Raw genomic sequence first — 113533 nt, forward strand, 5'->3', positions numbered from 1 at the left:
CGGGTGATCAGGTCTACCGCGAGCCGATCGTCGGTGGCCACTTCAGGGTCATGCCGAGCCCGCCACGCCATGTTGGCCATCGGCAACACGACACCGCCGACGCGATGAGCCCGCAGCTCGGCGTCGAGTCCGGAGCGCTCGCCCACGATGCGGCGCACGTCGACCAGTTGGCTATCCAGATCGCCTACGTGCGGGCCGAATCGCCGCGAGACACTCCCGTCGGCCAGCGTGTAGAGATACATCGGTCGCGGACTAAACGCCACGCGCTCGGATTCCAGCGCGATCGCTAGTACGACGGGAAAGTCTTCGTACACCCTGCCCTCGGCGAACGGCGCGGCACCGAGGGAGGTGCGCCGGAACAGTTTGTTGCACACGTAGCCCTTCGCATCGTCGGTGAGCAGTTTGCGGGCGTACGCCTGCCCAGACAGAACGAGCGGAAAGCCGACATCTTCGATGTCCTTAGCGCGTCGCCCATCGGTACTCACCCGCACGCTGCCACAGACGGCGAGATTCACGTCGTACTGCGCGAGCAGCTGGCTCAGTTCAGCAACGAAGTCAGGCTCAATCGCGTCGTCTGCGTCGACAAAGCCGACGAACTCGCCGGATGCCGCGGCGAGCCCGGAATTGCGAGCGGCAGAAACGCCGCGATTGCTTTCTTGTCTGACTTCTATGCACCGAACCCCATGCATACGAGCTTCCTGCACCGCTGCCTCGAACGCGCCGTCGCGGCCGCGATCATCAACCAGCACCAGTTCGTCGACCGGCCGGGTTTGGCGGGCGATCGAGAGGACGCATCGACGCGCCGCAGCTGTGCCCCGATACACCGGGACAATGATCGAGACGGTACTCATCGCGCGCGTCGCTCACGTAGCCGCGCCCGCAAGTACAGAAACGGGCCAGCGCCGTACCCAGCTAGTTCTGCTCGAGCAATCTGCGGCGGGTACGACGGTCCGCGCGTCGCGTTCTTCGCGGACTTCGGGTGCAACAACTCCCGCAACGAGCGCGGCAGCGTCCGAGCGAATGTCGCGACCTCCCCCGGCCGACTCAGCACGAGTTTCGTCAGCGAGGCGGCCATGCCTGTGCCGTATCCGAACATCTGCGTGCGCAGCGCCCCAAGATCCGAACGATGGAAGTGACCCACGACGGCATCGGGCGTGTACACCACGGCTCCACCAGCGAAATAGATCTCGCGAAAGGCGTCGAGATCTTCGCCGCCGCGAGTGAGACTTCCCGCGCCGAGCGTGACGTCGAATCCGCCAATCGCGCGTAACTCGTCGGTGCGGAAGGACATGTTGTTGCCAGAGCCAAATTCCGCTGCGCTGTAAGGAAACGCGGGTCCTTCGCGGCCCGGTACGCCGAAGCTGCGCAGTCGCACCGACGGATGGTGCCGCTTCCACCAACATGTCGCGTGTCCCTTGCCGAAACCGCCGCCGGCCTCGAACAGTTCCTGGGCGTGCGTAGTCAACTCGGCCGGGACGACAAGGCCGGTAACACACCAGACCTCGCCGCCGACATCCGCAGTGAAGACCCGCAGCAGACTACTGATCCAGTCGCTCTCGGGCAGCGCATCATCATCGGTGAACGCGACGATCTCACCGCCGGCAGCGGCCAGCCCAGCATTACGCGCGTGCGAGAGCCCACGCCGAGGCTGTCGCACCACTCGGACGCGGTCATCGACCGACGCCGAAGCCACGAGACGATCCACCTCACCGGTCTCTGGCTCGTTGTCGACGATCAGAATCTCCAGATTGCGGTGATCCTGTTGACGTATTGCCTCGATCGTGCCGATCAACCGCTCGTCCCGACCCAGGGTGCACACGACCACGGTCACACGCGCGTCAGGGCTCGGAGTCGCTTCCCGTATGACAGCCGGAGTTGATGTGGGCTGCCGATACGCCGACAGCTCAGCGTGCGGCCGAACAGCCGGAGGATCGGCAGCGGGTCGCGTTTGCTGCTTATCCGCGTCAGTGCCCACCTCGTCGTCCGCCTTTCGCGCTCGGCGCGTCAGACCCGCGAGGTATCCGGCGCCGACGGAGGCAAATCCGAGCCCGATGGCACCAGCACGCCCAAAACCGCTCCCGTCGCCGCGTGCCGCCGCGAGCACCGAACGCGCGACGCCCGAGGGCAGGATGCGCGCAACGTAGCCACGCTCCGCGGACAGCCCATCGGTGGCTCCGGCAATCCGGGTCAACGCGGCCTTCGACTTCCCCTCGTGCCAGCACCGCGTCAGGAAATATCGGACGGTTCCCCGATCCGTAGGCACCTCGTGGTCGACGACTGCCCTCGGTTCCCGGACTATGACTTGCCCGCGAAGATGCTGACCGATCCGAATGCCCAGTTCGGTTTCCTCACAGCCCGCAGGCAGAGTTCCGACCCGCCCTAATCCAGCGGCGAATCCGCCCACTGCCTCGAACGCATCGCGGCGCAGCGCCATGTTCGCGCCGATGGGATTGCGTAGCCGCGCTCCCGCCGGCGGGAGCCCACGGTAATCGCAGCCGACCACCCAGCCGAACTCGTCGGGAAACCATGTCGGCCGTCCGCTGAGCCACACGGGCTCGATGCCGCCACCGACACCAACCACGCTCTGATCGGTAAAACGAGCCCGCAGAGTGGCCAACCAATCGGAGCGCGGCACGGCATCGTCATCGAGAAAAGCGACGATGTCGCCGCGCGCGTGACTGATCCCGGTGTTACGGGCGCCGGATAAGCCCGAACTCGACTCGTTCGGAACGATGCGGACTCCATCCAGTTCGCGTTTCGCCCACGCCAAGAGTTCATCGTTGTGGTCGACCACGATGGCGACCTCATCATCGGCACGCAATTGCTGCACGGCGGCGAAAGCGCTGCGGCGTAAGACATCTGCCCGACGCAGCGTGTACGCCGCGATCACGACGGTGACCGAACCTTCGGTCGGCATTCGGTTCACTCCACTCTTGCCGATCGCCGGGACAACCGACTCAGGCCGCTTGGCGCGTATCCGCCAGTTCGGCGGTGCCAACGGGCGCAGCGGGGGCGAGTTGTTCGCTTACTCGGCCGAAACGCTCGACCAGGATCGTGCGTAATACACGGATTCCGTCGTACATGGCGTGCAGGTTACTGGCGCCGTGGATGCGGGGAAGTTCGTAACTCGGCACTTCTGCGACCTGCAGGCCCGCCTCGGCGACACGGCAGTTCATCAACGTCTCGATCTCGAAGCCGTCACCCCAGTACGCGTCGTCCGGTCCGTCGACGTCCGGCAATCGCAGCACCGGCAGCAACTCCCGCCAGAATGCGTTGTAGCCGTAGCAGAGGTCGGTGTACTTCGTCCCGAACAGCCGGTTGACTGCACCCGTTAGCGATCGATTACCGAAGGTCCGCAACGGAGTCAGGTCGGTAGAACCCCCACCGGGTAGGTGGCGGCTGCCCTTGACGAAGTCGGCGCCACCTACCAGCGCCTCAACCATTCGGTCAATCTCACGCGGATCCGCCGATCCGTCGGCATCGAACAGCACCACGATCTGACCAGTTGCCGCATACATGCCGCACGCGAGCGCATTGCCTTTCCCGCGGCGGGTCTGCTGAATTACTCGCGCTTCCGGGCTTATTCGCGCGACGGTCTCCAGAGTGTCATCGCTGGAGCCGCCATCGACGACGAGGACCTCGTGCACCTTCGGCAGCGATGGGAGGACGACCTCCAGGTTGCGCGCCTCGTTGTACGCGGGCACGATCACCGTCACAGTTGGTTCCGTCGACCGCGAAGACAGCAGGTATCGCACAATTCTCCTTCTCGTCGAGTGGGCCGCACCGAGAAGGCTCTCACCGACGCGGCAACCCATCGAGAGCACGGCTTACTCGCCGGCTCGACAAATTTAGGTGATCCTAACCTAACTAAACTCGTGGTCTCGGTCGAGGGTCGAGTTGCCATTCGTGATCGATGCAACTGAGCGGCACCCCGCCCGCGCCGGCAGTGCAACGCCATCTCAGTGCAACGTCATCTCAGTGCAACGTCACGTACAACAGCACGACCCCAACGACGACCAGCCCAAGGCTCGATCGCTCCACGAACCGCACCGCCCGCGAGCGCTGCGACGGATGACGTAACCCGGCAAACGCCCACCCGAACGCCAGCAACATCGCAACCGCTGCCGCGCCAAGCACCGCCCACGACTGCAACGTGGTCGATGCGATGGAATCCAGCGATCCGGGACCTACGACGTACACGACGAACTTGCCCGTGAACCCCGCCGGAATCATGATCTGCCCGGATACTTCGAAACTGCCGCCCGGCGGAAGCGAAGGAATGTCAACACTTAGCGCCACGTCGCCAGAGCGCGTATTGCGGCCGAGGACCACATCGAGCTCTCCTTGTTCGGTGGCGACCTGCGAGGTATTCGTGACGGCGATAGTGACTACACGGCTACCACCGAGGGCGAACTGCTCGCGCCACGACGCGTCGCCAGCGAGCCGGACCGTGCCTTCGAGTACGGCCGTTTGTGGTGGTGCGGGCTGCGCCTCGGATTCAGCGTCGGCAATCTCGGCGCCCTCCACATCGAACGCGACAGACTCGGCGCCACCGTCGACACTCAACGCACGGATCTCACAAGGGCAGGGATCCGGCGGGATCGCCACGACCACAACGACATCGACGTCACCGTCCGCATTTGGCACAGCCTGCGCGGCCGCCATCATCGCGCAGGATGACGAGCCCGAACCACTTCCACAGACCGCCACCGAGACCAGCACTCCCGGACTCCAACCGGTGAGCTGAAGATCAACCTCCTCACCCTCCCCCGCCGAACTACTGGCGATCGCGATCTGTGGATCAGTCGGCGCGGCGTACGCCGGCACGCTAAAGCCCGCGCCGCTGAATGCCAGCGCCGCAAGCAGGAGTCCGACGACGGACCTAACGATCCGTGCGCGCATCGCCCTCATCTCCGCCGGTAGTCTGTTCGCCGGATGCTGGATCGCTACCATCGCTGGGCTCTGCGTCTTCACGACGCGCGTCCTGCTCAGCGTCCGTGTCCAACTCGGCATCGCCATCGCTATCGGTCTCGCCGACATTGGAGTCGTCACCAACACCGTCGCCGGAGGCCCCTACTTTTGCCTCGTCAGCCTGATCGGCACCGGATGTCTTGGCTTTTGCCTCCGCGAGTTCGGCCTTCATCGCCTTCCAACGACGACGCCTGCCCCGCATCAGGAAGTACACGCCCAGCACGATTACCAGCAGCACCGCTAGCGGAATCCACGGCATCGCCCAGAAACTCGTGGACGTAGTGATTGACTTCGGTTCAGATTCCAGCCGTTCGCCAACATCGATGGGGTCCAGCTGGACGTTGGCCTGCAGCCGAACGAGCGCGGGAACGTCTTCGAGCACCACCGAGCGTAGTACGGCGCCACCAGGTAGCAGCTCTGCGATATCCCCTGTCTGCTCAGCCACGGATCCGCCGATCAACGGCGTGAGACTGACCGTTTCGTCGGCGGCGAGCCGTACGTTTCCGCGATTGCGCACCGTGTAGGTGACGGTCACATCACCGGTGAGCTGATGCCCATTGGAGCCATAGTCGACCGCCAGGTCCTCCACGGCGAGCCTCGGCGTGAGTTCACCGGAGACCGTGAGATACAGCCTGACTGCGATCCGCGCATCGAACAGCACCTCGTTCCCGTCCGCGTCCGTGCCCGGCGACGTCAGCGAGGTGACGACGCCGCCGACGTGATCACCAGGGGTCGCGTTGTCCGGGACCTGAATCTGGAACGGCACATCGACGCTATTGCCGGGTTCGATGGCGACTTCGGTGACCGGCAAGGTCACCCAAGCCCCGACGTCCACCGGTTGCTCTGCGGTCGGCAGCAGGTCGAACGCGCCTGTCTCAGGCACATTGAACGCGTCAGTAGCGAGGAGCCCCAACGTCAGCGGCTCTTCAGATATATTCGTGATCCGAATGGTGTCCTCGACCTGCTGGCCGGGGTCCATCGCGTACACGAAGTAGGACCGGTCGTTCGGCCCGTCCGGACCAGAGGGCTGCACCATCCAGGTCGATCCGGAGCTCTCGGGGGTTGCCTCCTCGTCCTCCGCGTACGCCGCTGACGGCATGATCGACACCATGAGCGCACACAGCAAGGCGAGTAACAGCCCGCCATGGCGCGCCGCCATCCCGACACCGGAACGATTACCTGTCATTCACTTCTCACCTTCAACGGCGGTCAGCGCAGGTAGCGCAATTAACCTAGCCGATAAGGCCGTGCCGCGAATTCGCACGCGTTGTTCCATATGCCCCGTATCCCTATGCCCACCACAAACATGGCGCTCTTGCTAGTAAGGTTAGGGTCACCTTGGTTAGATCGTGCAGCCGGGTTCGATTAGTGTCGGCCCGCGACGCGTGAGAACCCCCGCACTCCCTCAGCGATGCTCAGTGCAGAGCGGCGAGACCTGCTGGCAGCTCGCACAGACTAGTTCCAGCGCCTTACAGCCCTGCTGGGCGCAATCGAGGAACTCCTTGGTCGGCGAATCACACACCGCGCAACGCCCAATGACCTTCGTGTGGTCTGAATAGTCGAGCGTCATCCTCTTATCGAAGACGAACAGCGAACCGTCCCACAGCCCGTCGTCACCGTACTTCTCGGCGTAGCGAACGATGCCGCCATCCAGTTGATACACCTGCTCGAATCCTCGACGGCGCATGAGCGCCGACAACACCTCGCACCGGATTCCGCCGGTGCAGTAGGAAATCACCGGCCGCTGCTTCAGATCGTCGTACTTGCCAGAGTCGAGTTCGGCGACGAAGTCTTTGGTGGTCGCGACGTCGGGCACGACCGCGCCACGGAACCGTCCGACAGACGCCTCAAGCGCATTGCGGCCATCGAAGAACACGACATCCTCACCATGCTCGGCAACCAGCTCGTGCACCTGTTCCGGACTCAGATGCGTACCCCCGCCGACGATGCCGCTCTCGTCGACACTGATTTCGTCGGGGACGCCGAAAGTGACTATTTCGTCGCGCACCTTTACCGAAAGCCGCGGAAAATCATCCCCGGTGCCATCGCTCCACTTCACGTCGATGTCTTTGAACGGCGGGTATTCCTTCAGCCCACGCACGTAGCGCTTCACGTCAGCCATCGGCCCGCCGACCGTGCCGTTGATCCCGTCGCGCGAGATCAGGATGCGCCCAGTCAACCCGTACCGTTCGCACACCTCACGCTGCCACAGGCGGACCATCTCGGGATCGGCGAGCGGAGTGAACCGATAGAACAACACGATCTTGGGCATGACGACGCGACCGTCGGCGGTATGGCTGGGGAGCATGCGATTCCTGAGCGAGGTGAGTGCACAATGTTTCGGACCTCAGCAACGCTAGCCGCTGGTGGCAGCACACGGACCCGAGGGCGGGCGCGATAGGCCCACGGCGGCAGGTGGCCGCGAATCTAGCGATCGGCCGCGAGCCATTCGTGGAACGTCGCGCCACCGGTCTCGGCGTCCTTGCCGGCAAGGATCGAACCCGACGCGAACGCCTTCATCGTCGCGCCGAACGCCGGCAGCCGCAGCGTCTTAGGCACCGAGCCGCCATCGTGTCGACGCAACATTGCCACGATCTGCGGCATCGTCAGCACCTCGGGCCCAGCGAGATCGGTCGCGCGGACCGGACCGCTTGGTAGATCACCGGTCGCGTAGTCGAGCATCCGACGCGCCACCCAGGTAACGTCCACGGGCTGGCTGGCCATGTTGCCAACGGTGAACGAGATCGGCCCGCGGGTCAATCGGCGCGCCATCGACGCCGCGAAGCCATGGAACTGGGTCGCGCGGACCACGGTCGAGGGTCCCGGCGACTCGGCCAGCGCCTTCTCGGCGGCTAGTTTCGCGTGGTAGTAGCTGTACGGAGTCTGGTCGACGCCGACAATCGACACATAGACGATGTGGGTGTCGGGACCAGTCGCCTCGATCAATCTGCGGGTCCCGTCGATGTCCACCGGGCGCGGGTCGCGCGGGTTGGAGGCACAGTGCACGACGGCGTCCGCTCCGGCGACCGCCTCCGCTAATCCGGCACCGGTGCGCAGGTCGACACCGTTAACTCGACTCGCATTGCTGACCTGGTGCCCGCGTGCCTTCGCATCGGCCATGATCTCTCGCCCAAGGGCTCCGTGTCCGCCAGTGACCACGATTCGCATCGCTCAACCCTTCCCGCGCCGCCGCCTCAGCCTTATGGCTCAGCCTCCCCTACGGTATCCGTGCCGTCCATTGGGGGTTGGTGAATTTCTCGGCAGCCAATGTCGTGGCTGCGGCGATCTCCTCGGGACGCAACGTGCCGTCAACGGTGTCGTACCGCTCGCGGAAGTGGTCCTTCAGCGCCTCCATCACCGCTTCACGGGTCATTCCGGTCTGGCTACGCAGGGGATCGACGCGCTTCTTGGCTGACTTCGTCCCCTTGTCGCTGAGCTTTTCGCGGCCGATACGCAACACCCGGAACATTTTGTCGGCGTCCACGTCGTACGACATCATCGCGTGATGCAGCACTCCCCCGTTGGCCAAGCGTTTCTGTGCGGCGCCGCCGATCTTGCCCAGCGCGGAGGTGATGTCATTCAGCGGCTGGTAGGTGGCATCGATACCGATTGACCTCAACCCGCCGAGCACCCAGTCGTCCAGGAAGGCGTAGGACTGCTCGAAGCTCAGCCCTTCCACGAGCGAGGCCGGCACATAGAGCGAGTAGGTGACGCCGTTTCCGGGCTCGACGAACATCGCGCCGCCGCCGGAGATGCGGCGTACGACGGTGACCCCCTCGGCCTTGGACTCCTCTAGGTCGACTTCGTTGCGTAGCGACTGGAACGAGCCGATGATGATCGCGCGCGTGTCCCACTCCCACAACCGCAAGGTCGGCGGTCGCGTTCCCCGACCCACTTCGGCGGTGAGCACCTCGTCCAACGCCAGATGCATCGCCGGCGGCATCGGTGCTGGGTGGAGGATCTCGAAGGTGTGATCGGCCCAGCCGGTCGCGAAGCCCAGAGCACGCCGAACCGCGATCGCGATCGCGGCCGTGGTGAACCCGACCAGATGCGCGCCGCGCACCGCATCGTCGAGTCGGGCCGTGAGGGCATCAACGGCGGCGGACTCCGGCATGCCGACGAGCGCGTTATTCAATCGCGGCAGCGCCTCGTCGGGTTCAAGGAAAAAATCGCCGTTGATGTGGACGTTGGCGATCGTCGCGTCGTCGACCGTGACGTCGGCCGCTACCAGTTTTCCGCCAGCAACCTTGTACTCACCATGCCGTACGCCTGACTTCATGATTCCCACCTAATCACGATACGCACGATTGCGCAGACCACCGGGCGCCGGACATGGCCGCCGCGATTCACACACCTTCGCGGGCATGCCCGCGCCGCGTCGCCCACTGCTGCACGGCCGTACCTCCGCACTGCCGCGAATCAGTCACTGCGGTGGGAGTACCCACGCCGCAACCGTTGCTTGGCCGTGTGCGCACCCGCCCCGATGCGCTCGGCGCCGAGCGCCTTACCGAGCCCGAACTCAGGCATATTCACGTAGACGACTTCCCGTGCGGAGGCGGGTACGACGTACGTCTCGTGCCACACGCCGACCGTCCCGTCCTCCCCAACGCGGCGAACGAAGTCCCGCCACGCAGGTAGGTGCGGCGCATCGGAAGCGGAAGCAAACCGCTGCAGATGCTCCGGCGATCGCCAATACGACAGCAGCACGGTCGTACGTCCGAACCAACTCTGAAAACTAAGCATGCCGGCGTCCTGGTCATCTGCCAGGTGCCGCAGCATTCGTGGCATCGCGGTGAGCACCGGCCACCATCGAGTGATCGCCAACGGCTTGTTCAGCCGCATCCCGATCAGGAACACGGTGACCTCTTGACCGGCATCGGCGCTGACAGTGAATCGTCCGGGGTTGAGAGACATGAGTACAAGCCCTTCGTAACGTTGTTACGTAACACTGTTATGTAACAACGTTATGCTAGCCTGGTCAAGTGGCTCGACCAAGAAAGTACGGCGACTCCATCCGGGAAGACCTCATCATCGCCGCGGCATCCCGGGTCGCGGCCGGAGATGACTTCGCCCTGCGCTCGATCGCGACCGATTGCGGATGCACGACGAGCACGATCTATCGACTCTTCGGCGACCGCGACACCCTCATCACCGCGGTGATCGACTATGTGTCGGAAAGTTTCAGCAAGAATCAGCACAGCGTCGCGGCGACCGATGCCCCAATGGACGATCTACGCCGACTGGGTATCGCCTACCGCACCTGGGCAATCGAGAATCCGACCCTGTATCACGTGATGTTCGGCGGGCCACCAGCATGCGCTCCGGAACCCGTCGATGAGCTACCGGACAGCGACTCGATCCAGCCGTTGATCGACGCGGTACGCCGCGGCCTGACGGCCGGTGACCTCGTCGGCGGTCGCCCTGAGCAGATCGTCCGTTCGATTTGGGCCGGCGTGCACGGCTGGGTCACCCTCGAACTCGGTGGCGCACTGCCGAACGGACCGCGCAAGAGCGTGCGCGAGTACGGCGTTCATCTGGATTCCCTCCTCAAGGCGTGGCGCCCGTAATCCGCGGCACGAACCCTCATCCTGTAGCGCTCACACACCACAAAGGGCCTGACACCACACTGGTGTCAGGCCCTTCGAAGTTGACGTGCAGTTACGCCTGCCCGGCGCCCAGCACGGCCTTCAGCTCAAGGAAGTCAGCGAACGCGTGCTCGCCCCACTCGCGCCCGTTACCGGACTGCTTGTAGCCACCGAACGGCGCGTTCGGGTCCGGCATCGCGTTGTTCACGTTGATCTGTCCCGCGCGCAGGCGCGAGGCGACCCGCAGTGCCTCATCATGGTCGGCACCGGCGACGTACCCAGCCAGACCGTAGGGCGTGTCGTTGCCCATCTCGATCGCCTGGTCGATGTCGTCGTACCCGATGACGGTCAGCACCGGTCCGAAGATTTCCTCCCGGGCGATCGTCATGTCGTTGGTCGCGTTCGTGAACACGGTTGGCTTGACGAAGTAACCCTTCTCCAGGCCGTCCGGCTTACCGGCACCACCGGCGGCGACGGTTGCGCCCTCCTCGATCCCCTTGTTGATCAGGCCCTGCACCTTTTCGAACTGGGTGAGCGAGACCAGCGGACCCATCTTGGCGCCGGAATCCGGTAGACCGGGAGCGAACTTGTCGACGACAGCCTTGGCGATTTCCTCAACCTCGCCCATGCGCGCCTTCGGCACGAACATGCGGGTCGGGGCGTTGCAGGACTGTCCGGTGTTCGTCATGACGCCGGCGATACCGCCGGTGACACTCTGCGCGAACGCCTCATCGTCCAGGATGATGTTCGGGCTCTTGCCGCCGAGTTCCTGCTGAACGCGCTTAACGGTCGGCGCAGCGTTGCGAGCGACCTCAACACCGGCGCGGGTCGAACCGGTGAACGAGACCATGTCGACATCCGGGTGGCTCGACATCGGCGCACCCACGCTGGGGCCGTCACCGTTGACGAGGTTGAACACGCCGGCCGGAACGCCGGCAGCATCCATGACCTCGGCCCACAGGTAGCCGGAGAACGGCGCGACCTCGGACGGCTTGAGCACCATGGTGCAGCCGGTAGCCAGCGCCGGCGCGACCTTGCACGCGATCTGGTTCAGCGGCCAGTTCCACGGGGTGATCATGGCGACGACGCCAATCGGCTCCTTGACAATGCGAGTGGTGCCCTTGTCCTCCTCGAACTGGAACTCCTTGAGGACGTTCAGCGCCGTCTTGAGGTGCGTGAGGCCCTGCGCCGCCTGCGCCTTCTGCGCCAGGAAGTCGGGGGCGCCCATCTCCTCGGTCACCGCTGCGGCGAACTCGTCGTACCGCTTCTTGTATTCCTCAACGCAACGCTCGAGCACCGCGACGCGCTCTTCGACACTGGTGCGACCCCAGGTCTTGAAGGCCTCCTTGGCCGCGGCGACAGCCTTGTTGACGTCCGCCTCGGCGCCCATCGAGATCTTGCCGGCGACCTCCTCGGTCGACGGATTGATCACGTCTAACGACTTGGGCGTCTCGGGGTCGACCCACTGACCGTTGATGTAGAACTTTCCGTAATCGCGCATCGGGTTCCCTCCAGGATTCTTGGGACAAGCGCGGTGCACACACCGCGTCAGGGGCAAATTCTATAGAGAAATTGGGTGACGTTAGCGTTACCTACCCCGTGGGACTAAGCCTAGACCGCTCGTGGTGCTTCTGCATCCGGAGGGCATCGCAACGGCACCACGGACGCGGCGTACGCCGCCGGCGTCATCCCGACAACCGCCTTGAACTCGCGGATCAGGTGGGCATGATCGGCGTATCCAAGGCCCGCGGCCAGCTCCGACCAGGACCCTGGTCGCCCTGCCCGGGCGGCATCCGCCGCCTCGATCAGCCGACACCGCCGAATCATCCACATCGGCGAGACTCCGGCGTACTCGATAAACAATCTCTGCAGCGTCCGCACGCTATGGCCTACCCGATCAGCCAACATCGCCACGGACCGAATCGAACGGTCAGCCTCAACCAGCCCGGCCGCCCACACCACCTGAGCGGCCGCCGCGCGACGCTGGGCAGATACTCGGTCGATCGCAACACGCAGCGCTGCCTCAAGTTCACCCACCTGCGCCGGGACGTCATCAGCGAGGTCGGCAACCCTCGCCTCGAGCGACGCGCTCCGCGCCCCCAACACCTCCGCGGCCGACACGGTCGAATCGGTGAGATCCCCTGCGGACCGACCGAGCAACAAGCCCAACGCTCCGGGGCGCAGCTTCGCGGCAACGTTCCACCCCGTACCGCGCAGGCGCCGTCGGTCGATCGCGGTTTGCACCCCGACGAGAGTCGCCTCAATGTCGTCTCGTGGCTCACCGCGCGTGTACGCCGGTCCGGCACTCAGATTCGCCGACGGATGCGCCAGCACCGGCTGCACGAACTCAGCACTACCAGGCAAAGTCCACCGCACGGCCCAGAACCAGTCGACCAACCCACCGAGTTCGTCCGGGGGCGCCACTCGAGTGAACTCGACGTGTTCGCGCATCAGCCCAGGGTTGAGGATCCCCCGACTGTCGCGCTCGATCTCCTGGCGGCGATGTTCCAGCACCCGATCACCGTAGCGCGCAGATATGACGCGTTTCTTCAATCCTGCTCGTGGCATCCACCGCATGCTGAAGGTATGACTACAGATCAGAACACGACAGCGTCGACTCTGGCGCATCTTCGACCGGTACTTCGAGACCTCGCGGCGGTGGCCGGCCGTGTCGAGGAGAACCACCTTGGCCTACCGACACCCTGCGCCGAGTACGACGTCAGCGCATTGAGCGCGCACATCGTCGGCTGGCTGGAGAACTTCGCCGGCGGGTACGCCGACCCTGACGGGGTGTGCCCACTGGCCGACGTATCGAGCGTGAGCGTGACACGTCAGCAAGCAGCTGAGCGCATCGATACCGCCGCTGTCACGCTGGACAACGCTGTACAGGCCGGCGCCGCCGAGCGGCCCTTGGTCATCTCGCAACAGGGCGGCATGCCCGGCGACATGGCGCTGTCGATGATCCTCGGCGAGTACCTGGTGCACGGCTGGGATCTCGCCCGCGCCACCGGCCAGTCGTGGACGCCGGACGATGAGGCCAGCGAAACCTCACTGACATTCTTCGGCGGCATGGTGACACCGGAGTACCGCGGGGACGGCGGGATGTTTGCGGCCGAAGTCGCTGTGCCCGAGAACGCCCCGATCTTCGATCGCCTACTCGGCTTCGCGGGGCGCAACCCTGACTGGACGCCGTAACCGGCGCCCGGCTCGAGAGCCGAACCGTCGAGGATCCAAAGGGCGATGTCGTGTGCGTTAAGCGCACACAACATTGCCCTTTGGATACGGCCGATTAGGCCTTGTTCTTGTAGTCGCGCATCAAACCGCGGCTAATGATCTGCTTCTGGATCTCGCTGGTGCCCTCGCCGATCAGCAGGAACGGAGCCTCACGCATCAGCCGTTCGATCTCCGCCTCCTTCGAGTATCCGTAGCCACCGTGGATCTTGAATGAGTCCGTGGTGACCCGCGCGGCAGCCTCCGAGGCCACCATCTTCGCCATGCCCGCCTCGATGTCGTTACGCGTGCCGGCGTCCTTCAACCGAGCAGCATTGACCATCATCGAGTGCGCAACCTCAACATCGGTCGCCATCTCGGCCAGCTTGAAGGCGATCGCCTGGTGCCCGATGATCGCCTTACCGAAGGTCTCGCGCTCCTGGGCGTACTTGATCGCCAGTTCGAACGCGCGGATCGCGACGCCGCAGCCGCGCGCAGCGACGTTCACGCGACCGACCTCGATGCCGTCCATCATCTTGTAAAAGCCCTGGCCAACGCCCTCTTCGCCACCGAGTACGGCGGACGCCGGGACCTTGTGGTTGTCCAGAACCATCTCCGTGGTCTCGACGCCCTTGTAGCCCATCTTCTCGATCTTCCCGGGGATCGTGAGACCGCCGGTGGTCTTGAAGCCGGGTTCCTTCTCCAGCAGGAAGGTGCTCATGTTCTTGTAGACCGAGTCGCTACCGGTGTCGGTCTTGACCAGGGTCGCCACAACCGAGGAGTAGGCACCGTTCGTCAGCCACATCTTCTGGCCGTTGATGTTCCACTCGTCGCCGTCCCGGACGGCCTTCGTGGTGATAGCCGAAACGTCCGAACCGCAGCCCGGCTCAGACATCGAGAACGCGCCTCGACAGTCACCGGTCGCCATCCGCGGAAGGTAGTACTCCTTCTGCTCTTGCGTTCCGTGCTGAATGATCAGGTACGCCACGATGAAGTGGGTGTTGATGATGCCGGAGATGCTCATCCACCCGCGTGCGAGTTCCTCGACGCACAGCACATAAGTGAGCAGCGACTCGCCGAGGCCGCCGTACTCCTCGGGGATCATGAGCCCGAACAGGCCCATATCCTTCATGCCTTCGAGGATCTTCTCTGGGTAGGTGTCGTCGTGTTCGAGCGCCTGAGCGTTCGGGATGATTTCCTTGTCGACGAACTGGCGGACCGTGCTGAGGATCTCCTGCTGGACGTCCGTCAGGCCTGGGGTCTGAGCCAATCGTGCCATGCGCTGCCTCCGAAAATACGTGCGCTTCGAACCGGATTCGGTTCATAGGAACTTACCGCGCGAACGTCGATCTTTCGTCGTTGGGTGCCGTCGATCCGTCGAAGGTCACAGATGGCTTCCGCCTGTATGGTTGGGGTTGCATTTTACGCCGGTGTCGTGGTCCTATGTGCGCACTCAATTCCCGGCGGGCTGGCCAGTCAGTTCATGAACGCTGTCCCGCCATCGACCAAGAGTGGGCCCACACCGTGACTGTGAACAGACTTTCGCGACGCTTCAGCATGATCACCGCGCTGGCGGCATCGAGCGTGCTTCTCGCTGCCTGCGGCAGCACACCTGACAAGGAAACTACCGAAGATGTCGCAAGCGAATTCTCCAACGAGATCCCGCTGAGCGACACGTTCGACCCGGAGGGTCACTTCACGTATTCGTACAGCGTCATGACACCTGGTTGGGACCCGATCGAAAGCGTCTCCGGGTACGACTTCGTGACGCTCGCGCCCGTGTACGACCGCCTCGTGTGGAATGCCCCCGACGGCACGGTGCAGCCCATGCTCGCCACCGAGTGGGAGCAGGAGGGCACCGCCTTGGTGATGCACCTGCGCGAGGACGTGACGTTCTCCGACGGCGAGCCGTTCAACGCCGAAGCCGTCAAGACCAACCTCGACCGCGCAAAAGGCGAAGGAAGCCGGATCGCTGCCGAGATCGAGCAGCTCGACTCTGTCGAGGTCGTCGACGAGTACACGGTGAAGCTCAACGCCGATTCAGGGTTGGGCGCGCTGCTCGGCTCGATGGCCGAGCGCCCCGGCATGATGGCCTCACCAAAGGCGATCAAGGCGGGCACCCTAGAGACGAAACCGGTCGGGGCCGGCGCGTACACGATGGAATCGTTCTCGGCCGGTGACACCGCGACCTATGCGAAGCGTGAAGGCTACTGGGACCCCGAGGTCCAGAACGCCGCCACCATGGAAATCAAGCTGATGACCGACGACCAGACCCGGCTGAACGCGTTGAATTCCGGCGAGTTGGACGGCGCGGTCATGCGACCGCCGCAGGTGAAGTCGGCCGTCGCGGACGATCTGACGGTCACCGCTTCGGAGTCGGTCACCTACATGTACCTCCTGGTGAACTCGTCGGTCGAGCCGATGAACGATCCAAAGGTGCGTGAAGCGCTGAACTATGCCGTCGACCGTGTGGAGATCGGCGACGGGTTCTTCGAGGGTCTGTGCACGCCGCAGATCCAGCCGTGGCCGGAGACCAGCTTCGCTTACAACCCCGAGATCGGTGATGGCCTGGACATCTGGCCACACGACGTTGAGAAGGCGAAGGAACTGCTCGCTGAGGCCGGCGTACCCGACGGGTTCCCGATCAAGGCAGTCACCACGAACGTCACCTACACCACGCAACTGTCCGAGATCGTGCAGGAGCAGTTGGCTGAGGTCGGCATCGAAATGTCGATCGATCCCGTCCCGACGCCGCAGGTGATCGAGAGCTTCTCGGTCAACAAGACGACCAACGGCAACATCAACCCGTACTCCGGCAGCGCCGACCCGCACGGCGTCGCTTCGCGTTACCTCAACCCCGGCTCGATCTACAGCCCTGGCGAGGACCCCGCCCAGGAGATCCTTGATCTCGCGGCCGAGGCTTCGACACCGGTCGATCCCGAGGAGCGTGCGCCGATCTATCACGACATGATGCAGGCGATGATCGACAACCCGACGCACCAGATCCCGCTGTGCCAGCTGCAGGTACTGAGCGCGTTCAATGACAACGTGTCGGGCTTCTCGTTGAGCCCGACCGGCTTCCCGGACCTGCGCGGCATCGCCGTCGAGCCCGAGCAGTAAGCAGTACGAGCACCGCACTACCGGGGCGCCGTTGTCAGGTCACTGACAACGGCGCCCCGGCGTTCGCTGGCAGAACATCATCAACGCGCCCCGCGATTCGCGACAGAACACCCATAGCGCGCCCGGAGGTTCGCCGGTAAACGGCAGTAGCGCGCGGAGGTTCGCCGGCAGAACAGCGGTAGCGCGTAGTTGCCCCGCGGATTAGCCCGCACAAAACGCAGTGCAGGGGGCCACTCATCTCCTATAGAACGATAATCGGCCGCTCACACTGCGTTTTGAGCACAGAAACCCGGCACCTCGATACCGCAACAAGGTCACCCTGACACCGCGCATCGCGACACCACAGACACCGGGCGCACCGACACCGCGTCGCGACACCGCACACACCAGGCATCGCGACGCCTCATCCACCGACACCGCGTCTACCGCCCGAGGCCGCACGCGCGACTGGACCTACTCGGTCGCGAGCTCGACGAAGGCCTCGGTGACCGGGTCGATCATCTCCTCGGACACTCCCTCCTCGTTGCTCTGCATCACCACATACGCCACGGAGGTACCCGCCGACATCGCCAACACGGTGACGTAACGCCACCCGGCGCGCGCGGCGTCGCCCTCCTCGTTCGTAGCCGACTCCTCATCGCCGGCATTCTGATCCAGTGCGATAGCCACCTGACGGGCCTGGAACTGCACACCGTCCGGTACGTCCGGCTCGTATTCGGGCACGCTGATCTGCGCGGGTTGCCCGTACAGCGTCGACTCATTCCCCACCGAGATGCCCAGATCTGAAAGTTCATCCAGGCAGGTGTCGAACTGTGGGCTCGACCACGCCTGTACCCAGTTCTGCGCGACGTCCGCTGACGAGGCCACGATCGCTTGCGATCGCGCGATCCGGTAATTGCCGCTGCTCTCGTCGGTGACCTCGTTATCGACGTACTGCGCGGATGCCTTCGCCGAAGCGACATCGGTCGCGGGATCCAAACCCATGCAACTGTTCAGGGCCGACGCCGTGATCGAGTCCGCTTCCTCGCGGGTCTCCGGCAGTTGCCCGATAACTTCAGTCAGCAGCGACATGTCTTCGGTCGCCTGCCATGTGCCTGGGCCATACGAATCCGAACCGATGAGCAGGTCGGCAGCGTCCTGAGGGTTCGTTGGGTCGACGGAGGCCAACGCCACCGACAGTCCCCACCCGCCCAGGCCCAGCACGAGAGCGGTCGCGACGCCGGCAGCGATCCATTTGGCGCGCGAGCGCCGCCGCGGCCCGGGCTGCTGCGCGGTGACCTCAGGGAATCTGCCCGGTTCGTGACGCATGGTCGGTGAGCCTGGTGAACCGATCGACGCGGTCGGGTCCGCTCGCACCGACTCCTGCGGTACCCAACTCGTCGGTGCCTCACTCGGCCCGCCGCGAGGCGCCAGCGGTGACGACGCGGCTTCCGGCGCCACGACCATCGGCGTTTGGGCGATGCCGAGGTCGCGCTGTACATCCTGCAGCCGCCTGCCAAATTCGCCCGCGCTCATCTGCCGCAACCCCGGCGTCTTACTCATCGCTTTCTCCAGCGTGGCGGCGAAGACATCGGGTACGCCGCGGCCGCGCAGATCTGGCGGCGGTTCCTGCACGACCCGCAGCAGCACCGCGGCGACACTCTCATCGCCATCGCGGTGAAACGGCCCGCTGCCCAGCAAAGCGGCCATGAGCGTCGCGGCCAACGAATACACGTCCGAACGCACGGTCGCTGGTTCCCCGGTAAGCACCTCCGGGGCTGCGTAGCCCGGCGTGGCGACTACATCCCCAGTACGGGTGAGCTTCGTGTCCGCCATCCGCGCCTGGCCGAAGTCAGCCAGCCGGGGGACGTCGTACGAGTCGAACAGGATGTTGCCGGGTTTGATGTCGCGATGCAGTAGCCCGGCCTCGTGTGCGGTCTGCAGCGCACCACACATCCTGATGCCCAGGTCCAGTACGAGCGGCACCGGCAGCGGTCCACTGGCGCGCAGGCGATCGTCGAGTGAACCGTGTTCGCACAGCTGCATCACGAAGTACGGCGACCCGTCGCTCAGGGTGTCGGCGGTGTAGATCGGGACGACGTTGGGGTGACCGGACATGGCGCCGAGCGCCTGGCTTTCCAATGCAAAGCGCTGCGCGCTGAGCTCATCCAGACGTGTTGTCAGCAGTTTGACTGCGACCACGCGGCGTAATTGCTGTTGGTTGGCGCGGTACACAACGCCGTTGCCGCCGTGACCGATCTCGACGAGATCGGTCAGGCCGGGGATGTCGGGGTTGCGCTGCATGGGGACATTCTGCCTTGTCGGTAACCTTGATCCGTGACTACGACGTCCCGCGTGTACCTGACCCGCCTCGCGGGTCTCTCTGTGCTGGACCCGGACGGTGCCCCGGTCGGCAAGGTGCTCGACGTCGTGCTCACCCTACGCACCGACTCGTCGCCGGCCCGCGTGATCGGTCTCGTCGTCGAGATCACTCGGGGCCGCCAATCCTTCGTCCCGATCGGCAAAATGGTGGCCGCTGACCACGGTTCGTTGCGGCTGTCGACCGGGACGGTCAGCGTCCGCAAGTTCGAGTTGCGCCCGCACGAGGTGCTGGCGATCGCCGAACTCCTCGATCGTCAGGTCACCGTGTTGGCGACCGGTACGCCGGTGACGCTGGTAGACGTCGCAATGGAACAAAACCGATCCCGCGACTGGCTGGTGCAGAAGGTCGCCGTCCGTGAACGCGCCCACCGACTCAGCCGAGGTCACGTCCGGCAACTCGACTGGCACGAAATCGGCGGCATCACGATCGACAAGGAAAGTCAGGAGACAACCAGCCTCCTCGAGGAGTTTGAAGACCAACGCCCCGCGGACGTCGCCGCACGCATCCGTGATTTGCCCGATCGCCGTCGACAAGAGGTTGCCGAGGCGCTGGATGACAATCGCCTCGCCGACGTGCTCGGCGAGTTGCCGGACGATGACCAACGCGAGATTCTGTCGCAGCTGGAGGACGAACGCGCCGCCGACGTCCTCTCCGAGATGGACCCTGACGACGCCGCCGACCTGCTCGGCGACCTGCCCGATTCCGAACGGGAGAGGTTGCTGGGTCTGATGGAACCCGACGAGGCGTCCCCGGTGCGGCAATTGCTGTCGTACGGCGACGACACCGCCGGTGGTGTGATGACCTCGGAACCGGTCATTCTGCCGCCGAACACGACCATCGCCGAAGCGCTCGCGCGCATCCGCCGCGAGCAGTTGAATCCGTCCGTGGCGTCACAGGTGTACGTCGCTCGTCCGCCCTCGACCACGCCGACCGGCCACTTTCTCGGGGTCGTGCACTTCCAGCGGCTGCTGCGCGAGGCGCCGTTCGAGCAGGTCGGCTCGATCACGTACGACGACCTCGACCCGCTGAGCCCGCAGACCGAACTCGCCGAGATCGCCCGGTACTTCGCGACCTACAACCTGGTCGCGGCACCGGTCGTCGATGATGCGGGTCGACTCGTCGGCGCCGTCACCGTCGACGATCTGCTCGATCACTTACTCCCGGAGGATTGGCGCGAGGATGGCTAGCCGCGTAGATCCCGATGACCTGTCACGCCCCGGAGGCACCTCGCCTGGCGTGCGGTTCCATTTCGACCCGGAGGCGGTCGGCCGCGGCGCGGAAAACCTAGCCCGGTTCTTCGGCACGACTCGCTATCTGGTGATCCAGACCGTGATAGTGATCGTGTGGATCCTGCTGAACGTCTTCGTGATCACGCTGCAGTGGGACCCCTATCCGTTCATTCTGCTGAACCTGGCTTTCTCCACCCAGGCGGCGTACGCAGCTCCGCTGATTCTGCTCGCCCAGAACCGCCAGGAAGCGCGCGACAAGGTCGCGCTGCAAGAGGATCGGTCCCGCGCTGTCGCGTCGAAGGCCGACACCGAGTTCATTGCCCGCGAACTCGCCTCGCTGCGGTTGTCGATCGGCGAAGTCGCGACCCGCGATTTCGTGCGCACCGAGTTGCAAAAGCTCTTGGCCGAGGAATCCAGCGGCAAGAAACCGAAATCCAAGAAGAAGCGCGCCCCCTCGCCGTCGCCGTCGCGTAAGCCCGACGACGGCGACGTCCTTGACGCCGACCCACACTCGACAGACTGACTGATCACAGGACGTCGACGCCGCGTAGCGGTCGATGCCGCGGGACGTACCATGAGATGTTCCGCCTATCGAGGATTTCGAGGTTCATATGTCATCCGCAATTGACCGCGGCACGATCGATGCTGCCCTGGCGACGGTCAACGACCCGGAGATTCGCCGTCCGCTCACCGAGATCGGCATGATCAAGGACGTCTCCATCGCCGACGACGGCGTGGTCACGGTCGGGATCTACCTGACGGTCGCGGGCTGTCCGATGCGCGACACCCTCACCAAGGACGTCACCAACGCCGTCTCTGCGGTGCGGGGCGTGACGGGCGTGAACGTCGAGATGGACGTGATGAACGACGAGCAGCGCGCGGAGTTACGCAAGACGCTGCGTGGCGGCCAGCCCGAGGCGGTCATCCCATTCGCCCAGCCTGGCTCGCTGACCAGGGTGTACGCCGTGGCGTCCGGTAAGGGCGGCGTCGGTAAGTCCAGTGTCACCGTGAACCTCGCCGTCGCGATGGCCCAGCAGGGATTGCGGGTAGGTGTCGTCGACGCGGACATCTATGGCCACTCCGTGCCGCGGATGATCGGCGTCACCACCCAGCCGACGCAGGTTGACGACATGATCATGCCGCCCCAGGCCAACGGCGTTTCGGTGATCTCCGTGGGCATGTTCACCCCCGGCAACCAGCCGGTGGTGTGGCGCGGTCCGATGCTGCACCGCGCGCTGCAACAGTTCCTGGCCGACGTGTTTTGGGGCGATCTCGACGTCCTACTGCTGGACCTGCCTCCCGGCACCGGCGACGTCGCGATCTCGGTCGCGCAGTTATTGCCCAACAGCGAGTTGATCATCGTCACTACCCCGCAGGTCGCGGCGCGTGAGGTGGCCGAGCGCGCGGGCGCGATCGCGAACCAGACGCATCAGCAGATCGTCGGCGTCATCGAGAACATGTCCGGGTTCCCGTGCCCGCACTGCGGCGATCCGATCGAGCTGTTCGGGTCCGGCGGCGGTCAGGCTGTCGCGGACTCGCTGACCCAGTCCACCGGCACTCGGGTGCCGCTGCTGGGACAGGTGCCGCTGGACATGCGCCTGCGTGAGGGCGGCGACGACGGTAAGCCGTTGGTCCTGTCGGACCCGTCATCGGGCGCGGGCGAAGCCCTGCACAGCATCGCCTCGCGATTGGCTACCCGTGAACGCGGTCTGGCCGGGATGTCGCTGGGCATCAGCCCCGTGCGCCACTAGCCACCCACCCGCCGGTCAACGACCGCCTAGCGCAAACGATCTGCGGCGGCACGACGGGTGAAGGCATAGCAGAGAAAGGCCCCGTCCGTTAGCAAACGGACGGGGCCTGCGCACATAGTCCCGTGGTCAGGTCGCTTCCACGTCGAACTTGGCGGGCTGCTGGGTCTGCTGCAACTGCTGGGTCGCTTTCATCCCCCGCGGCGCCGGCTTGCTCACCGCGGGCTCGTCGTCCTCCCACAGGTGCTTACGCACGTACTCCTTGGGGTTCAGCAAATCGCGGTCGAAGTTCGGCAACTCGTCACCGAACTCCTCCTTGATGTGCTTCTTCGCTCCCGTTACCTGCTCCTTGAGCGATTTCAGCGCGCTGCCGGCCTGCTTGGCCGCGCCCGGCAACCGGTCGGGGCCGAAAATAAACAATGCGACCAGGACCAGCACAACGATCTCTTGCCAACCAAGCGAGCTGAACACGTGAGCGCTCCTAGGATTACCTGTCTACCGGCAAGATTACGCCTATGCCTGCAAAGCGTCGATCGCCTTACTGATCTCCAGCGATCGGCGGGCGTTATCGACGTGCAGGTTCTCGATCATCTTGCCGTTGAACGTCGCAACGCCCTTACCTTCGCGTAGCGCGTCCTCCCAGATATGGATGATCTCCGCAGCGTCAGCCACCTCTTGCTCGGACGGCGCGAAGACCTCGTTCGTCGGCTCGACCTGCGTCGGGTGGATCAGGGTCTTGCCGTCAAAGCCGAGCTGCTTACCCTGCACCGCTTCCGCCAGGAAGCCTTCGGGATCGCGCACGTCGTTGTAGACGCCGTCCAGGATCACCTTGCCGGCCGCGCGCGCAGCCATCAGCGCCATACCAAGCCCGGGCAGCAGCGGCGCCCGTCCGGGTACGTGATCGGCGTGCAGTTCCTTCGCCTGATCATTGGTGCCCATCACCAGCACCTCGAGCCGCTCGGACGCCGAAGCGATCTCGTACGCGTTCAGGAACGCAATCGGCGTCTCGATCATCGCCCACAGCTTCGTCTTCGCCGGGGCGCCAGCGGCCTCCAGGGACGCAACCAACTGGCGGACCTCGTCGGCCGAGTTCACCTTGGGTACGACGATGCCGTCCGGCCCGGCAGCAGCGGCGGCCTTGATGTCCTCGGCGTGCCACTGGGTGTCCAGGCTGTTGACCCGGATCGTCAGCTCGCGCTTGCCGTACTCGCCGGAGGTAACCGCGGCGCAGGCAGCGTCACGGGCGGCTTCCTTGGCGTCCGGCGCGACAGCGTCTTCGAGGTCGAAGATGATCGCGTCGGCGGGCAGCGCCTTAGCCTTGTCCAGCGCGCGGGCGTTCGCCGACGGCATGTACAGCACCGAACGACGTGGGCGGTAGGTCGCATTGCTCATAGTTAGTTGTCTCCAGTTGCAGTGGCGTACAGTTCGGCGAGCTCAGGATCGCGGGCGGCCAAGTCCTCGGCCAACTTCACGATGACCAGGCACTGCTTCACCGAGGCGTCGTCCTCCATCTTTCCGTCAAGCATGACGGCGCCCGAACCATCGCCCATCGCGGCCACCACGCGGCGTGCGTGCGCGACGTCTTCGACGGTCGGGCTAAAGACGCGCTTTGCGATATCGATCTGTACCGGGTGCAGCGACCAGGCGCCGACACACCCCAGCAGGAAGGCGTTGCGGAACTGGTCCTCGCAGGCAACCGTGTCTTTGATGTCGCCGAACGGGCCATAGAACGGGAAGATTCCGTTCATCACGCACGCATCGACCATGCGCGAGATGGTGTAGTGCCACAGATCCTGCTGGAAGACGCCACGCTCACCCTCGATATCGCCGTCCGTCGGGTCCTGGCGCACCAGGTAGCCCGGGTGTCCGCCGCCGACCCGGGTGGTCTTCATGCGACGGTCCGCGGCCAGGTCGGCCGGTCCGAGCGAGAGGCCCTGCATGCGCGGGCTGGCGGCGCAAATCTCCTCGACGTTGGCGACTCCACGAGCGGTCTCCAGGATCGCGTGGATCAGCAGCGGACGCTTCAGCCCGGCTTTCGCCTCCAGCTGGGCGAGCAGACGGTCGACGAAGTGGATATCTTCGGGGCCTTCCACCTTCGGGATCATGATGACATCCAGCTTGTCCCCGATCTCGGCGACGAGAGTGGTGATGTCGTCGTGGAACCACGGCGAATCCAGCGAATTGACGCGGGTCCAGAACTGTGTGTTCTCGCCGAAATCGACCGTCTTCCCGACGTTCACCAGCCCGAGGCGAGCAGCTTCCTTGCGCTCGGTCTTGACGGCGTCCTCGAGGTTGCCGAGCAGGATGTCGACCTTGCCAACCATCGCGGGGACCTTCGCAGCCATCTTCTCGTTGCTGGGATCGAAGAAGTGGATCGCGCGCGAAGGCCGCGCGGGTACCTCCATCAGAGGCTGCGGCGCCCCCACAGCGAGGGGCTTGAAGAAGTCTTTGGCGCTGCGCATCGCACGTCCTTCCGAATCACGACATAGTTCGGCATAGACGCTAACAGCGCGGCGCGCATCGGTTGACGGCAGGCAGTCCTTGCTGCGGCCCGCGCGCTGTCACGGCGCTGCCTGGTTAGGCCTGGCCGAGGACGACCTCCACGGTCTTCTGGTCACCGCCGGAAATCAGCGTGACCTCGACCGTGTCACCGGGCTTCTTCGGGTAGGTGACCGAGTTGACGTCTTCGACGCTGCCGACGCGTTGCCCGTCGACCTCGATGATGACGTCCTTCTCCTTGATGCCGGCTTCGGCCGCCGGCGAGGACGCGTCGGCGCGTACGACGAGAACACCGTCAGTGGTGCCGTCGGAGACCGACTGCGCGTTGATTCCGAGGCTGCCGTGCTGTGGGGTGTCGCCCTTGATCAACGAGTCGGCGATGTCCATCGCGTAATCGACCGGGATCGCGAAACCGAGACCGATGCTGCCGGCCTGACCTTCACCGCTGGAGAAACTCGCGATGGCGGTGTTGATGCCGACCAGCGCTCCCTGGTCATCGACGAGCGCGCCGCCGGAGTTTCCGGGATTGATCGACGCGTCGGTCTGCAGCGCCATGATGTAGGCGTCGGTATCAGCGCCCTCTCCGGCCAGGTGCATGGGCCGATCCAGGGCCGAGACAATTCCCGACGTGACGGTTCCGGCGAGCCCGAGCGGCGATCCGAAGGCCACGACCTGATCGCCCACGGCGACGTTCTTGGACTGGCCGATATCGATCGGTGTGAGTCCGGGCTTGTCCACCTTCAGCACCGCGAGGTCGGACTTCTGGTCACGACCAACGATTTCCGCGGGACTGATCGAGCCGTCCACGAAGGACACGTTAAGGCTCGCGTCCTCTGCATCAGCAGCCATAGAAACGACGTGATTGTTGGTCAGGATGTAGCCGTCTTCGGCGATGACCACTCCGGAACCGGAGCCGCCGCTGTTGCCTACCAACACCTCGATCGACACGACGCTCGGTTGCACCTTCTGCGCAATGTCACCGATCGAACTCGGCGGCTTCGAGTTATCGACCTCGTTGTACTCGGGATTCGCGGTCGTGAGCGGAGTCTGTGAAGTGACCTTGCCGAGGTAGTACCCGCCGATGCCGCCGGCGACGCCCAGAACCAGCGTCATCACGGCGATCAATCCAGCCAGGCGCACCGGGATATCGCCGACGCGGACTCGCCGCCGACCCTTCTTGTCCTGCTGCACGGTCGCTTCGGCGACGGCATCCTCATGCTCGGCCAGTCGTGGGGCACGCTGCAAGCCCGCTTCGGCATGCGGGTCGCGCCACGGATCCCGAGGAGCGTCCTCCCACCACGCCTTGGACGGCAGTTCGCCTGGCTGGTACGGCGCACGTCCCGGCTGTCGCTGCAGATCCGCACCCTCACCCTCGGGGCGGCCGAACGCTCGCTGATACGCCATCGGCGGCGACGCCTGGGTGGGGCGTTCCTGGCCGTACGGCGCACGCGGAGCAAAACTGTCGGCCGTTCCCGATGGGCGGCCGAACGCCTGCGCTACCGGCGGCGGTGGCGGCGGCATCCGCCGCTGTACCGCGGGCGTGCCTGGGCGTTGCACGAAGCTTCCGGCGACGTCCTCGGGACGCGAAAAAACACGCTGCTCCCCGATTGACGGCGTCGGGCCGGGGTCGATCGAGGGCTGCGGTGGGCTGGGCGTGGGCCCAAAACTGTCGGCGACCCCATCCGGTCGCGTGTACGCGGTTTCGTCGACGGGCGTGCCCGCTGGGTTTTCCGTACCGTCCGAACGCGTGGGTTCAGCGTCGGCGGAGCGATCAGGTGGGTTCTGGCCGTCGTTCGACATGAATCTGAAGTCCTTTTTCTCCGCTGGCGCCCGTGACGTTACCGGCTGGTGTCGGCCGGATCCTGGTCGATCTGCGCGGGTAGGACGTCCGTGATGTGCATCTGGTGCCCCCGAGCGTCGCTCGCGGTTTGCTGGCACAGTGTGGGACTCACCACAACGCTGACCACCGCGAACGCTGCGGCACTGCTCTTGAACACGCGCCCACGCAGTGTCCCAAGGCCGAAACTACCGCGCCTACGCGGCTCGTCCAGCGGCGATGCCACCGGGAATTCGAACCGGTCTCCGGTCGTGCCGGAGTGATCGAACGGGCCCTGCTTGTCCGCAGCGAACGGGATCTGCCCGAGCCGACTGAGCAGGTTGTTCGGGATATCGCAATCACCGAAGTTCTGCATCAGCGACGTCTTCGCTTGACGTTGAATCGCAACGGCCTGGGCACATTCGTAGCAACCGCGGATATGCCGCGCGGCGCGTTCGTGTGCGACGGTACCGAGTTCACCATCGACGTACGCCGACATCGCCTCGGTGGACAGGTGCATCTCACCGGCGCTGCTCACGCCTCACCCCCGGCCCGGATGGCCTCCGGCGCTCGATGGGCAAGGGCCTCCCGCAACTGCAGACGGCCACGGTGGATTCGGCTGCGCACGGTGCCGAGCTTGACGCCGAGCGTCGCGGCGATCTCCTCGTACGACAGGCCTTCGATATCGCAGAGCACCACGGCCGCGCGGAAGTCCGGCGGCAGATCCGCGAGCGCGGCCTGCACGTCGGCGTTGATGTTGTTGTGGTCGAACGTGACAACCGGGTCGGAATGCGTGCCCGGTAGCCGCTCAACCTCATCGGAGAGCTGGTCGAAGCGAATCCGCTGCCGACGACGAGCCATGTCCAGGAAGAGGTTGGTGGTGATCCGGTGCATCCACCCTTCAAACGTGCCGGGCGTGTACGACGACAACGAACGGAAGACGCGGATGAAGGTCTCCTGCGTGAGGTCCTCGGCGTCCTGCTGGTTTCCCGACAGCCGGTAGGCCAATCGGTACACCCGGGCAGAATGCTCGCGAACGATCTGATCCCACGATGGGGCGACCCAGTCCCCGTCGGCTTGCCCGCTTGTGGCGGAGTCGGCCGGTGCGGTCTGGTGGGTCATGTGTTGTTTCGCTCCTCGCAAGTAGCGGTAAGGGGATACGGACAATTCTGCCGCATTCGGCGTAGTCGCGCCGTCAAGACGGCAATGTTGATCGCTAGTCTTGACGCATGACCAACGCCGCAAGCCGAACCTACGTCGAGACTTTCGTCACCGAGCACCCCGCCGCCGCCTCAGCGCGGCAACGGGCCGAGGAACTTGGCGTGACGCCGGTCACCGCCGGTACCGGTGCGGCACTTCGGCTGCTGGCTGCGACCCTCGACGCTCGGGCCGTGGTCGAGGTGGGCACCGGCACGGGGGTATCGGGCATGTGGCTACTTGACGGTATGCAGCCCGAAGGCATCCTGACCACCGTCGACACCGAGATCGAGCATCAGCGTGCCGCCAAACGATCCTTCACCGAGGCTGGCATCGCGCCGTCGCGTGCCCGGGTGATCACCGGGGACGCGCGCGACGTACTCCCCCGGCTCACCGACGGCGCCTACGACATGGTGTTTATCGATGCCGACCCGCAGGACTACGCCGAAACTCTCGACGAGGCGCTGCGACTGTTGCGCTATGGCGGGCTCGTCGTGCTCAACGACGCCCTGCACAGCGATCGCGTAGCCGACCCGTCCGCACGCGACGCGGATTCCGTCGCGCTGCGCGAGATCGGCAAGTTGATCCGCGAGCACGATTTCCTGGTCCCGGGGATCCTGCCGAACGGTGAGGGCCTGCTGGCGGCCGTGTACCGCCCGGAGTAGTCGCTTAGCGCTCGACCACGACGTCCTTGCCGATCACCACGACGCCGGACTCGGTCACGTGGTACTTCTCGCGGTCCCGCGCCAAGTCGACGCCGACGTGTACGCCGTCCGGCACCACCACGTTCTTGTCCAGAATCGCGCGGCGGACGATCGATCCCTTGCCGATTTGAACGTTGTCCAGCAGCACGCACCCGTCGACGAGCGCTCCCTCGAATACCCGTACATCCATCCCGAGCACGGACCCGCGTACCGTCGCGCCCGCGACGATCGACCCCGCCGCAACCATTGATTCGGTCGCCAACCCACCGAGCACGAACTTCGCCGGGGGTCGCTTGGCCGACGACGTCAGCAGCGGCCAGTCCGTGTTGTAAAGGTTGAAGATCGGGTGTACCGAGACGAGGTCCATGTGCGCGTCGTAGTAGGAATCCAAGGTGCCGACATCACGCCAATATCCGCGATCGCGTTCGGTGGCACCGGGAACCTTGTTGTCCGCGAAGTCGTAGACATACGCCGTTCCGTCGGACGTCAGCATCGGAATGATGTTGCCGCCCATATCGTGCAGGCTGGATTCGTCGGCCGCGTCACGATCGAGTGCCTCCACGAGCGCCTCCGTGGTGAACACGTAATTGCCCATTGATGCGAACGTCGCGTTCGGGTCGTCCGGCAGGCCCGGCGGGTCGGCGGGCTTTTCCAGGAACTGGGTGATCTTGCGTCCCGACTCGTCGGTGTCAATCACGCCGAACGCACTAGCCTGCTCGCGCGGCACCCGAATACCTGCGACGGTCACGGCAGCACCGGACTCGATGTGCTGCGCCACCATCTGCGACGGATCCATCCGGTACACGTGGTCGGCGCCGAACACCACGACGTAGTCCGGGCGCTCGTCACGGATCAGATTCATCGACTGATAGATCGCGTCGGCACTGCCGGTGAACCAGCGCGGCCCGCGGCGTTGCTGCGCGGGCACCGGCGTGACGTAATTGCCGGTGAGCGTGGACATCCGCCAGGTCTGGGTGATGTGCCGATCGAGCGAGTGCGATTTGTACTGCGTCAGCACGCATAGCCGGCGGTAGCCGCCGTTGACCAGGTTCGACAGCACGAAATCGACCAGGCGATACGACCCGCCGAAAGGCACCGCAGGTTTGGCCCGGTCGGTCGTCAACGGCATCAGCCGTTTGCCCTCGCCACCTGCTAGAACGATCCCCAAGACCTTCGGATTAGCCGCCACAAGATGACCCTAACGCGCGGCAGGTCACATCAGCACCAATTGCTCATGAACAAGTCTTCGGAGCCTCGTCGCGGCTCGGCAGCGCGGGCTAATGTCGAGGGATGCGTATCGGTATCCTCACCCGCGAATATCCACCGTTCGTGTACGGCGGGGCCGGCGTACACGTCGACTTCCTAGTCCGCGAACTAACGAAACTCGCCGATGTGCAGGTGTACTGCACCGGTGCGGAACGCGACGGCGCGAGCACGTTTCCCGAGTTGGTCCCAGGCTCTGCCGACGCCAACCCGGCGCTACAGGTCATCGCCGCGGACGTCGCGATGGTGGCGGCATTGGCTGACCGCGAAGTGCTGCACTCACACACCTGGTACGCGAATCTCGCCGGACACCTGGGCAAGTTGCTGTACGGCGTACCGCACGTGATCACGGCGCATTCGCTCGAACCGTTGCGTCCGTGGAAAGCCGAGCAACTCGGCGGCGGCTACCGGCTGTCGTCGTGGGTGGAGAAGACCGCGTACGAGGCCGCCGACGCGATCGTGGCAGTCAGCAACGGGATGCGCCGGGACATCCTGGCCGCCTATCCGGAGGTGGATCCGGACCGGGTGCACACGATCTACAACGGCATCGACACCGAGCTCTACTACCCTGATCCGGCTACCGACGTACTCGAACGGATCGGCGTTGACCTGAGCAAGCCTTACGTCACCTTCGTTGGGCGGATCACGCGACAGAAGGGCGTGCCGCACTTGTTGAGCGCGGCCAAAGACCTCGAACCCGGCACTCAGATCGTGCTCCTGGCCGGCGCCGCTGACACTCCAGAGTTAGCGGCGGAGACCGACGCGCTACTAGCGGAATTGAACGCGCAGCGCGACGGGGTCTTCCTGGTCAGCGAGATGCTGCCCCGCGAGGAGGTTCGGCAGGTCCTCAGTCACGCGCGAGTGTTCGTTTGCCCGTCGATCTACGAGCCGCTAGGCATCGTGAACCTGGAGGCGATGGCGTGTCAGACGGCGGTGGTTGCCTCGGACGTCGGTGGTATCCCTGAAGTGGTCATGCACGGCGAAACGGGTCTGCTGGTGCAGTACGACCCGCAGCAGCCGGGTCAGTTCGAGGCCGGGCTGGCATCGGCGATCAACCAGTTGGTCGCTGACGAGCAGCTATGCGACGACTTCGGCCGCTCCGGCCGCGGGCGCGCGGTCGGCGATTTCGGCTGGGACCGGATCGCCGCCCAGGTGCGTGACCTCTACGAGGCGGTACGCCGCACCGCGGGGTGAGTGCGACTGCGGGGTGAGTGCGTGTATCCCGGGGCGAGTTGGAGTGAGACTCCGACCCGGTGCGGACGCGCGACCGGGGTGAGTAGGCGCGAGACTGCGCCGCGCTGCGGAAGTACGCGTACTGCGGGTTGAACTGGCGCGAAGCGAAACGAGGGGCGGTCCGGCCAACGCCGTCCGCCCCTCGGTGAAATTCTGAGCTAACTATTCAATAGTGCGATGTGCGGTACTGCGCGATTAGTCGACAATCGGCTTGAGCGCCTCGGCGAGCGCCTGCGCCTCATCGGGGGTCATCTCGACCACGAGCCGGCCGCCACCCTCGAGCGGCACGCGCATGACGATGCCGCGACCTTCCTTGGTCACCTCGAGCGGACCCTCGCCAGTACGAGGCTTCATGGCCGCCATAATCTCCTCCTTCACAGCCGCCGAATGAGCACCGGCGTCTGCTGTCATAGAGCCCGAGGGGCTCGCGGATATGACTTCACTTCTCGCCAGGAAACGATGAGACGTGAGTTACAGCAATTATCCCTAACCGACCGACGCCGCTGTCATCGGGGTCACGCATGCTCATCCATAGCCGCGCGGATGCCACCCACAGCGCACATCAACCGCCCAAGTGAGGTCGGTCGGCGGGCCCGAGGGCTGCCCCTGATACGCCGTGACGCTCGATGAACCTGGAACTAGGCTGGATCACTCGGGCGGGCCTCCCTAGCGTCGCCGTCGGGCTGCAGCGCACCAAAGCGCTCGCTGGGCAGATCACCGTGCTCGCTGGACAGATCCCGGCGCTCGCTGCCCAGGTCGTGCCCAAGTTGACGCGCCATCCGTTCGATGAGCGCGTCAACATCGCTCATCCGATAGCCGCGGGCGACCACCGGGAGTTCCAGGGCCCGCAGGTCATCTGCTGTGAGGTCACGATCAACAGGTAGATGCGTACCCCGCTCCGTGCTTGCCTGCTCAGGGCGCTCTCCGGGACCGAACACGGCAGTCGCCACGAAGAACAGCAGGACCGCGACCGCCGCGATTCCCAGTACCACCCACACAAGGTCCATCACGCTCCCGATACTTTCATGCACAGCGTTCGAAGGGGATCACGTATGCACTTCCGGCTCGGTAGTCGTTCCTTCGCCGATGGCGACCTCGCGGTCATGGCGATAATCAACCGCACCCCTGACTCGTTCTATGACCGTGGAGAGACGTTCGCGCTGCAACCTGCCATCGACAAAGCGCGGCGCGTGATCGACGAGGGCGCCGACATCGTGGACATCGGTGGAGTCAAGGCCGGACCGGGCACCGAGGTGACCGCTTCGGAGGAGATCGACCGGGTCGGGCCCGTCGTACAAGCCGTTCGGTCACATCATCGCGAAGCGGTGATCAGCGTGGACACCTACCGCGCCGAGGTAGCCGAGGAAGTAGTCCGCCTGGGGTGCGATCTGATCAACGATTCCTGGGGCGGCGCTGATCCGGGACTCGTCGATGTAGCGGCACGTACCGGCGCGGCGCTCGTGTGTTCGCACGTGGGTGGACTCGCCCCGAGGACCGATCCGCATCGCGTGGCGTACGACGATGTCGTCGCGGACGTCGTACGGACCGTCACCGATCTGGCCGAACGGGCGGTCGCGGCCGGCGTACGCCGCGATGGGATCCTGATCGATCCGTGCCATGACTTTGCGAAGAACACCTATCACTCGCTGAGCGTCACTCGGCGTTTGGACGAACTGGCCGCAACCGGGTGGCCGGTGCTGGTGGCGCTGTCCAACAAGGACTTCGTCGGCGAATCACTGGATCTGCCGACTGCCGAGCGGCTCCCGGGCACGCTCGCTGCGACCGTGTTCTCGGCGATGCAAGGAGCACAGGTGTTCCGCGCGCACAACGTGGCGCAGACGCGACAGGCGCTGGACATGCTCGCGGTGATCCGCGGCGATTTGCCGCCCAAAAAGACCCTGCGCGCGCTGGTCTGACCTCGGCGTACCGGCATTGGGCTGAGGACGGCTCGCGCGTTGAGCGTGCCGCTCAACGCGCGGAAGTCCGCTGCTGCAGCGCGGTGGCCCTACCGTTCGCAGTGCCCGCGCAGCACCTCGATGACCTCCTGCGGCTCGTCCACGATGTGCAGCAGGTCGAGGTCTCCCGGGCTGATCCGCTTGTCGCGAGCCATCGTCTCGCGCAACCACGCCACCAGCCCTCCCCAGTAATCACTACCGACCAGAATCACCGGGAATCGGGTGATCTTTCGGGTCTGCACGAGCGTGAGCGCCTCGAACAATTCGTCCATCGTGCCGAACCCGCCCGGCAGAATCACGAACGCCTGGGAGTACTTCACGAACATCGTCTTGCGGACGAAGAAGTACCGGAAGTTCACGCCCAGGTCGACCCACGGGTTCAGCCCCTGTTCGAACGGCAACTCGATCCCCAGGCCGATGCTGAGCCCACCGGCCTCTTGCGCCCCCTTATTCGCTGCCTCCATGATTCCCGGGCCGCCGCCAGTAATCACGCCGTAGCCTTCCTCGACGATCAGCCGCGCGGTCTGCTCAGCGACCGTGTAGTCCCGCTCGTCTGGTTTGGTCCGCGCCGAACCAAATACCGAGACGCACGACGGCACTTCGGACAGCAGCCCGAACCCCTCGACGAACTCCGATTGGATTCGCAACACTCGCCACGGGTCCGTGTGCACCCAGTCGCTCGGGCCTCGGCTATCAAGCAACCGTTGATCAGTCGTACTGGGTGTGACCTGCTCACGTCGCAGGGTCACCGGGCCACGCTGGCGTTCTACGACGGCCGACTGCGGGTCACGATCTGGATCAACGGATGTCATACGCTCAACCGTAATGGCGCGGCGACCGGCCGATGTCGACGGACCCGGTGAAGGTGGGGCGTAGCGGATGCGTGACGAGGACCAGCGGCATACGACGATGCTGTCTCAGCAGTCAGCTCCCCGCCGGCTCGACGCGGATCCGTTGAAAGTCGCGGTTGTCTATTACTCAGCGACCGGCACCGTGCATCAACTGGCGCAATCGGTCGCGGACGGCGCGCGCGATGCCGGTGGCAGCGTCCGGGTCGTGCGGGTTGCTGAGACCGTCACCCGTGAGGTTGTCGAGCGAAATCCCCTGTGGGCCCGGCATCTGGATTCCGCTGGAAGCGTTCCGGTGGCTTCACTCAACGACGTACGGGCTGCTGACGTCGTGCTGATCGGATCTCCGACCCGCTTTGGACACGTCGCCTCCCAGCTGCAGGCATTCATCGACACCTGGGGTGAGTTGTGGGGGCAGAACGCCTTCCAGGACAAGGTGTTTGCAGCGTTCACGGCGTCTGCGACGAATCACGGCGGCCAAGAAACTACATTGATGTCGATCTATACAATGGTGTGCCACCTCGGCGGCATCATTGTTCCACCGGGTTACACCGACCCGGCGCAATTCGAAACCGGCAATCCTTATGGCGCTTCGAGCGTCTCGCACAATGGGCAGTTGCCGCCTACCGAAGCCGACCTGCGGTCGGCATACATCGTCGGCCACCGCGCCACCACGGTCGCGCGGGATCTACGCGCTGGCCAAGCAGTCAACCTCGACTAATCACCTGGAGAGAATTCGATGGAATCTTTGATCGGCGCATGGCGTCTGGTGTCCTCGCGCACGCATCGCGACGACGAATCCTGGGCGGTGTTCGGGGAGCCTCCGGCCGGACAGTTGCAGTACACCTCCGATGGCCGAATGTCCGGATTCCTGATGGATCCGGCATGGGCGCAGCGCGGTGACCAGGTCGCCGACGGCCTGACCGAGTTCTTCTCGTACGCCGGAACCTGGAGCGTCGAGGACGACCTCGTGCACCACCACGTCGAGATGGCCTCGCACCCGAAACGGATCGGCGAGGAGTTTTACCGTCGGGCCCGGTTCATCAATGCCGATGAGTTGGAGTTGACCACGATTCCGGAGACGTCGAAGTCGGGCAAGACCTACCAGACGGTGCTGCTGTGGCGGCGCGTCGCCGCGGACTGACTTTTCCGCCCGCACCACCGTTCGTCGACCCGGGTTAGGTACGCGCAGACCAGTCTCATCCCACGCCAAGGTCAGCGAGAACGACCTCCCGGCGCGCAACGACGTAGCCGTCGCGCACAATGCGGCAGAAGCGTTAGTGCGGCGTGGTGAGGTAGCGCCGGAGGACCTGCTCTGACTCCTCGATGAGCGCAATCTGCGCCGATTCCTCGGGTTTGTGCGCGAGCCCCGGATCGCCGGGGCCGTAATTGATCGCGGGGATCTTAAAGGCGCTGAACCGCGAAACGTCCGTCCATCCGTACTTCGCCGTCACCGGCGACCCGACCGCCTGCACGAACTGTTGCATCACCGGGTCAGTCAGCGCCGGCTTCGCCGCGGTCGCGTGGTCGGTGATCTCAATGTCGTAACCGTCGAAGAACTCGCGGAAATACGCCTCCGCCTCGGACGCCGAACGGTGCGGCGCATATCGGAAGTTCACTTCCACGCTCGCCTCGTCCGGGATCACGTTGCCGGCCACGCCACCGTTGATTCGCACCGCATTCAGTCCTTCGCGGTATTCAATTCCGTCGATGACGTGCCGCTGCGGCGCGTACGCATGTAACCGCGTCAAGATATCGCCGAGTTTGTGGATTGCGTTGTCGCCGAGCCATGCGCGAGCGGCGTGCGCGCGGGTTCCAGACACGTTGACCCGCGCGCGCATCGTGCCCTGACAGCCGGCTTCCAGGGCCCCACCGGTCGGCTCCATCACTATCGCGAGTTCGCCGTACAACCACTGACGATACTCGCGGGCGATGCGGCCCAGCCCGTTCTTCACCGCGGCGACCTCTTCGTTGTCATAGAAGATGAATGTCAGGTCGTACGCCGGGTCCGGCACCGTCGCCGCCAGTCGCAGCATCACCGCATCGCCGGCCTTCATATCGGATGTACCGCAACCAAAGATTCGATCGCCCTCGATCCGGCTGGGCAGGTTGTCTGCGACGGGCACCGTGTCGAGGTGACCGGCGAAGACAACACGTCGATCGCGACCTAATTCGGTGCGCGCGAGCACTGCGTCGCCGCATCGGATGACCTCGAAACGGCCGAGGGCGCGCAACTCACGTTCCACTGCATCGGCTAGTGGCTTCTCGTTGCCGGACACCGATTCGATATCCACGAGCGCGCCGGTCAACGAGACGACGTCCTGGGTGAGGTCGAGGGCAGGCGCGAGATCAGTCACCTGCCGAGGGTACCGAAGCGCTAGTAACCTACTGGTGCAGCCGTCCCGCTCAACACCTGGAGAGAACTGTGCCCGTATCCACCGCCGCCGCATCCGCCGTCGGTCTGGCCACCATCGCCTCGGATTCGTCCGTACTGGATGTGTGGTTCCCCTCCCCCGGACTGGTCGACAGCGCCGAATCGGGCACTCTCGAGCTGAGCGCCAAGGACGTGCCCACCGAGCATGGCGACCTGCTTGACCTCGTTGGCGAGGACGACGCCCGCGGCGTACGCCTCGTCATCGTGCGGACCTCAATCGCTTCGCTGGCCGAGGAACCCGCCGACGCGTACGACGCATACCTGCGTCTGCACCTGCTCTCGCATCGCGCGATCAAACCGCACGAGGCGAATATGAACGGCATCTTCGGCAAGTTGACGAACGTGGTGTGGACCAACTTCGGTCCGTGCGCGGTCGATGGGTTCACCGGCGTACGCGCGAAGTTGCGCCGCCGCGGCGCGGTCACCGTGTACGGCGTCGACAAGTTCCCGCGCATGGTCGATTACGTCGTCCCCAGTGGCGTTCGGATCGCCGATGCCGACCGCGTTCGCCTGGGAGCTCACCTCGCCGAAGGCACGACCGTGATGCATGAGGGTTTCGTGAACTTCAACGCCGGCACGCTCGGCAATGCGATGGTCGAGGGACGAATCAGCGCTGGCGTCGTCGTGGGTAAAGCTTCCGACGTCGGCGGTGGCGCCTCGATCATGGGCACGCTGTCCGGCGGCGGCAAGGAAACGATTTCGGTCGGCGAACGCTGCCTGATCGGCGCGAACGGCGGAATCGGGATTTCGCTCGGCGACGACTGCGTGGTGGAGGCCGGGTGCTACGTCACCGCCGGCACGAAGGTCACGCTCCCGGACGGGTCCACCAAACGCGGCTCAGAGCTGTCCGGGCAGCACGGCATCCTGTTCATCCGCAACAGCGTGACCGGCGCGATCGAAGCTCGACCTCGTGAGGGTCAGGGCATCGTGCTGAATGACGCACTGCACGCCAACTAGGCCGCCGCACGCCCGGCCCATGAAGACAGTTCTGCGGCGGTCTAGGCAAGGCTACGAAAGCCGCCTGGACCGCCGCAGAATCGTATTCATCGGCGGAAAACGGGCTTCCGCTTCTCCACGAACGCGGCCACAGCCTCACGATGATCATCAGTCACACCGCACTCCAGATGCCGCTGCACCTCCGCGTGCATCGACGCATCCAAATCAACGACCGACGCCTCAGCAAGATTCGCCTTCATCCGCGAGAAACACCCACGCGGACCATCGGCCAACGTCTTGGCCAACTCGAAAGCCTTGTCGGGCAACTCATCGAGTTCAACCACCCAATTCAACAGGCCCAGGCGCACCAACTCTTCGGAGCGCACCCGATCATTGAAGAAGATCAACTCGCGGGCCTTCGCAGGTCCGACGATCTGGTTGAGCAACCACGTCACGCCGTAGTCCCCCGATAAGCCGATCCCGCCGAATGCCGTGGCCATCACGCTCTTCGGCGTACCGACCCGTACGTCGGCAGCCAGCGCGAACCCCAGTCCGCCGCCGGCCGCGGCGCCCGAGATCGCAGCTATCACTGGTTTTCCGAAGCTATACAGTCGTCCAACGGTCGCTCGTTGGTTGCGGCGCTGGGAATCGACCCGCGCCGGGTCGACCTCGCCAGAAGGCCCGCCTTCGCCGCCCTTGGCGTTGAATCCCTTCACATCTCCACCGGAGCAGAAGGCCTTTCCCGCGCCGGTGATGATCACCGCGCCGACCTCTGCGGACGACTCCCAGTCCTCCAGCAGGGGCGGCATCGCGTCCATCATGGTGCCAGTCATCGCGTTCAGCGATTCGGGCCGATTCAGCGTCATGATCCCGACGCCGTCACGCACCTCAGCCAGCAGTTCGTTCGTACCCGTGTCGATCGTTGTCATCTTCTCCCCATCCACCGTCGTGCACCGCCACCTAGTGCTGCGGTGGTTTAGGACTGGCTATCGTCGCCACGCCTAAACCACCGCAGCATCGCCACTACCGGCGGAAAACCGGCTTGCGCTTCTCCACGAACGCGGCCACAGCCTCACGATGATCGTCGGTGACTCCACACTCCAGGTGCCGCTGCACCTCGGCGTGCATCGAGGCATCTAGATCCACGATGGACGCCTCGGCGAGATTCGCCTTCATCCGCGAGAAGCAACCCCGCGGACCGTCGGCCAGCGTCTTCGCCAGCTCGAAGGCCTTCGCTTCGAGTTCGTCTACGCCGACGACCCAGTTCAGCAGGCCCAACTCCAGCAGTTCCTCGCCGCGCACCCGGTCGTTGTAGAAGGACAACTGGCGGGCCTTTGCCGGGCCGACGATCTGGTTGAGCAACCACGTCACGCCGTAGTCCCCCGATAAGCCGACTCCGCCGAACGCGGTCGCCATCACGCTCTTCGGCGTGCCGATCCGTACGTCTGCCGAGAGCGCGAATCCCAGACCGGCGCCGGCCGCCGCGCCGGGAATCGATCCGATCACCGGCTTGGGGTAGCGATAGATTCGCCCCACGGTGGCCTGTTGGTTGCGCCGCTGCGCATCGACGCGTGCGGGATCGACCTCGCCGGTCGCACCGCCTTCGCCGCCGCGCTCATTGAAGCCCTTGACGTCACCGCCGGCGCAGAAGGCGCCGCCAGCGCCGGTAATGATGACGGCGCCGACATCATCGGAGTCCTCCCAATCGGCGAGTAGGTCGGCGAGTCCGTCCATCATCGCGGTACTCATCGCATTGCGAGCCTCCGGACGATTGAACGTCAAGGTGCCTACGCCGTCGCGCACGTCTGCGAGCAGCTCCGTCGTACCGGTGTCGGTCTTAGCCATTCGAATCCCACCTCGTTATTTGGTTCACACGATGTGGGTCAGTCTGCCATTACGAGGTGAGGCGGCTCACGGCCTGTTCGATCGCGTGATCGCTCGCGGTGAGGGCGACGCGTACATGTTGAGCGCCCGCCGCGCCGTAGAAACTGCCCGGCGCAACGAGGATTCCTCGCTCTGCGAGGTACCCCACTGTGTCCCAGCACCCCTCTCCGCGGGTCGCCCACAGATACAGTCCGGCGTCCGAGTGATCGATGGTGAAGCCAGCCTGCAGCAAGGTGGCGCGCAGCGACTCTCGGCGTGCCCGGTAGAGCTCACGCTGCACCGCGACATGCTCATCGTCGCCGTACGCCGCGATCATCGCCATCTGGACCGGCCGCGGCACCAGAAAGCCGAGATGCTTACGGGTCTCGGTGAGTCGCTTCACGACCGCGGGGTCACCTGCGACGAAACCGCCACGCAACCCAGCGAAGTTCGACCGTTTGGACAACGAGTGCACGGCCAGCAGTCCGTCGAAAGACCCCTGGCACACGTCTGGGTGCAGCACCGAGAGTGGGACCTCATCGGTCCAGGGCAGATCGATGTAGCACTCGTCGCTGGCCAGCAGTACGCCGCGGCGCCGGGACTCGTCGACCATCTTCCGCAGGTGCTCAATGCCGAGCACCCGACCGGTCGGGTTCGACGGCGAATTGATCCAGGTAAGCGCGAGACGTTGCGGCCCAACTCGCGTGTAGCCGTCGGCGGGGATCGTCGACGCGCCCACGAACGACGCCGAAACCTCGTACGTCGGGTACGCGAGTTCGGGAATCATCATCGTGTCGCCCGAACCGATGCCCAGCAGCGTCGGAAGCGTTCCGACGAACTCTTTGGTGCCGATCACCGGCAGCACCATCTCAGGTGTCAGCCCGGTAATGCTGTATCGGCGTTCGCATGCCTCGACGATTGTCTCGCGCAGACCAGGAATACCGATCGTCGGCGGATAGCCCGGTGAGTTCGCCGATTCGCGTACAGCGTCCTGCACAACCTCGGGCGTCGCGTCAATCGGCGTGCCGACCGACAGGTCGACGATCCCGTCCGGATGGGACCGGGCCGTATCGCCGTACGGCGCGAGTGTGTCCCAGGGAAACTCGGGAAGGTTGATCTCCCGCATCGGCGGGCTACTCGGCCTGCGGCGGCAGCGCTGCGACGACGGGATGGTCCTTCGCCTGCTTGCCCACCTTCGACGCACCGCCGGGCGAGCCGAGCTCGTTGAAGAACTCCACGTTCACGTCGTAATACTGCTGCCACTCCTCGGGGACGTCGTCCTCGTAGTAGATGGCCTCTACTGGGCATACCGGTTCGCAGGCACCGCAGTCGACGCACTCATCCGGATGGATGTAGAGCATCCGATCGCCCTCATAAATGCAGTCGACGGGGCATTCTTCGACACACGCCTTGTCGAGCACATCAACGCACGGCAGCGCGATTACGTAGGTCACGGATGTTCCTCTCCACGGTACGACTCGGCCCTGGCCAGGCCGCCCGATAATACTAGTCCTCAGGTTTCCTCGCCTCGCCGCGTACGCCGCATCGCGGGGCTGGAAAACACGATGCCGAGTACGGCGCCCAGCGCGCCGAGGCCGAGGTACGCCACGCCGACCCCGCTGGAGTGGCTGTTGCCGGAGATCAGCAGGTCCCCGTCGCCGGTCGGCGAGGATGCGACCAGGGCAATGACTGCCCAGAGGGCGGCCGGCAAGAAGCGGGCAACTACCCAGCCGGTACCGGCGTAGAGCAAGCGCGGTAGCAGGAAATTCGCAGCGAGCGCGATCGCGGGCGCGATCGGAATCAAGAAACCACCGGGGGCGTGCAGCGGGATCAGGATGACGCCGAGCACGGCTGTCAGCAGCGCGACCAGTCCCCACACAACGAGGTTGCCTATTCGGGCGACAGTCTCGGCGGGTTTGGCCGACTTCGTAGCGCCAGGAGCATCCGTCGTCTGCGCATCCGAGGTCTGCTTGTTCACGGTCCACAGCCTACTTGCCGCGCCGAGTACGGCCGATGCGGCGCGAAATCGCCCCGCCTTCGCCCCCGCCTCACGGCGGCAGCACCAACACGCATAGCGTTTACATAATGTCACTACCTATGTGGCTATTGTCACCACCCATATTTTGCCGCTAACGTTCCAGCGCAAGTCAGCGCGGCGATCGGCTCGCCCACAAGGGCGACTCGCCACGCGAAAGGCAGGAACTAATGGGCACACGACATGACCGACGCCTCCTGACCACCTCGACACTGGTGGCCATCGGAGCGCTCGCGCTTGCCGGATGCGGGGAGGCCCCCCAGGACCGTGAAACCAAGGCGACCTCCGACTACCCGACGTCGATCCCCCTTGATGAAGATTTCGATCCGAATGCAACCTTCCGCTGGGCCTATACGGCGTTTGCCACTGGCTGGGACCCGATCGATAGCACCAACGGCGCGGACATCAACTTCTGGGCGCCGGTCTACGACCGGCTGCTCGAGGAAAATCCCGAGGGCAACATCTTGCCGATGCTCGCGACCGCGTACACGCCGGCCGACGACCTCAAGAGCCTTACGCTGACCTTGCGTGAAGGACTGACCTTCAGCGATGGTGAGCCCTTCAATGCCGAAGCGGTCAAGTTCAACCTCGACCGCGCGATCGCACCGCCGAGCAACGTCGCGCTCGAACTGCCGATGATCACCTCGGTCGAGGTCATCGATGAGTACACGGTCAAGATCAATGTGGACGGCGGACTCGGGTCACTGCCGATGGCCCTGACCGCTCGCGGGGGCATCATGGTCTCCCCGAAGGCGGTGTCCTCGGACATCATCGACACCAAGCCCGTGGGTATCGGACCGTACCTCGCCACCGACATCGTCCCCGGCGATAACGTCACGTTCATCAAGTCCGAGGACTACTGGGAGCCGGACGCGCAGCGCGTGTCAAAGATGGAGTACCGCCTCATCGCCGACGATCAGGCCCGATACAACGCGCTCGTCGCCGGCGAGATCGACGGAACTCAGATCAATCCCGACCAGATCGTCGCCGCCGAGAAGGCCGGAATCGAGGTGACCGTAAAGCCATCGGTCAACTTCCTGTTCATCGCGCTGAACACTGAACTCGCGCCTTTCGACGATCCGGAAGTTCGCACCGCGCTGAGCATGGCGATCGATCGGCAGGCGATCGCCGACGGCGTGTACGACGGCCACTGCACGCCGAGCACCCAGATGTTCCAGCCGGGAAGTATCGCGTACGACGACAGCATCGGGGATGGCAGCGACGTCTACCCGTACGACCCGGAGGCCGCCAAGAAGATCTTGGAGGATGCGGGCGTCGACAACACCGAGTCATTCATCAACATCGCCCCGAACGTCACGATCTATACGAAGATCGCGGAGATCGTGCAGGACCAGTGGGACGCCATCGGCCTCACGTCCGAAGTCAAGCCCGCTCCCCCGGCGCAGGTCGTGCAGGAGTTCGGACTCGATATGACGGCGGACGTCGCTACCGCTATCTATCCGGGGGTGAATGATCCCAACTCGATCATCAACCAGCTCATCGCACCCAGCTCGCTGATGAATCCCGGGCACGCCGAATGGACCGAGTTACTGGATCTGGCCGCGGAGGCATCGTCCAGCCTGGACGATGACAAGCGCCAGGCCGGCTACCAGGCGTTCGCCGAGCAGTGGATGACCGAGACGACGAACATGATCCCGATCTGCCACGTACATCTGGCAACCGGCTTTGCCGACAATGTCTCGAATGTTGCGCAACCGATGAGTGGCGCGTCGAACCTGCGAGGCGTCGCGGTCAGTTCGGAGTCCTAACCAGTTCCGGTACCCCGGCCGCAGGTCGAGGACCTCCTAGTTCGACACCACAGCGGGCTTCCGTGCAGAAACGCTACGGAAGCCCGCTGTCGGTCGCGCAGAGCGCGATGCCTACCTGAGGCGTCCAACCTGCTGTCGTCCGGTGGCGCGGCGTCCGACCTACTGTCGTCCCGTCGCGCGGCGGGCCGCTTCGCGCTTGCGCAGCGACGAATCCAGCGTGACCTTCCGGACGCGAACGGCGTCCGGTGTCACCTCGACGCATTCGTCAAACGCACAGAATTCCAGTGCCTGTTCCAACGACAGCACCCGTGGCGGCACCAGTCGCTGCAATTCCTCGCCGGTGGACTGGCGGACATTGGTCAGTTTCTTCTCGCGACAGACGTTGACGTCCATCTCGTCGGTCCGCGAGTTCTCGCCGACGACCATACCCTCGTACACCTTGGCGCCTGGCTCGACGAGCATGGTGCCGCGCTCCTGCAGCCCGAACATCGCGTACGCCGTCGCCACACCCGTGCGATCAGCCACCATCGACCCGTTCTGTCGGTTACGCAGTTCGCCGACCCACGCGTCGTAACCGTGCGAGATCGCGTTCATCACGGCCGTACCGCGCGTGATCGTGAGGAACTCCGTGCGGACACCGATCAGGCCTCGGGAGGGAACGATCCACTCCATCCGGGTCCAACCGGTCCCGTGATTGGCGAGAGTTTCCATCCGGCCCTTCCGACCGCTCATCAACTGAGTCAACGCACCGACGAACTCTTCCGGCGCATCGATCGTGACGTGCTCGAACGGCTCGTGGACCTTGCCATCGATCTCGCGGGTAACGACCTGCGGGCGCCCTACGGTGAGTTCGAACCCCTCGCGGCGCAGCGTCTCGACGAGCACAGCCAGGGCGAGTTCACCGCGGCCCTGCACCTCCCACGCGTCGGGTCGATCCGTCGGCAGCACCCGGATCGATACGTTTCCGACCAACTCGACATCGAGGCGGTTCTTCACCAGCCGGGCCGTCAGCTTGTTACCGCTCTTACCCGCCAGCGGCGAGGTGTTCACGCCGATGGTCATCGAGATCGACGGCTCGTCGACCTGGATGCCTTCGAGCGGCCGCGGGTCGTCGACGTCCGCGAGCGTGTCGCCGATCATGATGTCGCCGATGCCTGCGACGGCAACCAGGTCCCCCGGGCCGGCTTCGGCGGCCGGCTTGCGTTCGAGGCCTTGGGTGATGAGCAGCTCGGCAATTTTGGCGCGCTGCATCTCGCCGTCGGGCTTGCACCACATGACTTGTTGCCCGGCTTTCATCACACCGTTGTGGATACGGCATAGGGCAAGGCGGCCCAGGTAGGGCGACGCGTCCAGGTTGGTCACGTGGGCCTGTAGCGGCACACTCTCATCGAACCGTGGGGCCGGAATCGTTTCCAGCAGGACGTCGACCAGCGGGCCGAGGTCGTCGTTGTCCGGGCTGGTGCCGTTCTCCGGACGGTTCAGCGAGGCCTTTCCTGCCTTCGCGTGAGCGTACACAATCGGGAAGTCCAGATCGGCCTCGTCGGCGATACCCAGATCGTCGTACAGGTCCATGAACAGTCCGTACGCTTCATCGACGACTTCTTCGATGCGCGCATCAGAACGGTCGACCTTGTTGATCACCAGAACGACGGGCAACTTCGCCTGCAGTGCCTTACGTAACACGAAGCGGGTCTGCGGCAGCGGCCCCTCGGAGGCATCGACCAGCAGCAGGACGCCGTCCACCATGGAAAGCCCGCGTTCAACCTCGCCTCCGAAGTCGGCGTGCCCGGGGGTATCGACGATGTTGATGGTGGTCTGTTTGCCGTCACGGACGATATCCACGGCCGTGTTCTTGGCCAGGATCGTGATGCCCTTCTCACGTTCGAGATCCATTGAATCCATGACGCGGGTGGCGCTTTCGGCTTGCCCTTCGTGTCGTTCGCCAAACGCTCCGGCGAACTGCAGCAGCCCGTCCACGAGCGTCGTCTTGCCGTGGTCGACGTGCGCGACAATCGCGACGTTGCGCAGATCTTCGCGGATGGACAATTCGGTGGTGCTCATTCGGCTCCTCGGTGATGGGCGTCGCCCGCGGGCCCGCACGGCAACCCAACAAGGTTAGTTCCACCAGCTGCGCCTCGCCTGGTGAAGCGACGCAGGTCGCACTAAAAAAAGATGCACTCCGTGCAACGACAGACTTAGACTTTCCTCGCTAGCACCGTTAGGAACGGTTGCTTCCCCCACCGCGCGGGGCAAACCTCGGGCGGTTCGATTCGACCTTGAGGACTCTCACCATGAGTACCCCTGCGCAGTCGGCAGGCGCCGACAAGCTCGACGCGCGCGTTCTTAAGATCGCCGGCGTCGTGGTGCTCGGCGCGATCATGTCGATTCTCGACGTGACCGTCGTCAGCATCGCGCTACCCACTTTCCAAGCCGAGTTCGGCGCGACGTACGCCACAGTCGCGTGGACGATGACCGGCTACACCCTGGCGTTGGCGACAGTCATCCCGATGACCGGTTGGGCCGCCGACAGGTTCGGCACCAAACGGCTTTACCTGATGGCGCTGACCTTGTTCGTGGCCGGGTCGGTGTTGTGTTCGCTGGCATGGAGCATCGAATCGCTGATCGCGTTCCGGGTGCTTCAGGGCCTCGGCGGCGGCATGCTGATGCCCGTCGGTATGACCATCATGACGCGCGCGGCCGGTCCGCAGCGCATTGGTCAGGTTATGGCCGTGCTGGGCATCCCGATGCTGCTGGGCCCGATCGGCGGCCCGATCCTCGGCGGCTGGTTGATCGAGTCCGCGAGCTGGCACTGGATCTTCCTGATCAATCTGCCGATCGGCCTGATCGCGCTGATCTACGCGATCGTCGTGTTGCCCAAGGACACTCCGCACCCGTCCGAGTCCTTCGACTTCGTCGGCATGTTGCTGCTGTCGCCGGGTCTCGCCGCCTTCTTGTTCGGTGTGTCGACCATCCCCGAGGAGGGCACGGTCGCGTCAGCGAAGGTGCTGATCCCGGCGATCATCGGCCTCGTGCTGGTGGTGACGTTCGTGTTCTACTCGCTGCGCAAGACCAACCCGCTGATCCACCTGACGTTGTTCAAGAACAAGAACCTGACGTTCGCTGTCATCTGTATGACGCTGTTCGCGATCGCGTTCTTCGGTGCGGGACTGCTGTTCCCGTCGTACTTCCTGCAGGTACGTGGCGAGGAGACCCTCGCGACCGGTCTGCTGTTGGCCCCGCAGGGTATCGGCGCGATGATCACCATGCCGATCGCCGGCAAGATCGCCGACAAGGCGGGCGCCGGCAAGATCGTCCCGGTGGGTCTGGTGCTCGCCGCTATCGGTTTGTTCACCTTCACGCAGGTCAGCGCCGACACGTCGTACGTGCTGCTACTGAGTTCGCTGTTCGTGATGGGTCTGGGCCTCGGCGCCACGATGATGCCGATCATGACGGTCGCGATGCAGACGCTCACCGACCACGAGATCGCGCGCGGTACGACGCTGATGAACATCGTGCAGCAGACGGCCGGTTCGATCGGCACCGCGGTCATGTCGGTTGTGCTGACCAACCAGATGCTCAACCACCCGGAGATCGGGCTGGCGCAGGCTGCGGCGAATGACGACCAGGTGATGGGCGAATTGGTACAGCAGGTCGGCCCTGACGGTATCGAAGGATTCTTCGCCAAGGCGCTGGAGTTCTCCGCGGACGGCTTCGCGACGACCTTCACCGTCGCGCTGTGCTTGCTGGTGCTGACGCTGATCCCGGCGTTCATGCTGCCGAAGAAGAAGCCCGAACTGCCCGAAGGCGACGAGCCTCGGCCCGAGGTGATGATGCACTAACCCGCCCGCGCCGTACGGCGTGTGTGAGGTGAATGGCCCGGATTCCTGTCGAATCCGGGCCATTCGTCGTCTGGGCGTGCCGACGCTGCGAAAACTGGGTAGAACGGTAGGCAGAACCACCGCCCCCACAGGAGACGTAGCCATGACCAGCGAGAACAACGCCCACGAGCCGACGAAGCCCACCCCGGGTACGGACAAGCCAATCGACGAGATCAAGGCAAAAGCTGAGGAACTCTTTGGCCTGGTCAAGGAGCACGCCGGTCCGGTGTTCAACGATCTTAAAGCCAAGGTCGAACCGATTCTGGCGGACCTGAAGGAGAAGGCTCAGCCCTACGCACAACAGGCCAAGGAAAAGGCGCAGCCTTACGCTCAGCAGGCAAAGGAGAAGGCCGCTCCGTACGCGCAACAGCTCAAGGACAAGGCTTCACCACTGATCGAAGATGTGCAGTCCAAGTTCAACGACGCGCGCGGCAAGAGTTCGGACCCGCAGTCCGTCGACGGAGATGACACGACCCCGACTGGTACAGGTGGCGACACTCCCGCGCCTCCCGCCAATGGCGATACTCCCCCTGCTGCCTCAGATGGCGACACTCCCCCTGCCGCCGGTGGCGACGCACCCACGGCCTAGTTACGCCTCAGTAGCGCGCCAAGAACGCAGAAAATTCCAGGGCGCATCGCATATACAGCGATGCCCCCTCGATATCTGTGCGGCTTTTGCTGCGTCGGTAGGCGATTCAGTCCTCAGTAGGTGGCCTACGTCGTCGTTAGGCGGGACTCTGCGCCCACGCGAGATTTCAGCCTTCAGCCGGCGCTCCTGGGTTGTCCTGAGGCGGGACTCGACCCGGCGCAAGACCTCATCCTCGTTCGGTGGCCTACATCGTCGTTACGCGGGCGGGGCCTCAGGCCCTTGGCGCGGTCTCCCGCGTCGGGAACGGATCACTCCTCGGTGGGCGCCGAATGCTCCTCGAAGAACTTCATCGCGAGCATGCCGTGCGAAGCGCCCGCTCCGGCCCGCAACGCAGCAGCCAGCATCGAGGTCTCGGCGACCTCCTCCTTGGTCGCGCCAGCCTTGACGGCACCCGCAGCGTGCGCGTCCAGACAGTAAACGCATTGTGTCGTGTGCGCGACAGCTAGTGCGATCAATTCGCGGTACTTGCGTGGGATCGCACCGTCCTCGATCTGGACGATTTTGTCGAGGTTGAGCCAGGCATCGAACTCACGAGGCGCACTCTTGCGGATGTCGCGCATGTACTTGACGTCGGAATGATCGTGGTATCCAGTCATGGGCCCAGGTTGGCACTCCACGTGGGCACAAGCAACCCCATCTCAGTGTCGGCGCACAGCGCCGAGAAACGACTTTGTGCGCTCGTGTTCGGGCGCATCGAACAACTTCGACGGCGTACCTGACTCAACGACTTGGCCGGAATCGAACATCAACACTCGATCGGCGATATCCCGGGCAAACCCCATCTCATGGGTCACCAGCATCATCGTGGTACGCCCTTCCTCGGCGATGTCCCGCAGTACGGCAAGGACCTCCCCGACCAGCTCCGGGTCGAGCGCCGAAGTGACCTCGTCGAAGAGCATCAGCCGAGGCTCGGTCGCCAACGAGCGCGCGATCGCAACCCGCTGCTTCTGCCCACCGGACAACTGGCCCGGGGTCTGATTTGCCGCCCGCACCAACCCGACCTTCGCCAGCAACTCCATGCCCTGCACCCGGGCCTCTTCGCGGGATTTTCCGTGCACCTTCATCGGCGCGAGCATGATGTTCTCCAGCGCCGTCATATGCGGGAATAGGTTGAAATGCTGGAAGACCATGCCGATCTCCGAACGCACCGCTCGGATGTGCCTCTCGCGGGCCGGACGTAACTTGTCGCCATGCCATTCGTGGTACAGCTGCTCGTCGCCGATCTCCACCGTCCCCGAATCGGGTCGTTCCAACGTCATCGCCACGCGCAGGATGGTGGTCTTACCGGAACCGGAGGGCCCAATGATCACCACGCGCTCCCCGGGTGCGACATCGAGGTCAAGATCGCGCAGGACGACGTTGGAGCCGTACGCCTTACTCACCTCGCGAAAGCGCACACCGGCAGCACCCTGCTGCTCCTGGCTGTTGTTCTCGTGCTCAGACGCGCTCATACGCGACCTTTCTTTCCAGTCTGCGGACCAGCCATGCGGCGGGAATGCTCATCATCAGGAAGCCGACACCGATGAGCATGTACGGCTCGACCGTGCGGAACTGGTCGGCCTTGATGGTGTTGGCGAATAGCAGTAAGCCAGGGACACTGACCGCGACGCCCATCGGCGCGTCCTTGAAGGCCGCGACGAAGTTGTTTCCCAGCGCGGGCAGGACGTTCGGCACTGCCTGCGGAATGATCACCCGCGTCCAGGTCGTTACCGGGCTGAGGTTGAGAGCCGTCGCTGCCTCCCATTGCCCCGCGTCGACGCTGTTGATGCCGGCGCGGTACCCCTCTGAGGTGTACGTCGCATAGTGGATGCCCAGCCCGATGGCCAGCACGGTAACCGCGGAAATGTTGAGGTCCATCGCCCGTGACAACGCCTGCCAGAAAACCAACTGCACCAACAGCGGCGTGGAGCGAATGAACTCGATGATGAACGCCATCGGCCAACTCAGCACACGGAATCGTGAACGCCTTCCGAGTGCCAGGAAGAACCCGAGTACCACCGCGACGGCGAATCCCAGCAGCGTGGCGCGGAAGGTGACGAGTAGACCTTGCAGCATCAACGGCACCAAGCCGAAGAAGTAGCCCCAATCGAACTTGATCAGCCCGCTCGGAGCTTCCATGTCCGGGCGGAAGAAGTTATTCGGCTCGACCAGGGCGATCAGCAGTACATACCCGAGCACGATGATCACGATCGGGATGACGATGTCGGCACGCTTGTACCAACGCCGGTGCGGACGGTATTCCGTCTCGTCAATCTCGTTGTCTGCGGCCGTCATCGCGCGGGCTCCAGTCCGAGCTTCGTCATCGCCTCAGCAGCTTCCTCATCGGTCAGCGCCGGATTGCCACGCATCCGACGTTCGACCCGCCACTCGGCAACCCGGAAGATCGCATTGATGATCTGGGCGATGAGGAAGTACAGCACGAGCACGTTCAGCAGCAGCATCGGCAGCGTTCCGATTCCGGTAGCCAACTGCTGTTGCCGGATATTGTTGGACATTTGCATGATGTCGGCGACGCCCACGAGGCTGACCAATGCGGTGCCTTTGAGGATCTCGATCGTCAAGTTACCCATCGGCGGGAGGATTACTCTCATCGCTTGAGGCAGGATCACGTACCGCAGCCGCTGAAGCGGGCTGAGGTTGAGCGAGATCGCGGCCTCTGTCTGCCCGGGAGATACCGACTGAATTGCTCCGCGAATGATCTCCGCGCCGTACCCGCCCATGTTGATTCCTAATGCGATCGTCGCCAGCAGCATCAACGGTGGCTGCTTGATCCCTGACAGATATGGGATCGCGATCGCGATGATGAACAGCAGAATGATCGAGGAGATCCCGCGAGCAAACTCAACGATGACGAGCGCGATCCCACGGATCCACTTGATATCGGACATCCTCGCGATCGCGAGGATCAACGCGAGCACGCACCCGAATGCAAATGAATACAGCAGCAGCTGCACGGTCACCCAGGACGCCTCGATCAGCAGCTTGTACTGATTGCCATTAAGCAATACGTCATTCATGGGCCTCACCCACCTCCGGCACAGATGTCGCGTGCCCCGAGACGGCCGGTTTGCATCGGCTGGGCCTCAGGGCACGCGCGTCGGATTGATCAGCCCGTGAAGTCGTCCACGGTCAGCGAATTGGCCATGTCGATATTCTCATCGGTGAAACCTTCGTATTGCGTGATGATCTCAGCGGTGGTGCCGTCCTCCCGGAAGATGTTCAACTGGTCGTTGAAGGCATCGCGGAATGCTTGATCTTCCAGCCGGAACGCGTATCCGCCACACGGCTGGACGACCGGGTCGTTACCTTCGGCGGCTTCCGGATAGAACGGCTCGACCGCCTCCATGGTGTCTTCGTTGCCGGCCACGTGTCCCTCGACGGTTGCCTGCGTACCGCTGGCCGCATCGACCTCACCGGCCTTGAGCGCGGAATACATCTGGTCGATACCGCTGAACGACTTCAATTGCTCGTCCGGGATTCCGGCAGCTTCGGCGTAGTCGACCTCAACCGTTCCACTGGCCACGGCCAGTGTCAGATCCGGATTTTCTGCGAACGACTGGTAGTCGACGATGTCGTGCGGATTACCCGCTGCCACGGCGAACGATTCGGGTACGCAGTAATCGGGGTCGGAGAACGCGGCCTGCTTGATGCGGTCTGGCGTCAAGTACATACCCGCGGCGATTACGTCGAACTGTCCGGCGTTCAAGCTGCTGATCAAGTCACCAAACTCGACAACCTGAAACTCGAGGTCGTCATAGCCCATTTCGTTGAGAACGGCGGTCGCAACCTCGGTGGAGAACCCAGTCGCCTCGCCGTTCTCATCCATGTAGGCATAGGGCTGCTCATTGGCCAAGCCCACATTGATTGTTTCGTCCTTCGGAGGTAGGTCGCCGTCGCCGCCACCGCCCTCGTCGTCCCCGCACGCGGTCAGCCCGAGTGTTAGTACTGCTACACCGGCGACTGCCGCGAGCCTCGTGCGGATGCTTCCCTGTCGAGTCGTACCACGGGTGGCAGTCCTCATCAGTTACGTCAACTCCTCGTCCATCGGCACCTGGGCATCAACTCACCCTAAGCGCAAAACTCATAGTCGTTGACAGCGAACTAGGGTCACGACTTGGTCACGAGATCAACCTAACGCAGGTCTTATACTCCTTTAACACAGCCAAACTGTGTCGCCGTCGTCTTCGTTTCCCTTATATATCAGCGTTCCAAGCAAACGCGTTCGCTACTTCCTCGACAACACAAGGCGATCCGTCTAGAATGCGCGCGCTCGCGCGCGGGCGCGCGTAACTGACACTGACCAGTCCGATATACGAGAAGAACCACAGCCGACACGAGCGTGCGCCTCCACAGCACTCTGAGCATGGGCCTCAGGTGGGGTCACTCCGAACACCCGAACCGCATCGTCGCGATGTCGCGTGAACTCGTTAGGTCGCAAAACACCGCTCGAGCCCGCGACCAGAGCGATCGTCAGTTGGCCGACTCGGCGCCCGCTGACACGGCACGCCAGGGCGCACCGAACCGTCTGTTGCCAAAGTACTGAACGATCGTTTAGCGTGCGCTTAGGTGCTTGTCCTACCCCTAGGAGGTCGGTGGTGTCCCATTCGTTCGAAGGCAACCGCGTCGTGCGTGACACGGGCGTCCGTTACCCAATCTTCAACGCCGCAGTAGCCGCGTTCTCCCGTGCATCACTGAGCGGTGCTGTATCGGCCGCCGGCGGACTGGGCCTAATGGCCACGAACGGCGATGACCTCACAGGGCTGCAGCGCGAGTATGACCAGGCCCGGTCGATGAGTGACAACCCGCTCGGATTGCAAATGTTTCTGCGCATGCTCAAGGGCCAAGATCGCGTCGAGGAGGTACTGGACTGGGTACTGCAGGAGCGGACGCCGCTGCTAGTCACCTGCGTAGGCGACCCGGCCCCGATTGCCCAGCGCGCCCACGAGGTAGGGGTAAAGCACTACCACCAGGTCGGCAGCCTCAAAGACGCACAACGCGCGGTGGACGCCGGCGTCGACGGGCTCATCGTCGAAGGCGCTGAAAGCGGCGGACTCCGCAGCGTCCGCTCACCCCACCTATTCACGCTGTTGCAGCAGGTGCGCGCTGCGGTCGACCTTCCGATCATCGCCGCCGGCGGGATCTCCGACGGCTACGGGATGGCGGGAGCATTCGCTCTTGGCGCCGAGGGCATCCTGATGGGTACCCGGTTCATGAGTTCAACCGAATCGCCGGTGCACGCCAACTGGAAACAGGCGATCGCGGACAGCGCGATCACTCACAACATCGACACCGGGATGCCCGGCGTCCGCATGCGCGTGGCCGACACCGAATTGGCGGCGTCCGTACTGCGCGGCGAGGTCGACACGAGCAGCAACCCGTACGGCGGCCCATTCCAGGAGGCATTTGACAATGGGCGTCTGGACCTCGCACTCGTCGGGTGCGGCGAGTCGGCAACGTTGGTCGAGGACATCAAACCGGTCAGCCAGATCATCGACGAGACAGTGCAGGTGTTCTGGGAACAGGTTGACCGGATCGCGGCGCTACGCGGCTAACGCCGGCGGCGGGCATCGCAGGTCGCACGCGGGTGGGGCCTCGCGATTCGTGCGGGGCGTGCACTTCATGCGTGAGTGGCGGCCGCTCCGTTCGGCAGCAGACCTCCGGTGACCACGACGGAGCCGGTCAAGCGTCGATCGCGTCGACGTACACCCAGCGTTCACGACGCCGCGCGAATCGTGATCGTTCACGCAGGAAAGATGGTTCGCCGTTATACCGGTAATGCGCGACGAACTCCACGACTCCGGTCGAATCGTCAGCGGTCCCCTGCTGGGTATCAATGATGTCCAATCCAACCCACTCAAGGTCGTCAGCCTCGAGTTGGGCGGGCCGCGAGCGCGGGTGCCACGTGCGGAAGACATAGTTCAGGTTGCCTACCGCATAGGCACAGTAGCGTGATCGCATCAGTTCCAGTGCGGTCTGCTCGTGCCGGGCACCGTCATGTAGCGGTTCGCAGCAGTCGGCGTACTCCCCCGCCCCACACGGGCATCTCATCGACCCTCATCACGTTCGTGCATGCTGGTGAGAATAACGAAGCACCTACGCATTCGGCACGACCGCGGTCGAGCCGCCGGATAGCCGAGAATGATGCCATGGATGATCTTTGGATACCGCCGTGTCCCGGCGCGCCTCGCGGGATCGCCATACCGGCCGCCGAGTTGCACGAAGTCTTCTCTCGCTCCTCAGGACCCGGCGGGCAGGGCGTCAACACCGCAGACTCTCGCGTTCAACTCAGCCTCGACATCACATCGACGACGGCGCTCGACGACGGACAGCGCATGCGCGTCGCGCGCCTGCTGGCGCATCGCCTCAACGACGGCGTCCTGACGATTACCGCATCCGAGGACCGCGCACAGCGACGCAACCGAGCCATCGCGCGTGACCGGCTCATCGAGCTAGTTCGCCAGGGTGTTGCCCCGGATGTGCCGCGACGCGCCACGAAACCTACCCGGGGTTCACAGCGCCGTCGTCTGGACGGAAAGCGCAAACGTGGCGATATCAAGCAGGCACGTCGTCGCCCCGACTGGTAAATAGCCAGGCGATTCATCACCGGTCAGCCCTTCGCCTGCGTTGCTAGGCTCGGTCGATGAACGCACCGCCGGATCCCGGCCCCTTCTATCACGGCACTATCGCCGACCTACACGTCGGCGACGAGTTCACCGCCGGATTTCCGTCGAACTACCGACCGGAGATCACCATGAATCACGTGTACTTCACCGCATTGCGCGACGGCGCAGGACTGGCGGCCGAGGTCGCCGCCGAACTCGCCGAGGGCACGGGAACGCCGCGGGTGTACCTCGTCGAGCCAACCGGAGAGTTCGAAGACGACCCCAATGTCACCGACAAGAAGTTTCCCGGAAATCCGACTCGCTCCTTCCGCACCGCGGCGCCGCTGCGCGTGCTTGAGGAGGTTACCGAGTGGACGCGCCTGACCCCTGAGGCGCTCGAGATGTGGCGCGAGCGCCTCGCAACGTTGCGCAACAGCGACGCAGAGATCATCAACTAACTGCGGCCAGCACCTCGCCGATCTTGTCGAGCAGTCCCGCGGTGCCCTTCTCGCGCCCGGCCGCGGCCTCGGGGCCCGGACCGTGTACGCCGTCGAGATGCACGCCCTGTTCGGTGAACGTCAGGTTCGTGCCGTCGCCGTCCGACTTGAACACGATCGTCGTGATCGACGTCGAGGCATGGGCCCCGTCCAGCCACATGTCGTAGGTGTAGACGATACGTTCGTGCTCGACGATGTCGGTGTACGTCGCCCGAAATTGGGAAAGCGGACCGCCGGGCCCATGGCGACCATCATCGATCGCAAGTCCCCCGACGACGAAATCCTCACTTCGTTCGACTTCGACGAACTCAGGGCTGCCGAACCATTTCCGCTTATGCTCCAGATCAGCGAAGGCCCGCCACACCGAAGCGACCGGAACGGGATAGTGCCGCTTCAGGGTGAAGGTTGCGTGGGCCTCAGTGCGTGTACTCATGGGTTTTCCTCTTTCTATTCGGCATCGTTCTCGGCTAGTAGCCCGCCGAGTCGGTCGAGTGCGCGTTCGTGCGGCATCCGTTGCCGCGCAATCCACTCAGTGGCGCCCGCCATCGCATCTACCGCGAGCTGATAGGTACGCACGCGCCCGGCCTTGTGCGACGCGATGATTCCGGCATCCTCGAGAACCCGAAGGTGCTTGACGATCGTCGGCAGCGCGAAATCGAACGGTTCGGCCAGTTGACTGACCGAGGCCGGGCCCAGAACCAAACGCTCGACCATTGCGCGTCTCGTTGCGTCGGCGAGCGCGTGGAATGTCCGATCCAGGCGCTCAGGTAAACACTTACCCATATGGCTAAGTATGCGATTGGACCGATCCCCTGTCAAGGAGGACACTGAAGACCCGGTCTAGCGTTCACCAATTTGCATGGACTGCAACTTTTGCTTACGGTGTCGCATGTCGACGGAATATTGGAAGGATGCTCATCTTGTTGCCGAATAGGCCGGAATCGTGACCACAGGCCGACCCTCGAAGCAGCAAGCGACACCGACCACGCCGCCCACCACAGACCCGTTCAACCGCAATGTAGTGATGGCCGTGCTGATCTCCGGCGCGTTCGTCATCATTCTCAATCAGACCCTGCTGAACACCGCACTGCCAGCGTTCATGCGGGACTTCGGCATCAGCGCGAACTCAGCGCAGTGGGTCACCACGATCTTCATGCTGATCAACGGCATCATGATCCCGGTCACCGCGTTTCTGATTCAGAAGTTCACCACGCGCGCCCTGTTTCTTACGGCCGTCGGCCTGTTCGCCGTCGGGACCATCGTCTGCGCCATCGCGCCCACGTTCGCCGTACTCCTGGTGGGTCGATCAATCCAGGCCGCCGGCGGCGGCATCATCATGCCGCTGATGCAGACCATCCTGTTCGCTATCTTTCCGATCCACAAACGCGGCAGCGCGATGGGCACCTTCGGGCTGGTCATCGCGTTCGCGCCAGCGATAGGCCCCAGTCTCTCCGGCTGGATCGTCGACCATTGGCCGTGGCAAATCCTGTTCGTGATGATGCTGCCGATCGCTGTGATCGACATCGTGTTCGCCTACTTCGTGCTCAAGAACGTCACCGAGCGCACCTACCCGAAGCTCGACGTGCTGTCGATCATTCTGTCCTCGGTCGGATTCGGCGGAATCCTGTACGGGCTGGGCGCGGCCGGCGATGCCGGCTGGTCCAGCGCTCAGGTGATCGGCCCCATCGTCGTCGGTGTGCTGACCCTTATCTGGTTCGCGCAGCGACAGCTAGCGCTGCGCGAGCCGATCCTGGAATTACGGGTGCTGAAGCACCCGATGTTCACGTTGAACACCGTGCTGGGTATGTGCGTCTTCATGTTGATGGCGGGCGGCATGTTGATCCTGCCGCTGTACATGCAGAACATGAACAACTTCTCCGCGGTCGAGTCGGGGCTCGCGTTGCTGCCCGGCGCCATCGCGATGGGTTTGATGTCTCCGGTGACTGGCAAGCTCTTTGACCGGTTCGGCGCGCAATGGCTGGCCATCGCCGGGTTTGCGTTAGCCGGCGGGGCGTCGTACACGCTCGCGTTCCTGAGCCTGGACACGTCGTTTGCCTACATCGCGATCGCGAACGCTGTTCGCATGCTTGGTGTGGCGATGGTGATGATGCCGGTGACGACAGCTGCGCTTAATACGCTCCCACAGCGGCTCATTCCACATGGTGCCGCGCTGAACAACACACTGCGCCAGATCGCCGCATCTGTAGGGACGGCGGCGCTCGTGACCGTGATGACTGAAACCGCTCGCGATCCGAAGACGTACGGCGTCGAAGGGTCGATACACGGCGCCAACATCGCGTTTATCGTCGCTGCCGCCATCGGGCTTGTCGGGGCCGTAGGTTCGTTCTTCATTCGCGGTTCGCGCCCGACACCACCCGGAGAGCGACTTCGCGAAGTGACCAGCGAGTCAGCGGCCGCGCACTAGGGCATTTCAGTTGAGTGTTGTCCGTGTTGTTCGCACGGCGCGCGCTCGTAAGGCCCGGTCGCGCTGTACGGTTGACTTGATGATGACCAGTCAGGCCCCTCGCGGCCGCTCCCGGAACGGCAATCTGGTCGTTCCCTGATCCGCGCTCCACCTCGTATGGGTGCCCACTTCAAAACCCACTCATACGAGGAGAAGAATGACAGCGCACTTCAATCACACGATCATCGCCTCGACGAACGCCGAGGAGATGGCTGACTTCTACCGCGAATTACTCGAGGCGGACGACGCCCCGTCGTGGGGACCATTCCACAACCTGACCATCGGGGGCGGCGTGCTCTTGCAGTTCGCGACCCCACCGATCGAGTTTCCACCTCAGCATTACGCGTACCTGCTTGATGACCCGCACTTCGATCGCGCCTACGCGACGATCACGGCGCAACAACGCGAGCACTGGGCCGATCCACAACGGACCCGCCCTGGCGACATCAACCATGAACACGAAGGCCGCGGGGTGTACCTGCTTGATCCGTCGGGACACTATCTGGAGTTGCTCACTCGGCCCTACCTCTGAGGAGTCAGCACCGGAACGAATACACGCACGCACTGTCCTGGTCCGGAACACGGGAGCGCACGCGCCGCGCCACTCACGCACCACGTGCGGCGCGCCCAGACCAACCGTGTTCTTGACTCTGACATCGTGTCAGGGAATGAAATGGGCCCATCATGTTGAGTATCGGAGACTTCGCCAGACTCGCCGGTGTATCGGTTCGGATGCTGCGTCACTACGACCAGTTAGGGCTGCTGACACCGGCTCAGGTAGACCCGTTCACCGGGTATCGCCGCTACACCGCCGATCAATTGCCTCGCGCCAATCAGTTGGTCGCGCTGAAAGACCTAGGCTTCCGCCTGGAGGACGTCGGGGCACTCTTGGACGGCAACGCCAAATCGCGTGTCGGGACGTTGTTGCGACAGCGTCGCGCCGAATTGGCAGCGCAGCTGGCTGCCGACCATGCACGGTTACGCGTGATCGAGGCGAGGCTCCGATTGATGGAGGAGGACCAGACAATGCCCGAAACTACATTCGTTGAACAGACACTGCCGGCGCTTCGACTGGTACAGATATCGGTCCGGATCACCGATATGAGCCAGGTCGAGCCGGAGATCGGCCCGATGTTCGATCGCGTCAATGCCGCGATCGACGCCATGGGAGCGCATCGAACTGGCCCAGGCGTCGCCCACTATCTTGGCGACGAGGACGGAATGGTTGCCGCGGCCGCGGAACAGATCGCCGGCGACGGCGTCCCGGATGGGCTAGAGGCCTACGAACTTGCGGCCGTGCCCCGCGCCGTGGTGAGTACGTACGAGTCGCCCGATTTGTTGGGCATCCAGGCTGCCTGGCAGGGCCTCGTCTCGGAGGTGCAACGCCGGGGGCTACAGCCGACGGGCGCATGTCGCGAGATCTACCTGCGCACGCCGTACGAGTCGGACCGATGGGAAATTTCGCTACAACAACCGGTGCGGTAGGTCGGGTTAGCAGGCCGCGTCATGATCGAGGAATCGGACGTGCGTCGAGACCGCTATGCTCCGCGTGCATCTCTCGCATTCATCACTGAAAGGCGCGCCCATGTACGCAACTCCCAACCGACCCATGACGCAGGACGAACTCGATCTCATCTGCCGTGTCTGGGCCGATGAGGGCAGCGATGACTCGACTGACACCTGGCTGGAACTCTGGGACGGCGGGGACGCCGACGACAACCCGGAGAAACGCGATGCCATCATCGCCGTTGCGGCGGAGGTCGGCATCGAGGCCGAGGTCGTGAACGGCATTCTGCGGGTACGCAAGACGCAGCAATTGCACGACGAGATTGGCGCTCGCTGGATCTGAGTTCCGCACGTCACCGCTCGGCGGACGCACCGTAAAAGTGCTGCCGCCGAGCGGTGAATCGACCGGGCTATCCCAAAGCAGCGATGAAGGGTAGGGATGCGGACGTCCCCGATGCTGCGCGAATCCGTCATCGATTGGATGAGTACGCGCGAATCAGCATCACGCACCTCAACGGTCCGCAGCCTGGCGAATGAGGTCCAGCATCGCCCCGGACGCCCGCGAAACCCTGTCGTGTTCACGGTCCCAGTCCACCCGGACCTCGCCCCGATACTCCCTGGCGGCCAAGTGAAGCACATCGGCCGTCTCATCGTTCACTAGTTGGGCAGCGATCTCGGCAGCAACCGGTTTGGGCACGACATCGCCGCTCTGGACAGTGCAGTAGGCGCGGGCCAGGGTGAGCAATACGTTTCGCTCGTCCCCACGCAGCCCATCAATAAGCGCGGGTAGCACCGCCAACTGCGCCTGCCGCAACTGCGCAGCGGGCACGTCATCTATCACCTCGTTCAGGGGTGGTCCGTACAGGACGCGATGCGAGGTCAAGGCAGTCGCGAGCAGGATCACCACGTCGGGGTCTCGTTGTGGCCTGGGAACGGCGCCGACGACGAACTCACTCCTCAGCCACTCGCCATATTGATAATCACGCCAAGGTGCGGGCTGCAGCGGATCCGACTCGGCCGCGACAACACACGTCACGTCCCAAGGTCGCCTATGCGCGGCATCGGGGAACTGACGCGCATGGCCCTCCCACCCGGAGATCGCCAAGAGGACCTTGGTGAGGGAGGTGCGTTCTTGCGAAGTCAGCGATCTACCTGTCACCACGAGCAGATCGATATCGCTGCCAACGCTCAGCCCGGTCGTCGTGCTCGACCCATACAGGTATGCCCCGATGACATTCTCCGGGATGGTGCTCAGAATGCGACTAAGCACTGTTCGAATCGATGCGTCCATGTTCGGCCACACTCCTCTCCCGTCGGCAACGACTCGTCGCTCCTAGGACCGGAGCTCGTCATGATCATTCTCAAGCATCGACGTCAGGAGGCACCTCGCGCACAGCGTGCTCGATAGAAGTGAGCCGACATTTGGTCGGGGCGTCGCCCCACCCAAACGACTGCTGCGCTCTCTCGCAACGCGTCGTACACGGCTACTAGCTCGCGTAGAACTCTGCAACAGCGGAGAACGACGCCTTCGGTTCCCAAGGCATGTCGGGGTAGGTGGTCCCGAATCGGTCTGGCAGCACTCTGACGATGCTGAAGCTTGCCAAGTCCAAGTCATCGCGCGCATCGCCGTCGGGTCGGTGCGGCAGGTTGTCGAGCGCGAAGAGAAACACGAACGCGCTGTCGACGCCTTCGCTGTCGAAGATCTCCAGCAGTTCCCTGAGGTAGTCGGCCTGACCCGCTTCGTCACGTTCGTACGCATCGTTCAGTCGAACCGGCGTACCACCTTCGTCGTTCTCAATGATCTCCATGCTGCGAGGTGCTACATCGCCCGCGCCTCGCCAGGTCGCCGTGCCGAATCCAGTGATAGCGACTGGCTTTGCCTGCGCTGTGAGCGCCCGTACGCCGTCACGGAAGACCTCGGCTACCTCCGCGGATCGGATGAGTTCAACCGTGACAAAGTCAAACAACTCCCAGTCAATTGACTCGAACTGAACGGCCGCGTAGGTGACCGGTCCACGGAACCTCTCGCGGATCAGTGCCACCGCCCTGGTGAGGAACTTGGTGAGTTTCTCACTTAACTCCGAGAGTCGTTCCACTCTGCCTTCAGGCTCGGTCAGCAGCCGAGCAATCCTCGCGTTCACGTCGTCTCCGTCGATGAATCCACGGTTCATCAGGCTTAGTTCCGCCCCGGCAACAAAGACGATCTCTGCGCCTTCCGCACGAAGACGCTCCGCCCGGACCGCGCAATCGGCGAACAACTCCAGAATCTGATCAGCATCGTGTTCCAGCGGGTATGGAGAGAACCAGACCTCGAGTCCTGCCTCGATCGCCGACCGTGCCGCGACCTCCAGCCTGGACGGGTCACCGCCGACGAGATGGACCGCAGAGCAGTTCAGGTCGTCGCGAATTATCTGCATTTCTCGTTGGACCCGGTCGGGATCGAAGTACTTCAGCGAGTTGCTGCCGTTACGGACGAACCCGATGTCATAGGTCATGCCTTTGCCGCGCACGTGTGCATCCTCTCGTGGAGTGTTCGGACTCTCATGGAGCGTTCGGAGCGACAATACATGAAAATTGCGTGCACGCAATTTTGCTGTCGCGCACGGAACTTGCGATACTGATCGAGTGATGGACCAGAACCTCGGCCTGCGAGAACGCAAGAAGCGAGCAACTCGTGATGCGTTGAGTTCCGCGGCTCTGCGACTCGCGATGCAACGCGGGCCGGAGAATGTCCGCATCGACGACATCGCCGACGCCGCGGGGGTGTCGCCGAGGACCTACAACAACTATTTCCCCAGCCGCGAGCACGCCATCGTGGCGGGGGTCAACGCCGACCGCGAGGAACGTATCGCCGCCGCGATTCTCGCGGCCGCGGCTGGCACCGCCCTCTCCGACGCCGTTATCGACGCCGTCGTTGAGCAATACGCGAACGCGACCAGCCAGACAGAACGGATGATGCTGATGATCACCGCCAGTCCCGTCCTCCGGCGTCGCTACGCCGAGAGCGTCGCGATGAGCGAAGATGTCCTGGCGAACGCACTCCTCGAGCGGGTTAGCGCGGTGGACGCAACAGCCGCGCGGGTCATTGCCGCCAGCGTAGGAGCCGCGGCGCGGGTCGCGATCGAAGAGTGGCTGGCCACAACTGACCCGTCACGCTCGAGCGACGGTCTCGTCGTACCGACCGGTTCGTTGGCTGACCGACTGCGGGCATCGTTGGTTGTGCTCGCGCCGGCTATCGACGCAGCGGTATCGGACTAGCGATTCACCACACATCGACCGTCATCAGCGTACTCGCAGCACGGTTACTGCCGGGCGCCAGCGGAACCTGAGCTATAGATGCGATCAGCCCATTATCTGATGAAGATTGCGTCCGCGCCGCCCTCCCCGGCGAGCGCAGTCACTCGCAACGGGGAGAGCGGTCACGACGGAGGGTTAGCCGGTCACCGAACGAACAATGTCGGCGATGCGCTTCTCGGTCTCAGCATCCATGGACTCGAAGTACCACGCGGCCGGCATCAGGGCGCCGTCCGCGCCGCCGGCAGGCTGGAAGCGGGCTTTTTCGGTGAGCGCGAGGTTCAAGCGCTCATCGTTACGCAGGGTCACCAACGCTGGAGTGCTCGCCGACTCGGCGTAGGCCGGCATCCCGTACCAGATCCGCGGCTTGAGCGTGGGTGCGGCCGTCATGATGACCTCATGCACGCGCTGCATGAGTGAACGCTGAGGCTCATCCATCTGGGCGATCTTGTCGGTGACCTGGTTGAGGTTCTTCTCGTCTTTCGACGACATGCTCAGTCCTTTCGTCAGCCGATGCGGAGCATCGGCAGGCTGAAGTCGGCGCGAATACGCGCCGCACCCCATCCGGACATGCCCTGAACTACTCAAGCCTCTCCGCGATGATTCACGTGATGTCACGTGGAAGCGCAGTCGGCGGCCTAGCCGCCCGAGTCAGGGTAACCCGATTCCCCGCACTTGGTCACCATCGTTGGAGAATTCGCGCCAGCGCCGACGCCGCCCGTCGAGCACCGGACGGCGCGAAGCCGTCAGTCCGATCGTCAGCCGAGCGCGAACGACCATGACGCAGACAGCCACCGTGGCGCTTCATTGAACGGCGACTACGAGAGCATCGGTCTCGGGTCGAATGTGACTCGGACCGCGGAGATCTTTCCGGCCTTGACGTGCGTCCAGTTCGCGACCTGCATCGGCGCCTTGTCAGCGATCGTCAACTCCGACCACGTCACGACGTCCTGTTCTGAGGCGAGCCGCAGGAGAACCTCATTGGCGGTTGTCGCCGCAAACATCCCAGCGAGGCCGTCAAGGAATTCATCCGGGCCACGCGTGGAGCCGAGCGCCCCGTCAAATGTCACGTCGGGCGCGAGCACCGGCCGCAGCGGCAGCGGGTCGCCCGCAGACCAACATGCAAAGTAGAGCTCGGCGATCAGCGTGGGACTCGTGGGCAGTTCATGATCATCAGCCATACCCCCATGGTCGACCGCAGATACACAGAAGTAAAACAGCTACTTATGCTCGTATCTACAATCAATGGTTATGGAAGTTCACCAGCTCCGTTATGCCGTCGAAGTCCACCGGCGCGGATCGTTCACCGCCGCCGCCGAGATATTGCACGTGAGCCAATCCGGAGTGTCCGCGCAGATCGCGAAACTCGAGAAGGAACTCGGTACACGATTCTTCGAACGCGGACCCCGCATCGCAACCCCGACAACCTCCGGAGCGGCGCTGCTCCCCCTGATGGCGCGAGCGATTACTGATATTGCTCAGATCCGCCAAGCTGCAGACGAACTCCTAGGCCTCTGCAGGGGAACCGTCAGAATCGGCACGGTCATCGGCTGCACGATCCCCGGGTACCTCAACGCCTTCGCCACGTTCCGTACGTCGTATCCCGACGTCGCGGTGCTAGCCAGTGAGGGAAACTCGGTCGACCTGGTCGATCGGTTGGTTTCTGGTGAACTCGACATTGCACTGCTGGCGCACACAGGATCACTGCCCGCTCAACTCACGTCAACCACGCTCATCGACGAGCCGATCGATGTCGGTGTCCCTTCTGGGCATGCCTGGCAAAAACGATCGGCCGTGCGGGTGGCAGACCTCGCCACGGCCGACGTCATCTCGCTAGCCGCAGGCACCGGTGTGCGAGCTGCCCTTCAGCAGACCTGCGAAGCAGGCGAAGTCGAAATAACGCCGATCGTCGAAGCGCACTCTCCGGAGACCGTGCACTCGCTCGCCGAACGCAACGCCGGCGTCGCGGTCCTCTCGCGCTCGATGATCGGCGAACCGCTGACCGCAGTCCCTATCGTGGGTGCCCGTCAGGCCCGACTGTCCCTGGCATCGCGCAAGGCTCCGGACATTGCCGCGCGTGCGTTCCTTGGCTTGCTCGCACCCGCCCTGCTCACCCCGCGGGACGAACAATGATGCCGTCAGGATTCCTGCGCAGCGCGTTCTGCGTCCCATCCCGATCACCGGCGCCCGTGCGCGATCAGCGTGGCAATCGCGTTAACCGTGGTGTATCCACGCCATTCGAGCGACGCGGACGGCGAGTAGCTGTCGAAGTCGACCGCCCAGCCACCATCTGGCTGCTGCGCCTCCGCCAAACGGTCGATCTCGGCCCCCACGGCCCGCGTATCCAGCAACTCATACACGGGCAGGCCGGGTTCTGAGGTTACGCGCACGGTCTCTCCCTCGGCTCCTCCTTCGACCGCCCACGCTCCATCGGCCGGGAGGAACCGCGCGAGATGCGTCAAGAGATCCCGCGCTTCGGCATCTTCGGCAGCCAAAAGGTCCAACAACTGCAAGGAGAACGCCAGCACATAAGCGAACGGTCGATCCTCGAGGTCGCGGATCCGTTCGAAGCAGTATCGCGTGGCTCGCGAGAGCCAGCGATGCGCGCGGATGCCGTCGTCATGCCGTGCTGCGCGGTGTGCTTGCGCCGCGACAGCCGCCGTGATCTGTAGGGACGACTCCGTTGGGTCGGCCGCCGCCCAGAACGGCGCGCATCCGCTCGGATCGGGGATCGGCAACGCGAACGGCAATCCTCCGTCGGCGAGCGTTACCCGATCAAGCCAATCGAGCAGGTGCGCGGCGTGCGGCGACGCCTGCGGCGCTGCCGCTGCGAGCGCCTCGAATGCGTGCAGGGCAGCGGCCGGCTGACTCTGCGGTGCGCGAAGGTCGGGTTCCAGTCCCCATCCATATCCGCCATCGGGATTCCGGTAGCCGTCGAGCGCCGAAATAACCCCGAACCGCGGACCGTCGCCGCGCTCCAGGAGTGCTTCAAGTCTGCGCTGATCAAGCACTCGAGCGTGCGTGGCCATGAACGTGCGGGCTCTTTCAACATCGATGCTCATACATCCATCATTGCGAATCAGCGCCGGATCGTATTGAACGAATCAGCCAGGTCGACCGCTTCAGACCCCGCTCGGTCGGATCAACATCGACGGGGTCATCCCCGACAGCCGTCGGCACTCTCGCGTGAAATGCGCCTGGTCGGCATATCCCGACAGCACTGCGGCATCTGACAGCGATCGGCCTGCGTGCACTATCTGAACGGCTCGTTGGAATCGGTGGATCATCACGAGTTTCTGATAGCTGTAGCCGAACCACCGCAGGCTGCACCGATGTAACGTGCGCTCAGATACTCCGAGGGATTCAGCGGCTGCGCGAGCACCCCAACCAGCGCGAGCTGCGGTATCGAGGGTTCGGGCCCGCCCGAGCCGGTTTCGATCCGGAGCCGCAGATTCGCACAAGTTCAGTACCGCGACCTCGAGGGCACCTCCGATGTCTGACTCGAAGGCGTGATGATGTCGAGACGGCCCGACGATGCCGGTGAGCGGGACGCGCAGGTTTGCCAGTTCGTGCATCGAGATGCCCAACAGTTCATGCGCGAGTCCCGGGGCGAACCTCAGGCCCCAGGTGCGCTCCCCCGGCGTCCGGCGGAATGTGATTGCCGTCGTATCGGGCCCGGCGACGATCAACTGACCGTCAAACCACATGAGATCCGCGGCAGCGTCGGGTAGGACGCGCTGGAGTGAACCCTCAGCCGTTGACCGCCATACGGGCGCGCCACTTCGCGGGCCCGACCATTCGGCGTACGTCATCGATAGCCACCGTCAGTAAGCATCACTTCACGGTACGTCCCCGACTCTCGTAGAGAAGTTGAAGGAGCGTTAATGAATGCGCGACGCCGTCGGGTCCGCATGCTCGGAGCCGCCGCTGATACGCATCGATGTCGATCCCGTGCGCCGAGGGTGTAGGACCGAAGCCAGGAGAATGACTGCGATACCTGCCAGCGGCACGATGAGTAGCCCGACACGCAAACTGGTGGCGTCAGCGATTGCGCCGACAACCGGGGGCGAGAGCAGGAAACCAAGACGCATGAGCCAGGACACGACCGTCAGCCCAGTGCCGTGACGTAGGCCCGGCAACTCGTCAGCTTCGTACATGGCTGCGGGGACGAGAGTCGATACGCCAAGACCGGCAGCAGCGAACCCCGCGATGATGCCCGGGACGGTCGGGAACGCGAGTGCTACTCCCATTCCGGCGGCCACGACCAGACCGCCGGCACGAGCGACTGCGCGCTGACCGAAGCGGTCCACCACACGATCGCCGAGGAGTCGACCGACGAACTGCGCACCCACCAACGCGATAAATCCGAAAGCGGCGACGGCCGAGGGCGCGCCAAGCGAAGTCAGATAGAGCGTCGCCCAAGAGTTCCCGGCGTCCTCGACCAGGCTCCCAGCCATCGCGATGATCACCAGGGCTGCGAGCACGAGGACGATGCGCGGCCGCACCGTGGACCGCGGAGGCGAGGGCGCCGCCTCAGCTACCACGAGGGGCCCAGGCCCGTCCTCGACGTCCCGCCCGGGCAAGCAGAATCGCAGCGCGATGAGTGGCACGCTCGAGAACACGATCGCGGAAATCGCCAAATGCGCGCCGATCGGCAGGCCCACCGCAATCGCCGCGGCGGCCATCGATCCGCCTAACACCGCACCCACGGACCACACAGCATGAGGAGTTGAGGATCGAACGGCCGTAACGGCGCTGCACGCGCAGCCCGTGGGCGTTCTGCGCGACATCGGTGATCGCGTCCATGCCGCCGCCGAGCATGAGGCCGAGCGCGAACAGAATCAGATTGGGTGCGAGCCCGGCAATGAGCACACCCGCACTGGTCAGGATCGTGCCGAGAACAGCGACTCTGGCTGAGCCAAACCGTCGGATAAGCGCCGCGGCGCCCAGACCGGCAAGGATCGCGCCACATGGAAAGGCAGCGAGCGAGAGTCCGTAGGTCGAGTTGCTCAACTCAAGAGCGGCCTTGATCTCGGGGAAGCGCGGCAGGATGGTCGAGAAGATCGCCCCGTTGGTGAGAAACAGCGCAGCGACAGCACGGCGCGCGCGGAGGTCGATCTGCGAGGCACGCAAAGACTGGCGTGAGCGCATGGAGGTATGGATATCCTTTCGCGGAGGCCGAGGCCGCGTTGATCGCGTTCACCGTAGTCGTTGCACTTAGACGCCGCCCGCGGCCGCCAAAGCCTGCGAGACCACCGTCCGTTCTCCGGGCCTCACCCAAATGACACACCATCAAACGGAGAAGATCAGTAAGGAGCGCAGATCATGCCCCGCAAACTCGTCATCACCGAAAACATCACGCTCGACGGAGTCGTCGAGAACACCGGTTCGTGGTTCGACCCCACGGACGCCTCCGAACAGGGACAACAACTCGCTGAGATCACCCGTCAGCATGCGGCCGCCTCGGACGGTTTCCTGGTTGGCCGCGTGACTTTCGAGGAGATGCGCGGATTCTGGCCCGAGCGGCGGCACGATGAAACGGGCGTCACGAACCACCTGAACCAGGTTGAGAAGTACGTCGTGTCCCGTGGCTTAGCAGACCCTGGCTGGGACGGCACCACAATCCTGCGTGGAGGCGACAGCCTGGCGTCCGAGATCCGCGCCCTGCAGGCTCGCGACGGCGCGGACATCGTCCTCACGGGAAGCATCTCGCTGGCCCAGCAGTTGCTGGACCTGGATCTCGTCGATGAACTGCGCCTTTTCGTGTATCCAGTGGTCCTGGGTGCCGGACGTCGGTTGTTCACCGAGCAGCACCGGCGGCGCGACCTCGCTCTGGCAGAGAACCGGTCCTTCAAGGGCGGGGTGGCGCTGCTGCGCTACTCGCGTCCGGCGTAATGCACGTCAGTGGATGCGCGCTACGCCCGGATGCCGACATCCAGTGCCGCGAGTTGGTCCGGCGCGCCGGACACTATGAGGCGCAGGTCATCGCCGCTGTCTTCGATCCCCCAGTCAACGAACGAACAGCATGAGCGCTCGACGCCGACGAGATCTCGCAACCGCCGGATCGATTCGGCGGTTCGTTCGTAGCGAACGACGAGTTTTGTGGTGTAACGCTGCGCGCTGAGTCCGAACTCGATGTCGAACTCTCGCCATTTCTCGACCTGTTCCCTACCTGCGCGCGGCGTGAGATCACAAGCGATCGGCAGTTCGCGCAGCGCCCCGATGTACTCCATGATTGGATTCTCCTGTTCCAGGGTGACCGGGGCGCAGCATCCGTCATCGCACCCCTCGCGATCGTGTTCTCCGGCGAGGACGGCGACCGGTGCGGCGCAGCAAGCGTCGCCCCGCCAAGCCTCGATGCCTTCACGAACGGCGAAGCAGGCGATGACGAGCGCGGCGACAGGGTCGGCCCACGCCCAGCCCAGCAGGCTGTTGAGCAGCAGGCCGGCCAGCAGCGCCGCCGACAGGTACGTGCAGATCAGCGTCTGTTTGGAGTCGGCCACCGCGCTTGCCGAGCCGAGTTCGCGCCCCGTACGTCGTTCGAACCAACTCAAGAACGGCATTACCGCAAGACTCAACGCGGCGATCGCAATTCCAACCGAAGAATGCTCAGGTTCGCGCAACCCGAGCAGCGATAGCCCGGCATCAACGCTCACGTAAGCGGCAAGGGCGAAGAAGGACACCGCGATCACCCGGAGCGCTACCTTCTCGCGCTTCTCCGGTTCAGGTGCCGCGAACTGCCAGGCGACCGCTGCCGCAGAGAGGACCTCGACGATCGAGTCGAGCCCGAAACCGATGAGCGCCGCCGAGGAGGCGACTGCGCCCGCGGATAACGCAACGACCGCCTCTACGACGTTCCAGGTGATGGTAATGGCGACAACGATGCGGATCCGACGTCGCAGGACTGCCCGTCGATCGCGCCCGCGCACCTCGACCGTCACCGGCGTGGCTGCTGTGCACAGCAACCCGGCACTGTGCATTGCGGATCAAGGCAAGGGACGCTTTCGTCGACGGCGAGGGTCACATCGACCAGCGCCGTGAGCGCTACGGCAATGTGCGGGTCGGCGATCTCATATCGAGTCTGCCGCCCCTCGGGCTCAGCGACGACGATGCCACAGCCACGCAAGCACGATAGGTGGTTCGAGACATTCGTACGCGTCAACTCCAGGTCGCGGGCCAGTTTCGCCGGATATCCCGGCCCATCAAGCAGTGCGAGCAGGATGCGAGAGCGGGATGGGTCCGCCATCGCCCGCCCCAGCCTGTTCATGACGTCGACGCGCGAAGCAATGGTCAGCATGCAATGACTATACAGCAATCGCTGACCTATTGATTGGGTTCGAGGCCACGCAACGAGGGCTGTCTACCTAAAACTGGCCGACATCATTGGTCGCCGTTGGACCCGATCACCTTGGTGTTGGGTACGACGCGGGTCGTTGAGGTGGTGTACGGCCGCTGCTACAGCATCGCTCGGTAGCTTAGGTGTGCGATCACGCAGAACACGTCGTCGACTTCCCACGGGACACTTCTCCTGAGCGGGACCCTGATGAATGCGTGAGCCTGGCCGCCGAGTCGTCTCGGCGCGTTGCGCCTGGAGGGAGACTTCGCCGATGACACTCGCCGAACTAAACGAGGTCACTCGCTGGCTGGACCTAGCCGGCGTGTTCGCGTGCGCGATCCTCGGCGGCGCCGTCGCACGTAGGGTCGGACTGGACTTGGTCGGATACCTGGTAGTCGGCATCGCATCGGGTCTAGGCGGCGGCATGATTCGCGACGTGCTGTTGCAAGCCGGACCACCGGTCGCTCTCACCGATTACGCCTACCTACCCACAGCTTGCGCGGGCGCGCTCATCCCGTTCATCGCGCACTTCTCCGAAGATGCCTGGAACCGCGTCTTCGCCGCCCTGGACGCCACCGTCATCGGTCTCTGGGCAGTGACCGGGGCGCAGAAGGCACTCGCCGCTGACCTCAATTGGATGGCCGCCGTCCTGCTAGGGGTCATCACCGCAGTCGGCGGCGGCGCCGTGCGCGATCTTATGCTTCGCCGCATCCCGGCGATCTTGGGAGGAAACGGCCTGTACGCCTCCGTTGCTGCATTGTCGGCTCTGATTCTCGTCGTGAGCGTGTACCTCCACGCCCCGGTCATCGGGATTATCGCGGGCATCACTGTTTCCCTCGTGGTGAGGATGGCCTCGATCCGCTTCGGATGGGGGCTGCCCACAGGCCTGGATTGGCAACCCCGCTCAGGTCTAGCGAAGGTGTGGCGGCGCCGCACACCATGGCTCCGGCGACCACGCCGTCGCCGCACGGACCAGGGCGCAGACCCTGATCAGTCCGCTGACAATTGAGCTCCACACGCGAGCATCCTCCATAACCTGCGAGGTCATGGACTTCGCGCCATCGGCGAGGCAACGTCACCTTTGCGCGTAGGCCGTCTGCGGCGCCCATGACCGAGGAGGAAATTGTGAGTGATACGTGGTACGCGGACGATCTCGAGCCCGGCAGCCGGATCTCCCTCGGTAGCTATACGGTCACCGAAAGCGAGATCATCGACTACGCGCAACGGTGGGACCCGATCTTCATCCACGCCGATCCAATCACTGCTGCCGACTCGCCGCTCGGCGGAGTCGTCGCCAGCGGCCTGCACACTCTGGCGATTTACCAGCGCCTCGCCGTCCGCGCGCTATGGCAGCACTTCAACGGCGGGATCGGGAGTGGTTTCGAGATCCGCTTCCGCCGTGCTGTGCGACCGGATACCACCCTGACCGGTCACCTCACTATCCAGACGGTGACGGCGCGCCCCGAGCGACATGACGCCAAAGTGACGGTGCGCGGCGAACTTGTGGACGAGGACGGCAGCGCCGTCTTGGAGTTGACCAATTACTCAGTACTCCCGCTCTCCCCTGCCCGACTCGCCACGTCGGACTAGTACGGCTGGTTGGCCTTTAGTAATCGGCGATCAACTCACCAATTACCCCTAGGCGTCGCAGACGAAGCGTTGACGAGTCGCCCGCGGAACGAGCGCGGCCCGACGTACCGCATCACGCGGCAAACCGCTTCACCTGTCGGCCTCGCACCCCGCCTTTGCCGCTACCGCGGTCATCCATTCGGCTAGGTCGGCGGCGAGCGCAGCGGGGGCGTCAAGCTGAATGAGATGCCCGGCGCCGGGGATCATCGTGATCGACGAGTGAGGTATCGCTGCGTGTAGCCGCTGCGCGCGATCTGGAGGGACCCAGGCGTCTTCCTCGCCCCACACGATGTGCACGGGTTCGACGATGCTCGCGTATAGCTGCTCAATCTCCGTGGTGAACCGTTCGTCCGCTTGCGCGATCTGGCGATAGAACGCGCCCTGACCAGACTCGGTCAACCAAGGCTCGGCGAGCATCCGCAGGTCTTCGGGACGCAACCCACCGTAACTGGCGCCGCGGATATACGCTTCGAGCGCGCCGCGGTGCACAGCAGGCGGAAGCTGTTCGAAGACCGACGCGTGCGCCTTCACGAGATTGAAGTAGGGCGATCCCCACGGAGCAAGCGCTACGACATCAACGAGGCACAACGATGCATACATCGCTCCGTGAAGTAGACGCGATCGAAGTGCTACCGCACCGCCGAAGTCGTGAGCAATCACGTGCGGCCGCGCGAGACCCCAATGCTCCAAGAGATCCGCGAACAGTTGGCCCTGCGTACCGAGGTCGACGCCATGAGAGGGCTCCTTTGACGACATCCCGTATCCAGGCATGTCCCAGAGGTAGACGGTGAACCGATGCGCCAACGCGTCCGCGATCGGCCGCCACAGGCGCGAAGACCACGGCGTTCCGTGCAGAAAGACAAGCGCTGGTCCTGAACCGTGAGCATCCCACCGCACGGTACGTCCACGCCAAGAAAACTCCTGACTCAGGTGCGTCGGAACCATCACTCAAGCCTAACTACCCGCTCAGCCGACCCGGCGTGAGCCCGATGCGAATCCCAGCCATGTGTGTCGGTTGTTCCACCAGCACCATCCGAGTTTCGGGGCTCCCTTTCGATCGCGGCCATCGCGACCGGTGCCGTTTGAAATCCACAGTGCGGGCGTGCGCGAGTCGAATCCGTTCGACTTCGGCCGACGCGAGCCGATCATCATGTAGCAGGCATTGCGGTCTATGACCTCAGGCGCCTGCAACGCCCAATGCACGCCCTCGCCGATCGTGAACGGCGTTCGCGCGTCTCGGGTCAGTGCTTCCTGAGCCTCGGCCGGAGACCAGTTACGCATGCCATCGCCACGACGCGGGTCCTCGATCGCATACACAAGCGTACTCGGGACTGCCGCTTCGGCCGTCGGCAAGAAATCGTCGACGTCCTGCATGTCGACCACGATGAACCCGTTCCTCTCCTGACCACCGGAAGTGCGCCTCACATGCGGAATGAGCGTCCGCACCGGCAGGACATGTTCCGCTACAACGAGCAGTGCGCCGGCAGCGGCTCGCTGCTCCAACTCGGCCGCAGCATGCCGCAACTCCTCGATGGTGAGCATGCCGCCATCGTCATTCAAAACTCCGGTCGCGATCAACAGTTCGGCCTGCGCCGTCAGCAGCGGCAACCCGGGCACGCAGTCATCCAGTTTCACTTCTGGGGTTCCAGCGCCGTCCGACACCTTCGCATCGCTCACGTGATCTCCTCGCTGATCGCGGCCAAGGCTGGCCCAACAGCAACAGGCTCTCGATTATTCCGCCAAAGCGCCGAACCACGGTCCACGACATGACTCTGGCGACCAACGTGCGAGTCACAGTTAGAGTTCACTCACCCGAGCGGAAGGCATGAGACATGGCGACGATTACCGATCACGACTCCTATATTGCTGCTGCGCCCGAGGCATTCCAGCCGGTTCTCAACCACTTGCGTGGCGTCTTGCGCGACGCCCTCCCGGACGCCGAGGAGATGACGGCGTACGACATGCCGGGGTTCAGGGTGCGAGGCACGGTCGTCGCGAGTTACGCGGCCTTCACCAAACAGGTCGGCCTGTACGTGCTGGCCCCTGCGATCGCGGAGCATGCCGAGCGGATCGCGTCTTTAGGCTTCCGGGCGAGCAAGACCGGAATCACCTTCACGCCACGCAACCCGATCCCCGACGATCTCGTAACGCAACTTGCACGAACATCGCTCGAGCACGTCGACGGTTAAACAACCGCTGCGGGGTTCGCATGGCATTCGCCGACAGACATAACCAACGAGGTCGGTGCCGCCGCAGGACTCATGCACGTAGATCCCGCAGGCATCCGGCGTATATATGGAGAGTGAGACCGAATCGTCGATCTGCCATGACTTGAAACGCATGCTCATCGTGGTCTATCCCCCACTCATTCCACAGCACCCAACACGCCAAGCATCCACGCGTCCTTCTTTAGCTAAGGATCCAGGTGGCACGATCGGGACATGAGCAGTTCTCTGACAACGGCGGACGACCTCGTTGTTGCGTTGCGAGACATCGCCGACGCTGACGAGGCAGCTAAGATCCGACGCCGAGTAGCGGACGATGAGCCCGTCATCGGCGTCCGAATGGGCCCGCTGTTCGAAATCTCGAAGCAAGCCATCGACCTCCCGGCAGAAGAACTCGAGCGACTCTTCACGCACCCCGCATACGAACCACGGCTTGCGGCGTTCTGCATTCTCGACTTCCGCGCGCGACGACGTCTCGGCGACGACGAGCGCAAGGACCTTGCACAGGCCTATCTCGACCACCACGACGCCATCACCACGTGGGACATGGTCGACCGAGCCGCACCGCGTGTGCTCGGGTGGCCGATCCTCATCGGCATCGTTCAAGCCTCGGTCCTCGAGGATCTCGCACGATCTGACGACCCGCTTCGGCGGCGGTCAGCGATCACTGCACCGTTGTGGTTCATCAAGAAGGGCACCGATGCCGACATCGCTTCTGGCCTCGCCATCGCAGATGCCCTCTCGCAGGATGAGCACCCGCGTGTGACCGCAGCCGTCAAGATCTACCGCAAGCATGCATCGCGTCCCCGTCGATAAGTCGCGCCAGTCATCGCTCGTCCACACGACTAGACCGCGTGCGGCGCGCCACGAATGCGGCACGCCATGTGGCGAATAGACGAAACAGCCCGGCGCTTCAGCAAACGCCTCCGCCTTGGCTGCAACCCCGCTCTGCGAGGCCCGACCGCGTTCCAGCAGCGGCAATCTCTGTACCGCACGCGAGATCAGCGCTCAAGAGGCACGAGAGCTGAGGCCGCGTCGTCCGGCGGGAGAAGCAGGTGCGCGACGCGCCAGCGCTCGTCGTCGTCTTCGTCGTCCTCGTAAAGGTCCGTGAGCAGGTCCCGCACTAGCTCGGCGAATGACGCGAACACCGCATGCGGCTCGTCGCACTCGGCGGACCACATGACGAATCTGCCCTCCCCGGCGAAGGCGTGCGTCGTGCCGCACGACCACAGTGGGACGAGATCCTCGGTCGTACTGCTCATCACGGCCTCGGCGGGCTCTGGCCATACGGCGTCCGCGCGCGAGAACAACGCCGGACTCACCGACTCGCCACCGTCTGCCGCTATGCGTGCGACCACGTCCGGCAATCCGCGCGCGCGGATCCGTACGGCGAGATCGGCTTCCGGCATCATCGACTTCCTTTCGATGGCATTTCGTCGGTTCGGACAGGTGCCCGCCGAGATCCTCTGCGTTGGGCCATCTTCACTGGTCTAGGGTGCGTGGCCACCCGCGACCTGCAGAGTTGGCCGGGTGATCCATCTGGTTCGGTGCGACGCCAGGGAAGCGAGCTGCGCGGGGCGATGGTCATGGTCGTCAGGGATCGGCGCGCACCTGGAAGGGGATGCCGCGGCGCTCGGATTCCTGCTGTAACGACCTCGCCGAATTCGCGAAGCCGGGACCATCGATGATGGCGCCGAGGATCATGCGCACGAGGCCGGTGCCCGGCTCCTGGCCAGGCTCGACGATCGCCCTGGCCTTGCCGAGCGTGCTAGCGAGTGCCTCACGATCGCGCACGTGCACGTGGATTTCGCGCTCGCCGTCGCCAACGCCGCCGCTTGCCATCGCACGTTCGATGCCGCGCTCCACCGCGACGTTCACGCCACCGGCATGCGAGATCGACGAGCCGGTCTCGACCGCGACCCGCGTGACCTGGTGCCACGGGATGTGCACGTCGGTCTGCCACGTGAATCCCTCGTCGTCGACGACGAGGACGGGCGCCGCCTTGCCAAGCAGGACCTTGGTGTTAGTCCAGATCACGGCGAGCGAGATAACGACGCCCAACAGCCCGAGCAGGGCGACCACGCCGCAGATGATGCTGCCCACGACGTCGCCACCGAACATGAGGCTGACACAGAACGCACCGAGCGCCGCGCTCACGATCAAAAGCAGCACCCACACCACGAGCTGCTTGGCGGCGCGGCTGCGCGCATGGCAGATAACCAGGGTCGGAGGCCTCAGGACCGGTTTCACTGGATCGTCTGACGGAGGAACTCTAGGGCCGACTCCCGATCCGCGAAGGTGCCGAGGCACTCGAAGGAGTTGCTCCGCTCACCACGCCAGTCGACGCTGTATCCGTCGCCATCAAACCGCAGCGCCACGTCCACATCACCTCGGGCGGTGAACTGGACGCCGTCGGGTCCTCCGGTTGGCAGCAACTCCCAGCCCCACCCAGCGGCCAGTCTGATGAATTCACCGTCGACGAGGTGAACGGCGGCGGGTTCGGCGAGCAGATCGAGTACGTCGTCCCGCTTTCCGAGGTGCTCCCCCGTTCCGAGGTACGCGGCCGTCACGACCTCGAGCGGAACGTCTCTCAATCGGGCCAGTTTCTGCTCGTCGTTGAGGCCTCGAAATCCATAACGCAGCGTGCCCGGTATCCAGGGCAGGCGGTCGGCAAGGGCTGCGACGAGCACGCGGCAGGCATCCTCGAACGACACGTCGGCGACAAGTGTCCGGCCCTCGAGCAGCGGAAGAATCGACGGATGCTGAAGGGTGTACCGCCCGCCATCGCCAGTAATCCGATAGGCCATGTCGCCGCTGGACGCCACGAACGCCTCGGCACTCAAGGAATCTGGTTCCCGACCGACGATGCGCACGAAATCCTGCACCGCCGGCGGCAGCGACGCGAACGCGACAGGTCGTGGACCGTTCATGCGCGGTCCAGCAGAGTTGCCGGGGTCGACTCGGTCCGCCTCAGCGACCTTGGCCGCCAACCAGGCAGGCACGGCGTCGCGAGGGAAGCGCTCGAGGTCGTCTCGGAACATGGCGGGCGCGACCGGCGACGGGAAGGCAGGCTCGCCGTCAAAGTCGAACTGCGCTGCCACGCCGCCAGACCGCTCCGCCCGCAGCTCCATCGTGAACCATGTACCTCCCCCGTCGACCGCCATCGCCTCACGGAGCTCGCGAGCGAGCGCGACGGCGTCCTCGTTGGGGAACTCGGCAAGCTCGGAGCCATCCGAGAGCGTGAACGTCGTGGTTGCCGTGCGCACGCCGGTCAGCTGCCCGGTCACGAACACCACGCGCTCCCAGTCGAACGGCGCCTCGCTAGCAACCGCCTCGGCGATGCGCTGCTGCAGGCTGGCCTGGCGCATGGGTGCAGGCAGCGGGCCGTCCTCGGGCGTAACCGGCTCCTGTCGAAGCTCGTCCCAAGCGCCCCACTCGGGCACCGCACGATACAGCGGCTCAGGGTCGAACTCCCGCTTCGCCCGAGTCACGTCGTCCGATCCCCGCTCGACGATCGACATCGTGCCCGTGCCGTCCTGGTTGTTCCTGAACGTCGTCGTCGAAAGCGGCTGCGCCAGCGTTAGCGAGATGATCTCGTCCGCAGGCGGCCACTCTTCCAAGGCGACCTGCTTGAGGAAGAGTCGCCCTCCGACGTTGCTCCACATGCCAGTGGCCACGACGAGCCCGGGCGGGATCTGCTCGAATACCGCGAACGAGGGCTCCTTCGCGGTCGTGACCACGATGAAATAGGGCACGATGCCCATCGCCTTGTCGACCGGCGGCACGACGGTCAACTCGGCCGACGGATCGTGGTATCGACGCCGGGCCTCGTCCTCGTCGATCCACGTGTACTTCGGGTCAGGGACCGCGTCTTGGGTCAAGTTGCTGAATCGGCCGCAGAAGCGCCACTCGACCATCGACTCACTCCCTCATGAACGCTCGTCGTTCCGTCCGCTCGAACCTCGCCACATTCTATGAGCCCCGGCGAACGAGCGTCCCAGGCCGGGCCGCTCGAAGCTGAAGGAAAGCAGTGCAAGAACGCCGACTCGCGAGGCCGTCGCAGGTGAGATGACGGCCGGATGCACGGTCATCGCCTGCCCGCAGCCCTGCGATACGAGCGGCGCTCGCGGCGACGCGCACGATACGCCCGACCTGGCTGGCTTGTGCGATCGGATGCAGGAATGCAGCAGATGCTGTCTCCTCGACGAACCAGGCAACCACGCGCAATTCGTCCAGAGTCGATTCGAAGTCACCCGACACGGCGGTCACGTGTTCGAACACCCTTGACACGCCCCGCGGCTCCGGCACGATCACGCGGTCGCCAGCGGCTCGATTGCGTCAACTCGCTCACGCAGGGCCGGCCGCTCGATCCGCAGTTCGTAGTTCGACTGCAAGTTCATCCAGAACTCCTCGGACGTCCCGAAGTAGCGAGCCAGACGGATCGCCGTATCAGCGGTGATCCCCCGCTTGCCGTGCACGATCTCGTTGATGCGCCGCGGCGGCACACCGATCGACACGGCGAGCTTGTTCTGCGTGATCCCGAAGCCCTCGATGAAATCCTCCATCAAGATCTCTCCCGGATGGATCGGCTCGATCAGGTCACTCTCAGTGGTAGTCGACGAGTTCGACATCGTCTGCACCTCCATCTCTCCAGACGAAGCAGAGTCGCCACTGCGCGTTCACGCGATGCTGTGCTGGCCGCGACGATCGCCGACCAGACGCTCCAGGCGGTTCGCGGGCGGGATCCGGAGGTCCTCGACATCTCTCGCGGCATGGATCAACTCGAGCTTCCGCAAGGTCGCTCGCTGCACGGTGCGATCAACGCGCTTGACGTACTGCTCATGCCAGATGCGCTCGTGTTCCTGCTCCCGAACGATCTGATCACGAGCACAGTGTATGACGGAGTCCGTCAATAACGTTCGACGTTAAACCGAAATTCCACCATGTTCCGTCACCTAACAACCGCTACGCAAGGGACCACGGGTCCGCGACAGGCCGCGCCGGACCGCGCCGATTCCGCAAGATAGACGTATACGTCTATGATTCATAGCGTGCCCACGAACGCTCTCCACAACAAATTGACGTTGCCCATGCTGGGCCTCCTCCTCGAGCAGGCCGACCATGCGTACGGGCTCACGTCGCGCCTCAACGACCGCTACCGACACCTGAGTGCCTCCCGAAGCAGCATCACGACCCTCGCCAAGTCGCTGGCCGCCGCCGAACTGGTCAAGCCTCGCGCACCCGAACGCCTGGGGAACCGCCCACCGAGGACGATCTACGACCTCACCGAGGCTGGCATCGAACACATGCGGCAACGCGTCGATCAAACAATTCGAATCGCGCCCGCCATGGATGTCGACTTCGTCACCGCGCTCGCATACATCGGCCTCCTGAGCAGGAAGCGAGCTGCGGAGGTCCTGGAAGCGAGAACCCGTCAGATCAGGCAGGAGATTGATGGTCTCAGTGACATCCCCACCGGCCTCGCTGAGCTCAAGATGATCGAGGTCGACTACTGGCTGCGCATGCTCACCTCGGAAGCCGCCTGGCTCAAGCAACTCCGCGAACGGATTGAGTCTGGACACATCGATTGGATCGGAGGCACACCGAAATGAAGTACGGCGTCTACCTTGCTGGCCGCGCGGGCACAACGTGCGCAAAGCCAGACCAGCCTGAAAAGATCGCCTCTGCTGTCGACGACCTCATGGGCGGAGTCGCCCACGTCGTCCGCGAATACGTGCATTTCCTAGGCGCCGATCCCGACCCCGAAATAGTTCGATCGCTCGGTGCCCAAGATGAGCTCGTTGGCCTCACCATGCCGGACGAGTGGTACGTCCAGAACGGAAGAGAGTTGGACCTCGTCGTCAGCTATCTCCCTTCAGTTGCGGACATACCCGGATGGCTCGCGTTTCTCGATACTGTCCTGGACCGTTACGGTCACATCGTCCGGTACCTTCAGGTCACCCTCGAGCCGAACTTCCCGATTCCCCTGATCGACGGAAGCTCCCCCGGAGTCATGGAAGCCCTCACCCAAGGACTCCCCCACGCAAAGCGAGTTTCGCCCGCACACGTGAAGGTCGGCTTCTCCGTCGCCGAACCGGCCGAGTGGCTCGGCGGTGATGACGAGTTCTGGCAGTCGCTGGCAAACCTTCCTGCGGAACAGTTCGCGAGCCACGTCGACTACGTCGGCCTCGGCCTCTACCCCGACGCCTTCTCACAGGTCCCGCCCGACGCAGTCCCATTACTCACCCGTGACGCGGTGCAACATCTCCGTTCCCGAAGCCTTGCGACGGCGAAAATTCCACACCGGACACCGATCCACATCGCGGAGTTCGGCTCACCGAGCGGGGAGGCCGGAACTGCGGCAGGGCAAGCTCGCTCCATCTCCGACATGCTGGCGACGATCGACCACATGGCAGAAGAACTCAACATCACCGTCTGCGAGTACTTCGGACTCCGCGACGCAGACTCGTCAGACGGTCAAGCAATCGGAACATTTGGCCTGCTCGATGACGACTACGTCCCCAAGGATTCGTTCGATGTCTATCGACGCATTGTCGAAGCCGGATCTGCTGGTGTGGCCACAAGTTAGACCAAGACGTGATTACACCTTTGGAGCGAAACTCAACACGTCTCCGTAGAGACATCACTCAGGACGCACGAGCAACTCCAGGTGCGATCACATCGAGCCCCGCGGACTCGGCTGCCTCGCCAAGCCTGCGGTCGTAGGTGAGGACGCCCGAAGCATCGAGCCGTATGGCAGCCTCCAGATGCAGTGCATCAAGGGTGCGCAGGTAGGGCATAGGTAGGAAGCCGGCACCGCGGTAAACGGATCGATCGAGCGCAGCGAGCGAGACACCGTCCAGCAGGCGAGTCACATCGGACTGGTCGAGATCCTCCCGAACCGCAACGCGGCGCAGTTCGGTTTCGAGCAGATCGCTGGAGACCAGAGTGACCGGAGTCTGGTCGAGCCAGTCCAGCAGGGAACGGCTCTCGGGCTGATCGATCAACAGCGCCCCGAGGGCAGAAGTGTCGACATAGACGATCGGGACCGCGGTCACAGCCGGTCTCCACGCAGATCGTCAAGGGTCGATGCGATCCCGTTGTCCGAGCACTTGCGCTCGATTGCCAGCGCCGCCCATCCGCCGTCACGTCGCGCCGGACGCGTGATAGGTAGTAAGGGAGCGACGGCATCCAGGGGCACAATCTTCCCCACTGGCACCCCACTATTGGTCAGCACGAAGGAGTGCCCCTCACTCACGGCGCGGAGCACCCGCCCGGACTCGTTGCGCAACTCGCGCTGCGACAAACGCTCCAACTGAGGTTCGCTCATGCTCATTTCGCAAGCGTAGCACGCATGCTACGCGATGCGTGTGCGCGCCAGGCACGAGATCTCAGACGTTAAATCGGAATTCCACCACATCACCGTCAGCCATGACGTAGTCCTTGCCTTCGATCCGCACCTTGCCGGCCGACTTTGCCGCGGCCATCGAACCGGCATCCATCAGGTCCGCGAACGACACGACTTCTGCCTTGATGAACCCGCGCTGGAAATCGGTATGAATCACTCCGGCCGCCTCAGGGGCGGTTGCGCCGACGGGGATCGTCCACGCGCGCGACTCCTTAGGCCCAGCAGTCAGATACGTCTGCAACCCCAACGTGCGGAATCCAGCGTGTGCGAGCAGATCGAGCCCGGAATGGTCCTGCCCGAGTGACTCCAGCAACTCGGCGGCGTCCTCGGGATCGAGTTCGATCAACTCTTCTTCAGTCTTCGCATCGAGGAAAATCGCCTCGGCAGGTGTCACGAGCGCCGCAAGTTCCGCTTTGCGCGCATCGTCAGCGAGGACGTCGGAGTCGACGTTGAACACGTACATGAACGGCTTCGCCGTCAGCAGGTGCAACTCACGCAACAAGTCAGCGTCGATCCCGGCGGCCTTCGCTCCCGCGAAGACCGTCGTACCGCCCTCGAGTAGCTCCTGCGTCTGTTTCACCGCCTCCACGGTCGGTTGCAGATCCTTCTTATTACGCGCGTCTTTCTCCAACCTCGGCAGCGCCTTCTCGATGGTCTGCAGGTCGGCCAGGATCAGCTCGGTGTTGATCGTTTCGACGTCCGCCAACGGATCCACCCGACCGTCGACATGGATCACGTTCTCATCGTTGAATGCGCGCACGACTTGGCAAATCGCGTCCGCCTCACGGATGTTGGCCAGGAACTTGTTACCCAGGCCCTCCCCTTCGCTCGCGCCCTTGACGATGCCGGCAATATCCACGAACGACACCGTCGCAGGCAACTCGCGCTCGCTGTTGAACACCTTGGCGAGTTCACCGAGGCGAGGATCCGGCACGCCTACAACCCCGACGTTGGGCTCGATCGTCGCAAACGGATAGTTCGCGGCGAGAACGTTGTTACGGGTCAGGGCGTTGAAGAGCGTCGACTTCCCGACATTGGGCAGACCGACGATTCCGATAGTGAGACTCACGTCGACATCGTAGTCGCCACTCAATGGCACAATCGCGGCCATGGCCCTCGGCGTAGTACACACCACACGCCACGTGGCGCTACCGCGGCCGTACGATGCTCCTCGGTTGTTCGCCTTCCTCGCCAGTCGCGCGATCCCCGGTGTCGAATCGATTCAGGTCGACGAACAACAGTGGCGCTACAGACGCGCGTTACGCCTGTCACGCGGGTCCGGGCTCGGTGAAGTTCACGTGGCTCAAGGCCACGCTCGACTCACCGCTCGGACGCTCGAGGCCGCGGACGGCGAGGCGGCGCTGGACGCTCTCGAGCGTGTCCTCGACCTCGCACCCACCCCCTCGCAGGTCGATGCCGAGTTGTCACGGCACGCGTCCGTTCGATCGTTGATCGGCGAACGCCCCGGGCTGCGCGTTCCCCGCGCAGCCGACCGAGACGAGGTCGCATTCCGCGCACTGATCGGACAGCAGGTCTCGGTCGCCGCGGCGTCAACAACCTGCGGTGTGATCGCCGAGCAGTACGGCGAGGACCTCCCCCTTGCGCTACAGAGCAGCGACGTCGTCCGCGTGTGGCCGCGTAACGCGACGATTGCCTCCCTCGATCCTCAACTGCTGCGGATGCCGCGCGCGAAGGCCACGGCAGTAGTCACCCTCGCTACTGCCTTGCGCGACGGCCGTGTCGACCTGACGCAGGCGCCGTCAACGGTCCGCGAACAGCTCGTGTCACTTCGCGGCATCGGACCCTGGACAGCCGGCTACGTCAGCATGCGCGCATGTGGTGACAACGACGTCTTGCTCGACGGCGATTTGATCGTCCGACGCGGCGCAGCGTTGATCGGCTTTCCCGAGACGCCCCGGGCGCTGCGGGCCGCCACAGACACGCTTTCACCATGGCGTTCGTATCTCACGATGCACTTGTGGCAGGTGTACGCCGCCCGGACGGCGAAAACTGTCTGAGCCGTCCTGCACCATGACGCCATGGACGTTTCCACGTTGATCATCCTGCTGGTCGCGCTGCTGTGTCTGGGGCTCGGCTGCGCAGCCGGTTACTGGGCCGGGCGCCGCGCCGCGCCGGACGAAGCACCGTTCGAACTTGAAAGCGCCGTCGACCCGCTGCACGAGACGCTACGCCGGGTCGAAGGATTCATTCGTGCGAGCGAGCAACAGCGTTCGACGTCCCAGGGCGAACTCCACGCTCAAGTACGCGCGATGCACTCCATGCAGGCCGAACTCGGCACACAGACCACCGCACTGCTCAATGCCTTACGCGCCCCGCAGGTGCGCGGGCGCTGGGGCGAAATGCAACTGCGTCGCATAGTCGAATCTGCCGGAATGATCGATCATTGCGACTTCACCGAGCAGTACGCCGCGAAGAGGGACGATACGTCCCTACGACCCGACCTCGTCGTACACCTCACTCAGGACCGCGCCGTCGTGGTCGACGCGAAGGTTCCGTTTACGGCATTCATCGAAGCACTCGATAGCGACGATCGCGACCACGCGCGGCTGGTCCGCGAGCATGGCAAGCAGGTGCGTGCGCATCTCGACGTACTCGCCTCCAAGGCGTACCAAGACGCGCTGCCTGACTCCCCCGAGTTCACTGTCCTGTTCATGCCCAGCGATTCGTTCCTACAGTTGGCGTTGCAAAGTGAACCATCGCTGTTGGAGCGCGGGTTCGACCGCAACATCGTGATTGCGACGCCATCGACGCTCCTGGCCCTGCTTCGGACAGTCGCGCACACCTGGCGCCAAGACACCGTCGGCCGAGAGGCTCAGCAGATTTTGCGCCTCGGTCAGCAGTTGCACCAGCGCATTGGCACCTTCACCACTCACCTCGCCAAAGTGGGCTCTGCGCTCAGCTCCAGCGTGTCGCATTACAACAGTGCGATCGGCTCCCTGGAGCGCAACCTACTGCGCACCAGCAGCAAACTGCACCACCTCGGGGTCGCCAGCAGCCACACCGAAGCGCCGCCACCGATCGATCGTGCCGTGCGCGAACTCCACGCCGCCGACCCACAGGAGCGGCCGTTTGATCCCGGCGCTGCGCGCGATACACCGCAGCGCCAGGTCGGGTAGTTTGGTCGACACCAGGGCCGACTGTTTAGCTAGACGCTCAGTCGGGCGCGTATCGCATTCCCTTAACTGAGTGCGCACTATCCTGGGAAGGTCCAGCCCCTCTAGCCCTACAGGTTTGTTGAGTGAACAACGAGCAGGACCGCGAGCCCACACAGTCGCCATCCGCAGACGGCGGACGGCGATCCCGCTGGACCGTTGAACCGGGATCGGTCAGCGACAGCCTTTCGTTCCGCCGACCTGAGGGCATCGAAGATCAGTCGTCGCGGCGTCCGGCCCACGAAATCATCCGGGAGCTCCAGCAGGACCACGGCGTGCCGCCTCGTCGATCACACGCATCCGCGGTCGATCCGATCGAGGACCAGGCAACGATGATCCCGCGCGGCACACCACTGCCGCCCGTCCCGAACGCGGTCGGCGCTCGGCCGCCGCGTCCCGATACACCGACCAGAGCAGGATCGACCGCACAAGCAGCAGCGACCGCCGCGGCGCCACGTGCGAAGTACGCTTCGCCGCGCACCGAGGGCTTGGTCGCCGCCAGCCGGGCGAGTGCGACCGCGACGCACCCCCGACCGAGCACGCAGCAGGAATCGCCCCGGGTGAAACCGGACCTCGGTGAACGACGCGAGTTGCGCGCGGCGACGGGCGGCAGTTCGTCGGCGCTCATCATGGCCGGCTTCGGCGGGGTCGTCCTCGTGGCCATCGGAGGCATTATCGGCGCGCTGCTGGACTACTGGTTCGCCGACCGCATCGGTGTCGTCACCGCCATCGGACTAGCACTCGGTGCAGTCATCGCGGCGCTGGTCACGCGCAAACGGGACCTCATCTCGGTGATCGTCGCACCGCCGATCGTCTTTGCGATCATCGCCGGGGTGGTTCTCCTGCTGTCGTCGAAGGACATCGGGATCACCTCAATCGCAGAGCTCGCGACCCGTGGCTTCGGCCCCATGGCCCTCGCTACCGGACTCGCGGCGATCATTGGTGGAATCCGCCTCGCGAGTTCGAAAGCGGGCGACCGTCGCTGAGGCACACCTCGCCTCGATCTCGATAGCCCGCCGCTGCGAAATCACCGGTCCTGAGTGATCACCAGTCGCAGAGAGCAACCTTCGCGCACATCCGCCGCGGACTGCGGCTCAACGCGGCGGGCCGAGGCTCAACGGCAGGCCGGGCTACGAGGAAGCGGGCGATGCCGCCCGCAGATCCTTCTTGAGTTCACGAGGCAGGGAGAACGTCAAACGCTCCTCAGCCTCGGTCACCACCTCGACATCGTCGAATCCGTGCTGCGACAGCACCGCGAGCACACCGCGCACCAGATCATCAGGCACGGACGCGCCGCTGGTCAAACCGACGGTCTGCACACCTTCCAGCCACGCGAGGTCGATGTCCTCGGGGTAGTCGATGAGGTGCGACGCGCGGGCGCCGCATTCAAGTGCGACCTCGACCAACCGCACCGAGTTCGACGAGTTGCGTGACCCGACCACCAGCACGAGATCGCACTGGCCGGCAAAACGTTTCACCGCCATCTGACGGTTCTGGGTGGCGTAGCAGATGTCGTCGCTCGGCGGCGAGATCAGCTTCGGGAACCGCTCCTTGAGCGCGGCTACCGTGCGCATCGTCTCGTCAACCGACAGCGTGGTCTGTGATAGCCACACGACCCGCTCGGGGTCACGAACCTGCACGTTCGCAACATCATCCGGTCCGTCAATGAGGTGGATATGTTCTGGAGCCTCGCCCGAGGTCCCGACAACCTCTTCGTGGCCTTCGTGCCCGATGAGCAGGATGTCGAAGTCGTCGGAGGCGAAACGGCGCGCTTCCATATGCACCTTGGTGACCAGCGGGCACGTCGCGTCGATCGTGCGCAGGTTCAGCGCCTTCGCCTCTTCATGCACCGTCGGCGCGACACCGTGCGCGGAGAACACCACGATCGACCCCTCGGGGACTTCTTCGGTCTCCTCGACGAAAATCGCACCGCGCTTCTCCAGCGTGCGGACGACGTGCACGTTGTGCACGATCTGCTTGCGCACGTACACGGGAGCGCCGTACAACTCGAGGGCCTTCTCGACGGTCACGACCGCTCGATCGACGCCCGCGCAGTAGCCGCGGGGGTTGGCCAGCAATACCTTCTTGCCAGTGCCGGAGGACGTCGAGGAGAGTGCCTGCGGACTGAGATCGGGCGCGTGCGAATCCATGACTCCAGACTACGCAGCCAAACGCACCAGTGCCGCCCGTGCGCGGTATAGGCCACATAGGGCAATCTAGAGACATGCCTTCTTCGCCAGTGCCTCCTTCCGTAGCGGCCTTCCTCCCGGCCGACCTGCCGTCGCCGCTGAAGGCCATCGCCGGTATCGCGGTGACGATGGTCCACGACGCCAAGAACCTGCCCGAACGGGCCGGACAACTGCCCACCTCGTTGCTGACTCATCTGGCCGCGAAATCACTGAAGGTGCAGCAGCAGTACGCGCAATGGGTGGCGCGCGGCGAGGAATTCCTCGGCGCGTTGCAGGAACCATCCGAAGAAGTTCCGCCGTGGGCGACGTTCGATGAGGATCTTCCCTCCGATGACGCCCAGGATGACGAGCTCGCCGCCGCGGGGCTCGGCCCGGGATCGGCCTTCGACATGCAGGACACCGACGACCTGCCCGTAGCGCGGCACCGCGCAGGCACCCGCGGCGAGCGCGATGAATCAGCGGCGACCGCGAATGACTCCATCGAGGCACCCACACCGGTCAAGAAACCGAGTGGAGCGAAGAAGTCCGCGCCCGCCAAGAAGGCCGCACCAGCCAAGAAGTCTGCACCAGCTAAAAAGGCGGCGCCCGCCAAGAAGTCTTCCCCCAAGAATGCAGCGCCTGCGAAGGCGTCGACGGGGATCGCGACCAAGAAATCAGCACCCGCCAAAAAGGCGGCCCCCGCCGCCGAACCGGGCCAGGATGTCGCCGACTCACCGAGCGCAGCCGCGAGCGGTCCCGTCAAACTCACCACGGCCGACGTAAACACAGGTGACCCACGCGCAACGTCGACTCCGGGTGCACCGCAACCCTTACCCGAGTTCGATACCCTCACCATCCCGCAGTTACGTACCCGGCTGAAGTCGCTGCGCACCCCGCAAATCACCGAACTCATCGGCTACGAGGAGGCCACGCGTAACCGTCCCGCCGTGCTCGGGATGCTCCGCGCCCGACTCGACACCCTGCAGAAGTGACCGGTGGCGGCAAACCCACGTAGCCCCGAAGACCCGTACTCGGTACGCGTCATCGCGGGCAAGATCGAAGGCTGGATCGCTCGGCTCGGCGCGGTATGGCTGGAGGGTGAGATCGCGCAACTCAACGTACGTTCGGGCGCGAAACTCGCCTACCTCACCTTGCGCGACGTCGAAGCGCCGTACTCGCTACCGGTGACGGTGCAAGCCTCCGTACTGCACACCGTCGAGGGCGGGGTCGCCGAAGGCAGCCGCATCGTCATGCACTGCAAGCCAGAGTTCTATGCGGCGCGCGGCCAGTTTTCGATGCGAGCCCGCGAAATCCGGCCCGTCGGGCTCGGCGACCTGCTCGCGCGAATTGAACGACTCCGCAAGGCGCTGGACGCCGAGGGCCTGTTTGCCCCGGGCCTGAAACGCCCATTGCCGTTCCTGCCCTCCCGTATCGGGTTGATCACTGGTCGCGACAGCGCTGCCGAGAAGGACGTGCTGACGAATGCGCGCAAGCGTTGGCCTGCCGTGCAGTTCACCGTGCTGAACGTCGCCGTCCAAGGCCGTACCGCCGCCGGCGAGGTGATCGATGCGCTGCGCAGGCTCGATGCCGATCAGGACATCGACGTCGTTATCGTCGCGCGCGGCGGCGGGTCTGTCGAAGATCTGCTGCCGTTCAGCGACGAATCAATGGTGCGGGCCGTATCCCGCATGACGACCCCGGTGATCAGCGCCATCGGGCACGAACCGGACGCTCCCCTGTTGGACTATGTCGCGGATGTGCGTGCTTCCACACCGACCGACGCCGCGAAAAAGGTCGTCCCGGATGTCGCTGAGGAGTACGCCCTGATCGCGCGGGGACGCGAGCAAATCCGGCGTACGCTGCAACGCGCCATCGACGCCGGCTACCACCACCTCGATCAACTCACCTCCCGTCCGGTGCTGGCCGATCCCGCCAGCATGATCACCTCGCGGCGTGAGGACATCGACCGCGGCCTTGAGCGCGTTCGCCGTACACTGACGCACCATCTCGCGCTCGAGCGGGAGTCGCTGGGCACGGCGCGCGCACGGGTGACCGCGCTGTCACCCACCGCCACGTTGCAGCGTGGGTATGCCGTACTGCAGCGCGGTGACGGAACAGTCGTCACGGACACCGCAGTGGCCTCGGGCGATCACCTCAGCGCATTGGTATCCGACGGTCGCATCGACGTCACCGTAGAGAACACACACCCCAAGGAGCAGGCATGAGCCAGCCGTACGACCCGCCGGCCGACGGCACGTCCGAGGCCACTCACCCGGATGACGGCCTGACGTATGAACAGGCTCGACAGGCATTGGGAGAGGTCGTGCAGTCATTGGAAGCCGGCGGCGTGAGCCTCGCGGAGTCCATCGCGCTCTGGGAACGCGGCGAGCGGCTGGCCAACGCGTGCCAACGACTGCTCGACGGCGCTCAGGAGCGCCTCGATGCGGCGATCGAACGCGCCGAACAGGCTGGCGGCGACTAACTACTCGACCGGGGCTACCGTGACGACCGATCCGGCGAGTTCGCGCAGTTCAGAGTATTCCGCGGTCCCCGCGATAACGACGACGAACCCGGAACCTTCTGCCACCAGAGCACGCCCCGCACTGGTGCTCATCGGCACCCACGTCAACCCGGCCATCTCGGCGGGTTCGCCATCGGGGTCATCGATGACGTTCGCGTTGGCCAATGCCGTATCGATCGTCTCTTCGCGCCCTTGTGAGCTGATCACGAATCGCGCGTAATCATCATCGGGCGTGACGTAGCCGATCGATAACCCCAAGATGGTCTTGTCTTCATCGTCGTCCCGTAACAACACCGAGGACGTCGGGGCCCACGCATCCGGCAGATCATTCGGTGCATACAACTCGTACGGCACGGCGTTCGCGGCTGCGCGAATGTCCCCAGCAGGGTCCACCCTGGTGACGTCATCGCCCGGTCCGCAGAAATAGACGAACCCCAGAATGAGGACGACGATCGGGATCAGGGACCAGAGCATGTCCCGGATCGTTTCGTAGCCGCGCTTGCGCGGGCGGTAGGGCTGGGTATCGGCCACCCGTCAATCATGCCTGGTGTGCCGTCGTCAAACGCACTGACCCCGCTGCATAGTATGGATGAAACCCGCTGCTAAGGAGACCGCCTGTGTCCGTTGAGAACGCGTCCGTGCAGAAGCAGAAATCGACCCAGTTGCCTGATCGCAACATTGCTTTGGACCTCGTCCGAGTAACGGAGGCGGCCGCACTCGCGGCATCCCGGTGGGTCGGTCGCGGACGAAAGATCGACGGGGACGGCGCCGCCGTTGACGCCATGCGTTCGCTCATCTCCACCGTCGACATGCAGGGTGTCGTGGTCATCGGCGAGGGCGAGAAAGACCACGCCCCGATGCTGTTCAATGGTGAGAAGGTCGGCGCCGGTACCGGTCCGGCGTACGACGTCGCTGTTGACCCCATCGACGGTACGACCCTGATGGCGAAGGGCATGCCCAACGCGATTGCCGTGATCGCGATGGCCGACCGCGGTTCGATGTTCGATCCGTCCGCCGTGTTCTACATGGAGAAGATCGCCGTCGGGCCGGACGCGGTTGGCTCGATCGACATCAATGCCTCGGTAGCGGAAAATCTGACTCAGATCGGCAAGGCCAAGGGCCGCCCCGTGCGTGACCTGACAGTGTGCGTGCTGGAGCGCCCGCGCCACGAAGCCCTGGTTGAGGAAATCCGCGCGACCGGCGCGCGCATCAAGTTCATCACTGACGGGGATGTCGCTGGTGCCATCGCAGCCGCCCGGCCCGACTCAGGTGTCGACGTGCTGTTTGGGGTCGGCGGCACTCCCGAAGGCATCATTGCGGCGTGCGCCCTGAAGTGTATGGGCGGCGAGATCCAGGGCAAACTCTGGCCGCGCGATGAGGCCGAGCGGCAGAAGGCTATCGACGCCGGCCACGACCTCGACCGAGTCCTCGGCATCAACGAACTGGTCAGCGGCGAGAACGTGTTCTTCAGCGCTACCGGTATCACCGACGGCGAACTGCTGCGCGGCGTGCGGTACGAGGGCGATGGCGCGTGGACGTCATCGCTGGTGATGCGCCACTCCTCCGGCACGATCCGACAGATCGACGCACGACACCGCATCGAAAAGGTGCACGGCTACTACGACGACGTAGACGTTCAGCCGTAATCCAAACCAGAACGCGGCACCGCCCCGGCCCAACTCGCCCGGGGCGGTGCTGTGTCTCTCGCCGATCTTTACTGCGGCTCCCCTTCGAGCAGCGTCGTCACCAACGCCGCGATCGGTGAGCGTTCGCTGCGACTGAGGGTGTAGTGCGCGAACAGCGGGTGGCCCTTCATGGCCTCGATCACCGCGTTGATGCCATCGTGGCGCCCCACCCGCAAGTTATCGCGCTGCGCAACGTCATGAGTGAGCACCACGCGGGAATTCTGACCGATCCGGCTGAGCACGGTCAGCAGCACATTGCGCTCCAACGATTGCGCCTCATCGACGATGACGAACGCGTCATGCAGTGAACGACCGCGGATGTGCGTCAACGGCAACACCTCAAGCAGATCACGCTGCAGCACCTCGTCGATCACCTGCCGCGAGGTCACTGCACCGAGGGTGTCGAAAACCGCCTGCGCCCACGGGTTCATTTTCTCGCCCTCGGTACCGGGCAGGTACCCGAGGTCCTGACCGCCGACGGCATACAGCGGGCGGAACACGATCACTTTCTTGTGCACGCGGCGCTCCAACACCGCCTCCAGACCCGCGCAGAGCGCGAGCGCTGACTTACCTGTCCCGGCCCGTCCACCGAGCGACACGATGCCCACTGAGTCGTCCAGCAGAGTCTCCATCGCGATCCGCTGTTCGGCCGAACGCCCACGCAGCCCAAACGCCTCGGCATTCCCACGAACCAACTGGACCTGCTTCTGCGGTGTGACGCGCCCCAGTGCCGAACTGCCACCCGCAGCGTCCAATACCACGCCGGTGTGACAGGGAAGCTCGCGCGCGTCGTCCAGATCGATGACATTCGATTCGAACAGGCCATCCAGAACGTCGGGGGTGACATCGAGTGTGCGCATGCCCGTCCAGCCCGTTTGCACGGCGCCGATCGCGCGGTACTCCTCAGCGGCCACCCCGACGGAGGCAGCCTTCACCCGCAGCGGCATGTCCTTGGTGACCAGGACAACGTCGTGCCCTTCGGATCCCAAGTTAGCTGCCACAGCGAGGATCCGCGCATCGTTAGTGCCGTCGCGCAGTCCGGTCGGCAGGATCTGCGCATCGACGTGATTCAGCTCGACCCGAATCGTGCCTCCCTCGACACCGATCGGAACCGGGCCGTCGAGACGGCCGTGCTCATCCCGTAAATCATCTAGGGTGCGCAGCGATTCGCGCGCAAACCAACCGAGCTCGGGGTGGTGACGCTTCGCCTCCAACTCACTGATCACCACGATTGGCAAAACGATGTCGTGCTCGCCAAATCGTCGCAGCGCGGCGGGGTCAGCCAACAGCACGCTGGTGTCGAGTACATAGCAGCGACGCGCGACCTCACCCTCCCCTGGTGCCAGACCCTGCGGGTCGGTGGACAGTGAGCTGAGGTTCACTCGAGGTGCCATGTGTAGTTCTCCTGGATGATTGAGGAGGCGTTATCGACTTCATGGTCCGTCTGAAGTTGTGGGCCTTACTTCTGCTCAAGGTAACCGTTGCCCAGCCCCGGCCTCGCAACGACACGCAACTGATCGGTTACCGCCGTGTGAACTCGCGAGGTCCGCGCCTACGTCACGTGTGAACTCGCAAGGTCCGTGCCTACGTCACAATCGCCGCCATTCGTCCCCGCGTCTACGATCTGCTTATGAGCGCTGACGTCACGATCGTTGAGGTATCCGCCCGCGACGGCCTACAGAATGAATCGACCCTGCTGAGCACCGGAGCCAAGGTGAGCCTCATCGAGCAGTTGATCGATGCCGGCGTACGCCGCCTGGAGGCTGTGTCGTTCGTGCACCCCAAGGTCGTCCCCGCGATGGCCGACGCCGAAGCTGTCATGGAGGCCGTGCCGCGCCGCGACGATGTGTCGTACATCGGCCTGGTGCTGAACCCACGCGGCTGGGCTCGCGCGCAGGCCGCCGGGGTCGACGAGGTGAACGTGGTCGCGAGCGCCTCGGAAGGTTTCGCGCAACGCAACCAAAATTCGTCGGTAGAGGCGATCATCGCCGACGCCGAGGAAGTCATCGACGCCGTCACGACTGCAGGGCTCCCGGTGTCCATCACGCTCACGACGTCCTTCGGTTGCCCGTTCGACGGCGAGGTCGACCCGGATGTCGTCATCGGATTGGCGAAGCGCGCCGTACGCGCCGGTGCCCAGGAGATCGCGCTCGGCGACACGATTGGCGTCGCGGTGCCGAGCCAGGTCACCTCGCTGTTCACGGCCCTCCGAGCGGAGGTCGGCGACGCTGTCCGGCTGCGTGGACATTTCCACAACACCCGCAACACCGGGTATGCGAATGCCTACGCGGCGCTGCAGGCAGGGGTGCGCGTGCTCGATTCCTCCGCGGGCGGTATCGGTGGCTGCCCATTCGCGCCGAACGCGACCGGCAATATCGCAACCGAAGACCTGCTATATCTGCTGCACCGAATGGGCTACAGCACCGGGATCGATCTGGACAAGGTCACCGGTGTGGCGAGCTTCCTCGCAGGCGAGTTGCAGCACGACACTCCGGCCCTGTTGGGGAAGGCAGGCAACTTCCCGCCCCGGTAGGCGGCTCCGCACTGCCTGGCCGCTTGAGCGACGCGGCGCCGTACCTCGCGGACTGCGCCGACGGCACACCGCGCAGGACGACGGTCTGGCGGCGCACCCACGGCACGCGAAAGGCCCGCAGGCACAACGCCTGCGGGCCAATCGAGCGACAGTTGACTTAGCTGTAGAAGCCGTCGTCGAACGTATCCAGCGGGACGGCCTGGCCGGAGCCCTGACCGAAGACGCTGTCGTCGTAGTAACCGCCCTCTTCGAAGCTGGCCATCGAGTACATCGCCGCGCGGGCTTCCTCGGTGGGCTCAACGTTGATGTTGCGGTAACGCGCGATACCGGTACCGGCCGGGATCAGCTGACCGATGATGACGTTCTCCTTCAGGCCGACGAGCGAATCGCTCTTGCCCTGGATCGCGGCATCGGTGAGCACGCGGGTGGTCTCCTGGAAGGAGGCCGCCGACAGCCACGACTCGGTCGCCAGCGACGCCTTGGTGATACCCATCAGCACCGGACGACCCGAGGCAGGCTCGCCGCCCTCGCCCACGACGCGACGGTTCTCCGACAGGAACTGCGCGTTCTCCGGCAGCGATCCGGGCAGGAACTCCGTCGAGCCCGAGTCGATGACGGTGATCCGCTTCAGCATCTGGCGGACGATCACCTCGATGTGCTTGTCGTGGATCTGCACACCCTGCGAGCGGTAGACCTCCTGGACCTCGCGCACCAGGTGCAGCTGCACCTCACGTGGGCCCATGATCCGCAGCACTTCGTGCGGGTCAACCGCGCCGTCGGTCATCTGCTGACCGATCTCCACGTGGCTGCCGTCCTCGACGCGCAGCCGCACACGCTTGGAGATCTTCTCGTAGGCGATCTCGTCGCTACCGTCGTCCGGGATGATCGTGATCTTGCGCTGCTTGTCCTGATCATCGATCTGGATGCGACCGGCGGTCTCGGCGATAGGCGCCTTGCCCTTGGGGACACGCGCTTCGAACAACTCGACCACACGCGGCAGACCGTGCGTGATGTCACCGCTGTCGGACACCGCACCACCGGTGTGGAAGGTACGCATCGTCAACTGGGTACCGGGCTCACCGATCGACTGTGCCGCGATGATGCCGACAGCCTCACCGACGTCCACGGTCTTGCCGGTGGCCAGCGAGCGACCGTAGCACGCTGCGCAGGTACCGACAGCGGACTCACAGGTGAGCACGCAACGGACGCGAACTTCCTTGATACCGGCGGCGATCAGCGCGTCGATCACGGTGTCGCCCAGGTCAGAACCGGCCGCGGCGATCACGGTGCCGTCGACCTTGACATCCTCAGCGAGGGTGCGAGCGTACGACGAGGTCTCGGCGTGCTGGTCCTTGATCAGCGTGCCGTCAGCGCCTTCGGCCGCAATCGGCATGACGACAGCACGCTCGGTGCCGCAGTCTTCCTCGCGGATGATGACGTCCTGCGAAACATCCACCAGACGACGGGTCAGGTAACCCGAGTCGGCCGTACGCAACGCGGTGTCAGCCAGGCCCTTACGAGCGCCGTGGGTGGCGATGAAGAACTCCAGTACCGACAGGCCCTCACGGTAGGAGGACTTGATCGGACGCGGGATGATCTCACCCTTCGGGTTGGCCACCAGACCACGCATACCGGCGATCTGACGCAACTGCAGCCAGTTACCACGCGCACCGGAGTCGATCATGACGAAGACCGGGTTGGTCTCCTCGAAGTTCGACTCGGTCGCCTTGGCAACCTCCTCCGTGGCGCGAGTCCACACCTCGATGAGCTCCTGACGGCGCTCATCGCCGGTGATCATGCCGCGCTGGTACTGCTTCTCGATCTTGTCGGCGTCCGCCTCGTAGCGACCGATGATCTCGGGCTTCTGCGGCGGTGTCGACACGTCCTCGATACCGATCGTGATGCCCGCGCGGGTCGCCCAGAAGAAGCCGGTCGACTTGAGCGCATCCAGCGACGCGGCGACCTGCACCTTGGGATAGCGCTCGGCCAGGTCGTTGACGATCTGGCCCAGTTCCTTCTTGGACACCGGGTAGTTGATGAACCGGTAGTCCTCGGGCAGCGCTTCGTTGAAGATGACGCGACCAAGGCTGGTCTCCAGCAGCACCGGATCGCCGGGCTCCCAGCCCTCGGGGGCAACCCACGGCTCGGCGACACCGTTGTCGACCGACGGCACGTCGTGCAACCGGATCTTGCACTTCGCGTCGATAGCGAGCAGGCCACGATCGAACGCCATCAGTGCCTCGGCGTGCGAGGAGAACACGTCGCCCTCGCCCGCTCCACCACCGATCAGGTTCGACAGGTAGTACAGGCCGATGATCATCTCGTGCGACGGCGCCGTGATCGGACGACCGGACGCCGGCGACAGGATGTTGTTGCTCGAGAGCATCAGAATGCGCGCTTCTGCCTGCGACTCGGCGGACAGCGGCAGGTGCACCGCCATCTGGTCACCGTCGAAGTCAGCGTTGAACGCGGCACACACCAGCGGGTGGATCTGGATGGCCTTGCCCTCGACCAACTGCGGCTCGAACGCCTGGATACCCAGACGGTGCAACGTAGGAGCACGGTTCAGCAGCACCGGGTGCTCGGTGATGACCTCTTCGAGGACGTCCCACACCTGCGGGCGAGCACGCTCAACCATCCGCTTGGCCGACTTGATGTTCTGCGCATGCTGCAGATCAACCAGACGCTTCATCACGAACGGCTTGAACAGCTCGAGCGCCATCAACTTCGGCAAGCCGCACTGATGCAACTTCAGCTGCGGACCGACGACGATGACCGAACGGCCGGAGTAGTCAACGCGCTTACCAAGCAGGTTCTGACGGAAACGACCCTGCTTACCCTTGAGCAGGTCCGAGAGCGACTTCAACGGACGGTTACCCGGGCCGGTGACCGGACGGCCACGGCGACCGTTGTCGAACAGCGCGTCCACGGACTCCTGCAGCATCCGCTTCTCGTTGCTGATGATGATGTCGGGAGCACCGAGATCCAGCAGACGCTTGAGGCGGTTGTTGCGGTTGATCACGCGACGGTACAGGTCATTGAGGTCGCTGGTCGCGAAGCGCCCACCGTCGAGTTGCACCATCGGGCGCAACTCCGGCGGGACCACCGGTACGGCGTCCAGCACCATGCCGGCAGGCGAATTGCCAGTGGCCTGGAAGTGGGCGACGACCTTCAGGCGCTTCAGCGCACGGATCTTCTTCTGGCCCTTGCCCTCGGCGATGATCTCGCGCAGCTTGGCGGCTTCGGCGTCCAGGTCGAAGTCCTGCAGCAGCTTCTGCAGCGCCGCGGCGCCCATCCCGCCTTCGAAGTACTCACCGAAGCGGTCGGACAGTTCGCGGTACAGCATCTCGTCGACGATCAGATCGCCAACGGTCAACTTGCGGAACGTATCGGAGACCTCGTCGATGCGATCGATCTCGCGCTGGGCGCGATCGCGCATTTGACGCATCTCGCGCTCGCCACCGTCGCGCACCTTGCGGCGGACGTCGGCCTTGGCGCCCTCTGCCTCAAGCTCGGCGAGGTCGGTCTCGAGCTTCTTCGCACGGGTCTCCAGGTCGGCGTCCCGCTTGTTCTCGAGCTGCTTCTTCTCCGCGGCGACCTCGGCTTCGATGGTCGGCAGATCACGATGGCGGCCATCGGTATCGACGCTGGTGATCAGGTAGGCGGCGAAGTAGATGATCTTCTCGAGATCCTTCGGCGCGATATCGAGCAGGTAGCCCAGGCGCGAGGGAACACCCTTGAAGTACCAGATGTGGGTAACCGGAGCGGCCAACTCGATGTGGCCCATCCGCTCGCGGCGGACCTTCGCTCGGGTGACCTCAACGCCACACCGCTCGCAGATGATGCCCTTGAAGCGGACGCGCTTGTACTTGCCGCAGTAGCACTCCCAGTCGCGGGTCGGGCCGAAGATCTTCTCGCAGAAGAGCCCGTCCTTTTCCGGACGCAGGGTGCGGTAATTGATGGTTTCGGGCTTCTTGACCTCGCCGTACGACCATGCGCGGATGTCGTCAGCGGTCGCCAGCCCGATCTTGAGCTGATCGAAGACATTTACGTCGAACACGTATGTAGTCCCTTGTTTCTATGAGTGTGAGGGGGCCAGCCCCTCGGGGAAGGTCGAAGGACGACGCGGGCTCAGTAACAGCGCCCGCGTCGCACGATCAGCCTTCGAGGTCGACGATGCTCGGCTCGCGCCGAGAAAGGTCGATTCCGAGCTCGTCAGCCGTGCGTCCCGCTTCGTCGTCGGAGTCTCGCAACTCGATGGCCTGGCCATCGCTGGAGAGCACCTGCACGTTGAGGCACAACGACTGCAGCTCCTTGAGCAACACCTTGAACGATTCCGGGATACCAGGCTCGGGTACGTTCTCGCCCTTGACGACGGCCTCGTACACCTTCACGCGGCCGACGATGTCGTCGGACTTGATCGTCAGCAACTCCTGCAGCGCGTAGGCGGCGCCGTAGGCCTGCATCGCCCAGCACTCCATCTCACCGAAGCGCTGACCACCGAACTGCGCCTTACCACCCAGCGGCTGCTGAGTGATCATCGAGTACGGGCCGGTCGCACGCGCGTGGATCTTGTCGTCGACCAGGTGCAGCAGCTTCAGAATGTAGATGTACCCCACCGTGACCGGCGTCGGGAACGGTTCGCCGGAGCGGCCGTCGAACAGCCGCGCCTTACCGTTGCCGTCGACCATGCGGTTGCCGTCCCGGTTCGGGATGGTCGAGCCGAGCAGGCCGATGACCTCCTCTTCACGAGCACCGTCGAAGATCGGGGTCGCCGTGTTCGTGCCCGGCTCTGAGCTGCGCGCATGCTCTGGCAGAGCATCGGCCCAGTCCGGGTTCCCCTCGACTTCCCAGCCAGACTTTGCAATCCAGCCGAGGTGTGTCTCCAGGATCTGTCCGACGTTCATTCGCGACGGCACACCCAGCGGGTTCAGCACGATGTCGACCGGAGTGCCATCCGGCAGGAACGGCATGTCCTCCTCGGGGAGGATCTTGGAGATAACACCCTTGTTGCCGTGACGACCGGCGAGCTTGTCACCGTCGGTGATCTTGCGCATCTGCGCGACGTACACCCGGATCAGTTCGTTGACACCCGGGGCCAGTTCGTCGCCGTCCTCACGCGAGAACACCCGGACGCCGATGACCTTGCCGGACTCACCGTGCTTGACCTTCAGCGACGTGTCGCGGACCTCACGGGCCTTCTCGCCGAAGATCGCGCGCAGCAGGCGCTCCTCCGGGGTCAGCTCAGTTTCACCCTTCGGGGTGACCTTGCCGACCAGTACGTCGCCGGCGACAACCTCGGCACCGATGCGAATGATGCCGCGTTCGTCGAGATCCGCCAGCGCCTCTTCCGAGACGTTCGGGATATCGCGGGTGATCTCCTCCGGACCCAACTTGGTATCGCGAGCGTCAACCTCGAACTCTTCGATGTGGATCGAGGAGAGGACGTCGTCACGCACGAGTCGCTGCGACAGGATGATCGCGTCCTCGAAGTTGTGACCCTCCCACGGCATGAACGCGACGAGCAGGTTCCGCCCGAGCGCGAGTTCGCCGTCCTCGGTGCACGGGCCGTCGGCGATGATCTGGCCTTCTTCAACCCGTTGCCCCGCGTCCACCAGAACCTTCTGGTTGATACAGGTGCCCTGGTTGGAGCGGGTGAACTTGTGCAGACCGAAGGTCTGGCGAGTGCCGTCGTCAGCCATGATCGAGATGTAGTCGGCGGCGACCTCCTCGACCACGCCAGCCTTCGTCGCGGTGAGTACGTCACCAGCGTCGACCGCGGCGCGCAACTCCATACCGGTACCGACCAGCGGTGCCTCGCTACGCAGCAACGGCACCGACTGACGCTGCATGTTCGCGCCCATCAGTGCGCGGTTCGCGTCGTCGTGCTCCAGGAACGGAATCATCGCCGTAGCGACCGAGTTCATCTGGCGCGCCGACACATCCATGTAGTCGACGGCGTCGGGCTCGATCTCGACGGTTTCGCCGCCCTTGACACGCACCAGGACCTTCTCGTCCGCAAAACGACCGTTGTCGTCGAGCTTCGAGTTGGCCTGCGCGATGACGTGGCGGTCCTCCTCATCAGCGGACAGGTAGTCGACCTGGTCGGTGACCACACCGCCGACGACCTTGCGGTACGGCGACTCGATGAAGCCGAACGGGTTGACCCGAGCGAACGACGCGAGCGAGCCGATCAGACCAATGTTCGGGCCTTCAGGCGTCTCGATCGGGCACATACGGCCGTAGTGCGACGGGTGAACGTCACGGACCTCCATGCCGGCGCGTTCACGAGACAGACCGCCCGGGCCCAGCGCCGACAGGCGACGCTTGTGGGTCAGACCCGACAGCGGGTTGGTCTGATCCATGAACTGCGACATCTGCGACGTTCCGAAGAACTCCTTGATCGCCGCGGACACCGGCCGGATGTTGATCAGCGTCTGCGGCGTGATCGCCTCGACATCCTGGGTCGTCATCCGCTCACGGACGACGCGCTCCATACGCGACAGACCCACGCGGATCTGGTTCTGGATCAGTTCGCCAACGGTGCGCAGACGACGGTTACCGAAGTGGTCGATGTCGTCGACGTCGTAGCCTTCGTCGCCAGCGTGCAGGTGCACGATGTACTCGATCGAGGCGACGATATCGTCCTCGGTCAGCACCGACTCGGTGGTCGGCAGGTCGAGTTCGAGCTTCTTGTTGACCTTGTAGCGACCCACCTTGGCCAGGTCGTAGCGCTTGGCGTTGAAGAAGAGATTGTTGAGCAGCGTTTTCGCGGACTCACGGGTCGGCGGCTCGCCCGGGCGCAACTTGCGGTAGATGTCCAGCAGCGCCTCGTCCTCGGTCTTGATGGTGTCCTTCTCCAGGGTGGCCATCATGGACTCGGACCAGGCGAAGTGTTCGCGGATGCGGTCCTCGGTCCAGCCGAGAGCCTTCAGCAATACGGTGACCGGCTGGCGGCGCTTGCGGTCGATACGTACGCCGACGGTGTCGCGCTTGTCGACATCGAACTCGAGCCACGCGCCGCGGCTAGGGATGACCTTGCAGCCGAAGACGTCTTTGTCGGTGGTCTTGTCGATGGTCTGGTCGAAGTACACGCCCGGTGAGCGGACCAGTTGCGAGACGACGACACGCTCGGTGCCGTTGATGATGAAGGTGCCGCCCGAAGTCATCATCGGGAAGTCGCCCATGAACACGGTCTGGCTCTTGATCTCACCAGTGGTGTTGTTCATGAACTCGGCGGTGACGAACAGCGGAGCGCAGTACGTCATGTCCTTGTCCTTGCACGTTTCGGTGTCAGCTTTGACATCCTCGAAACGTGGATTGGAGAAGGTGAGGGACATAGTGTCCGAGAAATCCTCGATCGGCGAGATTTCACTGAGGATCTCTTCCAGGCCGCTGGTGAGCGCTGGATCGTCGCCTACCCGGGCACGCCAAGCTTCGTTTCCAACCAGCCAGTCAAAACTGGAGGTCTGCAAGGCGAGCAGGTCGGGCACCGCGAGGGGTTCACGAATCTTCGCGAACGAGACGCGCTTGGGAGCTCCAGGAATTGGGGAGCCATTGGCGCCTGCGGTGGCGGACGAGCGGACGGTCGAATCGGGGCGGGAGCCTGCCAAGGTGGGTCCTTCCGAGGACGGGCGTCTGCAAATTTCTGACCGCGCTCCTCGATTCCTGACGCGTCACCCGGCTACCGCGCACGCATGCAGAGTTTGGCGTGATCGGGTCGGGTTTTACGAGATGTCAGGAGGAAGGCAGCGCAAAGAATGATTCTAGCCACATGTAGACAAACCTGTCCACAGTCTCAGACCCAACTCCGGTGAGTCCTCTACCACTTCAGCGGTCAATTACCGCTTCATCACCTACGGCGTGTCCGATGCGCTGCCACGGTCGCCGTGCGAGGTGTACGGCAACCATCCTCGCTCACGCACCAAACGTCAAGTTCATCGGGTCGGCGTGTGAATAATGAATAACTCTCTACTCGCCCGCCCCCGGCGACCGGCTGAGGCCGAGCTCGGCGAGGATCGCCGCAGTGTGCTCCCCCACCGCCGGTACCGGGCCGGCGTCCGGCACCTCCGCGCCGACGAATGTCGTCGGCGGCAGCAAACCCATCAACGGACCGACGGGCGAGCCGAACTCACGCCACCGTTTGCGTGCTGCGAGCTGCGGATGTTCAACCAACCCCTGCATCGTGCGCAGTCGCGCGTTGGCGATCTGCGCAGTGTCGAGCCGGGCGAGCACCTCATCGGCGGACAGTGCTGTGGTGATCTCCTCGATCACGCCGGTCAACTCGTCGCGATGATCCGAACGCAATGTGTTCGTCGCGAACCGCGGGTCGCCCGCCAAGGCGGGCTGCCCCAGCACATCGCCGCAGAACCGCTGCCACTCGCGCTCGTTCTGAATGCCCAGGAACACCCGCTCACCACCGGCGACCTGCACCGGACCGTAGGGCGCGATCGCAGCATGCGAGGCACCCGTGCGCTTCGGGTCGCTGCCGCCGTACGCCGAGTAATACATCGGGAAGCTCATCCATTCGGCGAGCGCCTCCAGCATCGACACCTCGATAGTGGCGCCCTCGCCCGTGCGCAGACGTTGGATCACGGCGGTCAGTACGCCGGTGTAGGAGTACATCCCGGCGGCAATGTCCGCGACCGAGATGCCAGCCTTGCTGGGGACGTCCGGCGTACCGGTCACCGACACCAAACCAGCCTCACACTGCACCAGCAGGTCGTACGCCTTCTTCTGCTCATACGGTCCGCCCTCGCCGTATCCGCTGATCGAGACGTGGATCAACTCGGGCTTCGCTGCGCGCAGGGTCTGCGCGTCCAACCCAAGACGGCGGCATGCACCCGGGGCGAGGTTCTGTACGAAGACATCAGCCGTGGCGATCAGCGCGTCGAGCACCTCACGATCGGCAGTATCCTTGATGTCCAGGGCGAGCGACTCTTTGGACCGGTTCAGCCAGACGAAGTGCGAGGACTGACCTTTCACCGTTTCGTCGTACCCACGGGCGAAATCACCCACGCCCGGCCGCTCTACCTTGATCACCCGCGCGCCGAGATCGGCGAGTTGGCGCGTGGCGAACGGCGCGGCAACAGCCTGTTCGAGGGCTACGACGGTGATTCCTTCGAGTGGACGCATGCGGCGATTCTCTCGCACGCGGCCGCTCAAGATGACCTGCGGTGGTTGGGACTGGTTATTTTCGTACCTAACCAGCCCTCAACCAACCGCAGGTCAGCACACGACGCGGTTACTTCTCGAAGTCGATCAGTCCGCGGACGTTGATCCCCGCGTGCATGTCGCGGTACCCCTGCGCAACCTGCTCGACGGTGTACTCACGGGTGACCATCTCATCGAGTTTGAGCTTGCCGCTGCGGTACAGGTCCAGCAACCGCGGCACCGAAACGAAGGGGCTCCAATTCCCGAAGATCACGCCCTTGATGGTCTTCTGCATCATCGACAACATGCCCAAGTTGATATCGACAGGCACGGGGTCGAAGGTGCCGACCGCAGTCACCGCAACGTTGCCGCCCTTGCGGACCGACTCGAGGGCGTCGGTGACGTTCTGCGGCTGCAACCGGCCGACCGTCACGATCGTGGAATCCGCGCCCTGCCCGTTGGTGTAGTGCCGCGCCTTCTCGGCAGCTTCCTCAATCGTCGCGAACGATTCGGTGGCACCGAACTCGGCAGCCATCTCGCGCTTGAACTCCGCGGGATCAACCACGATCACGTTGGCGGCGCCGGCATGGGCCGCTCCCTGGACCGCCGAGGCTCCGATCCCGCCCATCCCCATCACGATCACCGTGTGTCCAGGCCGAACATCGGCCGCATTGATCGCCGAGCCGTAGCCGGTGCCCACGCCACATCCCAGCAGGCACAGGTACTTCAGCGGCACGTCCTTCGGCACCTTGTACGCCGACGTGGTACTCACGACGGTGTACTGGCTGAACGTGCCGAGTCCCGTCATCTGGCCGCACGGTTTTCCATCCACGGACATCCGGTAACTATTCGGGTCGTCGGGCCGACCGCCGGATTCGGACTGCGCACCGTTGTCGCACAACTCCTGCTTACCCTGCGAACACCAGAAACAGCGGCCGCAGGCAGGCATGAACGTCATGACAATGTGGTCGCCTACTTCGAACCCGGGCGTATTGGGACCCACTTTCTCTACGACTCCGGCCCCCTCGTGTCCGCCACAGAACGGCAGGACCTTCGGCTGCAGATCGCCGGTGGCGTAGTGGTCATCGGAGTGGCACAGACCGCTGGCGACCAGCCGAATCATGAGTTCGCCTTGCCGCGGTTCGTCCAACGTCACTTTCGTCGTCTGGAACTCCCCGGGGCTGGTTAACAGCACGGCGGCGGTCGACTCCATAGCGTTCTCCTATTCGCAAGTGGCCATCCGAGCGTGACCTCACCCTTTGCCTACCACGTGGTTGTGATTTACGTCTATGTCCGCTGGGTGGGCGGCTCAATAGCCCGCCGCGTCCGCCCGAGACACCGCGCACGACGAATCTCGTAGATGCCGATGTCAATGCTGTCATCGATCGTTCGTGGCGGACGGATCGTGCAGGTCTGCGGTCAAGGTCGATGACGAACCCACTCGCGCGTCCATCATGTGGCCGTTGATCCGCGGGCGAGTTTGCCCGCGGCGCAGGCGAAGAACGCCGATCTCGGGCCGGCTATTGACTCTCTACCTACCGACGCGGCATATTGGTCTGACCATTTACGAATATGTCACCACGGCGCCCTGCCAACCACACCGGCTCGATGTGCACAACGAGTTCTGATGGCCCACGCGGACGCCCATGTCGATAGGACTGACATGAATCGTTCCTCCAAGACCCTTGCCGCCGGCCTGGTGGCCGGCGTGACGCTCGCTGGCTGTGGGCAGGCGGCGGACTCCACCTCGAACGCCGATTCGCCCGACTATCCCAACGCTGTGGAGTTAGCGGACGATTACGACCCCGGTGAGCATTTTGATTGGGCCTATCCCGATTTCGCCGCAACTTGGGATCCCATCGAGAACGCATCGAACAGCGCTATTAACTTCTACGAACCGGTCTACGATCGCCTGCTGCTCGAGGACGTCGACGGAAAAATCGGCCCGATGCTCGCCACCGACTACACCGCGTCCGAGGACGGCAAGTCGTTGACACTGACCCTGCGTGAGGGGCTCACCTTCTCCGATGGCACTGCGTTCGACGCGACGGCCGTGAAATTCAACCTCGATCGCGCGGCCGCGGCAGAAAGCACGATCAGCGGCGAACTGAGCCAAGTGGAGTCTGTCGAAGTCAGTGGCGAGGACACGGTCGTCCTACACCTGGACGGCGGCATCGCCCCGCTCACTGTCGCCCTCGCCAATATGGCAGGGATCATGGTGTCGCCGACCGCCGCTAAAGCGGGAACCTTGGCCGAGGCTCCAGTCGGAATCGGCCCCTACGTAACGACCACGATCAAGCCGGGCGACAGCGTCGAGTACCAGAAGTCCGAAGGCTATTGGGATCCAGACGCACAGCGGGTGAGCACGATGACCTATTACTTCATGCCCGATGCCCAGACCACCGTCAATGCACTTAAGTCTGGCGAGCTCGATGGGGCCCGTGTTGAGCCAGATGAACTCGATCATTTGGCTGACGCTGGCTTCCTCCCGGTGGTGCAACCCAGCGCGCTGTATGTCTATCTCCTCGTCAACGGCACCATGGAGCCGTTCGACGATCCTGAGGTGCGCAAGGCGCTGAACCTGTCGCTCGATCGCGAGGCGATTTCTCAAGGGCTCTACGACGGGTATTGCACGCCTCAGATCCAGCCTTCTCCCATTGGCAGCCCGGGTTACAGCGAGGAAGTCGGGGACGGACTGGACATCTTCCCGTACGACCCCGATGCCGCGAAGGGCATCCTCGAATCCGCCGGCGTGGAGGAACTCAGTATCACCACCAGCACGCCGAACGTCACGGTATATACGAAACTCGCCGAGATCGTGCAGGACCAACTCGCCGATGTCGGCATCGATGTCGCGATCGACACCGCGCCAACGGCGGAGGTCATCCAAACGTTCGCCATCGATAAATCGGTCGCCGCAATGACGCTCATCTCGACCGGGATCAACGATCCCGCATCGACGAACTCCAGATATATAGCGAAAGAAGCACTCTACAACCCGGGCGGCGCAGACTACCCGGAACTGGTCAAATTCGGGAATGAAGGCGCCGCCTCGCTGGATCCCGCGGTCCGCAAGCCTGCCTACGAGAAGTACATGGATTCCTGGATAGAGAAACCACCGCACGTCGTACCGATCTGCATGGCGCACCGCTCGATGGTAGTTACCGACCAGGTCTCCGGCGTCAGCCAGCGCACGAACGGATACCCGGACCTCCGTGGGGTGGCGATCTCTCATGCATAAGTTCAATACGAGGAACAAGCTGGCGATCGGGTGCGTTGCCGGGCTGGCATTGGTGCTGTCCGGGTGCGGCGACGCCCCCGAACGCAACACTCGCCCCGAGGAGAGTACGTACGCGAACAGCATCGAAGCCACCTCTGACTACGATCCGGAGGCTCATTTCGACTGGGCGTACCGCGATTCGGCGCCCTCCTGGGATCCGATCAAGAGCACGGCCGGCAGCAACATCGTCTTCTTCGAGCCCGTCTACGACCGGTTGCTCTATGAGGAGGTCGACGGCACGATTGCGCCGATGCTCGCCACCGACTTCAGCGCAGCCGAGGATGGCTCCGCATTCACCCTCACGCTGCGCGAGGGACTGACCTTCTCCGATGGCGAGCCATTCGACGGAGACGCCGTAAAGTTCAATCTCGACCGCGCCCGGGCTGAGGGCAGCACGCTGGCCAGCGAACTGGCGCAGGTCGAGAACGTCGAAGTGGTCGACGAGCACACCGTGACGTTACATCTGTCCGGTGGAGTCGGACCGATACCAGCCACGTTGGCAGCGCGCTCAGGGATCATGGTCTCCCCTGCCGCAGCCGACAGCGGACAGCTCGACTCCCAGCCCGTTGGGATCGGCGCCTACACCGTGACGAATTATGTGCCTGGCGACAAGACTGAGTACGAAGCAACTCCGGATTACTGGGATCCTGACGCGCAACGCGTCGCGACGATGACGTTCCATGTGATGACGGATGATCAAACGCGACTCAACGCGCTCAAGAGTGGCGAACTCGATGGCGCCGAGATCCCCGCGGACCAGGTCGACGTACTCGCCGACGACGGCTTCGTGCCGCTTGTCCAATCAAGCGCGCGGTACACGTACTTCTTACTGAACGCGGCGAAAGAGCCATTCGACGACCCCGAGGTGCGCACTGCGATCAACCTGGCGATCGATCGCGAAGGTATCTCCCAGGGTCTGTACGGCGGCTATTGCACGCCTCAGATTCACCCATTCGCAGAGGGCAGCGCGGGTTATAGCGACAAGATCGGCAATGGCCTCGATGCACTGCCGTACGACCCGGAACAGGCAATGACGCTGCTCGAGGACGCCGGAGTTACCGACCTAAAGTTCACCATCGGTGCCCCCAACATCGCCAGCAATACGAAGTTGGCGGAGGCGATCCAGGAACAACTCGCCGATGTCGGGATCGACGCCGAGGTTGAATCGGCCCCAACCGATGCCGTGGTGCAGAAGTTCGTCAGCGATCAAAGCATCGAGGCAATCACGTCGATCGGCAGCGGCGTCAACGACCCCGACGTCCCGAACTCCCGGTATATCAAGGAGGACGCGTACCTGAACGCAGGTGGCGTGAGTTACCCAGACCTCATCAAATATGGCGACGAGGGTGCGGCGGCTCTCGAGGCGGACGACCGTCGTCCGGCTTACGAGAAGTATCTCGAAAGCTGGATCTCCGATCCGCCACACCTGATTCCCATCTGCCTCACGCACGAATCGTCGGTCTACACACCCCAGGTATCAGGGGTGAAACAGAAGGCGAACGGATACCCGGACCTGCGCGGCGTCGCGGTCACGGACGCCTAAGCGGCCCGCCCCGATGAGGGCCGCGTCCACCGGCGGCCCTTAGGTGTCGCGACGGAGGCCGCTAAAGTTCTGGCGTGACATCAACCGCTGCTAGTGCGCCGTCGACCGGGCTCGACTGGGTCCACCAACTCGACCGGCACGCCTTCGCGAAACCCGACGCGACCGCGATCCGGTACCAGGGCGAGAGCCTTACCTGGCGAGAGTTATCGGACCGCTCCCGCCGACTGGCCGCGGCATTGCACGGAATCGGCGTACGACGCGGCGACCGAGTCATCATGATGCTCACCAATCGCCCCGAGTTCGCTGAGTCACTACTGGCGATCAATACGCTCGGCGCGATTGCCGTCCCGATCAACTTTCGGCTTGCCGCGCCGGAGGTCCGCTATCTGGTCCAGGATTCGGGTTCTCACGTCGTCATCGCGGAACAGTCGACGGCGGGATTGATCGCCGAAGTACAAGCCGCATCAGATACGACCCTCACCGTCATAGTCGCCGGCGCAGCTCCCGGTCCAGCCGCGATCGCTTACGAGGAGGCAATCGCGGCTCATGCGCCGAGCACAGAAACCGGCCCCGATCGGCCAGACAACCTGGCAATGATCATGTACACCTCCGGTACCACCGGCCGCCCGAAGGGCGCGATGATGACATACCAGAATTTCATCGCCCAATCACTCACCTGGGCAATCGCCGACGACGAGCGGATCGGCGATGAGATCGAGCTGCTCACCCCTCCCCTGTTCCACATCGCGGGTATCGCCTCGCTACTGCCCGGCTTCATCAACGGGTCAATGACCGCGATCCTGCCCAGCGGCAACTTTGATGCTGCCGAGCTACTGGATCTGCTGGAGCGCGAACGAGTCACGAAAGTGTTCCTGGTGCCCACGCTGTGGCAGGCGGTGTGCGCGCAACCTGGCATCGCCGAACGCGACCTACAGTTGCGCACGGTGCGGTGGGGCGCCTCACCCGCGACACCGGCGACGCTGCGCGCGATGGCTGAAACATTCCCAGACGCGAAGATCGTCAGCACGTTCGGACAAACCGAGATGTCGCCGGTCGTCACCATGTTGTCCGGGCGCGACGCGCTGCGGAAGTTGGGCTCGGTGGGCAAACCGGTTCCCCTGGTATCGCTACGGATCGTCGACGAGGCGATGAACGACGTACCACGCGGCGAGGTCGGCGAGGCCGTCTACCGCGGACCTGGCACGATGATCGGCTACTGGAACAACGAGGAGGCCACGGACAAAGCGTTCGCCGGCGACTGGTTTCATTCCGGCGACCTCGTGCGTCAAGACGACGAAGGATTCGTCTATGTCGTCGACCGCGTCAAGGACATGATTATCTCCGGTGGGGAGAACATCTATTCCTCGGAGGTCGAGAACGCGATTGCCGATCATCGGCAGGTATACGAAGTCGCCGTGGTCGGCATGCCGCACGAAAAATGGGTGGAGACGCCTGTCGCGTTCGTCGTCCCGCAGGACGCCGATAATCCGCCGTCCGCCGAGGAGATCATCGCTTTCTGCGCCGAACGCATCGCGTCGTACAAGAAGCCCAGCGCCGTATATTTCGTCGACGCACTACCGCGTAACGCCTCCGGCAAGGTGCTGAAGAGTCCGCTACGCGAGCGGGCCGCGGCCACCAGCACTACCCACGACACGCGCTAAGCGAATCTTAAGTAGCGCTACTGGGTCGCTGGGCGCCGGACTCGGGCATCGAGCGCCCGAGTCCGGCATCCCCTGCACGATCGCGACCCGTCACTTACCGGAGTCAGTGCGCGAAGTTTATGAGGCGGCCGGCGACTGCTGGGGTCGGCGGCTGCGGCGGCGGGACGACGAACGCGACGAGTCGCGAGCACCATTGCGATCGGCCGACGCACCGTGATCACGGGCATTGCCTGACGCTCGTCCGCCGGAGCGGGCATTGGACGAGCGGCCACCATCGGTGTGCGGGCGACCAGCCGACGACTGTCCGCGCGCACCCGAGCCCTGCCCCCGAGAGCCACTAGTCGAACCACGGCCTCCGCCCGAGCGGCCTCCGCTCGAGCGGCCACCGCCCGAGCGACGCCGACCGGATCCGCCACCTCGCGGCGATGCCGGACGCTGCGGCTGATTCGGCGCGACGATTTCCTGGGCATCCTGAACGTCGAGGTAAGTACGCTCCCCCGGCGCCAAGATCTGAAGCGCCTGGTTTCCGGGTGCGCCGTCCGCGATTTTCGCGGAGATCCGCGCAGCACGCATGAGCGAATGCACTTCGCGCAGCTGCGATTCCGCCGCGAGGGTGACGACCGTGCCGCTGTTACCGGCTCGGGCGGTACGACCTGAACGGTGCAGATACGCCTTGTGTTCGGTCGGCGGATCGGCGTGTACGACGAGTTCGACGTCGTCGACATGTATGCCACGAGCAGCGATATCGGTCGCGACCAGGGTGCGCACCGTCCCGGAATGGAACGCATCCATATTGCGGGTGCGCGCGTTCTGGCTGAGGTTGCCGTGCAGTTCGACGGCGGGGACGCCGCGGCCAACAAGCTGCTTTGCCAGCTTCTTCGCCCCGTGCTTGGTACGGGTGAACACGATGGTGCGCCCCGGTGCGGCGGCCAGGTCGGCAACGACGGAGACGCGATCGTCGTGCTGAACCCGAAGCACGTGGTGGGTCATCTCGGCCACCGGCGACTGCGCCGAATCGGCCTCATGCACGACCGGTTTGTGCAGGTACTTCTGCGCGATGACACCGATTCCATCGTCCAGAGTCGCCGAGAACAGCATCCGCTGTCCGCCACGTGGCGTGGCATCGAGGATCCGACGCACCATCGGCAGGAAGCCCATATCGGACATGTGGTCGGCTTCATCGATCACGGTGATATCGATGGCGCGCAGGTCGATGGCGCGCTGGCCCATCAGGTCCAAAAGGCGTCCCGGACAGGCGACGACGATGTCGACGCCGGCCGCGAGCGCCCGCACCTGAGGGTTCTGATTCACCCCGCCAAAGATGACCTGGCTGGTGAGGCCCGCCGCTTCCTGGAGCGGTACGAGCGACTCCACGATCTGGGTGGCGAGTTCGCGTGTCGGCGCGAGTACCAGGCCGCGAGGCTGCTTTGGAGCCGCGCGGCCACCTTCGGCGAGGCGAGCAACGAGTGGCGTGAGGAACGCGAAGGTTTTACCGGAGCCGGTACGGCCGCGGCCGAGTACGTCTCGTCCGGAAAGCGAGTCCGGCAGCGTCGCCGCCTGGATGGGAGTAGGGGTGTCAATTCCGCGAGATGCGAGGGCATCGACGAGGTGTGTGGGCACGCCGAGGCGCGCGAAGTCGTTCGACAACGAGTGATACCAATCGGTTTGGCGTCTGGTTAACGCGGCGTCTTGCGCGGCGCGCTCATCGAATCTCCGCCCGAGTGGCGGTGCGGCGCGGCCAGCGGACGGAGAGGTTCACGTCCGATCACCAGGCGATCCACCGCAAGACGGGGTGGATCGATGCCACCAGTCTATCGGCGTACCTGCTCGCGCGGCGTACGACGGGATCGATCTCACTAGCGGTGAGTCCACCATCACGCTCTCGGCACCCGAATCGCGACCCGCGGCACCGCGCGTAGCGATGATCGCGGCGCCGAGGCACACCACAGACGCGAAGGAGCCCACCCGCAAACGCGAGTGGGCTCCTTGGTGAAGCGAGGTGCTACTTGACCGTGACGGTAGCGCCGGCGCCCTCGAGGGCTTCCTTCGCCTTGTCCGCGGTCTCCTTGTTGGCCTTCTCCAGGACAGGCTTCGGAGCGCCGTCCACGAGGTCCTTGGCTTCCTTCAGGCCGAGCGAGGTCAGCGTGCGGACCTCCTTGATGACCTGGATCTTCTTGTCGCCAGCGCTCTCGAGGATGACGTCGAACTCGTCCTTCTCCTCGACAGCCGCACCGGCGTCGCCACCGGCACCGCCGGCAGCAACAGCACCGGCAACCGCGACCGGAGCCGCAGCGGTGACATCGAACTTCTCTTCGAACGCCTTCACGAACTCCGAGAGCTCGAGCAGGGTCATTTCTTCGAACTGCGCGAGCAGCTCGTCAGACGACAACTTCGCCATGATGGCTTCCTTTCTTGTCCGCCGTATGGCGGGAGTTTCTTGGTACGCCGCGCATGCGCCCGGCGTGGTGCGTCAACTAGCTCTCGGCAGTCTCGGCAGAATCGGACGCATCGGCAGCCGCAGCGGCCTCCGCAGGCTTCTTTTCCTTGAGGGCTTCGGCCAGCCGGGCGAACTGCGCGGGCAGTGCCTGGAACGTGGACGCGGCCTTCGTCATGTTGCCCTTCATGGCGCCTGCCAGCTTGGCCAGCAGCACCTCGCGAGGCTCCAGATCGGCGATCTTGTTGACATCGTCGACCGAGATGATGTTGCCTTCGAGGACACCGCCCTTGACGACGAGCAGCGGGTTTTCCTTGGCGAACTCCTTGAGCCCCTTGGCCGCTGCCGCAGCATCACCACGGATGAACGCAATAGCGGTCGGTCCGACGAGCAGCGCATCGTCGATCTCCAGTCCGGCTTCCTTCGCCGCGCGCTTGGTCAGGGTGTTCTTCACAACGGCGTACGTCGTGTCGGCGCCCAAGGCCCGGCGGAGCTCGGTCAGCTGCGAAACGGACAGTCCGCGGTACTCGGTGAGCACTGCGGCGGTCGACTCATTGAACTGTTCGGTGATTTCCTGAACGGCAGAAATCTTTGCTGAGGTTGGCATGTCCCTCCTCTCCTGTGCATCGGGCTGATCCACCCGGAAACAAGAGAACCCCGGCGCAGAGCGCACGGGGTCAGGCAGCCTAAACTGCTGGTGATCCGTTCGTTCCTGCGCGGGCCGCCCTTGTCAGGGACTTTCATTCATCTACCCAAGGGCAAATGATGACCAGCGGTCTTCGGTAGAACCGAGACAACTGTACGCACTCCCGCCGCCGTAGGCAATCGAGATTCCAGTGACGTGCCTCTCCAGGCAGCCCGTGGAGTGCACCACGGCGGCCTGCCAGCACAATCTGAACGGGTGTTCATTAAGGCAAGTAGCGAGGCGTATGCTTCAGGTCACCGTAGTCGCTGAATCTCAGCGTCTAGCAGGCTCCCTTATCCTCCGCGGTACGGCGGGGACGGGATAACTGACCGATCAGTCGTTTTCAGGAGGACCGCGTCCAGATGACCGCACAGACTTCACCGAACACCGGCATGGACTGGGTGCACCAGCTCGATCGCCACGCTTTCATGAAGCCGGACGACATGGCGTTGCGATACAAGGGCGAAACGATCACCTGGGGACAGTTGGCTAATCGCACGCGTCGTCTGGCCTCTGCCCTCGCCGACTTGGGCGTCTCGCGCGGGGACCGCGTGATCGTGATGATCACCAACCGTCCCGAATTCGCCGAGGCAATAATCGCCATCAACACGCTTGGCGCCGTTGCGGTCCCGATCAACTTCCGGCTCGTGGCACGGGAGGTGCAGTTCCTGGCCGAGAACTCCGGTTCGCGCGCGGTCGTGGTGGAACAGCAGTTGGCCTCCTTGATCGCCGAGGTTCGGGAGAAGTCCGAGACCCCGCTGGCGGCACTGGTCGTGGGCGATGATCCGACGCAGGCAGGTCCCGGCGCGCAGCGCTACGAGGAGGCGATCGCCGCCCACGAGCCCAGCGATGCCGACGGACCGCAGAACGAGTCCGAACTCGCATTGATCTCCTATACCTCTGGGACGACCGGCCTGCCCAAGGGCGCGATGTTGACCTACCAAAACCTCATCGCGCAGACGTTGACCACCACGCTGATCGCCGACGAAATGCTTGAGGACGACATCAAGTTGGTCACTCCCCCGCTGTTCCACATCGCCGGCGTGGCGAACCTGCTGCCCAGCGTGATCGTCGGATCGAAGTCGGTCATCTTGCCGACGGGCAACTTCGATGTCGGCACGCTGCTGGACATCCTGGAGGAGGAGAAGATCACCAGCGTCTGGCTGGTACCCACGCAATGGCAGGCCGTGTGCGCGTATCCCGGCGTAAAGGATCGCGACCTGCGCCTGACCACCATCTCGTGGGGAGCGTCGCCGGCGACTCCGGCGGTCCTGCGCGCGATGGCCGAGACGTTCCCTGATGCGAAGAATGTCTGCAGCTTCGGCCAGACGGAGATGTCTCCGGTGACCACGATGCTGCCCGGTCGCGACGCGGTCCGGAAGTTGGGCTCGGTCGGCAAGGCCGTACCGCTGGTCTCGCTGCGCATCGTGGACCCCGCAATGAACGACGTACCACGCGGTGAGGTTGGCGAGGCGGTCTACCGCGGACCCGGCACAATGATCGGCTACTGGAACAACGAGGAAGCCACCGCCAGTGCCTTCGAAGGCGGCTGGTTCCACTCCGGCGACCTGGTCCGGGAGGACGAGGACGGTTTCATCTACGTCGTCGACCGCGTCAAGGACATGATCATCTCCGGTGGAGAGAACATCTACTCCTCCGAGGTTGAAAACGCGATCGCCGAACACCCGAAGGTCTACGAAGTTGCCGTAGTCGGCGCACCGCACGAGAAGTGGGTCGAGACTCCTGTCGCGTTCGTCGTGCCTAAGGACGAGAACGACGCGCCGTCACCGGAAGAAATCGTAGCGTTCTGCATCGACCGCATCGCGTCGTACAAGAAGCCCACCAAGGTCATCGTCACCGGCGCGCTGCCGCGCAACGCCTCCGGCAAGGTGCTGAAGGCTCCGCTACGCGAGCAAGCGAAGTCCTAGGTATATCCAGGTACTGAGACCTGTGGGCGGCCAGTCGGCCGCCACAGGTCTCAGTCGTTTCCGTCCAGTTCGTGGTTGCCGCTTCGCATCAGGTGAATGACGGCGAGCAAGAAGCCGCCCCACACCAGCACAATGCTCACCAGCAGCATCACTACTGCGCTCGCACTCATTGCTGCGTCTCCTGCCTCGCCCCCACGGGCGACTCAACCGGCTCATCCAGCTCCGGTGGTGGCGGTTCGAGACTGGTCTTCGGGCTCCACGGCAGCATTGCCAGAACCGCCGCGACCGCCACGATGCCGACGACCATCCCCCAGCCGAAGATGCCGATGAGCCATCCGGGATATCCCTCATACCCCTCATCCACCGTCGTGACGAAGTCAATAACGAGCATCACGAGCAGTACCACCGGGGTAATGAACCCGATCAGCGCCTTCCACCACAGGCCCAGCCGGATCGAGCCGTAGCGGTTCAGGTGCGACTGCAACATCGGGGTCGCTCGGATCA

Annotated in this window: 113 protein-coding genes (2 of these 113 only partly in view); 43 read left to right on the plus strand and 70 right to left on the minus strand. The window is 64.1% G+C overall.

Features of this window, described 5'->3' with window-relative positions; translation table 11 throughout:
- The 9 genes from E1H16_RS00555 to E1H16_RS00595 all read right to left on the minus strand — a co-directional run.
- Positions 1–851, minus strand: partial view of a glycosyltransferase family 2 protein gene (locus E1H16_RS00555; RefSeq protein WP_134321754.1) — the 5' portion only. It extends 130 nt beyond the left edge of the window; the window shows 851 of its 981 coding nt (coding positions 1–851); the start codon lies at positions 849–851; its stop codon lies off the left edge, out of view.
- Positions 848–2917 carry a glycosyltransferase gene (locus E1H16_RS00560; protein ID WP_134321755.1) on the minus strand — a complete coding sequence of 690 codons (2070 nt, stop codon included), beginning with the start codon at positions 2915–2917 and terminating at the stop codon, positions 848–850. Before E1H16_RS00560 ends, E1H16_RS00555 begins: the two co-directional genes overlap by 4 nt.
- Positions 2918–2957: 40 nt before the next feature.
- Positions 2958–3716 (minus strand): glycosyltransferase family 2 protein, encoded by a 759-nt coding sequence (locus E1H16_RS00565; protein ID WP_208378781.1) that lies wholly within the window; start codon positions 3714–3716, stop codon positions 2958–2960.
- 259 nt (positions 3717–3975) lie between these two features.
- Positions 3976–4902: a hypothetical protein gene (locus E1H16_RS00570; RefSeq protein ID WP_134321757.1), complete on the minus strand. Its 927-nt coding sequence runs from the start codon at positions 4900–4902 to the stop codon at positions 3976–3978.
- A complete protein-coding gene (locus E1H16_RS00575; RefSeq protein ID WP_134321758.1) occupies positions 4883–6157 on the minus strand; it encodes a WxL protein peptidoglycan domain-containing protein in 1275 nt (424 codons plus the stop codon). The genes E1H16_RS00570 and E1H16_RS00575 overlap by 20 nt, the downstream gene beginning before the upstream one ends.
- A gap of 219 nt (positions 6158–6376) precedes the next feature.
- On the minus strand, positions 6377–7279 hold the full coding sequence (trhO, locus tag E1H16_RS00580; protein WP_208378782.1) for an oxygen-dependent tRNA uridine(34) hydroxylase TrhO: 903 nt from the start codon (positions 7277–7279) through the stop codon (positions 6377–6379).
- A 119-nt stretch (positions 7280–7398) separates the two neighbouring features.
- A complete protein-coding gene (locus E1H16_RS00585; protein WP_134321759.1) occupies positions 7399–8139 on the minus strand; it encodes an SDR family oxidoreductase in 741 nt (246 codons plus the stop codon).
- 49 nt (positions 8140–8188) lie between these two features.
- Positions 8189–9250 (minus strand): lipoate-protein ligase LplAB, encoded by a 1062-nt coding sequence (gene lplAB, locus E1H16_RS00590; protein WP_134322327.1) that lies wholly within the window; start codon positions 9248–9250, stop codon positions 8189–8191.
- 140 nt (positions 9251–9390) lie between these two features.
- Positions 9391–9885, minus strand: coding sequence for a DUF4188 domain-containing protein (locus E1H16_RS00595; protein ID WP_134321760.1), 495 nt, complete (start codon positions 9883–9885; stop codon positions 9391–9393).
- 68 nt (positions 9886–9953) lie between these two features.
- Between E1H16_RS00595 and E1H16_RS00600 the strand changes: the two genes are divergently transcribed.
- The gene (locus E1H16_RS00600) at positions 9954–10538 is read left to right on the plus strand and encodes a TetR-like C-terminal domain-containing protein (protein ID WP_134321761.1); all 585 of its coding nucleotides are present in this window, start codon (positions 9954–9956) and stop codon (positions 10536–10538) included.
- 91 nt (positions 10539–10629) lie between these two features.
- Here the strand turns inward: E1H16_RS00600 and E1H16_RS00605 are convergent, their stop codons facing one another.
- Both E1H16_RS00605 and E1H16_RS00610 read right to left on the minus strand, forming a co-directional pair.
- A complete protein-coding gene (locus tag E1H16_RS00605; RefSeq protein ID WP_134321762.1) occupies positions 10630–12057 on the minus strand; it encodes an aldehyde dehydrogenase family protein in 1428 nt (475 codons plus the stop codon).
- A gap of 110 nt (positions 12058–12167) precedes the next feature.
- Positions 12168–13124, minus strand: a complete 957-nt coding sequence (locus E1H16_RS00610; protein WP_166741567.1) for a helix-turn-helix domain-containing protein — start codon at positions 13122–13124, stop codon at positions 12168–12170.
- Between the two features lie 18 nt (positions 13125–13142).
- Between E1H16_RS00610 and E1H16_RS00615 the strand changes: the two genes are divergently transcribed.
- Entirely contained in the window at positions 13143–13751 is a 609-nt protein-coding gene (locus tag E1H16_RS00615; protein ID WP_134321764.1) for a TIGR03086 family metal-binding protein, read from the plus strand.
- Positions 13752–13845: 94 nt separating this feature from the next.
- Here E1H16_RS00615 and E1H16_RS00620 read toward each other — a convergent pair whose 3' ends face one another.
- The gene (locus tag E1H16_RS00620) at positions 13846–15045 is read right to left on the minus strand and encodes an acyl-CoA dehydrogenase family protein (RefSeq protein WP_134321765.1); all 1200 of its coding nucleotides are present in this window, start codon (positions 15043–15045) and stop codon (positions 13846–13848) included.
- Positions 15046–15296: 251 nt separating this feature from the next.
- On the opposite strand from E1H16_RS00620, the gene E1H16_RS00625 reads away from it, so the two are divergent.
- On the plus strand, positions 15297–16886 hold the full coding sequence (locus tag E1H16_RS00625; RefSeq protein ID WP_166741568.1) for an ABC transporter substrate-binding protein: 1590 nt from the start codon (positions 15297–15299) through the stop codon (positions 16884–16886).
- 453 nt (positions 16887–17339) lie between these two features.
- Here E1H16_RS00625 and E1H16_RS00630 read toward each other — a convergent pair whose 3' ends face one another.
- Entirely contained in the window at positions 17340–19169 is a 1830-nt protein-coding gene (locus tag E1H16_RS00630) for a serine/threonine-protein kinase (protein ID WP_134321767.1), read from the minus strand.
- Between the two features lie 33 nt (positions 19170–19202).
- On the opposite strand from E1H16_RS00630, the gene E1H16_RS00635 reads away from it, so the two are divergent.
- The 3 genes from E1H16_RS00635 (at position 19203) to E1H16_RS00645 (ending at position 22228) form a co-directional block, all read left to right on the plus strand.
- Complete coding sequence (locus E1H16_RS00635) at positions 19203–20435, plus strand: magnesium transporter MgtE N-terminal domain-containing protein (protein ID WP_134321768.1); 1233 nt, start codon at positions 19203–19205, stop codon at positions 20433–20435.
- Positions 20428–21000, plus strand: coding sequence for a DUF1003 domain-containing protein (locus tag E1H16_RS00640; protein WP_134321769.1), 573 nt, complete (start codon positions 20428–20430; stop codon positions 20998–21000). Before E1H16_RS00635 ends, E1H16_RS00640 begins: the two co-directional genes overlap by 8 nt.
- A gap of 88 nt (positions 21001–21088) precedes the next feature.
- A complete protein-coding gene (locus E1H16_RS00645; RefSeq protein ID WP_134321770.1) occupies positions 21089–22228 on the plus strand; it encodes an Mrp/NBP35 family ATP-binding protein in 1140 nt (379 codons plus the stop codon).
- Between the two features lie 126 nt (positions 22229–22354).
- Here the strand turns inward: E1H16_RS00645 and E1H16_RS00650 are convergent, their stop codons facing one another.
- The 6 genes from E1H16_RS00650 to sigE form a co-directional block, all read right to left on the minus strand.
- Positions 22355–22696 (minus strand): sec-independent translocase, encoded by a 342-nt coding sequence (locus tag E1H16_RS00650; protein WP_134321771.1) that lies wholly within the window; start codon positions 22694–22696, stop codon positions 22355–22357.
- A gap of 42 nt (positions 22697–22738) precedes the next feature.
- On the minus strand, positions 22739–23617 hold the full coding sequence (locus E1H16_RS00655) for an HpcH/HpaI aldolase/citrate lyase family protein (RefSeq protein ID WP_134321772.1): 879 nt from the start codon (positions 23615–23617) through the stop codon (positions 22739–22741).
- Positions 23618–23619: 2 nt separating this feature from the next.
- Positions 23620–24687: an HpcH/HpaI aldolase/citrate lyase family protein gene (locus tag E1H16_RS00660; protein WP_134321773.1), complete on the minus strand. Its 1068-nt coding sequence runs from the start codon at positions 24685–24687 to the stop codon at positions 23620–23622.
- A gap of 115 nt (positions 24688–24802) precedes the next feature.
- On the minus strand, positions 24803–26524 hold the full coding sequence (locus E1H16_RS00665; protein ID WP_134321774.1) for a trypsin-like peptidase domain-containing protein: 1722 nt from the start codon (positions 26522–26524) through the stop codon (positions 24803–24805).
- A gap of 38 nt (positions 26525–26562) precedes the next feature.
- A complete protein-coding gene (locus tag E1H16_RS00670) occupies positions 26563–27078 on the minus strand; it encodes an anti-sigma factor family protein (RefSeq protein WP_134321775.1) in 516 nt (171 codons plus the stop codon).
- Positions 27075–27662: an RNA polymerase sigma factor SigE gene (gene sigE / locus E1H16_RS00675; RefSeq protein ID WP_134321776.1), complete on the minus strand. Its 588-nt coding sequence runs from the start codon at positions 27660–27662 to the stop codon at positions 27075–27077. The genes E1H16_RS00670 and sigE overlap by 4 nt, the downstream gene beginning before the upstream one ends.
- Before the next feature lie 107 nt (positions 27663–27769).
- On the opposite strand from sigE, the gene E1H16_RS00680 reads away from it, so the two are divergent.
- Positions 27770–28402 carry an O-methyltransferase gene (locus E1H16_RS00680; protein WP_134321777.1) on the plus strand — a complete coding sequence of 211 codons (633 nt, stop codon included), beginning with the start codon at positions 27770–27772 and terminating at the stop codon, positions 28400–28402.
- A 4-nt stretch (positions 28403–28406) separates the two neighbouring features.
- Here E1H16_RS00680 and glgC read toward each other — a convergent pair whose 3' ends face one another.
- Complete coding sequence (gene glgC, locus E1H16_RS00685; protein WP_134321778.1) at positions 28407–29630, minus strand: glucose-1-phosphate adenylyltransferase; 1224 nt, start codon at positions 29628–29630, stop codon at positions 28407–28409.
- 101 nt (positions 29631–29731) lie between these two features.
- On the opposite strand from glgC, the gene glgA reads away from it, so the two are divergent.
- Positions 29732–30898: a glycogen synthase gene (gene glgA / locus E1H16_RS00690; protein WP_134321779.1), complete on the plus strand. Its 1167-nt coding sequence runs from the start codon at positions 29732–29734 to the stop codon at positions 30896–30898.
- 234 nt (positions 30899–31132) lie between these two features.
- Here the strand turns inward: glgA and E1H16_RS00695 are convergent, their stop codons facing one another.
- Positions 31133–31300 (minus strand): DUF3117 domain-containing protein, encoded by a 168-nt coding sequence (locus tag E1H16_RS00695; protein ID WP_134321780.1) that lies wholly within the window; start codon positions 31298–31300, stop codon positions 31133–31135.
- Positions 31301–31575: 275 nt separating this feature from the next.
- Positions 31576–31944 carry a DivIVA domain-containing protein gene (locus E1H16_RS00700; RefSeq protein WP_134321781.1) on the minus strand — a complete coding sequence of 123 codons (369 nt, stop codon included), beginning with the start codon at positions 31942–31944 and terminating at the stop codon, positions 31576–31578.
- A 45-nt stretch (positions 31945–31989) separates the two neighbouring features.
- Between E1H16_RS00700 and folP the strand changes: the two genes are divergently transcribed.
- On the plus strand, positions 31990–32853 hold the full coding sequence (gene folP / locus E1H16_RS00705) for a dihydropteroate synthase (RefSeq protein ID WP_134321782.1): 864 nt from the start codon (positions 31990–31992) through the stop codon (positions 32851–32853).
- Positions 32854–32942: 89 nt separating this feature from the next.
- On the opposite strand, the gene E1H16_RS00710 is transcribed toward folP, so the two are convergent.
- Entirely contained in the window at positions 32943–33704 is a 762-nt protein-coding gene (locus tag E1H16_RS00710) for an LOG family protein (protein WP_134321783.1), read from the minus strand.
- Positions 33705–33771: 67 nt separating this feature from the next.
- Here E1H16_RS00710 and wrbA point away from each other — a divergent pair, with 67 nt between their 5' ends.
- Both wrbA and E1H16_RS00720 read left to right on the plus strand, forming a co-directional pair.
- Positions 33772–34461, plus strand: coding sequence for an NAD(P)H:quinone oxidoreductase (wrbA, locus tag E1H16_RS00715; protein ID WP_134321784.1), 690 nt, complete (start codon positions 33772–33774; stop codon positions 34459–34461).
- 18 nt (positions 34462–34479) lie between these two features.
- Positions 34480–34884, plus strand: coding sequence for a lipocalin-like domain-containing protein (locus E1H16_RS00720; protein WP_134321785.1), 405 nt, complete (start codon positions 34480–34482; stop codon positions 34882–34884).
- Between the two features lie 133 nt (positions 34885–35017).
- Here E1H16_RS00720 and dapE read toward each other — a convergent pair whose 3' ends face one another.
- On the minus strand, positions 35018–36097 hold the full coding sequence (gene dapE, locus E1H16_RS00725) for a succinyl-diaminopimelate desuccinylase (RefSeq protein ID WP_243837533.1): 1080 nt from the start codon (positions 36095–36097) through the stop codon (positions 35018–35020).
- A 68-nt stretch (positions 36098–36165) separates the two neighbouring features.
- Here dapE and dapD point away from each other — a divergent pair, with 68 nt between their 5' ends.
- On the plus strand, positions 36166–37131 hold the full coding sequence (gene dapD, locus E1H16_RS00730; protein WP_134321787.1) for a 2,3,4,5-tetrahydropyridine-2,6-dicarboxylate N-succinyltransferase: 966 nt from the start codon (positions 36166–36168) through the stop codon (positions 37129–37131).
- 86 nt (positions 37132–37217) lie between these two features.
- Here dapD and E1H16_RS00735 read toward each other — a convergent pair whose 3' ends face one another.
- From E1H16_RS00735 to E1H16_RS00755, 5 genes are all read right to left on the minus strand, one after another.
- Positions 37218–38039, minus strand: coding sequence for an enoyl-CoA hydratase-related protein (locus E1H16_RS00735; RefSeq protein ID WP_134321788.1), 822 nt, complete (start codon positions 38037–38039; stop codon positions 37218–37220).
- Positions 38040–38133: 94 nt separating this feature from the next.
- Complete coding sequence (locus E1H16_RS00740; RefSeq protein ID WP_134321789.1) at positions 38134–38955, minus strand: enoyl-CoA hydratase-related protein; 822 nt, start codon at positions 38953–38955, stop codon at positions 38134–38136.
- Positions 38956–39004: 49 nt separating this feature from the next.
- Positions 39005–40099 carry a succinyldiaminopimelate transaminase gene (gene dapC / locus E1H16_RS00745; protein ID WP_134321790.1) on the minus strand — a complete coding sequence of 365 codons (1095 nt, stop codon included), beginning with the start codon at positions 40097–40099 and terminating at the stop codon, positions 39005–39007.
- Positions 40100–40106: 7 nt separating this feature from the next.
- The gene (gene fdxA / locus E1H16_RS00750) at positions 40107–40427 is read right to left on the minus strand and encodes a ferredoxin (RefSeq protein ID WP_134321791.1); all 321 of its coding nucleotides are present in this window, start codon (positions 40425–40427) and stop codon (positions 40107–40109) included.
- Positions 40428–40486: 59 nt separating this feature from the next.
- A complete protein-coding gene (locus E1H16_RS00755) occupies positions 40487–40951 on the minus strand; it encodes a hypothetical protein (RefSeq protein ID WP_134321792.1) in 465 nt (154 codons plus the stop codon).
- Positions 40952–41178: 227 nt separating this feature from the next.
- On the opposite strand from E1H16_RS00755, the gene E1H16_RS00760 reads away from it, so the two are divergent.
- Positions 41179–42777 carry an ABC transporter substrate-binding protein gene (locus E1H16_RS00760; RefSeq protein WP_134321793.1) on the plus strand — a complete coding sequence of 533 codons (1599 nt, stop codon included), beginning with the start codon at positions 41179–41181 and terminating at the stop codon, positions 42775–42777.
- Between the two features lie 159 nt (positions 42778–42936).
- On the opposite strand, the gene typA is transcribed toward E1H16_RS00760, so the two are convergent.
- Complete coding sequence (typA, locus tag E1H16_RS00765; protein WP_134321794.1) at positions 42937–44838, minus strand: translational GTPase TypA; 1902 nt, start codon at positions 44836–44838, stop codon at positions 42937–42939.
- 230 nt (positions 44839–45068) lie between these two features.
- On the opposite strand from typA, the gene E1H16_RS00770 reads away from it, so the two are divergent.
- Positions 45069–46616, plus strand: a complete 1548-nt coding sequence (locus E1H16_RS00770) for a DHA2 family efflux MFS transporter permease subunit (protein ID WP_134321795.1) — start codon at positions 45069–45071, stop codon at positions 46614–46616.
- Between the two features lie 142 nt (positions 46617–46758).
- Positions 46759–47244: a hypothetical protein gene (locus E1H16_RS00775; protein WP_134321796.1), complete on the plus strand. Its 486-nt coding sequence runs from the start codon at positions 46759–46761 to the stop codon at positions 47242–47244.
- Between the two features lie 308 nt (positions 47245–47552).
- Here E1H16_RS00775 and E1H16_RS00780 read toward each other — a convergent pair whose 3' ends face one another.
- The 5 genes from E1H16_RS00780 to ehuB all read right to left on the minus strand — a co-directional run bounded on the left by E1H16_RS00780 (position 47553) and on the right by ehuB (position 51325).
- Entirely contained in the window at positions 47553–47900 is a 348-nt protein-coding gene (locus E1H16_RS00780) for a carboxymuconolactone decarboxylase family protein (protein ID WP_134321797.1), read from the minus strand.
- Positions 47901–47942: 42 nt separating this feature from the next.
- Complete coding sequence (gene ehuA / locus E1H16_RS00785) at positions 47943–48755, minus strand: ectoine/hydroxyectoine ABC transporter ATP-binding protein EhuA (protein ID WP_134321798.1); 813 nt, start codon at positions 48753–48755, stop codon at positions 47943–47945.
- Positions 48742–49578 carry an ectoine/hydroxyectoine ABC transporter permease subunit EhuD gene (gene ehuD, locus E1H16_RS00790; protein ID WP_208378784.1) on the minus strand — a complete coding sequence of 279 codons (837 nt, stop codon included), beginning with the start codon at positions 49576–49578 and terminating at the stop codon, positions 48742–48744. The genes ehuA and ehuD overlap by 14 nt, the downstream gene beginning before the upstream one ends.
- The gene (locus tag E1H16_RS00795) at positions 49575–50321 is read right to left on the minus strand and encodes an amino acid ABC transporter permease (protein ID WP_134321799.1); all 747 of its coding nucleotides are present in this window, start codon (positions 50319–50321) and stop codon (positions 49575–49577) included. Before E1H16_RS00795 ends, ehuD begins: the two co-directional genes overlap by 4 nt.
- A gap of 89 nt (positions 50322–50410) precedes the next feature.
- Positions 50411–51325, minus strand: a complete 915-nt coding sequence (gene ehuB / locus E1H16_RS00800; protein ID WP_134321800.1) for an ectoine/hydroxyectoine ABC transporter substrate-binding protein EhuB — start codon at positions 51323–51325, stop codon at positions 50411–50413.
- 574 nt (positions 51326–51899) lie between these two features.
- Between ehuB and E1H16_RS00805 the strand changes: the two genes are divergently transcribed.
- Positions 51900–52856: an NAD(P)H-dependent flavin oxidoreductase gene (locus tag E1H16_RS00805; protein WP_166741569.1), complete on the plus strand. Its 957-nt coding sequence runs from the start codon at positions 51900–51902 to the stop codon at positions 52854–52856.
- A 127-nt stretch (positions 52857–52983) separates the two neighbouring features.
- Here E1H16_RS00805 and E1H16_RS00810 read toward each other — a convergent pair whose 3' ends face one another.
- A complete protein-coding gene (locus E1H16_RS00810) occupies positions 52984–53352 on the minus strand; it encodes a YchJ family protein (RefSeq protein ID WP_134321802.1) in 369 nt (122 codons plus the stop codon).
- A gap of 98 nt (positions 53353–53450) precedes the next feature.
- Here E1H16_RS00810 and arfB point away from each other — a divergent pair, with 98 nt between their 5' ends.
- Together arfB and arr are read left to right on the plus strand one after the other, a co-directional pair.
- On the plus strand, positions 53451–53888 hold the full coding sequence (gene arfB / locus E1H16_RS00815) for an alternative ribosome rescue aminoacyl-tRNA hydrolase ArfB (protein ID WP_134321803.1): 438 nt from the start codon (positions 53451–53453) through the stop codon (positions 53886–53888).
- A gap of 56 nt (positions 53889–53944) precedes the next feature.
- Positions 53945–54364 carry an NAD(+)--rifampin ADP-ribosyltransferase gene (gene arr, locus E1H16_RS00820; RefSeq protein WP_134321804.1) on the plus strand — a complete coding sequence of 140 codons (420 nt, stop codon included), beginning with the start codon at positions 53945–53947 and terminating at the stop codon, positions 54362–54364.
- Here arr and E1H16_RS00825 read toward each other — a convergent pair.
- Positions 54357–54836: an SRPBCC domain-containing protein gene (locus E1H16_RS00825; RefSeq protein ID WP_134321805.1), complete on the minus strand. Its 480-nt coding sequence runs from the start codon at positions 54834–54836 to the stop codon at positions 54357–54359. The genes arr and E1H16_RS00825 overlap by 8 nt on opposite strands.
- A 14-nt stretch (positions 54837–54850) precedes the next feature.
- On the minus strand, positions 54851–55186 hold the full coding sequence (locus tag E1H16_RS00830) for an ArsR/SmtB family transcription factor (RefSeq protein ID WP_134321806.1): 336 nt from the start codon (positions 55184–55186) through the stop codon (positions 54851–54853).
- Positions 55187–55346: 160 nt separating this feature from the next.
- Here E1H16_RS00830 and E1H16_RS00835 point away from each other — a divergent pair, with 160 nt between their 5' ends.
- From E1H16_RS00835 to E1H16_RS00850, 4 genes are all read left to right on the plus strand, one after another.
- Positions 55347–56828 carry an MDR family MFS transporter gene (locus E1H16_RS00835; protein ID WP_243837535.1) on the plus strand — a complete coding sequence of 494 codons (1482 nt, stop codon included), beginning with the start codon at positions 55347–55349 and terminating at the stop codon, positions 56826–56828.
- 196 nt (positions 56829–57024) lie between these two features.
- Positions 57025–57399: a VOC family protein gene (locus E1H16_RS00840; protein WP_134321807.1), complete on the plus strand. Its 375-nt coding sequence runs from the start codon at positions 57025–57027 to the stop codon at positions 57397–57399.
- Positions 57400–57551: 152 nt separating this feature from the next.
- A complete protein-coding gene (locus tag E1H16_RS00845) occupies positions 57552–58352 on the plus strand; it encodes a MerR family transcriptional regulator (protein ID WP_134321808.1) in 801 nt (266 codons plus the stop codon).
- 100 nt (positions 58353–58452) lie between these two features.
- Entirely contained in the window at positions 58453–58716 is a 264-nt protein-coding gene (locus E1H16_RS00850; RefSeq protein WP_134321809.1) for a hypothetical protein, read from the plus strand.
- 168 nt (positions 58717–58884) lie between these two features.
- On the opposite strand, the gene E1H16_RS00855 is transcribed toward E1H16_RS00850, so the two are convergent.
- Both E1H16_RS00855 and E1H16_RS00860 read right to left on the minus strand, forming a co-directional pair.
- Entirely contained in the window at positions 58885–59664 is a 780-nt protein-coding gene (locus E1H16_RS00855; protein WP_134321810.1) for an aminoglycoside adenylyltransferase domain-containing protein, read from the minus strand.
- Between the two features lie 196 nt (positions 59665–59860).
- Complete coding sequence (locus E1H16_RS00860) at positions 59861–60883, minus strand: hypothetical protein (RefSeq protein WP_134321811.1); 1023 nt, start codon at positions 60881–60883, stop codon at positions 59861–59863.
- Positions 60884–61001: 118 nt separating this feature from the next.
- Here E1H16_RS00860 and E1H16_RS00865 point away from each other — a divergent pair, with 118 nt between their 5' ends.
- Complete coding sequence (locus E1H16_RS00865; RefSeq protein WP_134321812.1) at positions 61002–61631, plus strand: TetR/AcrR family transcriptional regulator; 630 nt, start codon at positions 61002–61004, stop codon at positions 61629–61631.
- A gap of 174 nt (positions 61632–61805) precedes the next feature.
- On the opposite strand, the gene E1H16_RS00870 is transcribed toward E1H16_RS00865, so the two are convergent.
- Positions 61806–62159: a DUF1801 domain-containing protein gene (locus E1H16_RS00870; RefSeq protein WP_134321813.1), complete on the minus strand. Its 354-nt coding sequence runs from the start codon at positions 62157–62159 to the stop codon at positions 61806–61808.
- A 326-nt stretch (positions 62160–62485) separates the two neighbouring features.
- Positions 62486–62848 carry a nuclear transport factor 2 family protein gene (locus tag E1H16_RS00875; RefSeq protein WP_134321814.1) on the minus strand — a complete coding sequence of 121 codons (363 nt, stop codon included), beginning with the start codon at positions 62846–62848 and terminating at the stop codon, positions 62486–62488.
- A gap of 70 nt (positions 62849–62918) precedes the next feature.
- On the opposite strand from E1H16_RS00875, the gene E1H16_RS00880 reads away from it, so the two are divergent.
- Positions 62919–63800: a LysR family transcriptional regulator gene (locus E1H16_RS00880; RefSeq protein ID WP_134321815.1), complete on the plus strand. Its 882-nt coding sequence runs from the start codon at positions 62919–62921 to the stop codon at positions 63798–63800.
- Positions 63801–63844: 44 nt separating this feature from the next.
- On the opposite strand, the gene E1H16_RS00885 is transcribed toward E1H16_RS00880, so the two are convergent.
- The 4 genes from E1H16_RS00885 to E1H16_RS18535 form a co-directional block, all read right to left on the minus strand.
- Complete coding sequence (locus E1H16_RS00885) at positions 63845–64729, minus strand: hypothetical protein (RefSeq protein ID WP_134321816.1); 885 nt, start codon at positions 64727–64729, stop codon at positions 63845–63847.
- Positions 64730–64789: 60 nt separating this feature from the next.
- A complete protein-coding gene (locus tag E1H16_RS00890) occupies positions 64790–65479 on the minus strand; it encodes a helix-turn-helix transcriptional regulator (protein WP_134321817.1) in 690 nt (229 codons plus the stop codon).
- A 69-nt stretch (positions 65480–65548) separates the two neighbouring features.
- A complete protein-coding gene (locus E1H16_RS18530) occupies positions 65549–66151 on the minus strand; it encodes an MFS transporter (RefSeq protein ID WP_208378785.1) in 603 nt (200 codons plus the stop codon).
- A gap of 49 nt (positions 66152–66200) precedes the next feature.
- Positions 66201–66818 carry an MFS transporter gene (locus E1H16_RS18535; protein WP_208378786.1) on the minus strand — a complete coding sequence of 206 codons (618 nt, stop codon included), beginning with the start codon at positions 66816–66818 and terminating at the stop codon, positions 66201–66203.
- A gap of 174 nt (positions 66819–66992) precedes the next feature.
- Between E1H16_RS18535 and E1H16_RS00900 the strand changes: the two genes are divergently transcribed.
- Positions 66993–67562 (plus strand): dihydrofolate reductase family protein, encoded by a 570-nt coding sequence (locus E1H16_RS00900; protein WP_134321818.1) that lies wholly within the window; start codon positions 66993–66995, stop codon positions 67560–67562.
- A gap of 20 nt (positions 67563–67582) precedes the next feature.
- Here E1H16_RS00900 and E1H16_RS18540 read toward each other — a convergent pair whose 3' ends face one another.
- Positions 67583–68632: a cation efflux transmembrane domain-containing protein gene (locus tag E1H16_RS18540; protein WP_243837537.1), complete on the minus strand. Its 1050-nt coding sequence runs from the start codon at positions 68630–68632 to the stop codon at positions 67583–67585.
- Positions 68605–68964: a Cd(II)/Pb(II)-sensing metalloregulatory transcriptional regulator CmtR gene (gene cmtR / locus E1H16_RS00910; RefSeq protein ID WP_134321819.1), complete on the minus strand. Its 360-nt coding sequence runs from the start codon at positions 68962–68964 to the stop codon at positions 68605–68607. Before cmtR ends, E1H16_RS18540 begins: the two co-directional genes overlap by 28 nt.
- A 310-nt stretch (positions 68965–69274) precedes the next feature.
- Here cmtR and E1H16_RS00915 point away from each other — a divergent pair, with 310 nt between their 5' ends.
- Together E1H16_RS00915 and E1H16_RS00920 are read left to right on the plus strand one after the other, a co-directional pair.
- Entirely contained in the window at positions 69275–70012 is a 738-nt protein-coding gene (locus E1H16_RS00915) for a trimeric intracellular cation channel family protein (RefSeq protein ID WP_134321820.1), read from the plus strand.
- A 116-nt stretch (positions 70013–70128) separates the two neighbouring features.
- Complete coding sequence (locus tag E1H16_RS00920) at positions 70129–70593, plus strand: MaoC/PaaZ C-terminal domain-containing protein (protein WP_166741570.1); 465 nt, start codon at positions 70129–70131, stop codon at positions 70591–70593.
- Between the two features lie 129 nt (positions 70594–70722).
- Here E1H16_RS00920 and E1H16_RS00925 read toward each other — a convergent pair whose 3' ends face one another.
- Positions 70723–71577, minus strand: coding sequence for an alpha/beta fold hydrolase (locus E1H16_RS00925; protein WP_134321822.1), 855 nt, complete (start codon positions 71575–71577; stop codon positions 70723–70725).
- A gap of 21 nt (positions 71578–71598) precedes the next feature.
- Positions 71599–72309: a DUF5701 family protein gene (locus E1H16_RS00930; RefSeq protein ID WP_243837539.1), complete on the minus strand. Its 711-nt coding sequence runs from the start codon at positions 72307–72309 to the stop codon at positions 71599–71601.
- A gap of 155 nt (positions 72310–72464) precedes the next feature.
- On the opposite strand from E1H16_RS00930, the gene E1H16_RS00935 reads away from it, so the two are divergent.
- Together E1H16_RS00935 and E1H16_RS00940 are read left to right on the plus strand one after the other, a co-directional pair.
- On the plus strand, positions 72465–72821 hold the full coding sequence (locus E1H16_RS00935) for an iron chaperone (protein WP_134321823.1): 357 nt from the start codon (positions 72465–72467) through the stop codon (positions 72819–72821).
- A 252-nt stretch (positions 72822–73073) separates the two neighbouring features.
- Entirely contained in the window at positions 73074–73673 is a 600-nt protein-coding gene (locus E1H16_RS00940) for a DNA alkylation repair protein (RefSeq protein ID WP_134321824.1), read from the plus strand.
- A 185-nt stretch (positions 73674–73858) separates the two neighbouring features.
- Here the strand turns inward: E1H16_RS00940 and E1H16_RS00945 are convergent, their stop codons facing one another.
- The 5 genes from E1H16_RS00945 to E1H16_RS18995 form a co-directional block, all read right to left on the minus strand.
- The gene (locus E1H16_RS00945; RefSeq protein WP_134321825.1) at positions 73859–74269 is read right to left on the minus strand and encodes a hypothetical protein; all 411 of its coding nucleotides are present in this window, start codon (positions 74267–74269) and stop codon (positions 73859–73861) included.
- Between the two features lie 181 nt (positions 74270–74450).
- On the minus strand, positions 74451–75035 hold the full coding sequence (locus tag E1H16_RS00950) for a hypothetical protein (RefSeq protein ID WP_166741571.1): 585 nt from the start codon (positions 75033–75035) through the stop codon (positions 74451–74453).
- Positions 75036–75103: 68 nt separating this feature from the next.
- On the minus strand, positions 75104–76774 hold the full coding sequence (locus E1H16_RS00955) for a hypothetical protein (protein ID WP_134321827.1): 1671 nt from the start codon (positions 76772–76774) through the stop codon (positions 75104–75106).
- 393 nt (positions 76775–77167) lie between these two features.
- On the minus strand, positions 77168–77488 hold the full coding sequence (locus E1H16_RS00965) for a HigA family addiction module antitoxin (protein ID WP_134321828.1): 321 nt from the start codon (positions 77486–77488) through the stop codon (positions 77168–77170).
- Between the two features lie 48 nt (positions 77489–77536).
- Complete coding sequence (locus E1H16_RS18995; RefSeq protein WP_243837636.1) at positions 77537–77668, minus strand: type II toxin-antitoxin system RelE/ParE family toxin; 132 nt, start codon at positions 77666–77668, stop codon at positions 77537–77539.
- 240 nt (positions 77669–77908) lie between these two features.
- On the opposite strand from E1H16_RS18995, the gene E1H16_RS00975 reads away from it, so the two are divergent.
- Both E1H16_RS00975 and E1H16_RS00980 read left to right on the plus strand, forming a co-directional pair.
- Positions 77909–78469 (plus strand): helix-turn-helix transcriptional regulator, encoded by a 561-nt coding sequence (locus tag E1H16_RS00975; RefSeq protein WP_166741572.1) that lies wholly within the window; start codon positions 77909–77911, stop codon positions 78467–78469.
- Positions 78466–79446: a hypothetical protein gene (locus E1H16_RS00980; protein WP_134321830.1), complete on the plus strand. Its 981-nt coding sequence runs from the start codon at positions 78466–78468 to the stop codon at positions 79444–79446. Before E1H16_RS00975 ends, E1H16_RS00980 begins: the two co-directional genes overlap by 4 nt.
- Before the next feature lie 58 nt (positions 79447–79504).
- Here the strand turns inward: E1H16_RS00980 and E1H16_RS00985 are convergent, their stop codons facing one another.
- From E1H16_RS00985 to ychF, 3 genes are read right to left on the minus strand one after another with little or no spacing between them, the layout of a single operon-like run.
- Complete coding sequence (locus E1H16_RS00985) at positions 79505–79915, minus strand: type II toxin-antitoxin system VapC family toxin (RefSeq protein WP_134321831.1); 411 nt, start codon at positions 79913–79915, stop codon at positions 79505–79507.
- Positions 79912–80193 carry a type II toxin-antitoxin system Phd/YefM family antitoxin gene (locus E1H16_RS00990; RefSeq protein WP_134321832.1) on the minus strand — a complete coding sequence of 94 codons (282 nt, stop codon included), beginning with the start codon at positions 80191–80193 and terminating at the stop codon, positions 79912–79914. The genes E1H16_RS00985 and E1H16_RS00990 overlap by 4 nt, the downstream gene beginning before the upstream one ends.
- Positions 80194–80248: 55 nt before the next feature.
- On the minus strand, positions 80249–81334 hold the full coding sequence (ychF, locus tag E1H16_RS00995) for a redox-regulated ATPase YchF (protein ID WP_134321833.1): 1086 nt from the start codon (positions 81332–81334) through the stop codon (positions 80249–80251).
- A gap of 40 nt (positions 81335–81374) precedes the next feature.
- Here ychF and E1H16_RS01000 point away from each other — a divergent pair, with 40 nt between their 5' ends.
- The 3 genes from E1H16_RS01000 (at position 81375) to E1H16_RS01010 (ending at position 84424) form a co-directional block, all read left to right on the plus strand.
- The gene (locus E1H16_RS01000) at positions 81375–82283 is read left to right on the plus strand and encodes a DNA-3-methyladenine glycosylase family protein (protein WP_134321834.1); all 909 of its coding nucleotides are present in this window, start codon (positions 81375–81377) and stop codon (positions 82281–82283) included.
- Between the two features lie 21 nt (positions 82284–82304).
- Positions 82305–83402 (plus strand): DNA recombination protein RmuC, encoded by a 1098-nt coding sequence (locus E1H16_RS01005; protein WP_134321835.1) that lies wholly within the window; start codon positions 82305–82307, stop codon positions 83400–83402.
- Positions 83403–83524: 122 nt separating this feature from the next.
- Positions 83525–84424 carry a DUF6542 domain-containing protein gene (locus E1H16_RS01010; protein WP_134321836.1) on the plus strand — a complete coding sequence of 300 codons (900 nt, stop codon included), beginning with the start codon at positions 83525–83527 and terminating at the stop codon, positions 84422–84424.
- A gap of 144 nt (positions 84425–84568) precedes the next feature.
- On the opposite strand, the gene E1H16_RS01015 is transcribed toward E1H16_RS01010, so the two are convergent.
- A complete protein-coding gene (locus E1H16_RS01015) occupies positions 84569–85588 on the minus strand; it encodes a 4-hydroxy-3-methylbut-2-enyl diphosphate reductase (protein WP_134321837.1) in 1020 nt (339 codons plus the stop codon).
- 74 nt (positions 85589–85662) lie between these two features.
- On the opposite strand from E1H16_RS01015, the gene E1H16_RS01020 reads away from it, so the two are divergent.
- Genes E1H16_RS01020 through E1H16_RS01030 form a run of 3 tightly spaced genes read left to right on the plus strand, consistent with a single transcriptional unit; the run spans position 85663 to position 88088 of the window.
- Entirely contained in the window at positions 85663–86598 is a 936-nt protein-coding gene (locus E1H16_RS01020; RefSeq protein ID WP_134321838.1) for a lipid droplet-associated protein, read from the plus strand.
- Between the two features lie 3 nt (positions 86599–86601).
- Positions 86602–87831, plus strand: a complete 1230-nt coding sequence (xseA, locus tag E1H16_RS01025; protein WP_134321839.1) for an exodeoxyribonuclease VII large subunit — start codon at positions 86602–86604, stop codon at positions 87829–87831.
- Positions 87828–88088 carry an exodeoxyribonuclease VII small subunit gene (locus E1H16_RS01030; RefSeq protein ID WP_134321840.1) on the plus strand — a complete coding sequence of 87 codons (261 nt, stop codon included), beginning with the start codon at positions 87828–87830 and terminating at the stop codon, positions 88086–88088. Before xseA ends, E1H16_RS01030 begins: the two co-directional genes overlap by 4 nt.
- Here the strand turns inward: E1H16_RS01030 and E1H16_RS01035 are convergent, their stop codons facing one another.
- A complete protein-coding gene (locus E1H16_RS01035) occupies positions 88089–88658 on the minus strand; it encodes a DUF4245 domain-containing protein (protein ID WP_134321841.1) in 570 nt (189 codons plus the stop codon).
- A gap of 86 nt (positions 88659–88744) precedes the next feature.
- Between E1H16_RS01035 and glpX the strand changes: the two genes are divergently transcribed.
- Entirely contained in the window at positions 88745–89773 is a 1029-nt protein-coding gene (gene glpX / locus E1H16_RS01040; protein WP_134321842.1) for a class II fructose-bisphosphatase, read from the plus strand.
- A 68-nt stretch (positions 89774–89841) separates the two neighbouring features.
- Here the strand turns inward: glpX and E1H16_RS01045 are convergent, their stop codons facing one another.
- Positions 89842–91206 (minus strand): RNA 5'-3' helicase PhoH2, encoded by a 1365-nt coding sequence (locus tag E1H16_RS01045; protein ID WP_134321843.1) that lies wholly within the window; start codon positions 91204–91206, stop codon positions 89842–89844.
- Positions 91207–91442: 236 nt separating this feature from the next.
- Here E1H16_RS01045 and E1H16_RS01050 point away from each other — a divergent pair, with 236 nt between their 5' ends.
- Entirely contained in the window at positions 91443–92345 is a 903-nt protein-coding gene (locus tag E1H16_RS01050; RefSeq protein ID WP_134321844.1) for a hydroxymethylglutaryl-CoA lyase, read from the plus strand.
- A 157-nt stretch (positions 92346–92502) separates the two neighbouring features.
- Here the strand turns inward: E1H16_RS01050 and E1H16_RS01055 are convergent, their stop codons facing one another.
- The 4 genes from E1H16_RS01055 to E1H16_RS01070 form a co-directional block, all read right to left on the minus strand.
- A complete protein-coding gene (locus E1H16_RS01055) occupies positions 92503–96405 on the minus strand; it encodes a DNA-directed RNA polymerase subunit beta' (RefSeq protein WP_134321845.1) in 3903 nt (1300 codons plus the stop codon).
- Positions 96406–96502: 97 nt separating this feature from the next.
- Entirely contained in the window at positions 96503–99958 is a 3456-nt protein-coding gene (rpoB, locus tag E1H16_RS01060; RefSeq protein ID WP_134321846.1) for a DNA-directed RNA polymerase subunit beta, read from the minus strand.
- A gap of 358 nt (positions 99959–100316) precedes the next feature.
- The gene (locus E1H16_RS01065) at positions 100317–101480 is read right to left on the minus strand and encodes a CaiB/BaiF CoA transferase family protein (RefSeq protein ID WP_134321847.1); all 1164 of its coding nucleotides are present in this window, start codon (positions 101478–101480) and stop codon (positions 100317–100319) included.
- Between the two features lie 109 nt (positions 101481–101589).
- Positions 101590–102711, minus strand: a complete 1122-nt coding sequence (locus E1H16_RS01070; RefSeq protein WP_134321848.1) for an NDMA-dependent alcohol dehydrogenase — start codon at positions 102709–102711, stop codon at positions 101590–101592.
- Between the two features lie 450 nt (positions 102712–103161).
- On the opposite strand from E1H16_RS01070, the gene E1H16_RS01075 reads away from it, so the two are divergent.
- The 3 genes from E1H16_RS01075 (at position 103162) to E1H16_RS01085 (ending at position 107982) form a co-directional block, all read left to right on the plus strand.
- Positions 103162–104739 (plus strand): ABC transporter substrate-binding protein, encoded by a 1578-nt coding sequence (locus E1H16_RS01075; protein WP_166741573.1) that lies wholly within the window; start codon positions 103162–103164, stop codon positions 104737–104739.
- A complete protein-coding gene (locus tag E1H16_RS01080; RefSeq protein ID WP_134321850.1) occupies positions 104732–106321 on the plus strand; it encodes an ABC transporter substrate-binding protein in 1590 nt (529 codons plus the stop codon). Before E1H16_RS01075 ends, E1H16_RS01080 begins: the two co-directional genes overlap by 8 nt.
- 74 nt (positions 106322–106395) lie before the next feature.
- Positions 106396–107982, plus strand: coding sequence for a long-chain-fatty-acid--CoA ligase (locus E1H16_RS01085; RefSeq protein WP_134321851.1), 1587 nt, complete (start codon positions 106396–106398; stop codon positions 107980–107982).
- 117 nt (positions 107983–108099) lie between these two features.
- Here the strand turns inward: E1H16_RS01085 and E1H16_RS01090 are convergent, their stop codons facing one another.
- The 3 genes from E1H16_RS01090 to rplJ all read right to left on the minus strand — a co-directional run bounded on the left by E1H16_RS01090 (position 108100) and on the right by rplJ (position 111023).
- Positions 108100–109629: a DEAD/DEAH box helicase gene (locus tag E1H16_RS01090; protein ID WP_134321852.1), complete on the minus strand. Its 1530-nt coding sequence runs from the start codon at positions 109627–109629 to the stop codon at positions 108100–108102.
- A gap of 355 nt (positions 109630–109984) precedes the next feature.
- Complete coding sequence (gene rplL / locus E1H16_RS01095; RefSeq protein WP_134321853.1) at positions 109985–110380, minus strand: 50S ribosomal protein L7/L12; 396 nt, start codon at positions 110378–110380, stop codon at positions 109985–109987.
- 76 nt (positions 110381–110456) lie between these two features.
- On the minus strand, positions 110457–111023 hold the full coding sequence (gene rplJ / locus E1H16_RS01100; RefSeq protein ID WP_134321854.1) for a 50S ribosomal protein L10: 567 nt from the start codon (positions 111021–111023) through the stop codon (positions 110457–110459).
- Positions 111024–111463: 440 nt separating this feature from the next.
- Between rplJ and E1H16_RS01105 the strand changes: the two genes are divergently transcribed.
- Positions 111464–113029 carry a long-chain-fatty-acid--CoA ligase gene (locus tag E1H16_RS01105; protein WP_134321855.1) on the plus strand — a complete coding sequence of 522 codons (1566 nt, stop codon included), beginning with the start codon at positions 111464–111466 and terminating at the stop codon, positions 113027–113029.
- A 50-nt stretch (positions 113030–113079) separates the two neighbouring features.
- Here E1H16_RS01105 and E1H16_RS01110 read toward each other — a convergent pair whose 3' ends face one another.
- Both E1H16_RS01110 and E1H16_RS01115 read right to left on the minus strand, forming a co-directional pair.
- Positions 113080–113199 (minus strand): methionine/alanine import family NSS transporter small subunit, encoded by a 120-nt coding sequence (locus tag E1H16_RS01110; protein ID WP_134321856.1) that lies wholly within the window; start codon positions 113197–113199, stop codon positions 113080–113082.
- Positions 113196–113533, minus strand: partial view of a sodium-dependent transporter gene (locus E1H16_RS01115; RefSeq protein WP_134321857.1) — the end only. The gene runs 1303 nt beyond the window's last position; 338 of the gene's 1641 nt are visible here — the last part of the coding sequence; the start codon falls outside the window, past its right edge — the gene reads right to left on this strand; it ends in the stop codon at positions 113196–113198. Before E1H16_RS01115 ends, E1H16_RS01110 begins: the two co-directional genes overlap by 4 nt.

The organism is Cumulibacter soli, from assembly GCF_004382795.1.
Classification (GTDB): domain Bacteria; phylum Actinomycetota; class Actinomycetes; order Mycobacteriales; family Antricoccaceae; genus Cumulibacter; species Cumulibacter soli.

Excerpts from the sequence above, each read along its gene's own strand:
- E1H16_RS00560 (WP_134321755.1), bottom strand. The coding sequence starts at position 2,917 with ATGCCGACCGAAGGTTCGGTCACCGTCGTGATCGCGGCGTACACGCTG.
- E1H16_RS00880 (WP_134321815.1), top strand. The coding sequence starts at position 62,919 with ATGGAAGTTCACCAGCTCCGTTATGCCGTCGAAGTCCACCGGCGCGGA.
- E1H16_RS00935 (WP_134321823.1), top strand. The coding sequence starts at position 72,465 with ATGGCGACGATTACCGATCACGACTCCTATATTGCTGCTGCGCCCGAG.
- E1H16_RS00570 (WP_134321757.1), bottom strand. The coding sequence starts at position 4,902 with ATGCGCGCACGGATCGTTAGGTCCGTCGTCGGACTCCTGCTTGCGGCG.
- E1H16_RS01020 (WP_134321838.1), top strand. The coding sequence starts at position 85,663 with ATGCCTTCTTCGCCAGTGCCTCCTTCCGTAGCGGCCTTCCTCCCGGCC.
- E1H16_RS00775 (WP_134321796.1), top strand. The coding sequence starts at position 46,759 with ATGACCAGCGAGAACAACGCCCACGAGCCGACGAAGCCCACCCCGGGT.
- arfB (WP_134321803.1), top strand. The coding sequence starts at position 53,451 with ATGGATGATCTTTGGATACCGCCGTGTCCCGGCGCGCCTCGCGGGATC.
- E1H16_RS01005 (WP_134321835.1), top strand. The coding sequence starts at position 82,305 with ATGGACGTTTCCACGTTGATCATCCTGCTGGTCGCGCTGCTGTGTCTG.
- E1H16_RS00925 (WP_134321822.1), bottom strand. The coding sequence starts at position 71,577 with ATGGTTCCGACGCACCTGAGTCAGGAGTTTTCTTGGCGTGGACGTACC.
- E1H16_RS00640 (WP_134321769.1), top strand. The coding sequence starts at position 20,428 with ATGGCTAGCCGCGTAGATCCCGATGACCTGTCACGCCCCGGAGGCACC.
- E1H16_RS00660 (WP_134321773.1), bottom strand. The coding sequence starts at position 24,687 with ATGCGCAGCGCCAAAGACTTCTTCAAGCCCCTCGCTGTGGGGGCGCCG.
- E1H16_RS01080 (WP_134321850.1), top strand. The coding sequence starts at position 104,732 with ATGCATAAGTTCAATACGAGGAACAAGCTGGCGATCGGGTGCGTTGCC.
- E1H16_RS01065 (WP_134321847.1), bottom strand. The coding sequence starts at position 101,480 with ATGCGTCCACTCGAAGGAATCACCGTCGTAGCCCTCGAACAGGCTGTT.
- E1H16_RS01110 (WP_134321856.1), bottom strand. The coding sequence starts at position 113,199 with ATGAGTGCGAGCGCAGTAGTGATGCTGCTGGTGAGCATTGTGCTGGTG.
- typA (WP_134321794.1), bottom strand. The coding sequence starts at position 44,838 with ATGAGCACCACCGAATTGTCCATCCGCGAAGATCTGCGCAACGTCGCG.
- E1H16_RS00645 (WP_134321770.1), top strand. The coding sequence starts at position 21,089 with ATGTCATCCGCAATTGACCGCGGCACGATCGATGCTGCCCTGGCGACG.
- E1H16_RS00595 (WP_134321760.1), bottom strand. The coding sequence starts at position 9,885 with ATGTCTCTCAACCCCGGACGATTCACTGTCAGCGCCGATGCCGGTCAA.
- E1H16_RS00825 (WP_134321805.1), bottom strand. The coding sequence starts at position 54,836 with ATGAGTACACGCACTGAGGCCCACGCAACCTTCACCCTGAAGCGGCAC.
- E1H16_RS00875 (WP_134321814.1), bottom strand. The coding sequence starts at position 62,848 with ATGGCTGATGATCATGAACTGCCCACGAGTCCCACGCTGATCGCCGAG.
- E1H16_RS00695 (WP_134321780.1), bottom strand. The coding sequence starts at position 31,300 with ATGGCGGCCATGAAGCCTCGTACTGGCGAGGGTCCGCTCGAGGTGACC.
- E1H16_RS00850 (WP_134321809.1), top strand. The coding sequence starts at position 58,453 with ATGTACGCAACTCCCAACCGACCCATGACGCAGGACGAACTCGATCTC.
- E1H16_RS00990 (WP_134321832.1), bottom strand. The coding sequence starts at position 80,193 with ATGAGCATGAGCGAACCTCAGTTGGAGCGTTTGTCGCAGCGCGAGTTG.
- E1H16_RS00945 (WP_134321825.1), bottom strand. The coding sequence starts at position 74,269 with ATGATGCCGGAAGCCGATCTCGCCGTACGGATCCGCGCGCGCGGATTG.
- E1H16_RS00940 (WP_134321824.1), top strand. The coding sequence starts at position 73,074 with ATGAGCAGTTCTCTGACAACGGCGGACGACCTCGTTGTTGCGTTGCGA.
- E1H16_RS00830 (WP_134321806.1), bottom strand. The coding sequence starts at position 55,186 with ATGGGTAAGTGTTTACCTGAGCGCCTGGATCGGACATTCCACGCGCTC.
- E1H16_RS00855 (WP_134321810.1), bottom strand. The coding sequence starts at position 59,664 with ATGGACGCATCGATTCGAACAGTGCTTAGTCGCATTCTGAGCACCATC.
- arr (WP_134321804.1), top strand. The coding sequence starts at position 53,945 with ATGAACGCACCGCCGGATCCCGGCCCCTTCTATCACGGCACTATCGCC.
- dapC (WP_134321790.1), bottom strand. The coding sequence starts at position 40,099 with ATGCGGGAGATCAACCTTCCCGAGTTTCCCTGGGACACACTCGCGCCG.
- E1H16_RS00865 (WP_134321812.1), top strand. The coding sequence starts at position 61,002 with ATGGACCAGAACCTCGGCCTGCGAGAACGCAAGAAGCGAGCAACTCGT.
- trhO (WP_208378782.1), bottom strand. The coding sequence starts at position 7,279 with ATGCTCCCCAGCCATACCGCCGACGGTCGCGTCGTCATGCCCAAGATC.
- E1H16_RS01075 (WP_166741573.1), top strand. The coding sequence starts at position 103,162 with ATGAATCGTTCCTCCAAGACCCTTGCCGCCGGCCTGGTGGCCGGCGTG.
- E1H16_RS00955 (WP_134321827.1), bottom strand. The coding sequence starts at position 76,774 with ATGGTCGAGTGGCGCTTCTGCGGCCGATTCAGCAACTTGACCCAAGAC.
- E1H16_RS00610 (WP_166741567.1), bottom strand. The coding sequence starts at position 13,124 with ATGCCACGAGCAGGATTGAAGAAACGCGTCATATCTGCGCGCTACGGT.
- E1H16_RS01045 (WP_134321843.1), bottom strand. The coding sequence starts at position 91,206 with ATGGCACCTCGAGTGAACCTCAGCTCACTGTCCACCGACCCGCAGGGT.
- E1H16_RS18535 (WP_208378786.1), bottom strand. The coding sequence starts at position 66,818 with ATGCGCTCACGCCAGTCTTTGCGTGCCTCGCAGATCGACCTCCGCGCG.
- E1H16_RS00780 (WP_134321797.1), bottom strand. The coding sequence starts at position 47,900 with ATGACTGGATACCACGATCATTCCGACGTCAAGTACATGCGCGACATC.
- E1H16_RS00585 (WP_134321759.1), bottom strand. The coding sequence starts at position 8,139 with ATGCGAATCGTGGTCACTGGCGGACACGGAGCCCTTGGGCGAGAGATC.
- E1H16_RS00980 (WP_134321830.1), top strand. The coding sequence starts at position 78,466 with ATGAAGTACGGCGTCTACCTTGCTGGCCGCGCGGGCACAACGTGCGCA.
- E1H16_RS00840 (WP_134321807.1), top strand. The coding sequence starts at position 57,025 with ATGACAGCGCACTTCAATCACACGATCATCGCCTCGACGAACGCCGAG.
- ehuD (WP_208378784.1), bottom strand. The coding sequence starts at position 49,578 with ATGACGGCCGCAGACAACGAGATTGACGAGACGGAATACCGTCCGCAC.
- rplL (WP_134321853.1), bottom strand. The coding sequence starts at position 110,380 with ATGGCGAAGTTGTCGTCTGACGAGCTGCTCGCGCAGTTCGAAGAAATG.
- E1H16_RS00735 (WP_134321788.1), bottom strand. The coding sequence starts at position 38,039 with ATGACAACGATCGACACGGGTACGAACGAACTGCTGGCTGAGGTGCGT.
- E1H16_RS00605 (WP_134321762.1), bottom strand. The coding sequence starts at position 12,057 with ATGCGCGATTACGGAAAGTTCTACATCAACGGTCAGTGGGTCGACCCC.
- E1H16_RS01000 (WP_134321834.1), top strand. The coding sequence starts at position 81,375 with ATGGCCCTCGGCGTAGTACACACCACACGCCACGTGGCGCTACCGCGG.
- rplJ (WP_134321854.1), bottom strand. The coding sequence starts at position 111,023 with ATGCCAACCTCAGCAAAGATTTCTGCCGTTCAGGAAATCACCGAACAG.
- E1H16_RS01105 (WP_134321855.1), top strand. The coding sequence starts at position 111,464 with ATGACCGCACAGACTTCACCGAACACCGGCATGGACTGGGTGCACCAG.
- E1H16_RS00760 (WP_134321793.1), top strand. The coding sequence starts at position 41,179 with ATGGGCACACGACATGACCGACGCCTCCTGACCACCTCGACACTGGTG.
- E1H16_RS01050 (WP_134321844.1), top strand. The coding sequence starts at position 91,443 with ATGAGCGCTGACGTCACGATCGTTGAGGTATCCGCCCGCGACGGCCTA.
- E1H16_RS01030 (WP_134321840.1), top strand. The coding sequence starts at position 87,828 with ATGAGCCAGCCGTACGACCCGCCGGCCGACGGCACGTCCGAGGCCACT.
- E1H16_RS00915 (WP_134321820.1), top strand. The coding sequence starts at position 69,275 with ATGACACTCGCCGAACTAAACGAGGTCACTCGCTGGCTGGACCTAGCC.
- E1H16_RS00810 (WP_134321802.1), bottom strand. The coding sequence starts at position 53,352 with ATGAGATGCCCGTGTGGGGCGGGGGAGTACGCCGACTGCTGCGAACCG.
- E1H16_RS00795 (WP_134321799.1), bottom strand. The coding sequence starts at position 50,321 with ATGAATGACGTATTGCTTAATGGCAATCAGTACAAGCTGCTGATCGAG.
- E1H16_RS01070 (WP_134321848.1), bottom strand. The coding sequence starts at position 102,711 with ATGGAGTCGACCGCCGCCGTGCTGTTAACCAGCCCCGGGGAGTTCCAG.
- E1H16_RS00655 (WP_134321772.1), bottom strand. The coding sequence starts at position 23,617 with ATGAGCAATGCGACCTACCGCCCACGTCGTTCGGTGCTGTACATGCCG.
- E1H16_RS00900 (WP_134321818.1), top strand. The coding sequence starts at position 66,993 with ATGCCCCGCAAACTCGTCATCACCGAAAACATCACGCTCGACGGAGTC.
- sigE (WP_134321776.1), bottom strand. The coding sequence starts at position 27,662 with ATGACCCACCAGACCGCACCGGCCGACTCCGCCACAAGCGGGCAAGCC.
- E1H16_RS00720 (WP_134321785.1), top strand. The coding sequence starts at position 34,480 with ATGGAATCTTTGATCGGCGCATGGCGTCTGGTGTCCTCGCGCACGCAT.
- folP (WP_134321782.1), top strand. The coding sequence starts at position 31,990 with ATGCACTTCCGGCTCGGTAGTCGTTCCTTCGCCGATGGCGACCTCGCG.
- E1H16_RS00845 (WP_134321808.1), top strand. The coding sequence starts at position 57,552 with ATGTTGAGTATCGGAGACTTCGCCAGACTCGCCGGTGTATCGGTTCGG.
- E1H16_RS00615 (WP_134321764.1), top strand. The coding sequence starts at position 13,143 with ATGACTACAGATCAGAACACGACAGCGTCGACTCTGGCGCATCTTCGA.
- E1H16_RS00770 (WP_134321795.1), top strand. The coding sequence starts at position 45,069 with ATGAGTACCCCTGCGCAGTCGGCAGGCGCCGACAAGCTCGACGCGCGC.
- E1H16_RS00870 (WP_134321813.1), bottom strand. The coding sequence starts at position 62,159 with ATGTCGTCGAAAGACGAGAAGAACCTCAACCAGGTCACCGACAAGATC.
- cmtR (WP_134321819.1), bottom strand. The coding sequence starts at position 68,964 with ATGCTGACCATTGCTTCGCGCGTCGACGTCATGAACAGGCTGGGGCGG.
- E1H16_RS00710 (WP_134321783.1), bottom strand. The coding sequence starts at position 33,704 with ATGACATCCGTTGATCCAGATCGTGACCCGCAGTCGGCCGTCGTAGAA.
- E1H16_RS00620 (WP_134321765.1), bottom strand. The coding sequence starts at position 15,045 with ATGGCACGATTGGCTCAGACCCCAGGCCTGACGGACGTCCAGCAGGAG.
- E1H16_RS00700 (WP_134321781.1), bottom strand. The coding sequence starts at position 31,944 with ATGGACCTTGTGTGGGTGGTACTGGGAATCGCGGCGGTCGCGGTCCTG.
- E1H16_RS00965 (WP_134321828.1), bottom strand. The coding sequence starts at position 77,488 with ATGTCGAACTCGTCGACTACCACTGAGAGTGACCTGATCGAGCCGATC.
- E1H16_RS00630 (WP_134321767.1), bottom strand. The coding sequence starts at position 19,169 with ATGCAGCGCAACCCCGACATCCCCGGCCTGACCGATCTCGTCGAGATC.
- ehuA (WP_134321798.1), bottom strand. The coding sequence starts at position 48,755 with ATGAGCGCGTCTGAGCACGAGAACAACAGCCAGGAGCAGCAGGGTGCT.
- E1H16_RS00885 (WP_134321816.1), bottom strand. The coding sequence starts at position 64,729 with ATGAGCATCGATGTTGAAAGAGCCCGCACGTTCATGGCCACGCACGCT.
- ehuB (WP_134321800.1), bottom strand. The coding sequence starts at position 51,325 with ATGAGGACTGCCACCCGTGGTACGACTCGACAGGGAAGCATCCGCACG.
- E1H16_RS01015 (WP_134321837.1), bottom strand. The coding sequence starts at position 85,588 with ATGGATTCGCACGCGCCCGATCTCAGTCCGCAGGCACTCTCCTCGACG.
- glgA (WP_134321779.1), top strand. The coding sequence starts at position 29,732 with ATGCGTATCGGTATCCTCACCCGCGAATATCCACCGTTCGTGTACGGC.
- E1H16_RS00890 (WP_134321817.1), bottom strand. The coding sequence starts at position 65,479 with ATGACGTACGCCGAATGGTCGGGCCCGCGAAGTGGCGCGCCCGTATGG.
- E1H16_RS00680 (WP_134321777.1), top strand. The coding sequence starts at position 27,770 with ATGACCAACGCCGCAAGCCGAACCTACGTCGAGACTTTCGTCACCGAG.
- wrbA (WP_134321784.1), top strand. The coding sequence starts at position 33,772 with ATGCGTGACGAGGACCAGCGGCATACGACGATGCTGTCTCAGCAGTCA.
- lplAB (WP_134322327.1), bottom strand. The coding sequence starts at position 9,250 with ATGAAGTCAGGCGTACGGCATGGTGAGTACAAGGTTGCTGGCGGAAAA.
- E1H16_RS00665 (WP_134321774.1), bottom strand. The coding sequence starts at position 26,524 with ATGTCGAACGACGGCCAGAACCCACCTGATCGCTCCGCCGACGCTGAA.
- E1H16_RS00575 (WP_134321758.1), bottom strand. The coding sequence starts at position 6,157 with ATGACAGGTAATCGTTCCGGTGTCGGGATGGCGGCGCGCCATGGCGGG.
- E1H16_RS00740 (WP_134321789.1), bottom strand. The coding sequence starts at position 38,955 with ATGGCTAAGACCGACACCGGTACGACGGAGCTGCTCGCAGACGTGCGC.